We start from the raw sequence: 111017 nt of genomic DNA, 5'->3' as shown, positions 1-111017 counted from the left end.
CATCCTCAGCGTGTTCGAGCACTTCGCCGAGAGCGCCGGCATCCCGACCGCGAGCCTGTGGGCCAGCGTGCCGCACTACGTGGCCTCTGCCACTCCGTCGCCGAAGGTCACCCTCGCTCTTCTGGACCGGCTCGAGGAGCTGACCGGAGTCGACGTCCCACGCGATCACCTCCGCACAGAGGCCGCCGCGTGGGAGGCGTCGATCGACGCCGCCGCCGCGGATGACGAGGACATGACGGAGTACATCCGCCAGCTCGAGCAGACCCGCGACACGTGGGATTCGCCCGATGCGTCCGGCGATGCGATCGCTCAGGCGTTCGAGCGCTATCTGAAGCGCAGAGGCGACGGTCCCGGAGACCACAAGCGCTGAGCTCGGAGGTCTCCGGTGCCGCGCCGCTACGCCGCGATGACGCCCGTGCCGAGAAGGACCAGGAGAACCGTGCCCAACAGGATGCGGTAGATCACGAACGGCATGAAACTGCGCTTCGAGATGTAGTTCATGAAGAACGCGATCACGCCGAGTGCCACGACGAACGCGATGCCGGTCGCCGCGAGGGTGTCGCCGAACGAGAAGAATGAAGGCTCGTCCCAGCTCTTGAACACCTGGTAGAAGCCACTGCCGAACACGGCGGGGATCGCCAGGAGGAACGCGTAGCGCGCGGCGGCCGCGCGCTCGTAGCCGAGGAACAGTCCCATCGTGATCGTCCCGCCCGAGCGCGACACACCCGGGATCAACGCGAGCGCCTGTGCGAAGCCGTACGCGATGCCGTGCGGATAGGTGAGCTGATCGAGCTTGCGTCGCTTCGCGCCCACATGGTCGGCGATGCCGAGCAGGATGCCGAACACGATCAGCATGATCGCGACGATCCAGAGCGACCGGAAGACCGTCTCGATCTGATCCTGGAAGAGAAGGCCGAGCACCACGATCGGGATGCTGCCGATGATGATCATCCAGCCCATCCGGGCATCCGGATCGCTGCGCGGAACCCTGCCCGTCAGTGAGCGGAACCACTGCGCGATGATGCGAACGATGTCGCGCCAGAAGAACACCACGACCGCCGCCTCCGTGCCGATCTGCGTGATCGCGGTGAACGCGGCACCAGGGTCCTCGCCGGACGGCAAGAACGTGCCGAGGATGCGCAGATGGGCGCTGGAGGAGATCGGGAGGAACTCGGTGAGTCCCTGGACGATGCCGAGGATGAGCGCTTCGAACAAGTGCATGGAGGAGCTTTCTGATTCGTGGTGCGCGGACGTGGAGCAGAGAGCTCAATACGTGCGCAGCAGATCGGCCAGCACCCGCTGACCGAAGACAAGCGATTCTACGGGCACTCGCTCATCGACACCGTGGAACATCCCCGTGAAGTCGAGGTCGGCAGGGAGGCGGAGGGGAGCGAATCCGTACCCGGTGATGCCCAGATAGGCCAGCGCCTTGTTGTCGGTTCCGGCGCCGAGCAGATACGGAATGACCGGCACTCCCGGGTCGTGCCGCCCCAGACTCGCCACCATCGCCTCGACCAGTTCGCCTGCGAACGGCGTCTCCATGCCGATGTCGCGAACGACGGTCTGGATCTCGATGTCATCGCCGACGATCTGCTGCAGTTCGGCGAGCACCTCGTCCTCGGTTCCCGGGATCACCCGCACGTCTATCAGCGCTTCGGCTCGTTCCGGAATCACGTTGTGCTTGTACCCCGCGGTGAGTGCCGTGGGGTTCGTCGTCGTGCGGAACGATGAACGGAGGAATGCCTCAGCGGGGCCGGCGGCGGCAGCGAGGGCGTCGGGGTCGTCTACGGAGCGGCCGGTGAGGGCGCTCAGGCCCTGCAGCAGCGCCTCGGTGGTGGGAGTGAGCCGAAGAGGCCACCGAGTGCGCCCTAGGGCCGCCACAGCTTCTGCGAGCTTCGTGACGGCGTTGTCGTCGTGCAGTCGGCTTCCGTGGCCGGCGCGACCCCTCGCGACGAGGCGGATCCAGATGAGCGCCTTCTCCCCCACCTGCAGCAGGTAGGCGCGGCGATCGTCGACCGTGATCGAATAGCCGCCCACCTCGCTGATGGCCTCGGTCGCTCCCGCGAACCACTCCGGGTGATTCTGGACGACGAGCGCCGAGCCCTCGACGCCGCCGTTCTCCTCGTCGGCGAAGAATGCGAGCACCAGATCGCGCTCCGGCTGCTCCCCCGCACGCAGGAGGTCTGCGACGGCGGTGAGGATCATCGCGTTCATGTTCTTCATGTCGACCGCCCCACGCCCCCAGAGCATGCCGTCCTTGACGGTGCCCGCGAACGGGTCGACGCTCCAGTCCTCGGCCATCGCCGGGACGACGTCGAGGTGTCCGTGCACGACGAGAGCCGGCTTGCTCCGATCGCGACCCGGCACGCGCGCCATCACGTTCGTGCGCCGCGGGATCGGCTCGTAGTATTCGACATCCAGACCCAGGTCCTGCAGATAGGCGCCGACATATTCGGCTGCCTCACGCTCACCCTTCGCGTTGCCTCCGCCGAAGTTCGAGGTGTCGAATCGGATCAGGTCGCTCGCGATGCGAACCACCTCGGGGAGAGCCACGTCAGTCATGAGGTCCAGGCTATCGAAACGTCATGGCGCGCCCGGGCGTCACCGCCGGTTTCTGAGTGCCTCGAAGCTCGTGCTAATGTAAATCTTCGTTCGGCAACGAACATCCAACACCTGCGCGGGTGGCGGAATGGTAGACGCGCTACGTTGAGGTCGTAGTGCCCGTAAGGGCGTGGGGGTTCAAGTCCCCCTCCGCGCACAGACAGGCCTCGGATATCCATACGATATCCGAGGCCTTCTTCGTACTTTCGGTGTCGACGTGTCGTCCGGCAGAACCCGAGGTGAATTCCCCGAGCCCTGCCCCACGGGCCGGCGCGCGCGTCAGTGCGCGCTCACGCCGAACACCAGCCCGAGCACGTACGTGACGGCCGCAGCGCCGAAGCCGATCGCCAGCTGCCGCAGCGCGCGACGCAGGGGCGGTCCCCCCGACAGGATGCCGACCATCGCTCCGGTCGTCAGCAGAGCGACACCCACCAGCACGAGCGCGACGACCACCGCAGTTGTCCCATCGAGTCCGAAGATCCACGGGAGCACAGGGATGATCGCGCCGGACGCGAAGAGCAGGAAGCTCGAGATGGCCGCCGTCCAGTCGCTGCCGACGATCTCGTGGTCGTCTCCGGCGTGCAGGTGGATCGGCCCCGTCGTCGTGCGCTCGACTCCGGCACGCGCGGCGTCCACTATCCGCCGTGCGCGCTCGAGCGCCTCCTGCTGGCCGATTCCGCGAGCGCGGTAGACCAGAGCGAGTTCGTTCTCGTCGATGTCGAGATCGGCGGCGGATGCCGCGGCATCCTCGTTGGCTTCCGTCGACGCCAGCAGCTCGCGTTGGGAGCGCACGGAGACGAACTCCCCCGCGCCCATCGACAGAGCCCCGGCGAGCAGACCCGCGATCCCACTGAACAGGACGAAGGCGGAGCTGACACCCGTGGCGCCGATGCCGAGCACGAGTGCGAGATTGCTCACCAGGCCGTCGTTCGCTCCGAAGACGGCAGCACGGAACGACCCGGACAGACGGCGCCTCCCACGAGCGGCGAGACCGCGGACGACTTCGGAGTGCACCTTCTCGTCTGCGCGCATGGCAGGAGTCGCGTACTGCTCGGAATCGTACGGAGATCTGTCCTCGGCGCTCTGCGCGAGTGCGAGGACGAAGATGGATCCGAACCGCCCGGCCATCCAGCCCAGCAGGCGAGACCGGATGCCGGCTCGCGGCAGTCGCGCCGGTTCTGCGCCCAGCAGATCGAGCCAGTGCTGCTCGTGGCGACGCTCGGCATCGGCGAGGCTGAGCAGGATCTCGCGCTCCTCGCCCGTGCGACGGTTCGCGAGCTTCTGGTACACGAGCCCTTCGGCGCGTTCTTCCACGAGGTAGCGCGCCCAGCGGCGACGGTCTGCGGCGGTCGGCTCGGCGGCAGCGGGGGCTGTCATGAAGTCTCCTGATCGACGATCCCCGGGAACGGGGCAACCGTTCAACGCTAGCTTCGAGCCACTCTCTCGGCGGCACCGGGAGCAGGATTGCCAGCTTTTCGGGCCTCCGAACCGGAGGCGCGATTCAGGATCGAACGCGCTTGCGGAGCACGTCGATGCGCGACTGCAGCTGCGTGACGGTCGCCTGCGCGACAGCAGGCCCGCCGCAGATGCGGCGCAGCTCCGCGTGCACGGCCCCGTGCGGCTCGCCCTTCTGACGGGCGTACAGGCCGACGAGGCTGTTGAGCAGCTGGCGCTGCTCGCGAAGCGTGCGGTGCAGCGGCGCCGGGAGCGTGGTCGTCTCGGTCGGCCCTGCCTCAGCCTCCCGTGTCTCTCGCAGGCGAGTCTGACGTGCCTGGCGTTGCATCAGCAGCTCGTGCACGTGCTCCGGCTCGAGAAGACCGGGGAACCCGATGAACTCCTCCTCCTCGGGGGTGCCCGGCTCGGCGAGCTGGCCGAACTCCTGACCCTCGAACACGACCCGGTCGAAGTGCGCAACAGACGAGAGCGCCTGATAGCTGAACTCCTGTGTCAGCGCATCCGAGGCGTCGTCTTCGCGCTTCGCCGACTCGAGCAGCGAGTCCTCGAGGCCGTCGTCATCCTTCGACTGACGATCGAGCGCGTGGTCGCGCTGCTTGTCCATCTCGTTCGCGAGTCCCATGAGCACCGGAACCTGCGGAAGGAAGACACTCGCCGCCTCACCCCGTCGACGCGCCCGCACGAAGCGACCGATCGCCTGGGCGAAGAAGAGCGGCGTCGACGACGACGTCGCGTAGACCCCGACGGCCAGTCGGGGCACATCGACGCCCTCCGACACCATGCGCACCGCGACCATCCAGCGATCCTCGCTGTTGCTGAACTTTTCGATCCGCTCCGAGGCTGTCGCGTCGTCGGACAGGACGATCGTCGGCTGCTGTCCCGTGATGCTGTGCAGGATCTTGGCGTAGGCGCGTGCCACCGTCTGGTCGGTCGCGAGCACCAGTCCTCCGGCGTCGGGCACGTGGTGCCTGATCTCGGTCAGACGACGATCCGCAGCCGAGAGCACTGCAGGCATCCACTCGCCCTCGGGGTCGAGCGCCGTGCGCCATGCCTGCGAGGTGACGTCTTTCGTGTTGTCCTGACCGAGATGCGTCTCGAGCTCGTCTCCGCTGCTCGTGCGCCAGCGCATCTTGCCCGCGTACATGTGGAAGAGCACGGGCCTGACCACGCCGTCTGCCAGTGCACGGCCGTAGCCGTAGTTGTAGTCGGTGCGGGAGATGCGCGCGCCGGACTCGTCAGGGTGGTACTCGACGAACGGGATCGGTGCGGTGTCGCTGCGGAATGGGGTGCCGGAGAGCAGCAGTCGGCGCTTCGCCGGTCCGTAGGCGTCGCGGATCGCGTCGCCCCAGCTGAGCGCGTCGCCACCGTGATGCACCTCGTCGAGCACGACGAGCGTCTTCGCGTCTTCGGTCAGATGACGGTGGACCGACGACTTCGCCGCCACCTGCGCGTAGGTGACCACGGCGCCGTGGTAATGCCGTGCCGGCGCCCAATGACTGTTGCGGAACCGGGGGTCGAGACGGATGTGCACGCGAGCGGCGGCATCGGCCCACTGCGTCTTCAGATGCTCGGTCGGGGCGACCACGATGATCCGGTTGACCTCGCCCATGCGCATGAGCTCGACGGCGAGGGTAAGGGCGAACGTGGTCTTTCCTGCACCCGGTGTCGCCGCCACGAGGAAGTCTCGCTGATCTGCCTGGAAGTACTGTTCCAGCGCCTCCTGTTGCCAGGCGCGCAGCTTGTTCGCGGTTCCCCAAGGGGCACGCTGAGGAAAGGACGGAGAGAGCATCGAGACAACGATAATCGCTGCCGCCGACACTCGGCACGCTCGCGAGTTCCGCCGCGCGCGTCTCGCCCGGACGCCCGCACCCGAGTAGGCTCGGTCACTGCGCGTCCGCCACCGCACGGCTGCGCTCGTTCGCGAAGGAGAGCTGGATGACAGATCAGGATTCGATCCGAACCCCCGAGCTCGACAACGAGAATCCGCACCCCTGGCGGAGGTTCGTCGCAATCGGCGACTCGTTCACCGAGGGCATCGGCGACCCGGACCCGTCGCAGCCGGGCAGCCACCGTGGCTGGGCAGACCGTGTCGCCGAGGTGCTCTCGCGCCAGGTCGACGACTTCGCCTATGCGAACCTCGCCGTGCGCGGCAAGCTGATCGCCCAGATCGTACGCGATCAGATCGAGCCCGCCGTGGCGCTGCATCCCGACCTCATCTCGATCTGCGCCGGGGGCAACGATGTGATCCGACCGGGAACCGACCCCGACGCGATCGCCGCCCAGCTCGAGGACGCCGTCGCGCGTCTGTCGTCGACGGGCGCCGCGATTCTGCTCTTCACCGGAGTCGACACGGCCTTCACTCCGGTCTTCCGGGCTTTCCGCGGCAAGGTCGCCATCTACAACGAGAACGTGCGCGCGATCGCCGAGCGACACGACTGCATCGTCGCCGATCAGTGGGCGCTCAAGGTCGTGCAGGACATGCGGTTCTTCGACGACGACCGCCTGCACTACAACTCGCTGGGCCACCACGAGGTCGCCCGCATGGTTCTGCGCGCGCTCAACGTGCCCAACGATCTCGAGGCCATGCAGCCCGAGACGATCCCGCTCCGCACCTGGCGCGAGGCCCGCACCGAGGACTTCGGCTGGGCCCGAGAGCATCTCGTGCCCTGGGTCCTGCGTCGTCTGCGCCATCAGTCATCCGGCGATCACATCGTGGCCAAGCGCCCCGAGCCCTCCCCGATCATCCTCCCGAAGTCAGACTGACGACGGCCAGAGGTCAGGGCGAGGTGAGCGCCCACAGCGCCACTGCAGCGGCAGACGCGACGTTCAAGGAATCCACACCACCGGACATCGGAATCGTCACGACCGTGTCGGCGTGGTCGAGGGCCGTGCGGGAGAGCCCGTCGCCCTCCGAACCCATGACGATGGCGACTCGCTCGGGGCGGTTCGCGACATAGGCATCGAGCGTCACGGCGTCATCGCTGAGAGCGAGAGCTGCGATGTCGAACCGCGCCGCGTGGAGGTCCGCCACGGCAGACTCCCAATCCGTGATGCGAGTCCATGGCACCTGGAACACCGTGCCCATGCTCACGCGCACGCTGCGTCGGTACAGCGGGTCCGCTCCCCCGGGCGACACCAGCACCGCGTCCGCCCCGAGGCCCGCGGCCGCACGGAACGCCGCACCGACGTTGGTGTGATCGCCGACGTTCTCGAGGATCAGCACGAGGTTCGCGGCGTCGAGGACCTCACGCACGGTCGGAAGCACGGGGCGATGCATCGACGCGATCGTGCCCCGGTGAACGGCGAAACCGGTCACCGATTCAGCCACCTCATCAGGGACGACGTACACCGGCACGTCGAGGTCGCCGACGATCCCCCGAATGTCATCGACCCGCCGCTCCTGCACGAGCACGGAACGCGGACGATGACCCGCCGCGACCGCCCGAGCGATCACCTTGGTCGATTCGGCGATGTAGAGCCCACCCGTCGGCTCTCTCACGGTCCGGAGCGCAGTGTCGGTGAGCCCGCGGTAATCGTCGAGTCGTCGGTCGTCGGGATCGGTCACGCGCAGCAGTTCCACGCGGCCCAGTCTGCCATCGCTCAGTCGACCGGCTGCGCGGTCGGCCGCGACGCGTCGACCACGGTGCGCACGTCGTAGACTCGCACAGGGAGGTCCTGTGAGCGCATCGAGTCCGGTCGAACTGTCGGCCACCATCGCTCGCACCGCCGAACTCCTGCGCGGTCGCAGGATCGCACTGCTCACGGGGGCCGGCATCTCCACGGACTCGGGAATCCCCGCCTACCGTGGCGAGGGATCCCGCAACCGCACCGATCCGATGACCATCCAGAAGTACCTCGCCGACGACGCCGCGCGACGACGCTACTGGGTCGGGGGGCACCTGGGCTGGCGTGCGTTCGCCCGAGCCCAGCCGAACCCGGGGCACCTGTCGCTCGCCGCCATGGAGTCATCCGGCCACGTCAGCGGCGTCATCACCCAGAACGTCGACGGCCTGCATCTGCGCGCAGGCAGCTCTCATGTGATCGAAGTGCACGGAACGATGCGCAGGGTCCTCTGCCTGAAATGCGGTCAGGTGTTCGATCGCCGCGACGTCGCGGTGCAGATCGAAGAGCGCAACCCGTGGATCACCGTCCCCGAGAACGTGGCATTGAACCCCGACGGCGATGTGCTCCCCGAGAGCACCGACGGCTTCATCGTCCCCGTGTGCACTGTCTGCGAAGGGATGCTGAAGCCTGACGTCGTGTTCTTCGGCGAGTACGTCCCTCAAGACCGGTTCAAGGCTGCCGAGTCCCTGCTCCGTGCCAGCGACGCGCTGATCGTCGCCGGCTCTTCCCTCGTCGTCAACTCCGGGGTGCGCCTCGTCGAACGCGCACGTCGACGCAGCATCCCCCTCATCATCATCAACCGCGAGCCCACGCGCGCGGATGTCTGGGCCGATGTCACCATCGCCGCAGGCACCAGCGATGTGCTCCCCGCGATCCAGGAGCTCCTCGAATGACTCTGCTCACGCTCATCCGCCATGGCCAGACCGACTGGAACCTGGCTCGCCGGATCCAGGGGTCCACCGACATCCCTCTGAACGACAAGGGCCGCGCGGATGCACGGACCGCCGCCGATCTCCTCGAGGGCGTCACGCACCACTCGATCTACGCCAGCCCGCTGAAGCGTGCGCGGGAGACGGCCGAGATCATCTCCGAGAGCCTGGGACTCGGCTCACCCGTGCTGGTGCCCGATATGCGCGAGCGCGAGTTCGGCGAGGGCGAGGGCATGCTCGTGTCGGACTACATCGAGAAGTACGGCGACTGGCAGTCACCGGTCCCCGGGGCCGAGACTCTGAATGGAGTCGCTGACCGGGCTCTCGCGGCACTCGACGCGATCGCCCGTGATGCACGCCGCCGTTCGGCGCCGCTTGCGGAGTCCGTCATCGTCGTGACGCACGGAGGCGTGATCCGGTCGCTGATCGATCACGTGTCCGGTGGCACGCTGCCTCGGGTCGGTGAGGTTCTCGCGAACGGCTCTGTCCACCGTTTCGAGGCGTCCCCCGGCTCGCTACGCCTGATCGACCAGGGCATGCTCGTCTGACTGGCGCGCCCACTCAGCTGCTCTGATCAGCGAACGCGGCTGAGCACCGACCGGGCGTGCCTCAGCACGGGCTCGTCGATCATGCGTCCTCTGAAGCGAAAGACTCCTCGTTCCCTCTCAGCCGCCGCGAGCACTCCGTGAGCCCATTCGACGCTGGGCTCATCAGGCGCGTACGCCGCGCGGATCACCGCCACCTGACTCGGGTGGATGCACGCGGTCGCGATGAACCCCGATGCGGCAGCGTCGACCGCTTCGGACTCGAGACCGGCGACATCCTCGATGTCGACGTGCACCGCGTCGATGGCTCCCTTGCCCTGAGCCCCCGCTTCCAGGAGCACCCGCGACCGCGCGTAGCGCGCGACATCGCGATAGCCGCCGTTCGCCGTGCGACTCGATGTGCCGCCGAGGGATGCCACCAGATCCTCCGCGCCCCACATCATCGAGACGACCTGAGAGTGCGCGGCGATACGATCTGCGGCGTGGACGCCCTTCGCCGTCTCACACAGAGCGATCAGTGAGAACCTCTCGTCGAACGCGGCAAGGCTCTCCGCGCTCTCTGTCTTCGCCACCATGACGGTGCGGAACTCCGTCTGGGCGAGGGTCGCGAGATCGGCGGTGAAGGCGTCGGATCCCGGTGCGTTGACACGGACGATCACTCGATCGGGGTCGAGCTCGGTATCGATGAGATTCTGTCGAGCGCTGGCCTTCGCCTCGGGGAGCACGGCATCCTCGAGGTCGAGGATGACCGCGTCGGCCTTCTCGAGAGCTCCGCGGAATCGCTCAGGTCGGTCGGCGGGGCAGAACAGCAGCGCGGGGCCGAGGTCGAATGTCATCGTCCCTCCTCCGGCAGGCAGTGCACGAGGACGGTTCGGGTCGCCGTCGCGACCACCGTGTCGTCCTGATTGCGTCCGGTGTGGGCGATGGTCACGATCCCCTGACCCGGACGCGAGCCCGACAGCCTCTTCTCGACGATCACGCTATCGGTGTACAGCGTGTCACCGGCGAACAGCGGGTGCGGGAACGCGATCTCACCGAACCCGAGCTGGGCGACCAGGGTGCCCTGGGTGAGCTGCGCGACAGAAGCCCCGACCATCGTCGAGAGCGTCCACATCGAGTTGATCAGGCGCGCGCCGAAGGGCCGCTGCGCGTCGGCGAAGGCCGCATCGAGGTGCAGCGCCTGGGTGTTCATGGTGAGCGTCGTGAAGAGGACGTTGTCCGCCTCGGTCGCGGTGCGTCCAGGGCGATGCAGGTAGCGCGCGTCCGTGACGAACTCCTCGAAGTAGAGCCCCCGCTGGACGATGTCGTTCGCGGTCATGCCTGCCACGCTACCCGGCGAGTCCCAGCGCCCGCGCGATCACGAGCAACTGCACCTCGGTGGTGCCTTCACCGATCTCGAGGATCTTCGAGTCGCGGTAGTGACGGGCGACCGGGAACTCGTTCATGAACCCGTTGCCACCGAAGATCTGCGTCGCGTCCCTGGCGTTGTCCATGGCGGCTTCTCCAGCCACGAGCTTCGCGATCGCGGCCTGCTCGGCGAACGGTCGTCCCGCATCGCGCAGTCGCGCCGCATGGTGCCAGGCGAGTCGCGCCGTGTGCACTCGGGCGCGCATGCGCGCGAGCGTGAACTGGGCGTTCTGTCGCGTGCTGAGGGCACTGCCGAAGATCGTGCGACTCTTCGCATAGTCGACGGCGGCTTCGAGACATCCTTCCGCCGCACCGGTCGAGAGCGCGGCGATCGCGATGCGTCCCTCGTCGAGGATGCTGAGGAAGTTGCGGAAGCCGCTCCCCTGCTCCCCCAGCAGGTTGCCCACGGGCACGCGTGCACCGGCGAAGCTGAGCGGATGCGTGTCGGATGCGTTCCATCCGACCTTGTCGTACGGGGCCTCGACCGTGAAGCCGGGGGTGCCGTTGGGGACGATGATGGTCGAGATCTGCTTGCGCCCCCCTTCGTCGCCGGTGACGGCGGTCACGGTGACGAAGCGGGTGATCGGCGTGCCCGAGTTGGTGATGAACTGCTTCGAGCCGTCGATGACCCATTCATCCCCTTCGAGACGAGCGGTCGTGCGGGTCGCTCCGGCATCGCTGCCTGCCTCGGGCTCGGTGAGACCGAAGCCCGCGAGAGCGCGACCGGCGAGCAGATCGGGCAGATACTCGCGCTTCTGCTCCTCGCTGCCGAATCGGAACACCGGCATCGCCCCGAGGCTGACTCCGGCCTCGAGCGTGATCGCGATGGACTGGTCGACGCGCCCGAGGGCCTCGATCGCGATGCCGAGGGCCATGTAGTCGCCTCCCTGTCCCCCGTACTGCTCGGGGAACGGAAGTCCGAACAGGCCGAGATCACCCATCTGCGCCACGACCTCCATCGAGAGTGTGTGGGTGCGATCCGCTTCGTAGGACTGCGGTGCGACGACCTCTTCGGCGAAGTCGCGCACCATCGCGGCGAGCTCGCGCTCCTCATCGGTCAATTCGAACATGCTCAGTTATCCTCCGTCGTCATGTGTGCGACCCGCTGATCGCGTCGTACCTGATCGCCGACGGCCACCGTCAGGCGCACCGTCCCGTCGTGGGGCGCCAGCACCGGATGCTCCATCTTCATGGCCTCTATAGAGACAAGAGGGGTGCCGGCGGTCACCTTGTCGCCGTCTCGGACGTGCACCGCCACGACGCTTCCCGGCATCGGGGCCCGCGCATCCGGACCGCTCTCGGTCTCTCGCCGCTCCCGTGCCTGCAGGCGGTGCAGCATACGGGCGCGACGATCCAGGGGCCGCAGGTGCACCGTGCGTCCGTCCTCGCTCACCCAGACGCCGCCGTCGACGTCCGTCGCGACTGCCGCACGAGCTGCAGGTCCGTCGGCTGCAGGAGGGACGATCACCTCGCCCCGGTCGGTCAGGAACGAGACCTCGTGGCGGTCGCGCTCGGTGAGCGCCTGCCACACCTGGCCCGCCCGTCGAACCATCCTGGCCTCGCCGACCGTGTCGTCGGCGTGCAGGACGGCGCGGCTCGCGGCCACCAGCATCGTCGGCGACGGCGGCTCGTCGTCGAGCGGCAGAAGCGTCTCGATGAGTCCGGTGTCGAGGTCTCCCGCCCTCACCCGCTCATCGCGGCAGAGCAACCGGAGGAAGGCGATGTTCGTGTCCACGCCCAGCACGACGGTTCTGCCGAGGGCCTCGTCGAGGCGGCGGAGGGCAGTGCTCCGGTCATCCGCGAAAGCGATGACCTTGGCGATCATCGGGTCGTAGAAGCCGGTCACCTCACTGCCGGTCTCGACCGCCGCATCGACTCTCACCCCCTGAGGGGGGGCGAAGAGCAGAATGCGGCCGGTCGACGGAAGGAACCCACGCTCGGGCGACTCGGCGTACACGCGCGCCTCGACCGCGTGCCCGCGCACCGCGGGTGCGGAGTCGAGGCGTGCACCTGCGGCGACTGCGATCTGGAGAGCGACGAGGTCGAGTCCGGTCACCTCCTCCGTGACGGGGTGCTCGACCTGCAGGCGGGTGTTCATCTCGATGAAGAAGACCTGGTCGGGGGCATCTGCATCGATGAGGAACTCCACCGTGCCGGCGCCGACGTACGAGACACTCGCCGCGGCCTGGGTCGCGGCCTGGAGAAGACGGTCCCTTGTCATGTCGGGGATGCCTGCAGACGGAGCCTCTTCGATGACCTTCTGGTGGCGGCGCTGGAGCGTGCACTCGCGCTCGCCGAGGGCGAGCACCGTGCCGTGGGTGTCACCGAAGACCTGCACCTCGATATGTCGTGGCCGCCGGATGAGCCTCTCCAGGATCAACGAGTCGTCGCCGAACGCCGATAGCGCAACGCGGCGTGCAGAGGCCAGGGCGGCGCTCAGTCCGGCCGGCGTCTCGACGACCTCCATCCCCTTGCCGCCACCCCCCGCGCTCGGCTTCACGAGCAGGGGGTAGCCGACAGCGTCCGCCTCCTCGGCGATCTCCGCGTCCGACAGTCCTCTCGCATCGAACCCGGGCACCACGGGGACTCCTGATCGGATGACGTGATCGCGGGCCTTGGCCTTGTCGCCCATGATCTGGAGCGCGTCGATCGGTGGCCCGATGAAGACGACACCGCTCTCGGCACACGCTTCCGCCAGCCCGACGCTCTCGGAGAGGAAGCCGTACCCGGGGTGGATGGCCTGCGCCCCGGTCGCACGCGCGGCCGCGATGACGGCGTCGATGTCGAGGTAGGACTCGGCGACCGGCGCCGGACCGATCCGCACGGCGTCGTCGGCCTCGCGCACATGAGGTGCATCGGCATCCGCATCGCTGTAGACGGCGACGCTGCGGATGCCCATGGTCTGCAGCGTGCGGATGATGCGGCGTGCGATCTCGCCCCTGTTGGCGACGAGCACCGTGTCGAATTCGCGGGAGGCAGAGGGGGTCGTCATCGCGGTCACATCCTGAAGAGGCCGAAGTGCGGCTCGAGAAGGGGGGTTCGGGCGACCACGTCGAGGGCGAGCCCCAGCAGGTCGCGAGTCTGGGCCGGATCGATGATGCCGTCGTCCCACAGGCGAGCAGTGGCGTAATACGGCTCGCCCTGGGTCTCGTACTGCTCACGGATGGGCTGCTCGAAGGCCGCCCGCTCCTCGGAGCTCCAGGCCTGCCCGCGTGCTGCGAGCTGGTCGTCCTTGACCGTCCCGAGCACGGAGGCCGCCTGGGCGCCGCCCATCACCGAGATGCGGCTGGCCGGCCACGTCCACAGGAATCTCGGCGAGTAGGCCCGTCCGCACATCGAGTAGTTGCCTGCGCCGAAGGATCCGCCGATGATCACGGTGAGCTTCGGCACGCGCGTGCTGGCGACGGCGGTGACCATCTTGGCCCCGTCCTTCGCGATGCCCCCCGCCTCTGCGTCCGACCCGACCATGAACCCCGAGATGTTCTGCAGGAAGACCAAGGGGATGCCGCGCTGGTCGCACAGCTCGATGAAATGCGCGCCCTTCAGAGCGGACTCGCTGAACAGCACGCCGTTGTTCGCCACGATCCCGACCGGATGCCCGTGCAGTCGCGCGAACCCGGTGACGAGTGTCGTGCCGTACTCCGCCTTGAACTCCCGGAACGTGTCGCCGTCGATCAACCTCGCGATGACCTCGTGCACGTCGTATGCGGAGTTGACGTCGACGGGGACGACGTCGTAGAGCGATCCGGACTCCGCGGGCTCACGAGTGTCGTGCACCTCCCACACCGGGTGGAGGGGCGCAGGCAGAGTGGCCACGATGTCACGCAGGATCTCCAGGGCGTGCTCGTCATCTTCGGCCAGGTGGTCGACCACACCGCTACGACGGGCGTGCAGTTCACCGCCGCCGAGCTCTTCCGCGGAGACGACCTCGCCGATCGCCGCCTTGACGAGCGGCGGGCCACCGAGGAAGATCGTGCCCTGGTCCCGGACGATCACGGTCTCATCGCTCATCGCCGGGACGTAGGCGCCGCCTGCCGTGCAGGATCCCAGCACCGCCGCGAGCTGCGGGATGCCCTCCGCCGACATGCGCGCCTGGTTGAAGAAGATGCGACCGAAGTGCTCACGATCGGGGAACACCTCGTCCTGCTTGGGAAGGAATGCTCCGCCCGAATCGACGAGATACAGGCAGGGCAGCCTGTTCTCGAGCGCGATCTCCTGCGCGCGCAGGTGCTTCTTGACCGTGAGCGGGTAGTAGGTTCCCCCTTTCACGGTGGCGTCGTTGCAGACGACCATCACGTGGCGTCCGTGCACGAGGCCGATCCCGGCGATCACTCCGGCGGCCGGCGCGTCTCCCCCGTACAGCCCGTGTGCGGCCAGAGGGGCGATCTCGACGAAGGGACTGCCCTCGTCGAGGAGCCTGGCCACCCGGTCTCGCGGAAGCAGCTTGCCCCGAGCGATGTGCCTCTCACGAGACGCTTCGGGACCGCCCCTGGAGGCGACCGCCAGTCGTTCGTGCAGCTCGGCGGCGAGGGCCTGCTGGGTTGCGGGCATCGTGACGTCCTCCTCGACCACACGGCGCCGGCGTCATCGCTCTGGCGCACTGGATGCTTTCTCGGTTAGTGTTCACTAACCGATCGCATCAGGTTAGCGAGGATTAACTGAGATGACAAGCCCCCCGACTGCGCGAGATCGCGCGAAGGCAGAGAGGTCGGACGCGATCCTCCGAGAGGCGGCCCGGCTCTTCGCCGAGAGCGGGTACAACGGGGTGAGCCTCGAGGACATCGGCGCCGCCGTGGGCGTATCCGGCCCGGCCGTCTACCGCCATTTCGCCGGAAAGCAGGCACTGCTCGGCGCCGTGCTGATCAAGGTGAGCGACGATCTCGTCTCCGGAGGAACCCGGGTCGCGGCCGACGGGTCCACGCCCGAAGAGCGCATCCACGCACTCGTCGCCTTCCACGTCGAATTCGCCCTCGGCAACGCCGACGTGATCCGCGTGCACGATCGAGATGTCGTGCACCTTTCGGCGCAGGATCACTCCGCAGTCCGACGCCTGCAACGCGCCTATATCGAGCTCTGGATCGACACGCTGCACCCTCTCGTCGAGGCCGATGCCGACGAGCTCCGCCTGCGGGTACAGGCGTGCTTCGGGTTGATCAACTCGACTCCGCACAGCACGCGGGCAGCAGCCAGGCACCACTCCGCCACCGCGGCAGTGCTCGCCGCGATGGCGGAATCGGCGCTCCGAGCGACTATCTGAGAAGCATCGCTCGCCCGGGTTCCTCCAGCACGTCGGCGACGTCCTTGAGGAACCTCGCGCCCTCCGCTCCATCGACGATCCGGTGATCGAAGGAGAGGCTGAGCGTCATCACGTGGCGAAGGGCGATCTCGCCGCGGTGCTCCCACGGAAGACGCCGGACCGCGCCGACCGCGAGGATCCCCGATTGCCCGGGCGGGAGGATCGGGGTGCCCGCATCGACGCCGAACACCCCGATGTTCGAGATCGAGAAAGTGCCGCCGGACAGCTCCACCGGAGACGTCCTGCCCTCACGCGCCGTGGCGGCGAGAGACCTCACGGCATCCGCGAGCTCGATGAGGCTCATGGCCTCGGCGTCACGGATGTGCGGCACGATGAGTCCGCGGTCGGTAGCGGCCGCGATTCCGAGATCGACGTACCCGAACTGCACGATCTCTCCGGCGGATTCGTCCCACCGCGCGTTCAAGCCGGGGGCGCGGGTCAGAGCGAGACACACCGCCTTCGCCACGACGGCGAGCGGACCGATCCGGTGCTCGGACAGCGACCGGTCGCCGCGCAGCGACTCGAGAAGGTCCATGGTCGATGTCACATCGACGGTGTGGAAGACCGTGACGTGCGGAGCGGTGAAGGCGCTCTCGACCATCGCTGCGGCGGTGTGCTTGCGGACTCCGCGAATGGGGATGCGCGTCTCGCGCGGATGCTCCCGGAGCCCGGTCACGTCGTCCGGAACAGCAGTGCGTCGTGGCGTGGTGTCCGCCTGCTCGACAGTCACCCCGGTGCGGGAGACGTAGTCGTCGACGTCGGCGCGTGTGATCACGCGATCTCCGACCGACGCGGCGACGAGGGCGAGGTCGACGCCGAGACGCTTCGCATACGCTCGCACGGGCGGGGTGGACCGAGGCCGTTCGATGACGACCTCGACGCTCACAGTCGGCGAGGCGTCGTGCGGCGCCGCCTCGAGCACAGCCGTGTCGGTCGTCGCTCTGGCTCCGGATGCGCGCCTGGCGCGCCGAGCGGGCCGCCCGGATGCCGTGGGGGCGGCTCCGTAGCCCACCAGGTTGGGCTGCGCCTTCTCCTGCCCATCGACTCCGCTCGAGTCCCCGGTGGACGGGCCATCGGCTCCCTCCACGTCGAACTCGATCAGCGGAGCACCGACCGCTATCGTCTGTCCCGCCTCGGCATGCAGGGCGGCGACGACACCTTCGTAGGGAGACGGCAGCTCGACGATCGCCTTGGCCGTCTCGACCTCCGCCAGAGTCTGGTTGAGCGTCACCGTGTCGCCGGGTGCGACGAGCCACTGGACGACCTCCGCCTCTGTCAGCCCCTCGCCGAGATCCGGCAGTCGGAACTCCGCGTTCATGCGTCTGCTCCCGTCAGGCTGTTCGGACGATCGAGCACGCGATCGACGGCATCCAGCAGCCGGTCGAGGTCCGGCAGGTGGTACTTCTCGAGCTTCGCCGGCGGATAGGGGACATCGTGTCCGGTCACACGCAGCGGAGCAGACTCGAGGTATTCGAAGCATCGCTCGGTGACGCTCGCGATCACCTCGGCGGCCATGCCTGCCTCGCGTGACGCCTCGTGCGCCACGACGACCCGCCCGGTCTTGCGGACTGACGTCGCGACCGTGTCGTAGTCGACGGGCGACAGCGAGCGCAGATCGATGACCTCCAGCGAGATGCCCTCGTCCTCCGCAGCCTCGGCAGCCTGCAACGCGGTCGTGACCATCGCCCCATAGGTGATGAGGGTCGCATCGTCGCCTGCTCGGACGACACGTGCGAGTCCCATCGGCGCAGCATCCGCCAGCGGTGCGTCGAGGTCGACCTCGCCCTTGTGGTGGTAGAGCCGCTTGGGTTCGAAGAAGATCACCGGGTCGTCCGACGCGATGGCCTGGCGCAGGCTCCGGTACGCGTCCTCGGGGTTCGACACGGCGATCACGCGCAGTCCTGCCGTATGCACGAAATACGCCTCGGGCGATTCCGAGTGGTGCTCGGCCGCGCCGATCCCGCCGGCCCAGGGGATGCGTATCGTGATCGGCATCCGTACCCGACCCTGCGTGCGGTAGTGCAGCTTGGCGACCTGGGCGACGATCTGATCGAATGCGGGATACACGAAGCCGTCGAACTGGATCTCGACGACGGGCCGATAGCCACGGAACGCCAACCCGACAGCCATTCCGACGATGCCGGACTCTGCGAGAGGAGTGTCGATCACGCGCTTGGCACCGAACTCGTCGAGGAGTCCGTCCGTGATGCGGAAGACGCCGCCCAGCCTGCCGATGTCCTCGCCCAGCAACACGACCTTGTCGTCGTCGCGCATCGCCTGGCGGAGGCCGGCGCCGAGCGCCTTGCCGAGAGTGATCTGCGTCATCATCACACCTCCCCGTCGAAGGAGGCCAGATACGCGGCGTACTCGTCGCGCTGGCGGTCGAGTCCGGCATGAGGCTCGGCATAGACGCCGTCGAAGACGGCGAGCGGTGGGCGGGTCACCATGCTCAGGCACTCTGCGCGCATCTCCCGTGCCGCGACGTCCGCGGCCTTCTGAGTCTCGGCGATCTGCTCGTCGCTCAGCTCGCCGATCGACAGCAGGTGCGCTTCCAGGCGAGCGATGGGGTCGCGACGACGCCATGCCTCGAGCTCGTCGTCCCTGCGGTAGCGAGTCGGATCGTCGGCTGTCGTGTGAGGACCCATGCGATACGTGACCGCTTCGATGTAGGCGGGGCCATTTCCCGATCGGGCGTGTGCGAGGGCCCAGCGCATCGCAGCCACGCACGCGAGGACGTCGTTGCCGTCGACCCGAAGGCTCGGGATGCCGAAGCCGGGCGCCCGCCCGGCGATCGGATACTTCGACTGCACCGACACGGGCTCCGAGATCGCCCAGTGGTTGTTCTGGCAGACGAAGACGACCGGGGCCTGATAGGAGGAGGCGAAGATCATCGCCTCGTTGACGTCGCCCTGACTCGTGGCGCCGTCGCCGAAGTAGGTGACGGCGACTTCGTCCGTTCCTTCATGACGGATGCCGAGGGCGTAGCCGACGGCGTGCAGCGTCTGCGCTCCGATGATGATCTGCAGCGGAGCGACCCGGAGTGCTGCAGGGTCGTGACCCGCACCCTCCTCGCCGCGCCACATGCGGACGAAGTCGCCGGGCTCAGCGCCACGGGCATAGATAACCCCCGTCTCCCGATAGCTCGGGAACACGTAGTCCTGAGGAGCGAGCGCCCTCGCTGTGCCGATCTGGGTCGCCTCCTGCCCCTGGCACGGCGCCCAGAGTCCGAGCTGCCCCTGACGCTGGAGCGCGACGCCCTCGGCGTCGATACGACGGAGGATGACCATGTCGCGATGCAGCGCCCGCAGCTGTGCTGCGTCGACGTCATCGACATAGGAGTCGAGCAGCGGGTTCGAGATCCGCTCGCCCTCTGGTGAGAGGAAGCGCTCGGCGAGTTCGAGATCCTGCGCCGTATCGGCGATCGGGGTGATCTGCGGTGACATCATCGTCCTCCTCATTCGTGGCCGTCGTCACGGGTTCTACGCTCGGCCCCAGCCTCATCGCCGGTTGACTCGAGCGTACGTCCGCTCATCACCTCGCTCAAGCAACCGCGATCGGCTTGAGCATGTTGCCAAATTCGGGCATCCCCCACCCTGCTATCGTTTGGCACTATGGCCGGACTTGACCGCATTGATCTGGAACTGCTCGCCGCGCTCGCCGATGATCCCCGCGTCACGATCGTCGCGCTCGCGGAGAACCTCGGGCTGTCCCGCAACACCATTCAGGCGCGGATGGCGAGACTCGAGCAGACCGGGATATTCCAGTCGTACGAGCGATCGTTCTCGACAGACGTGCTCGGATTCCCGCTTCAGGCGTTCGTGAGCATCGGGGTACGTCAGACCGAGCTGCCACGCATCATCAACGAGCTGGCCCGCATCCCCGAAGTCGTGCAGGCGCACGGACTCAGCGGGTCGATCGACCTGCTCGCGCGCGTCGCGTGCAGAGACGCCAGGCACCTCTTCGACACCGACGCGCGCATCCTGTCGATCGAAGGCGTGGAGCGCACCGAGACCTCTCTCGCGATGGGCGAGGTGATCCCGTTCCGTGTCGCCGGCCTCATCGGCCTCGCGCGACGGGAATCCTGAGGAATCGGCGAACGGCACCCGCGGCTTCGGCGGGCGTCTCGTAGTGGATCAGGTGTCCGACCTCGGCGATCTCGACCAGAGTGGCGTCGTCGAAGCGCTCCGCAAGCCGTCGCTCGACCTCGATGGGGGTGATGTCGTCTCGCTGGGCGGCGATGAGAAGCGTGGGCGTTGAGATGGAGGAGGCGAACTCGCTCACGTCATGCGACACGCTCGTCACGAAAGCATCCCGGAGGACGTCGCGGTCGGCGAACCGCGAGAAGTAGGTGTCGTGCTGGTCGTGGATGAACCGCCGCAGCTGCGGGTCCGACGTCTTGGCCATCGTGATGCTCATGACCCTGACGATCAGACGGTTGCGCAGGAGCGCCGTTCCCGCTCGTTCGGGCAGGCGCGCTCCGAGTGAGTAGTACAGGACCGCGAGACGCGTCATGATGCCCTTGGGACCCTCGAGTGCCGGCGCTCCGATGGGGTTGATCAAGATCAGCCGCGGGGTCTCGAGACCCGCTGCGACCGCCGCAGAGGCGACGATCGATCCGAAGGAGTGTCCGAGTATCACCGCTCCGGGAGCCACCGTCGCCGCGAACTCGTTCAGCCAGGCGACGTATTCGTCGAGATCGTAGGAACGGCCGGCGACTGGCGCCGTCTCGCCGAATCCGGGGAGATCGGGAGAGATCACGCGAACCTCGGGAAGGAATGCGAGGATCGGCTCGAGGCCGTGGTGCTCCCCTCGGAAACCGTGCACCGCGACGATCGTCACGTCAGCGTCGGCGGGCCCGTACTCCCAGAACACGGTGGTCCCACCCCGAACGTCGACCTCGTGGCGCACGACCGGCAGTCGGGTCAGGCGGTCTGCATAGGGAGAGGGGACGGTCATGGACCAAGTCTAGAGTCGGCGGATGCGTGCTCTCCGTGTGCCTCCGCGCGGATGTCGGAGCCCGGATCTACGGTGAAACCATGCCCCCGGCCCCCTCGCTCCCGCACTGGATCACTCGTGTAGGCGTGTTCGACCTCGAGACCACGGGGATCGACGTGGAGAAAGACCGCGTCGTCACCGCGCATGTGGGGCTGCTCGACGCAGACGGACGTGAGATCGCCGCGAGGGACTGGCTGTCGGATCCTGGGGTGCCGATACCCGCGGGTGCCACGGCTGTGCATGGAGTCACCACCGAGCATGCCCGCAGGCACGGGCGTCCGGGCGCTGAGGTGGTCGGAGAAGTGACCGCTGCCCTGCGGTCCCTGCTCTCACAGGGGGTTCCGATCGTCGCGTACAACGCGGCGTACGACTTCTCCCTCCTGGCTCACGAGGCGCATCGCCACGGAATCGCACCGCTGGAGGATCCCTCCCCCATCATCGACCCTCTCGTGATCGACAAGGCCTACGACCGGTACCGCCCGGGCAAGCGCACTCTCGAGGTGGTCGCCGCTCTCTACGCGGTGCGACTCGAGGATGCTCACGAGGCGGCCGCGGATGCGGTGGCGGCAGGTCGAGTCGCGCAGGCCCTGGCGCGCCAGTTCGTGCTTCCCGAGACGCTCGATGAGCTGCATACGCGTCAGATCGGGTGGGCGCGTTCTCAGGCGGCGAGCCTGACGGAGTACTTCATCCGGATCGGCCGTCTCGAGCCGGAGGAACGCCTCGACGGCACCTGGCCTGTGCGCGCACACCGCACCCGAGGGAAGGGGCCTCGCGATGCGGTTCCGAACCAGTGACGTCTCACGCGTCGAGAGCACCTGGAAGCAGTTCGTCCCGTCTGCGGTCCTGCACGACGTCGACCCCGAGCGTTTCCGCTTCGATTGGCACTCTGCGGATCTCGGCGGCGTGAGCCTCGTTCGCTACGACCTGGCAGCGGAGGTGCGTTCGACCGCGGAACCACTCGACCAGGTTCTGGTGTGCCGGGTGGACGGTCCGGATGCGCGGGTGTACTCCGATCGGGGCGATCTCGATGCGAGCCGCCCGTGGATCTCGGACGGACCCCGAGTGCATGCACGATGGGACGCGGGGGCCCGAGTGGCGGCGCTCGTGTTCGACCGCGACACCCTGTCGCGCCTCGCGCGGCGGATAAGCGGTGACGACGACCTCTCCATACGTATCGAGGACCTCTCCCCTCGCTCCGCGTACGCGGCCGCGGCATGGGATCGCATGTTCGCGTATCTCGAGCAGAGCGCCGCACCGCTCGGTGACACCACGGACGATCTCGAACTACTGCGCAGCGAGTTGGCGCGCCATGCGGCGGCCACGACGCTCGCCGCGTTCACGACGACGAGCCGCCTCGAACGCCATCGCCCGGCACAGACCACAGCCGCTCCGGCGACCGTGCGCCGTGCTCTCGATTTCATCGCCGAGAACTCGCACCGGCCGATCACCGTCGATGATGTCGCCGCGGCCGTGCATATCTCGACGCGGGGATTGCAGTACGCCTTCCGACGAGCGCTCGACACGACGCCGGCCGAGTCGCTGCGACGGGCGCGGCTGGACGGCGCCCATCGCGACCTGCAGTCCGGGGCGCCCTCGACGGTCGCCGCGGTGGCTCGCCGATGGGGTTTCTCACATCCTTCACGATTCGCCGCCGCGTATCGCGACAGCTTCGGTGTGCTTCCCTCTGTGACGGCCGCGACGCATCGCCGATGACATTATGCGAACAGATTGTTCGCTCCCCTCGCGCGCCGAGGGTGGCCGGTGCGATGGTTCGCCCCCCTGGCGCATATATTCCGAGATATGGGTTCTCTCTATTACGGCGCCTCCGAGCCGATCCATATCGACGATCGTGCACTCGCGCACCTCAAGGTCGTCGTTGCGACGAAGCTGCGTCGCAACGAGAGCTTCACACTGACCTGGAAGCACCCGGACGGAGACCCCGAAGGCCGCTCGACGGTCTGGTTGCATCCGTCGATCCCCCTGAGGTTCGTCTTCGACGAGAGCGAGGCGCCCGAGCTCAGCCGTCGGTGGATCGAGGATCTCGCCCATTCGGCCAACTCGAGCGGCGGCATCACGCTCGTGGAGGAGCTGATCGAGCCTTCGTCCGACCTGCAGGCTGCAGACGCTCGCTGATCCGGGCGCGGAGGGTCGGGCGGGCTCCGCAGTGTCAAGTCCCTCGTTCTCTCCGTCGATCGATGACATGATCGCGCCGATGACGGAACGCAGCGAAGGTTATGTGGTCGGCAGTGCCGCCACGGTCCGGTCACAGAAAGGGCCTGCCTACTCCCCCACCATCTCGGTGGTCGTGCCTGTCAAGGACGATGCGGCTCTGCTGGCACGGTGTCTGCGGGCCCTGCACGCCCAGGAGTCGCCGGCGGACGAGATCATCGTGGTCGACAATGACTCGTCCGATTCGTCGGCCTCGGTAGCGCGAGCCTCAGGCGCGCGCGTGCTCACCTGCATCGAGCCGGGCATCCCCGCTGCGGCGTCCACCGGATACGATGCCGCACGCGGTGATCTGATCCTCAGACTCGACGCGGACTGCGAACCGGATGCCGACTGGATCTCCGCGGTCGTCTCGGCCTTCGGGCAGGACGAGCGCATCGGGGCCGTCACCGGAGGTGCGCGCTTCACCGACGGGCCTGTGGCGCTCCGCGTCCCGCTCGCTCGGCTCTATCTCGGCGCGTACGGAAGCCTCTTGAGCGTGACTCTCGGTCATAGACCGCTGTTCGGCTCGAATCTCGCGTTCCGCAGGGAAGCATGGCATGCGGTGCGTGCGGACGTGCATCGCGGCGATGCACACATCCACGATGACCTCGACCTCGCCTTCCACCTCGGCGAGAACCACCGCATCGCTCGGCTCCCCGGCGAGTCGATGGGGATGTCGATGAGACCGTTCACCGCAGGGCAGTTCGGCCGGCGCGTGAAGCGAGGCTTCCGCAGCGTGCTCGTGCACTGGCCGCGCGACTTCCCCCCTGTGCGGTGGGTGCGCCTGGTGGTCCGCCGTCGCCTACGCGGCCCCGCAGCACGGCGGATACGATGACCGTGCCCGCGCTGATCGGCCCTGTGGTCGCACCGGAGCTGCACGCGATGTCGTTCAACATCCGCCGGGCCATGGAGGGCTTCGCGCGTCCGAAGCAGGACCGCTGGAGTGTGCGCGCCCCGGCAGTCGCTGAGGTGCTGCACTCGGAGCGTCCGACGATCCTCGGGCTGCAGGAGGTGCTTCCCGGCGCGATGACGGTCGTCACCCGCGCGCTCGGCCCCGCTCACCGGTTCATCGGCAGAGGACGAGGCCGCGAAGGCACGGGCGAGGGCACCCCGCTCGTCTACGACTCCGAACGCCTGGAACTACGCGGATGGGAGCAGCAGGCCCTTTCAGCGCGCCCAGACGAACGGGGCAGTCGATCCTGGGGCAACCTCATCCCCCGCATTCTCGTGACGGCGGAGTTCGCCGACAGGTCGACGGGCATCCGATTCCTCGTCGTCAACACCCATCTCGACCACCTGTCCTCTCGTTCGCGGCGACGATCGGCCGAGGCCATCTCCGCGCTGGTCCGGAAGCGTGCTCTTCCGACGATCGTGATGGGTGATCTCAATGCCGGTGCCCGTTCCCGCGCCGTACGCACGCTTCTGTCGTGCGCGGAGCTCACCGACTCCTGGAGCGCTGCCGAAGACCGGCTGACACCGCTGTGGAGCACGCTCAACGGATATCGACGACCGCGGCTCACAGGGCGGCGCGTCGACTGGATGCTCGTCAGCCGAGACGTCCGGGTGCGTGCTGCCGGCATCAACGCAGGTGTCTTCGACGGGATCAGACCCTCGGATCACCTGGCAGTGCAGGCGCTACTGCGTCTGGACGGGAAGACACAGTGAAAGAGGACACAGTGAAAGAAGACTTCCTCCGTCCGCCTCGTTCCCTCGCGGAGTGGTCCGCAGACTCTCTGCGCGTTCTGGGGATCGTCGGCGTCGGCGTGGCGCTGATCTGGCTCGCGCCGACGGACGCCGGCATCGCCGCACTCGCTCTTCCGGCCCTGATGCTGCCTCGAGTGCTGGGACTGCGCGGGTGGTTCGATCTGGCGGTCTGCGCGACCGTGCTCGTGGCCGCGTGGAGCAACATATTCGACCTGTACCGGACGATCCCGGGCTGGGATCTGGTCGTGCACCTGATCTGCACGGGGATTCTGACGATCGTCGCTGTGCTGATCCTCACCCGGGCGGAGGTCGTCGCGATGACTCGCGACCACGGCGCCCGGCCGCGAACTCCGCTCGTCCTGGCACCGCTCCTGGCCCTCGCACTCAGCGCCATGTGGGAGATGGTCGAGTGGCTGGGCTGGGCCTACCTCAGCGACGAGATCTTCGTCACGTATCAGGACACGATCGGCGACATGGTCTTCGGCGGACTCGGCGGTATCGCTGCCGGCGTCATCCTCGCGACGTCATCTCTGAGACGACCGTGCTCGAGATCTGAGTTCGGCGAACGGGAGTAGGGCGGGCGGGACTTGAACCCGCGATCGTTGGGTTATGAGCCCACTGCCTTAACCAGCTTGGCCACCGCCCCGTGAGCACCAGCCTATCGGGCCGAACCGGTCAGATCGGTGTCGCGGCGGTGTGCGTCTCGAGGTGCACCAGGTAGATCTCGGCGTTGGCGATCAGGTCGGCACGCTCGTCGTCGCTGAGGGATCGACGCACCTTCGCGGGAACCCCCGCCACCAGTGAGCCGTCTGGCACCTCGGTTCCTCCGAGCACGACTGCTCCGCCGGCGATGAGGCAACCCGCGCCGATGACCGCGCCGCTGAGCACGACAGCCCCCATGCCGATGAGCGAGCCGTCTCCGATCGTGCATCCGTGCACCACGGCGTTGTGACCGATAGACACCTTGTCACCGATGGTGACGGGATGAGCCGCATCGACGTGGACCGAGACGTTGTCCTGCACATTGCTGCCCCGACCGATCACGATGGATGCCGAGTCGCCTCGGAGCACGGCGTTGTACCAGACGCTCGCGCCTTCGGCCAGCGAGACGTCGCCGACGATGCGCGCTCCCTCGGCGACGAACGCCTCTTCGGGTACCGACGGGGTCTTCCCTGGGAGTGCGAGGACAGAGGCTCCGGCTGCGATGCTCATGTGGTGAGACTATCCTCCCAAGGCCGGATTTCCGCATGATTCCGGGGCACTAAGCCGAGCCTTCGCTTGCTTGCGGAATGTTTTCAGACGAGTAGCGTTGTCATCATCAGGCACGAAGAGACAACTCCGGAGGAGTCAAGATGAGCAAGGTACAGACCGTTTCCACAACCGCCAGCGACCCGACAGTGGCAGCTGCAGCGGCTCAGTTCCTCTCCCCCGTCGTGCTCGGACTCCAGGCACTGACGATCGATGGCAAGCAGGCGCACTGGCACGTGCGCGGCGCCAACTTCGTCGGCGTCCACGAGCTTCTCGACACGATCGTCGCGCACGCAGGAGACTTCGCCGACACCGCCGCCGAGCGGATCGTCGCCCTCGGCCTGCCGATCGACGCGCGCATCAGCGCCGTGGCCGCCAAGGGAAGCGCTACGTCGGTTCCCGCCGGCTTCACCCAGTCCGACGAGCTCGTGCGCGCTGTCATCTCCGACATCGACGCGATCCTCATCGACGTGAAGGCTGCGATCGACGGGCTCGACGAGGTCGACCTCACGAGCCAGGACGTCGCGATCGAGATCATGCGCGGACTCGAGAAGGACCGCTGGTTCCTCGTGTCGCACATCGCCGCATAAGCATCCGTCTGACGAAGAAGGGCACCGGGTCTTCCGGTGCCCTTCTTCGTGCTCCGGATGTCAGGCACCGTAGGTCAGACGCCCCGCCACCATCGTCGCCGTCACCGGCATCCCTCGCAGATCCGCCCCGGAGGCGGTCAGAGGGTCGTAGCCGCACAGGGCGACATCGGCCAGCTCGCCCGGGCGCACAGAGCTGCGGACGCTCGCCCGGAGCGCCTGCTCGCGTGTCAGCCGCTCCTCGGGGTGCCAGGGATCGCGGTCGTCGTCGGTGCGGGTGACGGCAGCGGCGATCGCCTGCCACGGATCGAGCGGTGCCACAGGCGCGTCCGATCCGAAGCGCAGCTCGACACCGGCGTCCCGCAGGGCGCCGAGCGGATAGCCGATCGAGGTCTGCCCTGCCCAGTGCCGGCCGACGAGATCTCTGTCGTCGAGAGCGTGCTGCGGTTGCACGCTCGCGACGATGCCGAGTCTGCCGAACCGCGCGAGATCGGCGTGACGCACCAGCTGGGCGTGCTCGATGGTGCCCACCGCACCAGACGTGGTGAAGGCATCGAGCGCGCCGGTGACGGCGCGGTCGCCGATCGCGTGCACGGCGACCGCGAGTCCTGCTCCGGTCGCGACGGTGAGCAGCTCTGCGAGCTCGGCCGGGGGCACGGTGAGCACCCCGAAATTCTCGGGATCACCCGGATACGCGTGTGAGCATGCGGCGGTGCGTGTGCCCAGCGAACCGTCGCTGATGATCTTCAGCGGTCCGACATGGATCAGGTCGCGCCCGGCTTCCGGCGCGTCCTCGTCCTGGTGCAGCTCACCCGACCGCAGGCCGGCACGGATGGCTCGCTCGAGGTCGAACGGATAGATCGCGAACTCGACGCGGTGCGCGGCGAACCCCGCCGCGACTCGGCGTGGCCACGCATCGGCATTCCATGCCATGTCGAAGTCGACCAGCCCCGTGACGCCGCGGGACGCTGCTCTCTCCCCCGCGTCCCGGACCGCCGCATCGCCCCGAACAGGATCCACGGCATTCAGTCGACGAGAGATCTCGAACGCGTCCTGCTCGCGCAGCATCCCGTCGGCGCTGGCGAACCCCTCGAGCCGCAAGGCAGCCGAGTTGAGCCACGTGCTGTGCACGTCTGCGTTTATGAGGTAGGTGGGGACCTCTCCGGTGACGCTGTCGAGCAGAGCGAGCGTCGGGTGATCCGGCCACATCGCATCGCGGAATCCGCTGCCCACCTTCCGTCCATCCGGCAGCGGTGCCGCGGCCGCCATGATCGCAGCAGCCTCAGACGCCGAGGCCGCGCCGCCGAGTGCGACTCGCTCCGCCGCCAGCGCCCACTGGACCGTGTGAACATGGTTGTCCCAGAGGCCGGGCACCGCCCAGGCCCCGTTGCCCTCGAGGATCTCGCCCTGCGGCGCGACAGCTCCGGTGGGAGCGATGTCGCTGATGCGACCGTCTTCGATGAAGATGTCCACAGGCTCGTCGTCGATCAGGAACTCTCTTCCAGGGCCGGAGACCCGCACGCCGACGAGGGTGCCGACCCGCTCTCCGATCCCGATCACGAGCGACCTCCGACGCGCGCCTGCTGAGCACGACGCATCTCGGCCGCGAGGGCGGGCTGCCTGTACGGCCCGTCGGCCTCGAGCTCGGCGATGACCGTCTCCACGGTCTCGGCCGGCTTGTTCTGACTGAGCTTGCGCTTGGCGACGACCCTGGTCGGGGTGAGTCTGAAGCCCACCGTCCCTGTGGCCAGGCGAGTGACGAACGCGGGATCGTTCGGCCGTTCCCACATGCGCCGTGGCTCCGGCATCCGTCCCTCGAAACGGTCGACCAGCCGGTCGAGCACGGCGAGGTTCTCTTCGTCGCTGAGGATCTCGGGAATCCCTGCGAGATGCACGGCCGTGTAGTTCCAGGTCGGAACCGACGGCACATCGCCGTACCAGCCGGGCGAGATGTAGCCGTGCGGTCCCTGGAAGACGACGAGCAACTCTCCATCCCCCAGGCCGTGAATCAGGTCGTCCGGCCGCCCGACATGCCCCACGACCGTCAAGTCGTCATGGTCGTCATCGAGCAGAACGACGTAGTGCGAAGAGACCAGGCCGTCGGGACCGTGGCTCACGATCGTCGCCCAGGGATTGGCATCGACGATCCGACGGATCTCGGCCACATCCGCGAGCGTGAAACTGGGGTTCTGACGCATCCCCTCAGCCTATGGCCGACGGGTCACGCTTGGCAGCGCGGGCACCAGTACAGCTTGCGCGCGCCGATCTCCTCGAGAGCGATCTCGGTGCCGCAGATGCGGCACGGCAGACCTGCGCGATGGTAGACCCAGTGCCGGTCGTCGCGGCTCGCCATCGCGGCGCGGTACGCATCGGGCGAGAGATCATCCATGGTCATCATCTGACCGGTCTCGACGCCGACGGCGAGGAGACGCACCCAGTCATGCCACAGGGCTCGCACGACGTCCTCGGGAACCTCTCGGCCGGGGGTATGCGGGTTCAACCGCTGGCGGAACAGCATCTCGGCCCGATACACGTTGCCGATGCCGCTCACCACGGCCTGATCCATGAGCAGGAGAGCGATCACCGTCTGCTTCTTGCGGACCGCCGCGACGAAGCGCTCCTCGTTCTGCACCGGATCGCCCACGAGCGGATCGGGACCGAGCTTCGCCACGCTGGCGAGCATCTCCTCAGGAGTCTGCAGCACGCATGCGGTGGGTCCGCGAAGGTCAGCGGCGGTGATGTCGGTCATCAGACGCAGCCGAACCTGCCCGACGACCGGCGGCGGCCACTCGAGCCCCTCGTCGGCGAGACCCTTCGTCTGCTCCGACATGCGAACGTGCACACGGGTTCGACGGGGCGCGCCGATCGACGCCAGCGAGTTCTCTCCGGCATCGTCGAGGATCTCCTCATCCACCACCGTGCCCCTCTGGTTGGTCTGCCCCATGCGACCGTTCGCAGACGCGATGGTGGGGTCTACCAGGATGTCGCCGGCGAAGTCCCAGGCTCCGTAGAGACCGAGGTGCACGCGCAACCACACATCGCCTTCGGCCTCGAGGAACATCTGCTTGCCCACAGCCTGCACGCTGATCGCCTCGCGTCCGTTCAGGACAGCCGCGCCCTCGGCGAATCGTCCCTGCGGGCTCGAGGCGAGCATCGTCTTGCCGACGAAGTTCCGATCGAACTGACGAGCGATGCGATGGACGGAGTGGCCCTCGGGCATGTCAGGCTCGCGGGTCCGGAAGCAGCGAGCCGTCGCGCTCGAAGTCCGCGATCTGACCGATGCGGCGGATGTGACGCTCGTCTCCCGAGAACGGCGTGGCGATGAAGGTGTCGATGAACGAGGTGACCTCGTCGAAGGAGTGCTGACGCGCCCCGATCGAGATCACGTTCGCATCGTTGTGCTCACGGGCGAGCTCGGCGGTCGACGTGTTCCACACCAGCGCGGCGCGGACACCGGCGACCTTGTTCGCGGCGATCTGCTCGCCGTTCCCCGAGCCGCCGAACACCACGCCGAGCGTCTCGACCCCGGCTCTCTGGTCCGCCACGACCGCCTGCGCAGCGCGGATGCAGAACGCGGGGTAGTCGTCGACCGCGTCATACTCGACCGGCCCGTGGTCGACGACTTCATGGCCTGCGCTGCGCAGATGGTCCTGCAGCTGCGTCGAGAAGTCGAGACCGGCGTGATCGGTGGCGATATGGATGCGCATGGCATCCATCCTAGAAGCGCAGACGGTCAGCGGGTGCTCACGGAGCCACGCCGGCCGCAGCCGGCTTGAATCCCGCCCGGACGTTCTCGCAGCAGCCGGGGCGGCACACATCGAACGCACCGGGCAGAGAGGTGACATGGGGGCGATCCTCGTTCGGACGACCCTCCAGGCGCTCGACGATCAGGTCGACGATTCCGGTGACGAAAGACGGGGCGACTCCGGGCGTCGGAGTGCGCGTGAAGGCGAGTCCCGCCTCCTCGGCGGCTTCGGCGGCCTCGGTGTCGAGGTCCCAGAGCACCTCCATGTGATCGCTCATGAACCCGACGGGCACCACCGCCACGGCCTTCCGGCCGCGTTCGGGCAGCTCGCCGATGACGTCGCACACATCAGGCTCGAGCCACGGCTGCGAGGCGGGGCCCGAACGCGACTGGTAGACCAGCTCCCACGAGACGTCAGCCGCTGCCGGGATGCTTTCACGGACGCGATCCATCACCCACGCGGCGACAGCGAGATGCTGCGCGGCATACGCGCCGCCCTCGCCCCAGTCGATGTCCCGCGCGCCCGAGCGCTCGGCATCCGCGGTCGGGATGCTGTGGGTGGAGAAGAGGATCTGGATGTCGGCCGGGGCGATTCCCTGACCGAGGAAGGTCTCCACGGCCTCGCGGACACCCGTCTCGAAGGACTCGACGAACCCGGGGTGGTCGTAGAAGGGGCGGATCTTGTCGATCGTCACCGTCTCGCCGAGCTTCGTCTCCTCGAGCACTCGCGCGAAGTCCTCGCGATACTGCCGGCAGCTCGAGAAGGAGCTGTAGGCGCTCGTGGCGAAGGCGAGGAGCGTCGTCTTGCCGTCGGCTGCGGCTTCGGTGACGACCTCTTCGAGGTAAGGACTCCAGTTGCGGTTACCCCAGTACACCGGAAGATCGATGCCGCGGCGCGCGAGCTCGCCCTCGAGCGCCTCCTTGAGGATGCGGTTCTGTCCGTTGATGGGGCTCACACCGCCGAAATGGCGGTAGTGGTGCGCCACCTCTTCAAGGCGCTCGTCCGGGATCCCCCGCCCCCGCGTGACATTGCGCAGGAAAGGTATGACGTCCTCCTGCCCTTCAGGGCCACCGAACCCGGCGAGCAGGATGCCGTCGTAGGCCACCGGGGTGGTCATATACGGCGCGCCGGAGGCAGCGGCATCGGAGGCAAAGAGGACGGTGTTCTGCTCGATCGCGGTCACCCGTCCATTCTTTCATCTCCTGGAAGTGAGTCAGGCCGCCGTGCTGGCGTAGGCTGTCATGGTTGCCGTGGGCGCCAACTGCGCTGGGTTGCGGCAGCATCCCCTCACCCCTGGGAGTACAGCTGTGCCTGGAGAGAACCTCACCCGCATCGAAGCGCAGGAGCGCCGCGACGTCATCGACACCCAGTCGTACGAAGTCTCGCTCGACCTGACGAAGGGTGCGGAGGTCTTCGGCTCCCGCAGCGTCGTCCGGTTCACCGCGACGCCGGAGAGCATCACCTTCATCGATCTGATCGCACGCGACGTGCGCGAGATCTCGTTGAACGGAGAGCAGCTCGACCCCGACGAGGTCTTCGCCGACTCGCGCATCGCGCTCGCCGGCCTGCAGGCCGAGAATGTCCTCGTGGTCGACGCGGACTGCCTCTACACGAACACCGGCGAGGGACTGCACCGCTTCGTCGATCCTGTCGACGGCGAGGTCTACCTCTACTCCCAGTTCGAGGTCCCCGACTCGCGGCGTGTGTTCGCCGTGTTCGAGCAGCCCGATCTGAAGGCGACGTTCCAGTTCACGGTGACGGCACCGGCGTCCTGGAAGGTCGTGTCGAACTCCCCCACGCCTGAGCCCATCGTCCACGACGATGACTCGGTCGCGACGTGGGGCTTCGAGCCCACGCCGCGCATCTCGTCGTACATCACGGCCCTGGTCGCGGGACCCTACGAGGCGACGTTCTCCGAGCTCACGAGCGCCTCCGGCCGCGTGGTCCCGCTCGGCGTCTACGGACGCAAGAGCCTGTGGCAGCACCTCGACGCCGACTACATCTTCGACAAGACGCGCGAGGGCTTCGCGTACTTCGAGTCGAAGTTCGGCGTTCCCTACCCGTTCGCGAAGTACGACCAGCTGTTCGTCCCCGAGTTCAACGCCGGTGCGATGGAGAACGCGGGAGCGGTCACCTTCACCGAGACGTACGTGTTCCGCAGCAAGGTCACCGACGCCGTCAAGGAGCGCCGCGTCGTCACGATCCTGCATGAGCTCGCGCACATGTGGTTCGGCGACCTCGTGACCATGAAGTGGTGGAACGACCTCTGGCTGAACGAGTCGTTCGCCGAGTGGGCGTCGACGATCGCGACCGCGGAGGCCACCGAGTGGACCGAGGCGTGGACCACCTTCAACGCGATGGAGAAGACCTGGGCCTACCGCCAGGATCAGCTTCCCTCGACCCACCCCATCGTGGCTGAGATCAACGACCTCGAAGACGTGCAGGTGAACTTCGACGGCATCACGTACGCGAAGGGCGGCTCGGTTCTCAAGCAGCTCGCCGCCTGGGTGGGCATCGAGGCGTTCTTCGCCGGCGTCTCGCAGTACTTCCAGAAGCACTCGTGGGGCAACACCGAGCTGAGCGACCTTCTCACCGAGCTCGAAGCCACCAGCGGACGAGATCTGAGCACCTGGTCGAAGAAGTGGCTCGAGACCGCGGGCGTGAACACGCTCGAACCGGTGATCGCAGACGACTCGGACGGCACGATCACACGATTCGCCGTGACGCAGACCGCTCCGGCCGACTACCCGACCATCCGTCCGCACCGTCTCGGCATCGGGTTCTACAACCTCCAGGACGGCGCACTCGTGCGCTCGCACTACGCCGAGGTCGACGTCGACGGAGACCGCACCGAGGTTCCCGAGCTGCATGGCCTCGCGCGTCCCGACCTCGTGCTGCTCAACGACAACGACCTCGCCTACGCGAAGATCCGCCTCGACGAGCGTTCCCTCGCCACCGCGATCGCACACCTCGCCGACATCAGCGACCCCCTCGCGCGCTCCCTTGTCTGGGGCGCGGCCTGGGACCAGACCCGCGACGCCGAGACCGCGGCCTCCGATTACATCGACCTCGTGCTCGGCAACATCGGCCGCGAGACCGAGTCGACCACGGTCCGCACGACGCTCGCGCAGCTGCGCACCGCCGCCACGCTCTACGTCAGGCCAGAGGCTCGTCTCGCCGCTCGCCAGAAGGTCGCAGACGGACTCTGGGCTCTTGCAGAAGCCGCCGAATCGGGCAGCGACAGTCAGCTCCAGTTCGTGACGGCCTTCGCCAACGCCCTGGTCACTCCCGAGCACGCGGGCATCGTGGGGCGCCTGCGCTCCGGCGAGGAGACGCTCCCGGGCCTCGAGATCGACGCGGACCTCAGCTGGCAGCTGCTCGTCGGACTCGCCACGATCGGCGCGACGGATGCGGCATCCATCGATGCCGCGCTCGCGTCAGACAACACGTCGAAGGGCGGCGAGTTCGCCGCGCAGGCACGTGCGGCGCTGCCCGACTCCGCCTCGAAGAAGGCGGCGTGGGCGTCGCTGATCGAACGCGACGACGCTCCGAACACGATCGTGCGGTCCGCCGCGCTCGGCTTCGTGCACCCGGCCGGCGCCGAGGCTCTTCGCGAGTTCGTGCCCGCGTACTTCGACATGCTGGTGCCGATCTGGGAGTCCCGCAGCTACCAGATCGCGCAGTATCTGATCGTGGGCCTGTTCCCCACGGCCATCGCCGATGTCGAACTGCGCGACGCGACACGCGCGTGGCTGTCGGCCAACCAGGACGCGGCACCGGCGCTGCGCCGTCTGGTGCTCGAGAACCTCGCCGACGTCGAGCGCTCGCTCGCTGCGCAGTCCCGCGACGCGGAGGACTGAGCCCGCTTCTCCGATCAGGCCTCTGCGCGGTGCGTCCAGCCCGCGCAGAGGCCTGATCGCTACTCTGGAGGGGATGATGCAGCCATTCGACACGACGCCCGACCCCGCAGAGACCGTTCTCCCCTCCTGGTGGATGGACGTCGTCACGGTGCTGCGCGATGTGGGCCTGCAGGCGCTCGGAGTGGTCGCGATCATCGCCGGCTGCGTTCTCATCGCTCTCTTGCTCCGCGTGGTCATCCGCCGCGTCGTGCATCGCATCGTCGACAGCGCGAAGAACAAAGCGGCCGTCGACGACACTCAGGCATTGGAACGCTCGCCGCTCGCTGACATGCGTCTCGTGCAACGCACGCGGACTCTCGGCACCATCCTGCAGAACATCGTCAACGTGATGCTGGTGGTCATCGCGATCGTGCTCGTGGTCAATCACCTCGCGCCGACGCTCCTGGGCTCGCTGACACTCCTCACTGCGGCTGTGGGCGCGGGTCTCGGTTTCGGCGCTCAGAACATCGTCAAGGACGTGCTCAACGGCATGTTCATCGTGGCGGAGGATCAGATCGGAATCGGCGATGTCGTCGATCTCGGCCTCGCCTCGGGCGTGGTCGAATACGTGAGCGTGCGCATCACGCAGGTGCGCGACGTGAACGGCACGCTCTGGTACGTCCGCAACGGCGAGGTGCTTCGCATCGGCAACATGTCGCAGGGCTGGGCCAGGGCGATCATCGATCTCGGCGTGCCGGTGGACGCCGATCTGGAGAAGGTCGAGCAGATCATGCTCGACACGGCTCAGGCTCTCGCGAAGGATCCGAAGTGGCGCACCCGCATCATCGAGAAGCCCGAGCTCTGGGGCCTCGAGTCGATCGACGGCGACGCCCTCGTCGTGCGGCTCGTCATCAAGGCTCGTGCCAACGCCAAGGACGACGTCGCGCAGGAGCTGCGTAAGCGCCTGCGGGCCGCGATGCTCGAGAACGAGATCTTCCTCCCGAGCATGACCACCGTCGTCCCCACCGGGCTCGAGGGCGCCCGTCGCGTTCGGGGTGCCAATCCCCCCAAGACACGTCCGAACGCCGTCACCGGCGTTCCCGTCATCCCGGATCGTGGAATCTGGCGGCGCAAGAAGACGAACGATGACGGGAGCTCCCAGAAGTGACGTTCTACGACGAGGTCGGCGGGCGCGACACCTTCGCGAAGATCGTGTCGGTCTTCTATCGCGAGGTCGCACTGGACTCAGTCCTGAAGCCGATGTACCCCGAGGAGGATCTCGGCCCTGCCGAGGAGCGACTGCTGATGTTCCTGGAGCAGTACTGGGGTGGCCCCACGACCTATGGGGAGACGCGTGGACACCCACGCCTGCGGATGCGTCATATGCCGTTCCACGTCGACCCCGACGCTCGTGACAGGTGGCTCCGGCACATGCGAACGGCTTTGGACGAGGCGCAATTGTCGCCACTCCACGAATCGACGCTGTGGGACTACCTCGAACGCGCCGCGTATGCCATGGTGAACACATTCGAGCCGTCCGGCATCGGCACACCCTCGGCCGGGCGCCTCACGCTCGAGACGCGATCACGTCAGGAATCAACGGAGAGCACATGACGAACACGCCCCTGTCTGCAGACGTACTGGTCATCGGATGGGGGCTCGCCGGTCTTGTCGCAGCGGGTGAGGCGCTGGATGCCGGTCGTCGTGTGATCCTGGTCGACCAGGAGCCGCGCACCAACCTCGGCGGGCAGGCCTGGTGGTCGTTCGGCGGCCTGTTCTTCATCGACTCTCCCGAGCAGAGGCGGATGGGCATTCGCGATTCGCTGGCCCTCGCCACGCAGGACTGGTTCGGGACCGCATCGTTCGACCGCCCTGAGGATCACTGGCCGCGCCGGTGGGCCGAGGCCTATCTGCAGTTCGCGGCCGGAGAGAAGCGCTCGTGGTTGCGCGAACGCGGAGTGGGTTTCTTCCCCGTGGTGGGCTGGGCCGAACGCGGAGGCTACGGTGCTCTCGGTCCCGGCAACTCCGTCCCTCGATTCCACATCACCTGGGGCACCGGGCCGGGTGTCGTCGCGCCGTTCGCCGCTGCGGTCGAGCAGGGCGAACGCGAGGGACGGATCACGATCCTCCCCCGGCATCGCGTGACGGAGCTGATCACCACCGACGGAGCCGTCACCGGCGCGCGCGGCATGATCCTGGAGTCGAGCCCTGCCGCTCGCGGCGTCGAATCGACGCGGCGCGCGATCGGCGACTTCGAGATCAGCGCGGGCGCCACGATCGTCTCCTCCGGCGGTATCGGAGGAAATCACGACCTCGTGCGCGCTGCCTGGCCGGCCACCTTGGGCGCCCCTCCTGAGCACATGCTCACGGGAGTGCCCGCGTATGTGGACGGATCGATGCACGCCGTCTCGAAGTCTGCCGGTGCGCGTCTCGTCAACGGCGACCGCATGTGGCACTACGTCGAGGGAATCACGAACTGGAACCCCGTGTGGCCTTCGCACGGCATCCGCATCCTCCCCGGCCCGTCTTCGCTGTGGCTGGATGCGACGGGCAAGAGACTGCCCGTGCCGCTCTTCCCGGGCTTCGACACGCTGGGCACGCTCGCCCACCTCCGCAGCACCGGCCACGACCACTCGTGGTTCGTCACCTCTCGCCAGATCGTCGAGAAGGAGTTCGCCCTCTCCGGAAGCGAACAGAACCCCGATCTCACCGGCAAGGACGTCGGGCTCCTCGTGAAGTCCCGACTCGCCAAGGGCCCGACGGGGCCGGTGCAGGCGTTCCTCGACGAGGGAGAGGACTTCATCGTCGAGAACGACCTCGAGTCGCTGCTCGAGCAGATGCAGCGGCACCCCGGCGGAGAGTCACTCGACATCGATCACGTGCGACGAGAGGTGATCGCGCGTGACCTCGAGATGGAGAACGAGTTCACGAAAGACGCCCAGATCGGCATGCTGCGTTCTATGCGCGTCTACCGTGGCGACAAGCTGGTCCGCACCGCAGCTCCGCATCGTCTTCAGGACCCGGCAGCCGGCCCACTCGTCGCCGTCAAGCTGCACGTTCTCACGAGGAAGTCACTCGGCGGGATCAACACCGATCTCGACGGCCGCGCTCTCGGAGCCGACGGCGAACCGATCCCCGGTCTGTATGCCGCCGGTGAGGCGAGCGGCTTCGGGGGCGGCGGTATGCACGGTTACCGGGCGCTCGAGGGCACGTTCCTCGGTGGGTGTCTCTTCTCGGGACGCCAGGCCGGGCGCGCCGCCGCCCGCTGAGCTCGTGCTCCGCGCTACTGGGCGGAGCCGGTGCCCCTGACCGCTGTGAGACCGGTCGCGACGGGTCCTCGAGCGAGAACGTGACCACGCCGGAAGGCGAGTCGAGTCCACCGCCCCGACTGCATCACCGGAACGTCTTCCTCACCGGAGATGAAGCCGAACGCGTCGGCCGCGAATGCGACTCCGCGAGGCAGGCCGCCGAGATCCTCGTCGGGCTCCCCCCAGATGGCTGCACGAAGCGCTCTGACGGCTTCCTCCCCGGACCCGGGCGTCGCTCCGCGCGCAACTGCGCTGATCCCCCACTGCGCGCGTCGAGCGATGACGGATGCCGCCAGGGTCGACGTCGGCTGCCAGTGGCCGCGCGGTGGAGCGACTCCGGCCCACGCGGGTGAGAGCCCCGTCTCCGGCAGGGTCAGCGCGCTGTCATCGTCTGTCGCAGTGAGCGAGGAGACGACGACATCGCACTCGAGCTCAGGATCCGCCTGCACGACGCGCATCGCCAGCACGGTCGGGGTCTGATCGAACAGACCGTGGGGCGCTAGAGCGGCTCCTGTGAGCGCGAGAACACCTCCGGCCGCCTGCAGCCGAACCCCCTCATCGGAGATTCGGGTCGCTCGCCCGAGGAAGGTCAGTACGTCCTTCGCGGTCTCGGCGTCTGCAAGAAGAAGCTGGTGGGGCACACCCTCTAAACTAGCAACGCCAGCGGCATCCGCCGTCGCGGGAAGGAACTCATGACCGCCGACGCCCACGCGATTCGCACCGTCGAACAACTCCTGGACGTGCTGGACCTCGACTCCACTCAGGCCCGCACGACCGAGGACATCTTCACCGGATCTTCGCATCCGATGCCCTCCGGTCGGATCTACGGTGGTCAAGTGCTCGCTCAGAGCCTCCTCGCCGCGGAACGGACGCTCCCTGAGGATCGTGCGGTGCACTCCATGCACGGGTACTTTCTGCGGCCGGGCGACGCAAGCCAGGGCATCACGATCGCCGTCGACCGCATCCACGACGGCCGATCCTTCTCCACTCGTCGTTCGCAGGCGTATCAGAACGGTGTGCCGATCTTCTCGATGATCGCCTCCTTTCAGGACGACGATCCGGGCATCGAGCACGCGGTTCCCATGCCTGAAGGAATTCCGGATCCGGACTCGCTGCTGCCTGACGAGCAGCGCGTCGACGGGCTGCCGTCCGGCGTTGTTCAGATGCTCAGCGATCGCGCTGCTGACGTGCGCCACATCGACTCACCGATGTTCCTGCCGAGCGAGGATTCCCGCGTTCCTCAGCAGGGCGTCTGGATGCGCATGAAGGCACCGCTTCCCGACGACCAGCGCATTCACCGGGCGGCTCTCGCGTATCTCAGCGACATGACGATCCAGGAATCGATCCTTCGCGCCCACGGCGTGTACTGGGGGCTTCCGGGGTTGAAGGTGGCGAGCCTCGACCATGCGATGTGGTGGCATCGGCCTGCGCGCGTCGACGAGTGGCTGCTCTACCTGCAGGAATCGCCCAACGCCCGCGGGGGCCGCGGCCTCGCTCAGGGACGCATCTACACGCAGTCGGGCGATCTGGTCGCCTCTGTCGCCCAGGAGATCATGGTCAGGGTGCCGTCCCCGGCCTGATGCCGCGCCACTCGGCTCAGCGGTGGGTGTACTCGATGGAGGGGCCGACGTACGGCTCCCACGCGTCGCGCATCTCCTGCGTGAGCCGTGTGGGGCGGCCCGACTTGGCGTCGACGAGCACGATGATCGCGGTCGACCGCGCATAGATCGTGCGGGGCTCGGCTGCGGGGTCGTTGTGCACCTCGTAGCAGACCTCGACGCTCGAGCCGCCGAGCTTGCCGAACCACATCTGCACTTCGAGTGGTCGACGCTGGTACGGCACCGGAGCGAGGTACTCGATCTCCTGCCGCGCGATGAGCGTCAGCGTGCCCTCGTCGATGCCTGAATCGAGCACAGCGGTCGATGGTGCCTGCTCACCGGGACCCGCACGCCAGAACGCGCGTACGCGCGCCTCCTCGAGGAGCTTCAGCATCGAGGTGTTGTTGACGTGATTGAATGCGTCCAGATCGCCCCAGCGGAGGTGGATCGGGATGTGCAGCCGGGGCCCCGGTGTCAGGTCGGACATCGGTGATCAGTCGCGCGTGAGCTTGCGGTGCGTCGACCGGTGCGGCTTGGCCGCGTCGGCGCCGAGGCGCTGGACCTTGTTCTCCTCGTAGGACTCGAAGTTGCCCTCGAACCAGTACCACTGAGCGGGCTTCTCGTCGGTGCCCTCGTACGCGAGGATGTGAGTCGCGATGCGGTCGAGGAACCACCGGTCGTGAGTGATGACCACTGCGCAGCCGGGGAACTCGAGAAGCGCGTTCTCGAGAGAACTCAGCGTCTCGACGTCCAGGTCGTTGGTCGGCTCGTCGAGCAGGAGAAGGTTGCCGCCTTCCTTGAGCGTGAGGGCCAGGTTCAGACGGTTGCGCTCGCCACCGGAGAGCACGCCTGCCTTCTTCTGCTGATCCGGGCCCTTGAAACCGAACTTCGAGACGTACGCGCGTGAGGGGATCTCCGTCTTGCCCACCGTGATGACGTCGAGACCGTCGGACACGACCTCCCACAGCGTCTTGTCGGGGTCGATGTTCGAGCGCGACTGGTCGACGTAGCTGATCTTGACCGTCTCTCCGATCTTGAGGTCTCCGCCGTCAAGCGGCTCCAGGCCGACGATCGTCTTGAACAGGGTCGTCTTACCGACACCGTTAGGGCCGATCACGCCGACGATGCCGTTCGGCGGCAGGTTGAAGCTGAGCCCATCGATGAGCACCCGGCCATCGAAGCCCTTCTGGAGCTTCTTCGCATCGATCACGATGCTCCCGAGACGCGGTCCCGCAGGAATCGAGATCTCCTCGAAGTCCAGCTTCCTGGTGCGTTCGGCCTCTGTCGCCATCTCCTCGTACCGCGCGAGTCGCGCCTTCGACTTCGTCTGACGGCCCTTTGCGCTGGACCTGACCCACTCCAGCTCCTCCTTGAGGCGCTTGGCGAGCTTCGCGTCCTTCTTGCCCTGGACCTCGAGGCGTTCGCCCTTCTTCTCCAGGTAGGTCGAGTAGTTGCCCTCGTAGCCGATCAGGCGGCCACGGTCGACCTCGGCGATCCATTCGGCGACGTGGTCGAGGAAGTACCGGTCGTGAGTGATGGCGATGACCGCGCCCTTGTATGCCTGAAGGTGCTGCTCAAGCCAGAGCACGCTTTCCGCGTCGAGGTGGTTGGTCGGCTCGTCGAGCAGGAGCAGATCGGGCTTCTGCAGGAGCAGCTTCGCGAGTGCGACGCGTCGCTTCTCACCTCCGGAGAGCGGAGCGATCGCCGCGTCTCCGGGAGGCGTGCGCAGGGCGTCCATGGCCTGTTCGAGCTGCGAGTCGAGGTCCCAGCCGTCCGCCGCGTCGATCTCCTCCTGCAGGGTTCCCATCTCGGAGAGCAGGGAGTCGAAGTCGGCATCGGGATCTGCCATCAGCATGGAGATCTCGTTGAACCGGTCGACCTTCGCCTTGATGGCGATGCCGTCCTGGATGTTCTCGATCACCGTCTTGGTCTCGTCGAGCTCCGGCTCCTGCATCAGGATGCCGACCGAGAAACCGGGAGACAGCTTCGCCTCGCCGTTCGACGGCGTGTCCATGCCGGCCATGATCTTGAGGATCGTCGACTTACCGGCGCCGTTGGGACCCACCATGCCGATCTTGGCACCGGGGAGGAACGCCATCGTGACGTCATCGAGGATGAGCTTCTCACCCACCGCCTTACGTGCACGAACCATCGAGTAGATGTACTCAGCCACCGAAAACCGCTCCTTCTGTTGGCGTCGAAGATCGACACTCCAGCCTACCGGCGATCTCGGGGGCCGCTACCTAACCCGGATGCCAGCTCCACGACGCGGTTGCGCGAGTTGCCGCACGTGCCACGCACGTGGCGGGTTACCAGTCGATCGCTCGCGTCGTGCCGACGAGACAACGTCCCTCGGCCAGTTGAGGCATGACGACCGTGACGGGCTCGCCCGTCGACGGGCCCACCTGCCCTATGAGGCACTCCCTGTCTCCCCACCGCACGGCGAACATGAGGCTCTCCACCGGGTTGCCGACGGTCGAGACGTCCTGTGTGACCTGCATGGCTGCGCGGTCGAACCCGGCGGCGATCAGGGCGTCGATGTAGGCACGACCCGACACCTTCTGGTCCGACGCCCACACCGCGGCGGTCACGGCCGCGAAGAGCGGCAGGTTGTCATCGGCGGTGCCGTCCGGAACGTATGCGGGACCCGAAGGAGACGCCGACGGACTGGGGCTCACTCCGGCATCCGTCGGCTTCGGTGTGGGCGTTGCGGGCGCACCGCACGAGGTCAGCAGCAGCGCCAGCGTCGTGACGACGCCGGTCGCGATCGCCGCACGCGATGCGGAGGAGTCCGGTCGTCGAAGCACGAACTGAGTCTAAGGGCGTCCTCCCCCGCAGCGCCCGAGCGCGCTCACGGTTGCCATGTGCGCCGCGGCGTCGAGCGACCAGGAATCTCAGAGAGTGCTCGCCCCTGCGGCAGCAGAATCCGCGAGGCCGTCTTCGGCGCCCAAGAGCGCGCCGTCCTTCGCCGCCCACGACGTGTCGATGTCCGGGCCGTCACCATGCGAGTGCGCAGAGTGCTCGGCGTCAGCGTGCGGATCCGATGTCGCAGCGGTTCTGGGCGGGGCATCGACCCCCGATCGTGCGCTGCGGCGATACGCCGTCGTCCCCCATCGGAGATCGTGGCCGATCGCATCGGCGTCGATGTCGACGCTCGTGCCCTGCTTGCCGTTGTTCTCCCAGGCGCGGATCTTCATCCTCCCCGTGACGATCACGCTGTCACCGGACCGCAGAGATGCCTTCGCATGTTCGCCCAGCTGACGGAAAGCCGCGACCGAGTACCAGTTCGTCGTCACATCGACCCACGTCTGGGTCGCATCATCGAATCGTCGGTGCGTGCTCGCGAGTCGGAAGTTCGTGACGGGAACTCCACCTGTCGTTCGCCCCTGAGTGGGATCGGTGGCGACGTTGCCGACGATGGTCACTGTGTCATGCATGTTCTCTCCTCTGTGCCCGGAGCGTGCGTCCGGATCACTTCAGAGTGCGCCCTCTCTCCACCTCGACGATGCCGAGAACACGGGCATCCTGAACAACTCAGGGCTGTGCCTGAATGTGCAGAACGACTGCGCCGCCGGGCGTCGTCACCCTGGTCCGCAATGTCGGTGGTCGGTCATACGTTCGAATCATGAAAGGAGATTCGATGTCTGCAACCCTGATCACGTCCACGCCCGAGGTTCCCTACGCGACACCGCAGCTGTCGACCAAGAAGGAGCACCTCGTGCGCGCGTCTGCCCACCTGTGGCGGGTTCACGACGCGAGAGAGAGGGTCCTCGGGCACCTGCGCCTCATGCCGGATCCGCTCGGGGTTCGCTACCGGGCCGAACGCCTCCATCTCGCCACCGCGTCGTTCCGACTCGTCGGGGACTTCTGGAGCGCCGATGATGCGGTTGCTGCTCTGCGCAATGGATGAGTGCGCTGCCCGGCTCAGGTGATGGTGCCCCCGGCAGGATTCGAACCTGCGACCAAGAGATTAGAAGGCTCCTGCTCTATCCCCTGAGCTACGGAGGCGCACACATCTACCGTACCGCGCCCGACTCGGATGTCGGAGCCGTCGATAGGATGGCGAAATGGTATCTGCCTCAGAGAATGACCGCCTCGTATGGATCGATTGTGAGATGACCGGTCTCGATCTGGCCGTCGACGAGCTCGTCGAGATCGCCGTCGTCGTCACTGATTTCGAGCTCCGTCCGGTGGACCCCGGCTTCCAGGTCGTCATCCGCCCGAGCGACGCGGCACTCGAGAACATGAATGACTTCGTGACGAAGATGCACGAGACGTCGGGGTTGATCAACGAGATCCCCCACGGCGTATCGCTGGCCGAGGCCGAAGCGCAGACCCTCGCCTACATCAAGCGGTTCGCTCCCGTCGAGCGCAAGGCTCCTCTCGCCGGCAACACCATCGGCACAGACCGGATGTTCCTGGCCAAGTACATGAGTCAGGTCGACCAGTGGCTCCACTATCGCAACGTCGATGTCTCGAGCATCAAAGAGCTCTCGCGGCGGTGGTACCCCCGGGTGTTCTTCCAGGCGCCGGCGAAAGACGGCGGACACCGCGCGCTCGCCGACATTCTCGAGTCCATCCGCGAGCTGCGGTACTACCGCGAGGCGGTCTTCGTCGACGAGCCCGGACCCTCGAGTGACGATGCTCGCGACATCGCCGCACGCACCGTGTCAGAGTTCACTCCGAACATGTAATAGACTCGTCTGGTTGCCGATCACGGTCGGCACATGGTGGGTATAGCTCAGCTGGTAGAGCGCTGGCTTGTGGTGCCGGATGTCGCGGGTTCGAGTCCCGTTACTCACCCCACTTGAGAAGGTCCGAGTCGAAAGGCTCGGACCTTCTCTGCGTCACGAAGCACTCGGCACACCGGGCCCGAACGGCGGTGATCGACGCACGGTGAGGCCCCCGTAGGATTGCGGGGTGTCGCTCGCCGTGTGGTTCTCACTTCTGACCGCGTGCGTGGTCATCAGCTTCACGCCGGGGGCCGGCGCCATCAACACGATGTCGAACGCCCTGAGCCAGGGCTGGCGCCGTTCGATCTGGGGAATCCTCGGGCAGCAGCTCGCTCTCATCGTTCATGTCGTGATCGTCGCGGCAGGCCTCGGACTCGTCGTGTCGCAGTCTGAGGTGCTGTTCAACGTGATCCGATACGCCGGCGCGGCCTACCTGGTCTTCCTCGGCATCCGTCTGATCCTCACCAAGCCGAAGCTTCCTGCCGCTGACGAGGGGACCACGGTCGACCTCTACGAGGGCCACTGGTCGATGATCAGACGAGGGTTCTGGGTGAATCTCCTCAACCCGAAGGCGATCGTGTTCTTCCTCGCGTTCATCCCGCAGTTCATCCGCCTCGATCAGCCACAGCTCCCTCAATACCTCACTCTCATCGTCACGGTCATCATCGTCGACATCGTGGTGATGTGGGGGTTCTTCGCCACCGCGGCTCGGCCTTTCCGAAGGCTCACACGATCAGCGCGCGGACAGCGGACGCTCAACAGCGTCTTCGGCGTCCTCTTCATCGCCGTCGCCGGTCTCCTCGTCTTCCTCCACTGACGCTTCGCTCCCCTGCCCGGCAATAGGCTGGACCTGATGGAAATGGATGCTGCGGACTTCGAAGAACTCGTGATCGACGAGCTCGATCGGCTGCCCGACGAGATGGTCGACGGGCTGGAGAACGTGGTGTTCGTCGTCGAGGATCGGCCAGAAGACGGAAGCCTGGACCTGCTCGGGCTCTACGACGGTCTGGCCCTGACCGAGCGCACGCAGTACGGCTCCGGCGAGCTCCCCGACCGGATCGTCGTCTACCGCGAGCCGCATCTGGCAGCGTGCGAGACGGACGACGAGCTGCGCGACGAGGTGCACACGACCCTGGTGCACGAGATCGCGCACTTCTACGGCATCGACGACGAGCAGCTCCACACGCTGGGGTGGGCATGAGCCCCCTCGCCACGCCCGACATCGAAGAGTCGGTCGATCTCTCGGCAGCTCCGCTCGAACCATGGGAGGTCGTCGTGTGGAACGACCCTGTCAACCTGATGAGCTACGTCGTGCGAGTCTTTCGCACCTACTTCGGCTACTCGCTGGAGCGCGCGACGGTGCTCATGCGACAGGTCCACCACGACGGCCAGGCGATCGTTGCGACAGGGCCGCGAGAGACGATGGAGGTGCACGCGCAGGCGATGCACGACTACGGCCTGTGGGCGACCGTCCGAAAGGCCACGAGATGAGCGAGCCGATGGTGCGGATACGCATGGCTCGGGTCGAGGGCGCGCAACTCGCGCAGCTGGTCGACGACTTCCGCGATCTCGTGGGAGCGAGCCGCGACGTCGAGGATCCCGCGATCGGCCGCCTGGTTCCCGATGCCTACCCCGAGGACGAGGAGTCGTCTCGCGCGTTCCGGGATGCGACTCGAGAAGACCTGCTCGATCGACGCGCTCTGGACGCGGACATCGTCCGCACCGCACTCGCAGGCATGCGCGGTGACCTCGCCGAGATGTCACACGGCGAGGCCTTCGCGGAGCACGACCTCGACATACCTCCGTCCGACATCGACGCATGGCTGCGCACGCTCACCGCATTGCGCCTCGTGATCGCGGAGCGCCTCGGCATCGAGAGCGACGATGACCACGACCCCGACGACCCGCGGTTCGGCGTCTACGACTGGCTCGGGTACCGCCTCGAACTCACGATCGACGCGGCCGACGAGCTCCTCTGAGACCTACGGCACCTCGATGACCCTGGTCGCGAGCGCACGGGGATCGTCACGCACGATGTGATCGCTTTCCTGCTGCGCCCAGCGATCCCAGTGCGGACGGTAGGTATCGCCATCGCGCGCCAGCGCTCGGGCCTTGCGACCGGCCTCCGCGGACTCGACCCAGACGCGGACATCCGCAATCGCCGCTGTGGCGGGCGTGAGTATCCCGCTCCCTTCGATCAGCACCCCGAGCGCGGGGTCCACCGCGTGAGTCTCAGCCTCGCTGCCGCTCCCCCAGTCCCATCGTCGCCACTCGCCCAGATACCCTCGCCCGTGCGGACGGAGGATGCCGTCCAGGGCGCGTTCGACTCCGTCTCTGAGCCCGTCCCAGCCCGGATAGATCGAATCCAGTGCGACGAGTTGCACCCGTCCTGCTATCGGCCAACGTTCGACGAGCATGCGCGCGAGGGTCGTCTTCCCTGCTCCGCTGCGACCGTCGATCAGGACGACCGGGTTCGCCGCCGCGAGCATGTGGATGTCGTCGACGATCAGGGCCGCAGCGCGCTCGAGGGCGTCCGCGACCGGGTCACTACTTCTTGAGGGCACGGATGATGCGAGAGAGCGCTCGTCCGGTCACCCAGATGAACGGCACAGCGACGACGAGCAGCGTCACGATGTTGGGCTCGAACCGGAGCCCCTCCTCGCGACGAACGTAGACGCCGACCGGGACCGACACGCCTCCGCCTCCGCCGCCCTCGGCGCCGTCACCGCTTCCTCCGCCGAAGCCGGAGTAGGTGAACGCCACCGGAGTGATGCTCACGCCGTCGATATCCTGCGGCTCGCCGTACGCGCTCTTCACGCCGAACGAGGCGGCCTGCTGTCCGAGTTCCAGTGCAATGTTGGGCATGGCTCCACGCTAGCCCAGGAATCGGCTGTGGGAAGGGTCAATCGAGCCCGTGCGCCCTGGGATGCTGCGCGGCACCACGGCCGTCGCCCCGCCCGATGTGTCTCGCTCGCCTGATCGTGGCCGTGCCGAAACGTGCGACGGCATCGTCGACCGCGCCCTCGACGCGTCTCCAGTCCTCGTCGTCGTCCCAGAGACCGAACCCGCCGCCGCCGGCCGGCCGCAGCTTCTCAGCGCGCACTCCGACCAGACGCACGGGATCCCGCCGATCGATCTGGTCGAAGAGCGCTTGGGCGGCCTCTCCGATGCGCTGGCCCACCGCGGTGGGTTCCGGGAGCGTCTGCGACCGGCTGATGGTGCGGAAGTCGTCGAACCTGATCTTGATGGCGACCGTCGACGTCTCCCATTCCGCCTTCCGCAGGCGCGCTGCGACGCGGTCGGCGAGGCGCAGAAGCTCGGCTCTCAGGAAGGACCTGTCTGAGATGTCGGTGTCGAAGGTCTCCTCGTGCCCGACGCTCTTCTCGACGCGCTCCGTCTCGACTGCGCGGGGATCCTCGCCGCGAGCGAGCTCCGCGAGTCGCGCGCTGAGAGCCGGCCCCACGGCGCGGTCGAGCATAGCCGGAGACGAGGTGCGGATGTCGCGCACAGTGCGGATTCCGCGCCCCTCCAATGCCTCGGCCGCCTTCGGCCCCACACCCCACATGGCGCGCACCGGACGCGGGTCGAGGAAGTCCTGCGTGTCGGATGCCGAGACGACGAGCATCCCATCGGGCTTCGAGATCGTCGAGGCCATCTTCGCCACATGCTTCGTGGCTGCGACGCCGACACTGCAGGTGATGCCCACCTCATCTCTGACGCGCTGACGAACGAGGTGCGCGATCTGTGCAGGGCTGCCCCAGAGCCGTCGGACGCCGCGCACATCGAGGAAGGCCTCATCGACCGACAGCGGCTCGACCAACGGCGTGAACGACTCGAAGATCGCCATCACCTGACGTGAGACCGCCTGGTAGCGATGGAAGTGCGGAGGAACGACGCGCGCCGACGGGCATAAGCGCAGCGCCTGAGACACCGGCATCGCCGCACGCACGCCGTAGCGGCGCGCCTCGTAGGAGGCGCTGGACACCACCGATCGGCCGTCGGGTGACCCGATGATCAGGGGGAGACCGCGCAAGCTGGGATCGTCGAGCACCTCGACACCGGCGTAGAACGCATCCATGTCGACGTGCAGGATGCTCGTGCCGGTGTCGTCGGCATCGGCTGACGACACGATGCGCCCTCTGCCGTCACCGTGTCCCATGAGACCATCCTCCCCCGGACCTCAGACATGAGGTCCGGGGGATCCGATCACTGCGCAGCGCGCTCGAGAACGAGTTCGCGGACCCGGGCTGCGTCGGCCTGGCCCTTCATGGCCTTCATCACAGCGCCGATGACGGCGCCGGCTGCCTGGACCTTGCCGTCCTTGATCTTCGCGAGAACGTCGGGCTGAGCTGCCAGGGCCTCGTCGATCGCGGCGATCAGCGCGCCGTCATCCGAGACGACGGCGAGTCCGCGGCCGTCGACGACCTCCTGCGGCGTCCCCTCACCGGCGATGACTCCCTCGAGCACCTGGCGGGCCAGCTTGTCGGTGAGGGTCCCGGCGTCGACGAGCTTCTGCAGCGCCACGACGTTCTCAGGAGAGATCAGCTCCGTGGCATCCTTCTCCTGCGTGTTCGCGAGACGGCTGATCTCTCCCGTCCACCACTTGCGGGCCGTGGCAGGAGTCGCTCCGGCCGAGATCGTCGCCTCGACGACCTCCAGCAGGCCGCCGTTCCGCACGTCCTGGAACTCCAGGTCGGTGAACCCCCACTCGCCCATCAGGCGGCGCCGACGGGCCACGGGCTGTTCGGGCAGCTGCGCTCGGAGCTCCTCGATCAGCTCGGCCGCAGGCTCCACCGGAACCAGGTCGGGCTCGGGGAAGTACCGGTAGTCATCGGCATCCGACTTGGGACGACCGGGCGAGGTCGTGCCCGTGTCCTCGTGCCAGTGCCGGGTCTCCTGAGTGATCGTGCCACCGTCGGCGAGGATCTGCGCCTGACGCTGGATCTCGTAACGCACGGCGCGTTCGACCGACCGCATCGAGTTGACGTTCTTCGTCTCGGTGCGCGTGCCGAGCTTCTCCTGGCCGCGAGGGCGCAGCGAGATGTTGGCGTCGCAGCGGAGGTTGCCGCGCTCCAGGCGGGCTTCGGAGATCCCGAGGCTGCGGACGATGTCACGGATGGTCGCGACATAGGCCTTGGCGACCTCCGGGGCACGGTGCTCAGTGCCGAAGATGACCTTCGTGACGATCTCGACGAGCGGAACACCGGCGCGGTTGTAGTCGACCAGCGAGTACTCGGCACCCTGGATGCGTCCGGTGGATCCGCCCATGTGGGTGAGCTTGCCGGCGTCCTCCTCCATGTGCGCGCGCTCGATCGGGATCTGCACGATGGTTCCGTCTTCGAGCTCGACCTCGACCTCACCCTCGAACGCGATCGGCTCGTCGTACTGCGAGATCTGGTAGTTCTTGCCGAGGTCGGGGTAGAAGTAGTTCTTCCGCGCGAAGCGGCTCGACGGTGCGATCGAGCAGCCGAGCGCGAGACCGAGGCTGATCGACGAGCGAATCGCCGTCTCGTTCACGACGGGCAGCGATCCGGGTAGACCGAGGTCGACCGGGGCGATCAGCGTGTTCGGCGCAGCCGCGTGATAGGCCTCGTTCGCCGGGTTCGGCGCGTCCGAGAACATCTTCGTGTTGGTGTTGAGTTCGACGTGCACCTCGAATCCGAGAACGGGCTCGAACAGCTCGAGCGCTTTGTCGAAGTCCATGAGCTTGGCAGTGGCCATCAGCGGGTCCCTCCCACGAGCTGGGGTGCACGCGTGAGGAGCGGTGCTCCCCACGAATCGACGAGAAGCGTCTCGACCGCAGCGCCGACCTTGTAGAGTCGCGCGTCCTCCCTCGCCGGTGCGATGAACTGGATGCCGACGGGCAGTCCGTCCTCTGCCGCGAGGCCGCTCGGGATCGAGATGCCCGGGACGCCGGCGAGGTTGACCGGGATCGTCGTGATGTCGTTGAGGTACATCTGCAGCGGATCGTCGATCTTCTCGCCGATCTTGAACGCGGTGGTCGGTGCCGACGGCGTCGCGATGATGTCCACCTCCGCGAAGGCGTTCGCGAAGTCCTGCTGGATGAGCGTGCGGACCTTCTGGGCACTGCCGTAGTAGGCGTCGTAGTACCCCGCCGACAGTGCGTACGTGCCGAGGATGATGCGTCGCTTGACCTCGTCGCCGAAGCCGGCGTCGCGCGTCGCGGACATGACGTCCTCGACGGTCGGGTTGCCATCAGGAGTCACACGGAGACCGAAGCGCACGGAGTCGAACTTCGCGAGGTTGCTGGATGCCTCGGCGGGGAGGATCAGATAGTACGCGGCGACGCCGTACTCGAAGTGGGGCGCTCCGATCTCGACGATCTCTGCGCCCTGAGCCTCCATGAGCGCGAGAGCGCTGCGGAACGACTCGGCGACGCCCGGCTGGAACCCGCTGTCGGGCAATTCCCTGATGACACCGACCCTGAGGCCTTTGAGCACATCTCCGCGCGCGCCCTCACGGGCGGCATCCGCGAACGAAGGCCACTCGTCGCGCAGCGATGTGGAGTCCTTCGGGTCGTGACCGCCGATCGCGTCATGCAGCAGACCTGCGTCGAGCACGGTACGTGTCACCGGTCCGACCTGGTCGAGGCTGGAAGCGAGTGCGATCGCGCCGTAGCGGCTGACACCGCCGTAGGTGGGCTTGACGCCGACCGTGCCGGTCACATGCGCTGGCTGACGGATGGATCCACCGGTGTCTGAGCCGAGCGCCAGCGGAGCCTCGAAGGCGGCGACGGCCGCGGCCGATCCACCGCCGGAGCCACCGGGGATCCGATCGAGGTCCCACGGGTTGCGGGTGGGGCCGTATGCGGAATGCTCGGTGGACGACCCCATGGCGAACTCGTCCATGTTGGTCTTGCCGAGCGGGATCAGCCCTGCCGCGCGCGATCGAGCGACGACGGTGGCGTCGTACGGCGAGCGGTAGCCCTCGAGGATCCGCGAGCCGCTGGTGGTCGGCTGGTCGGTCGTGACCAGCACGTCCTTGATGGCGAGCGGCACACCGGCGATCGGGCCGAGCTCCTCGCCCGCAGCCCGCCTGGCGTCGACTGCTGCAGCGGCATCGAGCGCGCCCTCGTTCACGTGGAGGAAGGCATGGACGTCGCCGTCGACGGCGGCGATGCGGTCGAGGTGCGCACGCGTCGCCTCGACGCTGGAGATCTCGCGGCTGGCGAGCTTGTCTGCAAGCTCGGCTGCGGTCATCCGGATGATGTCGCTCACTGTTCTTCTCCCAGGATCGCGGTGACGCGGAACCGGCCATCGGCCTGGTCCGGCGCGTTCTGGAGCACCTGTTCGTGCGTGAGCGTCTCGCCCACCACATCGGGACGGTAGACGTTGCTCAGCGGGATCGGGTGACTCGTCGCGGCGACGTCGGGGCTTGCGACCTCAGACACCTTCGCGATGTTGTCGACGATGGCATCGAGCTGGCCCGTCAGTCGGGTCACCTCGTCGTCGTTGAGCTGGATGCGCGCGAGCACGCCGAGATGGCGCACAAGATCAGGGGTGATTTCAGACACGTCCCAAGTCTAGTTGCCGTGCTCGTCGTCTCCCCGCAGACGGGCGGTGCCGGTCCTATGCTGGGCGGGTGAGCCCGTACCAGCCTCCCCGCCCGTGGATCGCCAGCTATGCGGAAGGCGTCCCCGACGACCTCGCCCCCGTCTCCGGATCGCTGATCGACATCGTCGCGGCATCCGCTCGCGATTACCCCGACGCCCCTGCACTGCAGTTCTTCGGACGTGAGACGACCTATGCGCAGCTGCAGGATGCGATCGACCGTGCCGCCGAGGGTCTGCGCGATCTGGGCGTGCGCGCAGGGGATCCGGTCGCGATCGCGCTGCCGAACTGCCCGCAGCACATCGTGGCGTTCTACGCCGTGCTCCGTCTGGGCGCAGTGGTCGTCGAGCACAACCCGCTCTACACGCCTCGCGAGCTCCGCAAGCAGTTCGAGGACCACGGCGCGAAGCACGCGATCGTCTGGAACAAGGTCGTGTCGACAGTGCAGGAGTTTCCGGCCGATCTCGCCGTGACGAACCTCATCTCCGTGGACGTCACCCGGGCGATGCCCTTTCTGACCCGCGTGGCTCTGCGACTGCCTGTGGCGAAAGCGCGACAGTCGCGCGCGGCGCTCACCGAGCGCGTCCGCGGAACCGTCGCCTGGGACTCACTGGTGCAGTCGGCTCCGATCTCGGCGACGCACCCGAAGCCGGCCACCGGCGACCTCGCCATCATCCAGTACACGTCGGGCACGACCGGAACCCCCAAGGGTGCGGCGCTGACGCACGGCAACCTGCTCGCGAACGCCGCCCAGTCGCAGGCGTGGGTGCCCTCCATCCAGCGTGGCAAGGGCTGCGTCGTCTACGCGGTGCTGCCGATGTTCCACGCTTACGGCCTCACGCTGTGTCTGACGTTCGCGATGTCGATGGGAGCACGACTCGTGCTCTTCCCGAAGTTCGATCCGGACCTCGTGCTCGGTGTGATGAAGAAGCACCCGGCGACGTTCCTCCCGCTCGTGCCCCCGATCGCTGATCGACTGCTCGCCGCGGCGAACGCCGAGGGCGTGTCCCTCGACGGGATCGAGGTCGCGATCTCCGGCGCCATGGCGCTACCTCACGAGCTGGTGGTGCCGTTCGAGGCCGCCACGAACGGTTTCCTCGTCGAGGGATACGGACTCAGCGAATGCTCCCCCGTTCTGATGGCGAATCCGGTCGCAGACAACCGCGTGCCGGGAACAGTGGGACTTCCGTTGCCCGGCACCGAGTGCCGGGTGGTCGATCCCGACAACCCGACCGTCGATGTCGAACCCGGCGCAGCGGGCGAACTCCTCGTGCGCGGTCCACAGGTGTTCTCCGGGTACTACGGCAAGCCGGAGGAGACCGAGGCCGTCTTCGTCGACGGCTGGTTCCGCACCGGAGACATCGTGACGGTCGACGATGCGGGCTTCATCAGAATCGTCGACCGCATCAAGGAACTCATCATCACCGGCGGCTTCAATGTCGCACCGACGGAGGTGGAGAACGCACTGCGTCAGCACCCGCAGGTCGCCGACGCCGCGGTGGTCGGCCTGCCGAGCGATCACTCCGGCGAGGAGGTGGTCGCGGCGATCGTCATCGACTCCGGAACCGAGGTGGACGTCGAGGCGATCCGCGAGTATGCGCGCAGCATCCTCACCCCCTACAAGGTGCCCCGCCGCATCTTCATCGTGGATGAGCTTCCGAAATCGTTGATCGGCAAGGTCCTGCGCCGGCAGGTCAGGGAGAAGCTTCTGGCGCTGACCTCCGGCGCCTGAGGGCGCCCTCACAGGCGCGGGAACCCGGGACGCGCTACCCTTGATCAGTGACCCCTGAAGACGCTGTGCCCACCGACGCCCCCGAGACCCCTGGATTCGAGGAGCTCGGCATCACCGGCCCCGTCCTCAAGGCGATCAAGGACCTCGGCTACGAGACCCCCTCCCCCATCCAGGCCGCGACGATCCCGACTCTCCTGTCGGGCCGCGACGTCGTCGGCATGGCGCAGACAGGAACGGGAAAGACCGCGGCCTTCGCGCTCCCCGTCCTGGAGCGCCTCGACGTCTCGCAGAAGACTCCGCAGGCGCTGGTGCTCGCTCCGACCCGCGAGCTCGCACTGCAGGTCTGCGAGGCCTTCGAGTCCTACGCCTCGAAGATGAAGGGTGTGCACATGCTGCCGGTCTACGGCGGCCAGGCCTACGGCGTGCAGCTCTCCGCGCTGCGCCGCGGCGTCCACGTGATCGTCGGAACCCCCGGCCGCATCATGGACCATCTCGCCAAGGGCACTCTCGACCTCTCGCAGCTGCAGTACCTGGTGCTCGACGAGGCCGACGAGATGCTCAAGATGGGCTTTGCGGAAGACGTCGAGCAGATCCTCGCTCAGACGCCCGTCGAGAAGCAGGTCGCACTGTTCTCCGCGACGATGCCCCCGCAGATCCGCCGCCTCGCGCAGAAGTACCTGCGCGATCCCGAAGAGATCAGCATCAAGTCGAAGACCGCAACGGGCACCAACATCACGCAGCGCTACCTCGTGGTGTCGTACGCGCAGAAGGTCGATGCGCTGACTCGCATCCTCGAGGTCGAGAACTTCGACGGCATGATCGTGTTCGTCCGCACCAAGAACGAGACCGAGACGCTCGCCGAGAAGCTGCGCGCCCGTGGATACTCAGCCGCTGCGATCAACGGCGATGTGGCGCAGGTGCAACGTGAGCGCAGCGTCAACCAGCTCAAGGACGGCAAGCTCGACATCCTCGTCGCGACGGACGTCGCCGCTCGAGGTCTCGACGTCGAGCGCATCAGCCACGTCATCAACTTCGACATCCCCACCGACACCGAGTCCTACGTGCACCGCATCGGCCGCACCGGACGCGCCGGTCGCAAGGGCGACGCGATCAGCTTCATCACCCCGCGCGAGCGTTACCTGCTCAAGTCGATCGAGAAGGCGACCCGCCAGCAGCCGACGCAGATGCAGCTGCCCAGCATGGACGACGTCAACACCACGCGTCTCGCCCGATTCGACGATGCGATCACGACCGCGCTCGGCGATAGCCCGCGGATCGAGAAGTTCCGCGACATCATCGCCCACTATGTGCGCAACCACGATGTGCCGGAGGCTGATGTGGCCGCTGCGCTCGCGGTCGTCGCGCAGGGTGACACTCCTCTGCTGCTCGACCCGTCGGATGACCCGCTGACGAAGGCCGTCGAGTTCGACAACCGTCCGCCGCGGGAACGCAACACCCGCGATCAGCGGGAGCCCCGCGAGCCTCGCGAGCGCCGTGGACGGGGCGACTACAAGCCCTACCGCATCGAGGTCGGTCGACGTCACCGGGTCGAGCCGCGTCAGATCGTCGGCGCGCTCGCGAACGAGGGTGGCCTCGGCCGTGACGATTTCGGCGCCATCAACATCCGGCCGGACTTCACGGTCGTCGAGCTTCCCGCGAACCTCGACTCCTCGGTGCTCGACAAGCTCAGGGACACCCGCATCTCTGGTCGACTGATCGAGATCAAGCCCGACCGTGGTCCGGCAGCCCGACGCAACGACGGCCCGCGCGACGCCGGCGCTCGAGGCGGCTTCGACCGCCCCCGCTACGATCGCGAGGACCGCCCGGCCCGCTCCGATGAGCGCGGCGAGAAGCCGTTCCGCAAGCCGCGGCACAAGGACTGATCGACATATGCACATCGAGCGCGCAGGCCCCGAGGATGTTCGGGGCCTGGCGCGCTTGAAGTGGATGGACAGAGCCGGCGACAACGCCGACACCGCGGAGTTCGACTCGTTCGTGGACGCGCTCGGGTCGTGGTGGGAAGCCCATAAGGATACCCACTTCGCGTTCGTGGCCCTCACCGAGGACACGACGGTGGGTGCCGCATGGGTCGCGCTGCTCCCGCGCGTGCCGAGCCCTGGTGCGAACAACCGCCTCTCGGCAGACATCCAGAGCGTCTTCGTGATGCCCGAGCACCGCGGGGGCGGCGTGGGCGCCGCACTCGTCGACGCAGCGACCACCCATGTGCACAGAGCCGGCGCCTCCAGGGTCACCGTGCACTCGAGCGAGCGCGCGGTTTCGGTCTATCAGCGGCTCGGGTTCGCCGGATCGCCGAAGTTGCTCCAGCGAATCGCCGAGGCATAGTCGCGTCAGGAGCCTGAGGTTCCTGAGGCTCCGCTGCGTGCCAGGCGCGCGGCGACGTCGAGCAGGGACTCCGGCGGAGCGAGCAGCGATCGCTGTTCCGGATGATCGATGAGGTGCTGCAACAGCCTGTGGGCGCCGTGGACTGTCGGAGCCCAGTATCCGCCGACATGGTGACGGCTCAAGGGTGCGGTGGTGGATTCCCCGTCGATCTTCACGTCGACTGTGCCGTCGTCCGGATCCATTCCAAGATCGGAGACGGCGAGGAACGTCAGCGCACCGATGACGATCGTGCTGACGAGCCCCGGCAGCCGAAAGCGCGTCACCGGTACGTCGATCAGCACTCGCTCGACCTGAATCCACGGGACGATGCCGCGATTCTCACTGCCGTCGCGGAAGAGCACCGCGTCAGGTGTCAGGCGAAGGTGATGCCTCCCCGGATCACCCACCGCCAGCGCGCCCGGAACGACGATCAACGGTCCGTAGCGCTTCATCCGAGCGCGTCCGGCCCCTGGGTCACGAGGATGTGGAACTGAGCAGCGTCGAGGATGCGGATACCGAGCTCCTCCGCCTTGCCCAACTTCGACCCCGCGCCAGGACCCGCGGCGACGAAGTCGGTCTTCTTCGACACGCTCGACGCGGCCTTGCCGCCCGCCTTGATGATGGCCTCCTGGGCACCGTCGCGTGTGTACCCGTCGAGCGATCCGGTCGCGACGATGGTGAGGCCGTCGAGTACGCCGCCCTCGACCACGGCAGCACCCGGACCCGGGTGACCGGGAGTCGCCCACTGGACCCCGGCCTCGGCCCACCGCTGCACGATCTCTCTGTGCCAGTCGACTTCGAACCACGCGAGCAGCGAGTCGGCGATGATGCCGCCGACCCCCTCGACCGCAGCGAGCTCGTCGCGGGAAGCCGCGCGGATCGCATCGAGCGAGCCGAACCACTGCGCGAGCGCTCGTGCAGCGACGGGGCCGACATGACGGATGTTGAGCGACACGAGAAGTCGCCACAGGTCCTTCGTCTTCGCCTTCTCGAGTTCGGCCAGGAGGGTGAGGGCCTGCGACGACGGCTGCGGCCCCTCGAGGCCGGACTTCTTCTCTGCGGCCGTGGGATTGCGGCGGAACGGCGCTCGTGTCTTCACCAGCCCGTCGTCGTCCTCCTTCGGCAGGCCCGTCTCCGCGTCGCGGACGAACAGCTCGATCGGCACGATCTCTTCGAGCGTGAGCGCGAAGAGTCCTGCCTCGGTCTCGAGGGGCGGAACGGCCGGCGACGTCGGCTGGGTGAGCGCCGCTGCAGTGACCTCGCCGAGAGCCTCGATGTCGAGCGCGCCCCGTGATCCGATGTGCTCGACGCGACCGCGCACCTGCGCAGGGCACGATCGCGCATTCGGACACCGCAGATCGATGTCGCCCTCCTTCATCGGGCGCAGTGGGGTGCCGCACTCGGGGCACTCCACGGGCATGACGAACTCGCGCTCCGTGCCGTCGCGCTTGTCGACCACGGGACCGAGCACCTCGGGGATGACGTCGCCCGCTTTACGCAGCACGACGGTGTCGCCGATGAGTACGCCCTTCGCCTTCACGACGTCCTTGTTGTGGAGCGTCGCCTGCCTCACCACTGACCCCGCCACCTGGGCGGGAGCCATCACCGCGAACGGCGTGGCCCTGCCTGTGCGACCCACCGACACGACGATGTCGAGGAGTTTCGTCTGCACCTCTTCGGGCGGGTACTTGTAGGCGATCGCCCAGCGCGGAGCGCGGCTGGTGGCTCCGAGCTCATCGTGCAGGGAGAGCTCATCGACCTTGACCACGATGCCGTCGAGTTCGTGCTCGATGTCGTGCCGGTGCTGGCCGAAATACTCGACGAACGCCGCGACTTCGTCGATGCTGGTGCAGACCTTGGTGTGGGGGCTCGTCGGCAGGCCCCACTCTGCGAGCTGCTCGTACACCTGGCTCTGCGCTGCGACGGGTGGGTTCTGCCAGGCGCCTATGCCGTGCACGTAGAGAGCGAGCGATTCGATGCGCAGCATCCCCGCCTCGAGCTCGAGACCGTTCTTCTTGTCGATCTGCTGCCGCAGGCCCCCGCTCGCCGCGTTCCGCGGGTTGGCGAAGGAGGGGAACCGCCGGGCGGCGGCCGTTCGGGCCTTCTCCTCGTCGAAAGGCTTCTTCGCACCCGATCGCGCCTCCCATCGCGCATACGCGTCGTCGTAGGCACGCTCGCGGAACTCCGCCTGCGCCGCGTTCAGGCGTTCGAACGCCGCAACCGGGATGAACACCTCGCCGCGGACCTCGACGATCGCAGGGTGGCCCGTGCCCGAGAGCTCGAACGGTATCTCGGGCAGTCGCAGCGCGTTCTCGGTTACGATCTCCCCGACGCGCCCATCTCCTCGCGTCGCGGCGGACGTCAGCCGGCCGTTCTCGTAGCGGAGATTGATGGCGAGTCCGTCGATCTTCAGTTCGGTGAGCCAGTCGACGTCACGCCCCGCCGAGGCCCGCGTCTTCGCTGCCCACTCCCGCAGTTCGTCGATCGAGAACACATTGTCGAGACTCAGCATCCGCTCGGCGTGCTCGATCGTCGCCAGACCCGTCGCTTCGGCGGCGCCCACCATCTGGGTGGGTGAATCCTGCCCCTGGAGCTCGGGGTGCAGCCGTTCGAGTTCTTCGAGCCGGCGCATCCATCCGTCATACGTGGCGTCGTCGACGAGCGAGGTGTCACGCCCGTAGTACGCGTCCTTCGCCTCGAGGATGCGAGTGGTCAGCTCGTCCGCTTCGATACGGGCGTCTTCCAACGAGATGTTCTCCGGCACCCCGCCAGTCTACGAGCGAGCACCGACATCCCGAGCGCGGGTCTAGGCGTCGACAGGCACGGCCGACACCGTGCGATCGATCGTGAACTGGCCGAGCACTCTCGTTCCCACGTACAGCACAGCCGTCTGTCCGGGGGCGACGCCGTCGAGGGGGCGATCCGGCACCACTCTCACTTCGTCCGCCGAGACGAAAGCCCTCGCAGGTTCCGGTTCCGAATGAGCGCGGATCTGCACGTCACAGCTGAACTCCGCCTCTTCGGGGGCTGCACCTGCCCAGCTGAACCGACCGCCGGAGATCTCGCGCGTCGCGAGCGCCTCCTTCGGCCCGACGACCACGGTGTTCGAGACCGGACGCACCTCGAGCACGAATCGGGGCTTGCCGTCGGCGGCGGGAACCCCGAGCTTGAGCCCGCGGCGCTGGCCGACCGTGAACGCATGCGCACCCTCGTGGGACCCGACGACGGCTCCGCTGCGGTCGACGACCTCGCCTGTCGCCGTGCCCACCTTCTCGGCGAGCCAGCCACGGGTGTCGCCGTCAGGGATGAAGCAGATGTCGTGGCTGTCGGGCTTCTGCGCCACGCTCAGACCGCGCGCTTCGGCTTCCGCACGCACGACGGCCTTGGACGGCGTGGTTCCGAGCGGGAAATAGGTGTGCGCGAGCTGGTCGGCCGTCAGCACACCCAGCACGTAGGACTGATCCTTCGCGTTGTCCGCAGCCCTGTGCAGCTCGAGGCCGGCATCCGTGGGGATCAGCGTCGCATAGTGTCCCGTGCAGACGGCATCGAAGCCGAGCTCGATCGCTCGATCGAGCAGGGCGGCGAACTTGATCTTCTCGTTGCACCGCATGCACGGATTGGGAGTGCGCCCCGCCTGGTACTCCGACACGAAGTCGGCGATCACGTCTTCGCGGAACCGCTCGGAGAAGTCCCAGACGTAGAAGGGGATGCCGAGCAGATCCGCTGCGCGTCTGGCGTCGAGAGCGTCCTCGATGGTGCAGCAGCCCCGGCTCCCGGTGCGCAGGGTGCCGCCCGCGCGGGAGAGCGCGAGATGCACTCCGACGACGTCGTGCCCCGCCTCCACGGCCCGCGCGGCCGCGACTGCGGAGTCAACTCCGCCACTCATGGCCGCAAGAATCCTCATGGAGCCAGTCTACGAGCGCGCAGCTGAGCCGGAGCCGGAAGCTCTCGCATAGGCGTCGGCGATAGCGGCGAGAACCGCGTCGATGTCGGCGTCTGTGGAGGTGCGGCCCAGCGAGAACCGGAGCACGCTGCGGGCATCCTGCTCGCTGCGCCCCATCGCCATCACCACATGCGACGGCTCTGCGACTCCTGCCTGGCACGCCGATCCGGTCGACGCGGCGATCCCTGCCGTATCGAGCAGGAAGAGCAGGCTCTCCCCCACCGCACCGGGGAAGAGAATGTGGGCGTTGCCGGGGAGGCGTCGCGAACTGTCACCGAGCAGCTCAGCCTGCGGCACTCGTGTCAGGATGCCGTCGACCAGCCGGTCTCGCATCGCTGCGAGTCGAGCCGTCTCCGACTCCCGCTCAGACTCCGCGAGTTCGAGCGCGGTGGCGAACGCGGCTGCGCCCGCCACATCCTGCGTCCCGGCACGAAGCCCTCTCTGCTGCGCGCCACCGCGAAGCAGCGCCGAGAGCCGAGCGGTGCGAGCGACGACCAACGCGCCGACACCGACCGGCGCTCCGATCTTGTGTCCTGCGACGCTCATCGCGACCAGCCCCAGCGCATCCGGGGCATCGCCTCGCAGCCCTCGGAAGGACAGAGGCAGATGACCGAGCGCTGACACCGCATCGAGGTGAAGGGGCACGAGAGCCTGTGCGGCCGACGAGGCGAGCTCAGCGGCGTCGTTGATCGTCCCCGCCTCGTTGTTGGCGATCAGTGCGGTTGCCAACGCTGCTCCCGGAAGCTGGTCGGCGAACTCTCGCCCGTCGATCGCCGCCGTGCGAAATACCGGTACAGCGCGCAGGACCGCTCCCGCTGCGACCAGAGCCTCGATCGTGTCCACGGTCGCGTGATGCTCGGCATCCGGCATCACGATGGCATCCGTCCCCACCGGCCGCGCCTGCCAGAGTCCCTGCAGCGCGAGATTGATCGACTCCGTGCCGCCCGAGGTGAAGACGACCTCGATGGGATCGCAGTCGAGCACCGCAGCTGAGCGCTCGCGCGCCTCCTCGAGCAGGCGCCTCGCATCCTGCCCCGCGCCGTGGGTCGACGATGCGTTCCCGACCATCTCGCTCGCATCGAGCCATGCATCCCGCGCCTCAGGGCGCAGGGGTGTCGTGGCCGCGTGGTCGAGATAGTGCCGCATTCCTCCACTCTCCCCCATTTTCCGGGTGGTGGCGTGCACATGGAACTGAGTGCATGCGGTCCTGAGACCCGAGTGCAGACCTCTAGTGTGTATTCATGCCCGCGATCCGAGACATCACCGTGCCCGGCGGTACTGCACTCGACAACCTCGGTGTGCGCCTTCACGACGGCGTCGGAACCCTCCGCGTCTGGTCGCAGAACGCGTCCTCCATCGAGCTCGTCGTCTTCGATGCCACCGACCTCGACTGGGTGATCGATCAGGTCGACCTCGCCCGCCTTCCCGGCGGCATCTGGGAAGTGACCACGGAGCTGCTCCAGCCGGGAACCCGGTACGCGATCCGCGTGGGAGGGCCGCACGGTCCGGGCAACACGTTCAACCCCGAGACCCTCCTGCTCGATCCCTATGCTCGTGGTCTCGCCCAGGGCGACGGCTACGAGGAGTGGCGCTCCGTCGTGATCGTCGACGGGTTCGACTGGGGAGAGTCCGTCAAGCCGCGGATCCCGCTCGACCGGACCGTGATCTACGAAGGGCACCTGAAGGGTCTGACCAAACGCCAGCCCGACGTGCCGCCTGCTCTGCACGGCACCTACGCCGGGCTCGCGCACCCGGCCATGATCGAGTACTTCCACTCTCTCGGCATCACCTCGATCGAGCTGCTTCCCGTTCAGGCCTTCGTGCCGGAGCCGCGGTTGCTCGAGCGCGGCCTCACCAACTACTGGGGCTACAACACCCTCAACTTCTTCACGCCGCACAACGCCTACGCGACCGAAGATGCCCGCAAGGGCGGCCCTGAGGCCGTTCTCGCCGAGTTCAAGGGCATGGTGCGACTGCTGCACGAAGCCGGACTCGAGGTCATCCTGGACGTCGTGTACAACCACACGTCTGAGGAGGGCCTCGGCGGTCCTCGCTCGAGTCTTCGCGGCATCGACAACGCGAGCTACTACCGACAGGACGCGTCCGGCGCGTACATCGACACGACGGGGTGCGGCAACACGCTCGACACCTCGACCGATGCCGGCGCCCGACTCGTGCTCGACTCGCTGCGCTACTGGGCGCAGGAGATGCAGATCGACGGGTTCCGGTTCGACCTCGCCGCCGCGATCGCGCGCGACGACTCGCACACCTACACACCGGAGCATCCGCTGCTCACCGCGATCGCCAACGATCCGATCCTCAGCGAGACCAAGCTCATCGCGGAGCCGTGGGACGTCGGCATGGGCGGGTGGCAGACGGGCAACTTCCCGAACGGCTGGATGGAGTGGAACGACCGCTACCGCGACCGGGTGCGGAACTTCTGGCTGAGCGACATCGATTACGCGCGTCGTGCCTCCGCCCCGGTCGGCATCGGCGGCTTCGCCACGCGTCTCGCCGGCTCCTCGAACACCTTCGCCGCCGAGCGGGGCCCGCTCGCGAGCATCAACTTCGTCACGGCGCACGACGGGTTCACGCTGCACGACCTCGTGTCGTACGACGTCAAGCACAACGAGGCGAACGGCGAGCAGAACCGCGACGGTGCCGACATGAACCGTGCGTTCAACCATGGCATCGAGGGGCCGACCGACGACCCGACCATCCTCGCCGCCCGTCGAAAAGCGATGCGCAACCTGCTCGGCACCCTGCTGCTGTCTGCGGGCATCCCGATGCTCACCGCAGGCGACGAGGTCGGGCGCACCCAGCGCGGCAACAACAACGCCTATGCGCAGGATTCGTCGCTGACATGGCTCGGATGGGACGCAGAGCCGTGGCAGGAAGACCTGCGCGCGCACGTCGCTCGACTGATCCAGCTCCGTTCGGAGAACCCCGCCCTGCGCCCGAGCCGATACGCCCGACTCGGCGAGCACATCCCCAACGCCTCGGTCATGGACTGGTTCGACCAGAACGGCGAGACGATGGAGAGCGAGCAGTGGACGGACCCCGGTAACCGAACGCTCCAGTACGTCGCGGCCTCGACACCCGACCGTGAGGCGGCCAACCGGATCCTCCTCATCGTGCACGGCACGGAGTCGCCCATCGATGTGCGCCTCCCGGAGGAACTCGAGGATGCGACGCGCTTCGTCTCGCTGTGGTCGAGTGCCGACGAGCGCCCGGATGCCGGTGGTGAGGTGTTCGCCCCGGGCGACATCCTGCCCATCCCCGGCACCTCCATGCGACTCTTCCGCGTGGAATGACTGGCGGCGCGCCGGTGCCTTCCGCGAGCTACCCGCTCACCGTCCGGAGCGGTACATTCGGGAGGTGGCCGCACGAATGAGCAGCACCAGTCCGAAGGCTCTCCGAAGCCCCGCACAGATCCCGTCGCGCCCGTTGGGGCCCGTCTCGGACGGCGACGGGCTCGTCGCGACTCGCATCCCTTTGGTCGGCGGCACACCCGCCGTGCCTGGCGGTTTCGCACCCAAAGCCTTCGTCGGCGAAGTGGTGCCGTTCAGCGTGGTCGCCTTCCGCGAAGGGCACGACCTCATCGGCGTGCAGCTCCGGTTGACCTCACCCGACGGCGAGGAGACGCTCCACCGCCTGACCCCTTTCCTGGACGGGACCGATCGCTGGGGTGCCGAGATCGCGATCGACCTTCAGGGTCGCTGGTCGTTCCGCTTCGAGGCGTTCTCCGATGACTTCGCGACCTGGGCGCACGCCGCCGAGGTGAAGGTCGCCGTTGGCGTCGATGTACCGGTGATGGCGGCGCTCGGCGCCGAGCTGCTCACGCGCGCAGCGGCCGAGAAGGACCGTCCCGCCGCTCAGCGCCGACGTCTCAGAGACATCGCCGCAGCGCTGGCCGGCGGCGATGCGGCGACGACGATCGCTGCCTCGACCGATGCCGAGCTCGCGGGATTCTTCCGTGACCGGCCGCTCACGACACTGCGTTCGGCGTCGGCCGTGCACACGCTGCTGGTCGAGCGGACTGCAGCGGGCGTCGGCGCATGGTACGAGTTCTTCCCGCGCTCAGAGGGGGCGAAGCGCCTCAAAGACGGCACTGTCAAGAGCGGAACGTTCAGGACAGCCGCCAAACGCCTTCCCGCGGTCGCCGCGATGGGATTCGACGTCATCTATCTGGTGCCCGTCCATCCGATCGGGACGACGAACCGCAAGGGCCGGAACAACACACTGACGACCGAACCAGGAGACCCGGGTTCGCCGTATGCGATCGGCTCTGCCGACGGCGGACACGACGCGATCCACCCCGAGCTCGGCAAGCCCGCCGACTTCCGCGCGTTCGTGCGAGCCGCGAAGAACGAGGGTCTGGAGGTCGCTCTCGATCTCGCACTTCAGGCATCTCCGGATCACCCCTGGGTCGATGAGCACCCGGAGTGGTTCACGACCCTCCCCGACGGCACCATCGCATACGCCGAGAACCCTCCGAAGAAGTACCAGGACATCTACCCCCTGAACTTCGACAACGACCCTGCCGGCATCTACCGGGAGATGCTGCGCATCGTCCAGCACTGGGTGCGCGAGGGCGTCAAGATCTTCCGGGTCGACAATCCGCATACGAAGCCGCTGCAGTTCTGGGAGTGGCTCATCGCCACGGTGAATGCCCAGGACCCGGACGTGATCTTCCTCGCCGAGGCGTTCACGCGCCCTGCCGTGATGCGCGCGCTCGCTGCCGTGGGGTTTCAGCAGAGCTACAGCTACTTCACCTGGCGCAACACCAAGGCGGAACTCGAGGAGTTCCTCACCAGCGTCGCGCACGAGACCAGCGACTACATGCGACCGAACCTCTTCGTGAACACGCATGACATCCTCACCGAGTACCTGCAGTTCGGCGGACGCGCGGCATACCGGATCCGGGCATGCATCGCGGCGACAGCTGCTCCCGTGTACGGGGTCTACGCGGGCTACGAACTCTTCGAGAATGTCGCGCGCCCCGGTTCCGAGGAGAACATCGACAACGAGAAGTACGAGTTCAAGTTCCGTGACTGGGAGGGTGCGGAGGAGGCCGGCGACTCGTTGGCGCCCCTCCTGCGCCGTCTGAACGCGATCCGTCGCGCGCACCCGGCTCTGCGACAGCTCCGCAACCTCGCCGTGCACTGGAGCGATGACGACTCCGTGCTCGTCTACAGCAAGCACCTCGATGCGGCCTTCACCGGCACCGGCGAATCCGACACGCTCCTCGTGATCGCCAACGTCGATCCGCATTCCGTTCGCGAGACCACAGTGCATCTCGACACCACGATCTGGGGTGTGCCCCTGGGCGAGCAGTTCGAGGTGGAGGACCTGCTGACCGGTGCCGTCTGGACCTGGGCCGATCACAACTACGTGCGCCTCGACGCCTTCGCCGAACCGGTGCACATACTGAAGGTGAGGAGACGATCATGAGCTACGTCGAGGATGCAGCTACGTCATCGGACTGGGCTGCGGTGGCGGCCGGTGCCCACCACGACCCGCACGCCGTGCTCGGCTCGCACCCGTTCACCGACGCGAGCGATCGCACCGTCACGGTGATCCGCGCCCGTCGCCCTCTCGCCTCCTCGGTCGCGGCGGTCTTCCGGGACGGGAGCCGACTCGAGCTCGACCACGTCGCGCACGGTATCTGGGAGGCGCAGCACGACGGAGCCCCGGTCCCGTATCGGATCGCCACCGCGTACGGCGACGACGACGAGACGATCGCCGGCGACCCGTACCGCCACCTGCCCACCCTCGGCGACGTCGACCTGCATCTGATCGCAGAAGGGCGACATGAGCGGCTCTGGCAGGTGCTGGGAGCTCATGCACAGACCGTGGGAGGCGAGACCGGCGTCGCGTTCGCCGTGTGGGCACCCAACGCGACGGCGGTTCGAGTGGCGGGCGAGCACAACGGCTGGAACGGCGAAGCACACGCGATGCGCTCGATGGGCGTGAGCGGTATCTGGGAGCTGTTCATCCCCGATCTCGCGATCGGAACGACCTACAAGTACGAGATCCGCACCCGCGGAGGGTCATGGATCTTCAAGGCCGACCCGATGGCGCAGGCGGCGCAGATCCCCCCCGAGACCGCATCGGTGATCACGCAGTCGACCTACGACTGGTCGGACGGCGCGTGGATGACCCGCCGTGCCGCGACCCATGCGGTCGCGCAGCCGTTGTCGGTCTACGAGGTGCACCTCGGATCCTGGCGCGGAGGCCTGAGCTACCGCGACGCCGCAGAGCCGCTCATCGCCCATGTCAACGAGGCCGGTTTCACGCACGTCGAGTTCATGCCGCTCGCGGAGCACCCCTTCGGTGGCTCCTGGGGCTATCAGGTGAGCGGGTACTACGCGGCGACGAGTCGTTTCGGCAGCCCCGATGATCTGCGATACCTGATCGATCGACTGCACCAGGCCGGGATCGGCGTGATCATGGACTGGGTGCCCGGGCACTTCCCCAAAGACGCCTTCGCCCTCGCGAAGTTCGACGGCCAGCCGCTCTACGAGCACCCCGACCCTCGGCGCGGCGAGCACCAGGACTGGGGAACCCTCATCTTCGACTACGGTCGCCCCGAGGTGCGCGGCTTCCTGGTCGCCAACGCCCTCTTCTGGCTGAGCGAGTTCCATGTCGACGGTCTGCGGGTCGACGCAGTCGCCTCGATGCTCTATCTCGACTACTCCCGCAACGAGGGCGAGTGGGAACCTAACATCCACGGAGGCAGGGAGAACCTCGAGGCGATCCGCTTCCTGCAGGAGGTGAATGCGACCGCCTATCGCCTTCACCCCGGCGTGCTGATGATCGCGGAGGAGTCGACGAGCTTCCCCGGCGTCACCGCACCGACCGATCACGCCGGACTCGGCTTCGGGTTCAAATGGAACATGGGCTGGATGAACGACTCGCTCCAGTACATCGAACGCGACCCGATGTACCGCGCGCACCACGAAGGCGAGATGACCTTCTCCTTCGTCTACGCGTTCGGTGAGAACTATCTGCTGCCGATCAGCCACGACGAGGTCGTGCATGGCAAGGGCAGTCTTCTCGCGAAGATGCCGGGCGACCACTGGCACAAGCTCGCGAACGTCCGCGCGTACCTGGCATACATGTGGGGGCACCCCGGGAAGAAGCTCCTGTTCATGGGGCAGGAGTTCGGGCAGCTCGCGGAGTGGTCCGAATCCCGCGAACTCGACTGGTGGCTGCTGGACCAGCCATCGCATGCGCAGCTGCAGAGTTTCGTCGGCCAGCTCAACCGCACTTATCGTGCCCAGGCGCCCCTCTGGGAGCGAGACAACGACGGCTCGTCGTTCGCACGTCTCGGCGCTCCCAGCTGGGACCCGAACGTGATCGCCTTCGAGCGCCGTGACGCCCACGGTGGCCGTCTCGTCGTGATCAGCAACTTCGCCGGCGTGGAGCGCAGCGGCCACCGCCTCGCTCTGCCCGTCGCAGGCGTGTGGCAGGAGATCCTCAACACTGATGCGGCAGAATACGGCGGTCGAGGATCGGGCAACCTCGGCATGGTCGTCGCTCACTCCGAGGGTGTCGGACCTGCTGAGGCGACCGTGACGATTCCCGCGCTGTCCACCATCTGGCTGCGCCACGAGGGCGAGCCTCACGTACCCACGATCAGTCACGGCTGAGCGGCTGCGGCTGACCGGCATCGGGCCGCTCAGCCGCAGCACAGCGTCAGAAGAGCAGCGAGGAGAGCCTGTTGCGCGCGGCGATGACGCGAGGATCTGCGGCGCCGATCAGTCCGAAGAGCTCGATCAGACGCTCTCTGACCGGTGTCCGCTCGTCTGAGGGAAGCTGAGCGAAGAGGTCGAGCAGCCGTCCGAACGCATCCTCGACATGACCACCGGCGAGGTCGAGGTCGGCGACGTCGAACTGCGCCTGGACATCTCGTGGCTGGGCCGCAGCGGCAGCCCGCGCGTCCTGCAGGTCGAGGTGCTGCACACGGTCGAGCAGACGAACCTGACCCAGACCCGCGATCGCATCCTCATCGCGAGGATTCTCTGCGAGAGCCTTCTCATACGCCACGATCGCCGCAGCGTAGTCGCCCGCCTCGATGGCGGCGAATGCCTCGGCGTGCAGCGGCGGCATCGGCGGTTCCTCCGGAGCCTCCTGCCTCTCGGAGACCTCGCCGACATTCAATGTGCCCGTCACACCGTTCTGAGCCGCGAGCTGGAGCAGCTGCGCGAAGACCTCTCTGACCTGCTGCTCGGGAACCGCACCCGTGAACATCGGGACTGGCTGGCCGGCGATGAGTGCGACGACCATCGGGATCGACTGCGCACGAAAACCCTGAGCGAGCTGGGGGTTCGCATCGACGTCGACCTTGGCGAGCAAGACCTTTCCGCCGAGTTCGCGCGCCACCTTCTCGATGATCGGGCTCAGCTGCTTGCACGGGCCGCACCATTCCGCCCAGAGGTCGACGACCACCGGCACCGTGCGCGAGAGTTCGAGGATCTGACCGAACGACTCATCGGTCGCATCGACCACGATGTCGGTCCCGGTAGCGGGACTCTGCGCGCCTGCCGCCGGTGCTGCAGGGCGGTTTCGCAGAGAGGAGAGGTCGACGGCTCCGCGGAGCGCGGCGGGAGAGATATCGGTCATTTGATCACCTCGACGGAGAGAAGGTCCTGTCGGACAGCCAGGAGACGGATCTGCTCGGTCGACCCCTGCGAGGGAACCGAGAAGAACAGCTGGAATTCGTATTTGGTCGTCACACCCTTGGCGGACTCGGACACGCCCGTCAGGGCCTTCGCCTGAGCGTTGTCACCGAAGCGGATCACGGCGTCCGCCGACGTCGGCGTCACCGACTCCGTGTCGACGAGCGAGACGGCTACGATCGCGCCGCTGTCGAGCGTCGCCATCGATACAGGTGCGGAATCCGCAGGGACGATGTCGAACGCAGTCTGCGAGGTCTCGGCGGCACCGTTGTCCGCGAGGTTCTGCACGACGGCCTGGCGGCTGTCGCGAATCGACTGGGCGAGGTTCTGAGAGATCTCGTCGAAGAGCCCGTAGGACGCACTGGTCTCTCCCGCGTCGACGATGTCGGCGAATGTGGTGGCGAGCTCACTCGGCGGGATGCTGAGGAACGCGGAGTCGTCCGGCACGAGTGAAGTACCGAGCCACGGTGCGGCCACCTCGGGGAAGACTGCGTCCGCCGACATCTCGGCCATGTTCGTCACCTTGTAGTTCGACCACGGGTCCTGCTGAGTCATGGTGAGGATCACGGGCGGCACGGTGTCGTCGCCCGCGTTCTTCGAGAGCAGCAGAACCGTGCGCGGCCAACGGTCGGTGGCTTCGGGCAGCACGACCTCGACGTCATCCGTCGGGATCGCGGCAGGCACCGGGGTTTCCGGAAGAGCGGTCCGAAGCGCGTACTCGGTCGTCCGAGCCGTCAGCGCCGGACCATCGAGCCGGGTGCCGGCGAGAGCGATGTCCATCGCCGCGTCCGCGTCCGAGAGGGTAGTAGACACCTCCTGCAGGATCCGTCTCGCCTGCGCCTCGGTCACGGCCGGCGGTTTCTGGTTCTCCGGGGCGATCACGGTCGCACTGGGCGACGGTGACGGTGTCCCTTCTCCGAACTGCGGCCAGGAGTCGGGCGAGCAACCGCTCGCGAGCAGGGCCGTCACCGCGAGCGCGGGCAGGGCGAGCAGGCGGCGTCTGCGGTCGGTGGTCGTCGCACGCCTCTCGGTCTTCCGATCGCGGTCGGAGCTGCGCTCGCCAGCCGCGTCATCCGCGCCTTCGCGGCCCACTCCCGCCGTGTCCGGGCCCTCAGCGGGCGCACCCCCAGAGGCCTCATCCGCATCGCCGGGTGCGGGCGCCGAGCTCTCGATCACCGCGCGTTCCGAGGGCGGCAGCTGAGCCACATCGATCGGCTCGGTCGCCGGGAGGGGGCCAGGGCCCTTGCGCCGCGGACCTCGCCCGCGGCGCTGGTGACGGATTGCGAGGACATAGAGCACGAGACCGACGAGGAGCAGGGCCGCGCCTGCGGCCATGAGCGGTCCCGCGAGCGGCGTCGACGTGTCGAGCGGCCACGAGATCACGATGTCGTCGGGAGCGTCTGCGGTGCCGTCGTACGCGATGATCAGACTGACTCCTTCGGGGAGCTGCATCTTGTCGACGATGAGAGCGTCGGTCTCGGTGAACGAATCCAGCCAGAGATCGGACCCCGCCGGATTGCGTCCCGGCTCTGCGGCCGCGCCGCCCTCGGTCGGAGTCGCGGAAGGAACCGGAGTCTCCGCGGGAGCAGGGCTCTCGGTCGGTGCCGGGGTCGCGGTGGCGTCATCGCCGTCGGCCGCGGCTCCGGCGGCAATCAGCTCGGCCTCGAGCTCGCCACCCTTGCCGGCGGTCACGTGGTTGTACGAGGCGTCGGCCAGCCATGCCTCCATGTCGGCCGTCCGACCGTATGCCGCGAAGATCTCACCTTCACCCCGCACGAGCAGCGTCTGAGAGCCCGGGTGCTCGCGCAGGACGTCGCCGTCCAGCAGCACATAAGGGGCGGGTTCTTCCACAGCGACTGAGACCTCCTGGGTCGACGGACCCATGAAGATGGTTCGCTGCGCGATGCCCGCAGCGATCAGTCCCGCAGCCAGCACGAAGGCCACGACGGCCCATACGAAACGCACGAATAGTCTCCTCACACGGCCCGGACGCATGCCCGAGTCGCAACACTCGACATTTCAGACTAGCGAAATCAGCTGTGTGTTGCCCACGAGGGGGCGCCGGAGTCGCGTGCGGCACGTCGTCGCGGCCAGTCGCGGTGCGGTGGATACGCTTGCAGGGTCCCGCATTCCGAGGAGCACCGATGAAGATCCACAACCCGTTCCGCACCGCTCTCGTGGCGACGCTCGGCGTGGGGTTGGGCATCCTGCTGATCGGCAGCGTGGAGAGCCTCTCGACGGTGCTGCTCTACGTCGGAACAGCGCTCTTCCTCAGCCTCGGTCTCGACCCGCTCGTCTCTTTCCTCGAACGCAGACGGCTCCCCCGCTGGCTCGCCGTGCTCATCACCATCCTCGCGGTTCTCGGCGTGTTCGCGGGCATCATCCTGATCGTCATCCCGGTGCTCGTCGATCAGATCTCACAGCTCATCGCCGAGATCACGGCCATCGTCCAGCGAGGCACGTTCCTTTCCGACCTGCGGCAGTGGATGGTCGATACCTTCCCCAATCTCAAGGTCGACGAGGTCTTCGCGTACGTCACGAACTGGCTCGAGACGAACCTCGCCCAGATCGGCGGGTCGATCGGCCAGAGCGTCCTCGCGGCCGGCGGCGCCGTGGTGAGCGGGCTGTTCGGCGCGTTCATCATCCTCATCCTCACGATCTACCTCACCGCCTCCACACCGTCGCTCAAGCGCGCGGTCTATCAGCTCGCCCCCGCGTCGAGGCGCGAGCGGTTCATCGACCTGGCCGAACAGATCACCGATTCGGTCGGCTACTACGTCATGGGGCAGGTCACCCAGGGCGTCATCAACGGCGTACTGAGCATGATCTTCCTCACGATCATCGACGCTCCGTTCCCCGCCGTGCTCGCCGTCGTGGCCTTCTTCTTCTCGCTGATTCCGCTCGTCGGCACTCTGACGGGGTCGACGATCATCGTCCTCGTGTGCCTGATCCCCGGACTCGGCTCTCCGGCGACAGCGATCGCCGCGGCGATCTACTACCTCATCTACATGCAGATCGAGGCGTACATCATCTCCCCGCGAATCATGAGCCGCGCCGTCTCGGTACCGGGCGCGGTCGTCGTCGTTGCCGCGCTGGCCGGGGGCAGTCTGCTGGGACTGCTCGGTGCGCTGATCGCGATCCCCGTGGCCGCGAGCATCCTGATCCTCTACCGACAGGTGCTGATCCCCCGGATGAACGAGCTCTAGACGGCGGACCATTCGGTCGGCAGCGGGAGAGCCGCCGGATTCACCGCAGCGACGATCTCGGTCAGGACGCGTCGCGTCTGGCTCTCCCCCACCCAGAGGTGCTTGCCGCCCTCGACGGCGATCAGCTTCGCGTGAGGGATCGCTGCGAAGCGCTCTCGCGCTTCGGCCGGGCGAAGGTAGTCGTCGAGCTCGGGAACGAGCACCACCACTTTGACATCGACGCCCGCCCACGCCGCGACGTCGGAATCCGTCGCCCGGTGGAGCGGCGGAGAGAGCAGGATGATGCCTTCGACGTCGTGCTCCCGCCCGTACTTCAGGGCGAGCTCGGTGCCGAACGACCAGCCGAGGAGCCATGGGCGAGGAAGACCTCGCTCGCGCACGAACTCCATCGCCGCTGCGACGTCGAACTGCTCTGCTGCTCCCCCGTCGAACGCTCCACCGCTGGTGCCACGGGGTGAGGTCGTGCCCCGGGTGTTGAATCGCAGCACTGCGAGATCGGCCAGCGCAGGCAGCCGCGCGGCGGCCTTGCGGATGATGTGCGAGTCCATGAATCCGCCGGCCGTCGGAAGCGGGTGCAGCGTGACCAGGGTGGCCGCAGGTGCAGACGACTCGGGCATCGCCAACTCGCCGACAAGCGTCAGCTCATCAGCGGTCTCCAAGACGATGTCCTCGCGCAGCGCCGGCAGCTCGATCGGTCCACGGATCTCCATGCTCATGCAATCCTCCAACAGTGTGTGTGCCAATGCCGTCGGGCGGCGAGATCCGCGGCATCGCCGAGAACCCCGTCTGCTCGCCAGACAACGAGGTGGGCCGTTCCCGGCGCGACGATGCGCCCGCATCCGGGGCAGATGTACTCCTTCAGAGCCTGCACAGCCGACACGGGCTGCACGGTCCACTCCGAGCCGCGACGCACTTCCGTGCGCTTCCATGACGCGAGGAGACGATCGAGCGAGTCGTCGGTGTCAGGGCGCGCCGGACGGCGTCTGCGAGAGCGGGCCATGACGCCGGCTCACCACCAGTGGTTGTTCGTCCAGAAGGCGTGAGCGCCGGCCCAGCTGCCGTATCGGCCCGTGGCGTATCCCGTCGCCCAGCGCAGGTTGTCGACCGGATCGTAGCCGTTGCCGGGAACCTTGCTGCAGGGCAGCGCCTGAACGAGACCGCACGCACCCGAGGACTTGTTCGTCGCGTTCGGGTTCCACCCGCTCTCGCGGGAGACGATGTAATCGACGTAGCCCCAATCGGACTCCGCGATGCCCGCTGCCGCCATCCACTCGGCAGGGGCTCCCCCGCCGGTGTAGAAGAGAGGACCGCTGGGGCCGGGCTTCGACGAACCGGAGGATCCCTCGGAGGCAGTGGTCGGCGTCGGTGTCGGCGTCGGCTTGGGCGTGACGTAGACCGAGAACGTCCCTCGCTGAACGGGAGCGATCGCCGCGCCCTCTGCCGTGACAGTGAGATTCTGCGTATCGCCGAGTGCCGCCGAGTATGCCGACTCCGGGGCGACCTCTTCGGGTTGCTGGGCGAGTGCGACACCGGTCGGTGCCACCATGGCCGCAGCGAAGCCGACGACCGCGAGGCCGCTGAAGAATCCCGCGACGCCTCGTCGGCGACTGCCGGTGCGCGCCGAAAGAGTCGCCGATGCGGGCACAGGCGTGACGTCTTTTCGATGAGGTGTCATGTCGTTTCGGGAGTTCACGATGAGTGGCAGTCTACCCGGTGAGGCACGAGTCGGCCATCGGAACGCTCAGCGAACAGCCAGGATCACGTCGACGGTCGCGTCGAGCAGTGCGTCGACCTGCTCTTCTCGATACCCTCCGCGCTGCATGCGGAACGCGGCCGAGCGCAGCTGCTCGGCCGTCAGCGGCTCGCCGTCCCGCAGATAACGGGCGATCCGGGTGCCGACATGGTCTACCTCATCGATCCGGTAGCCGAAGGTGAGAATGCCCGTACGTGCGAAACGCTGCCGCTTCGGACGCGCGAGGTGGTCGAGGATGACCTGGGCTTCACCTCGGGCCTGCTCCACCCACGCCCCTGCGCCCTGCGAACGGACGACCCGGTCGCGCGCACGCGCAGCCAGTGCATCCTCCACGCGCCCGAGTGCCGCGTCGACCTCAGCCACGACGTAGCCGTTCTTGACGAGCGGGAAGGATGCCACGCGGACGTCGGCTGCGCTGAGGTCGTCGGCATCTCCCTCGAAAGCCGCCCTGGCGGCCGCGAGAAACGTGTCGACAGCGGCACGGTGATAGCCGCGCACTCGCCCCGTGGTCAACGAGAACGCGGGCGGCGCCTGCGTCGCGGCGTCCGCAGTCTGTACGTCGTCGGAGAGCATCACAGCACCACCCAGGAGGAGAAGAGGAAATACAGGCACAGTGCGGGAATCGTCGACGGCAGGATGCTGTCGAGCCGGTCGAGGAGCCCCCCGTGCCCAGGAAGCCAGGAGCTCATGTCCTTGATCCCGAGATCACGCTTGAGCATGGACTCGCCGAGATCGCCCAGCGTCGCAGACAGGAGGATCGCCACGCCGAAGATCACGCCGGTCCACCACGGCAGGTCGAGCAGGAAGAGCGCGAGAAGCACGCCGGCTGTGATCGAACCCACGACGGCTCCGCCGAAGCCCTCCCAGGTCTTCTTGGGGCTGATCTTCGGCGCCATGGGGTGCCGCCCGAACGCGAGCCCTGCGGCATACGCACCGGTGTCGGCCACGACGGCGATCGCGATGAAGCTCAGGACCCACCACTGACCCCCCTCCTGCTTGAGCAGGATCAGTGCGACGGCCGCGAGGAACGGCACGTAGATCTGGACGAATCCGCCGATGATCGCATCCGTCAGCACATCGCCGTAGGTTCTGCCGTCCTTGGCGATCATCTGGCCGACCAGTCGCCAGACGATCACGAATGCGACGGCGAAGAACAGCATGACCCAGACGAACCACAGGTCGAGGAAGAACGCCGACAGCACGAGCAGAGTCGCGGCGATGAACTGCGGGATCACGTCGATCCGCCGCCCCGATGCGCGCAACGCCAGCGAGAGCTCGTAGACGCCGAGCAACGCGGCAGCCAGTGCGAACGGCACGAAGAGGACCTTGATGAACAACAACGACGCGAGCAGCGCAGCGCCGAACGCGAGCCCGATCAGGGTCGCGAGGATCAGGTCGCGGCCCGTCCGCTCCTTGATGCGCTCGTTCGCCTGGTCGAGCTGACCTCGCGCATGAGTGACATGCGTGCCGAACTCGTCGCGCTTCGCCCGCCACTGCTCTCTGATCGCATTGTGTTCAGCCGTGTCCAATGCGGACTCCGTCATCGCACGTTCGTCGGCAGGGAGGGGTGGTCGTGGCGGGATGCTCGTCCCGTCGAACGCCACGAGGGCGCCGTCGACCAGCGGGATGGCGCCGGTCGAGGTCGACGAGTCGCGCGCCTCGCGGCGCGTCTGCGGCTTGTCGGCGCCGTCATCAGTGCGTTCGTCGGACATGCCGCCTATACCTCGAGGAGTTCAGCCTCTTTGCGCTTGAGTGCGTCGTCGATGAGATCGACGTGCTGGCGCGTGAGGGCGTCGAGTTCCTTTTCTGCCCGGGCGATCTCGTCTTCGCCGAGTTCGCTCTTGAGGCCGTCGAGTTCGTCCTTCGCCTTGCGACGGATACCGCGCACATGCACCTTGGCGTCTTCGGCCTTGGTCTTGACCAGCTTGACGTACTCCTTGCGACGCTCAGCCGTGAGCTCCGGCATGGTCACGCGAACGAGGTTGCCGTCGTTCGTGGGGTTCGCGCCGAGGTTCGGCATGTCCCGAATCGCCTGCTCGATGCCCTTCAGAGCCGACTTGTCGTAGGGCGTGATGATGAGCGTACGCGCCTCCTGGTTCGCCAGCGAGGCGAGCTGAGCGAGCGGCGTGGGCGTGCCGTAGTAGTCGACGAGCACCTTCTGGAACAGCTGCGGGTTGGCGCGACCGGTGCGCACCGTGGAGAAGTCCTCCTTGGCGGCCTCGACCGCTCGTGCCATACGGGAAGTGGTTTCAGCGAGGACATCCGCGATCACGGTGACTCCTATCGTCGGGGTGTTCTGAAATTCTATCGGGCGTGACCCGTGAGCACCGCCAGGCGCTCAGGCAGTGACGAGAGTGCCGATCGGCTCTCCCAGAAGCGCACGCGTGACGTTGCCGGCAGGTTCCATGCCGAACACGCGCATGTCCATGTTGTTGTCCATGCAGAGACTGAATGCCGTGGAGTCGACCACCTTGAGTCCGCGCTGAAGGGCGTCGCGATACGTGACGCGCTCGATGCGCTCCGCATCGGCGTGCTTGTTCGGGTCGGCGGTGTAGATCGCGTCCACGCCGTTCTTGGCGACGAGGACTTCCTGCGCGCCGATCTCGAGCGCGCGCTGTGCGGCGACCGTGTCGGTGGAGAAGTACGGCAATCCGGCACCTGCGCCGAAGATGACCACACGGCCCTTCTCCATGTGCCGCTCGGCGCGGAGCGGAATGTACGGCTCAGCGACCTGGGTCATGGAGATGGCCGACTGCACACGGGTGGGCGCACCCGCCTGCTCGAGGAAGTCCTGAAGGGCCAGGGCGTTCATGACCGTGCCGAGCATTCCCATGTAGTCGGCTCGCCCGCGATCCATCCCGCGCTGGCTGAGCTCCGCTCCGCGGAAGAAGTTGCCACCGCCGACGACGATGGCGACCTCGACGCGATCGACCGCCGCTGCGATGTCACGTGCGATCTGACTGACGATGTCGGGGTTGACGCCGAGCTGGCCGGCGCCGAACGCCTCACCGGAGAGCTTGAGAAGGACGCGACGGCGTCCTGTGCGTTCGGTCATGGGTGATCCTCTCGTCCCGATTCAAGATAGTGCCTTCTGGGCATGAAGAAGGGGTTCGGATCGCGTTGATCCGAACCCCTTCGACGGTGTTACGCGCCGACCTTGAAGCGCGCGAAGTCCGTCACGGTGATACCGGCGTCCTTCGCCACCTGGGCGACGGACAGCTTGCTGTCCTTCGCGTAGTCCTGCTCGAGCAGGGCGACCTGCTTGATGAACGCGGAGACACGGCCCTCGACGATCTTGGGCAGCGCCGCCTCCGGCTTGCCCTCGTTGCGAGAGATCTCGGTCACGATCTGGCGCTCCTTCTCCACGGCGTCGGACGGAACGTCCTCGCGGGAGAGGTAAGACGGGTTCGCGAACGAGATGTGCTGCGCGATGCTGCGGGCGGTCTCGGCGTCATCACCCGTGTAGGCGACGACGACACCGATCTGCGGAGGCAGGTCCTTGCTCGTGCGGTGCAGGTAGACCTCGACCTTGTCGCCCGAGATCGTGCGCACGCGGCGCAGCTCGACCTTCTCGCCGATGATCGCGGCCTCTTCCGAGATGACCTGCTCGACGCTCTTGTCGCCCGCCTGGGCGGCGAGTGCGTCCTCGACCGAATCGGCCTTGACAGCTGCGACAGCGTCGGCGACCTTGTCGGCCAGCGAGATGAAGCGCTCGTTCTTCGCGACGAAGTCCGTCTCGCAGGCGAGCTCGATCAGCGTCACTGCGCCGTCCTGCTCGCGAGCGACGATGAGGCCCTCGCTGGTAGAGCGGTCAGCGCGCTTCGCGTTGCCCTTGGCACCCTTGAGGCGCAGGATCTCGGTGGCCTTCTCGACGTTGCCGTCAGCCTCCTCGAGCGCCTTCTTGGTGTCGACCATTCCCGTGCCGAGCTGCTCACGGAGCGCCTTGAGATCGGCGATGGTGAAGTTGGCCATGTGTGGTGGCTCCTTGCTTCGTGATGTGTGTGGTGGTCGCGGAATTACTTGGCGTCTGCAGCCTCGGCGTCGGCGACCTCAGCGGTCTCCTCACCCGAAGCGTCGGCGATGGCCTCGTCGTGCGCCTCGGCACCGGCCTCGTCGGCAGCCGTCTCGTCAGCGGCGGGCGTCTCGACGACGGCAGCCTCATCGGCGGGCGTCTCGACGGCGGCGGCATCGGCAGACTCCTGGACGGGGGCCTCGAGAAGCTCCTTCTCCCAGTCGGCGAGCGGCTCAGCGTCGCCCGTCTCGGGGTTGTGCTTCTGCTGGAGACCCTCAGCCGCGGCGTCCGCGATGATGCGGGTGAGCAGCGAGACCGAGCGGATCGCGTCGTCGTTGCCGGGAATCGGGTACTGGAAGTCGTCGGGGTCGGCGTTGGTGTCGAGGATGCCGATCACCGGGATGCCGAGCTTCTTCGCCTCATCGATGGCGAGGTGCTCACGCTTGGCGTCGACGACCCAGAGGGCGGACGGCGTCTTGGTGAGGTTGCGGATACCGCCGAGCGACTTGTGCAGCTTGTCGAGCTCGCGCTTCTTGAGAAGGAGCTCCTTCTTCGTGAAGCCCGAAGCGGACGGGTTCTCGTAGTCGAGCTCCTCGAGCTCCTTCATACGAGCGAGACGCTTCGCGATCGTCTGGAAGTTCGTGAGGAGTCCACCGAGCCAGCGCTGGTTGACGTAGGGCTGGCCCACACGGGTCGCCTGCTCGGCGAGGATCTCCTGCGCCTGCTTCTTGGTGCCGACGAAGAGGATCGTGCCGCCGTGCGCGACGGTCTCCTTGACGAAGTCGTAGGCCTTGTCGATGTACCCGAGCGACTGCTGCAGGTCGATGATGTGGATGCCGCTGCGCTCGGTGAGGATGAAGCGCTTGACCTTCGGGTTCCACCGACGCGTCTGGTGTCCGAAGTGCACGCCGCTGTCGAGCAGCTGGCGGATGGTGACCACAGCCATGGTCGTCTCCTTGTTCTGGCGCGGATACGCGCCGTTGAGGTTGTCAAGTCGATCGGATGATCGAACTTCCTGGTGCCCGGCGCACCCCCGCCTGAGTGGAAACAGGACCTGTGGGAGTGGATGCCACGACTGAAGTCGCTCTGGGCACGCGTAGTCACCCCGAGATCGAGGTGCTCCCTCAGCATACAGGATGCGCGGGCCTCACTCACCCTGCACATCGCGCCTGTTTCGGGCATTCTGCACGCGCTCCGCGCAGGCGTCAGTCCGACAGGGAGCCAATCGCGCACAGGAAGGAGCATTGCCTCATGAGCACCCGCACACGCCGGACGATCGTTCTCCTCCTGCTGATCGTCATCGCTCTCGCACCGCCCACCGCGCCGAGCGCGAGAGCGTCATCGTCATCCTCGGACGGCGCTGCGCATCCACTCTGGAGATGGCCGATCGATGCACCCCGCTCGGTCGCAACGCCGTATCGCGCTCCGGCACACGCGTTCGGCGCCGGCCATCGAGGCATCGATCTCGCGAGCGCGCAGGGGGTGATCGTCCGCGCACCCGCCGATGGGGCGATCGCATTCCGTGGGACAGTCGTCGACCGCCCCCTGATCACGATCGCGCATCCCGGCGGGTATGTGTCGACGTTCGAGCCGGTCTCCTCCACACTCGCCCCCGGCGATCTCGTCTCGGCCGGCGACGAGATCGGCACGGTCGCGGCCGGCGGTCACACGATGCTCGGCGCACTGCATCTCGGAGTTCGGCTGGATGGTGCGTACATCAACCCGATGCTGCTCTTCGGGCCGGTGCCTCGAGCGGTGCTGCTTCCCTGCTGCGACGCGCCGTGACGCGCGACCCGTCTGCGGCTCACGCCCGGGGGTGTGCGAGACGGTACGTCGCAGTGAGACGCTCAGCGGAGACGTGAGTGTAGATCTGGGTCGTGCCGAGGCTGGCATGACCCAGGATCTCCTGGACCGCGCGCAGGTCTGCTCCGCCGTCCAGGAGATGAGTCGCTGCGGTGTGCCTGAGCGCATGCGGTCCGACAGTCTCTTCGCCGACGAAGGGCGCGAGCACCTCGGCGACGAGTGAGTACACCGCGCGCGGTCCGATCCGCGCACCACGACTGCCGAGGAACAGAGCGGGAGTCGGCCGCGCTGTGCGGGCGGCGAGTGCGGGACGCCCTCTGGTCAGGTACGCGCCGGCCGCATCGCGGGCGGGAACCCCGAAGGGCACCACTCTCTCCTTCGATCCCTTTCCCAGAACGCGCGCGGTGCCTCGATCGAGATCGAGGTCGTCGACATCGAGGCCGCACAGCTCGGAGACCCGGATCCCGGCGCCGTAGAGCAGTTCGAGGATCGCGTGGTCTCGGAGCACTATCGGATCACCGGCGCCGGCAGCTCGGCGTTGCGCATCGAGCAGGGTCGTCATCGCATCCTGAGAAGCGATGGTGGGGAGGGTTCGCCCCCGCTTGGGGGCGACCAGGCGCAGGCTCGGATCGTGATCGACGAGCTGCTGCTCGTGCGCCCAGCTGAAGAAGGAGCGCGCCGCCGCTGCTCGCCGCGCGAGCGTCGACCGCGCATCCCCACGCTGAGTCGCCCGCCAGAGCCAGTCTCGGAGAGTCTCCAGCGTGACCTGGTCGACCTCGAGTTCACCGACGGTCTCCGCGAGGTCCCGTAGGTCTGATCGGTAAGCGCGCACGGTGGCGGGAGACAGCCGACGCACCTGAGCAAGGTGGTCGGCGAAGGCATGTGCGGCCGCCGCGAACTCCATGGATCAAGTGTGCAGGAACGCCGATCACCGTCGCGTCAGCCGCGCCGCTCGCTGACCCGCGCCCTCTGCCACCCCCCTTCGACTCGTCGCACCGCACCCTCGAGCTCGAGCAGCCCGAGCAGGGCATTGACTCGCTCTGGCGCGAGCCCCGACCGTCGAGACAGCTCGGCAGCGGCTCGCGCATCGCGGCTGCTCATGGCATCGAGCACGCGAGACTGGTCGGGATCCGTGCCTCGACCGGGTGACGTACCCGGCGGCCCGTCGCCCCAGAGCTCGCGTATCTCGGCAGTCGTGGTGACGCACCGCGCGTCGTACTCGCGCAGGAGCCGATGACAGCCGGCTGACGAAGCGGATGTCACCGGCCCGGGCACGGCGCCGAGCGGTCGACCCAGTGCAGCTGCGTGTCCAGCAGTGTTCAACGATCCGCTTCGCCATCCTGCCTCCACGACCACCGTCGCGTCGCTCACCGCAGCGATGAGTCTGTTGCGCGACAGGAACCGCCACTTCGTCGGCGCAGTGCCGCACGGGACCTCGCTCACCACGGCGCCGGTCTCGACGATTCGGCGAAGAAGCTGCTGATGGCCCTGAGGATACGCTCGGTCGACCCCACCGGCGAGGAACGCGACCGTCTTTCCGCCGACTCCGAGTGCGGCACGGTGACCTGCGCCGTCGATGCCGTACGCTCCCCCGGACACCACGACCGCGCCACCTGCGGCCAGCTCGCCGGCGAAGTCACCCGCGAGCATCTCGCCGTATGCGCTCGCGGCGCGGGCTCCGACGATCGCGACTCTGGGGGCCGCGCTCAGCAGCCGCGGGTCACCGCGCACCCAGAGAACGGCCGGCGCATGCACCCCGAGGTCGTCGAGAGAAGTCGGCCAGTGAGCATCACCCGGAATCAGAAGTCGGGCTCCGACGTCCCTGGCGCCGCGCAGCGCATCGACCACGCTCCGCGCGTCGGCTCGGGTCTTCCACCGCGCCCGCCCGTCGGCGAGTGCCCGGCTGCTGACTTCTGGGCCCGCCGCGTTCCCGGCGCCCAATGCGAGCCGGAGCGCGTCCGAAGCACCGAGCTCTTCGATGAGCGCCCCGGCCACACCATCGCCCGGCTCGGTGAGGACCGACCAAGACACCCGGGCGAGCGCCTCCACCGCACCTCCGGAGGGCCTGAGCTGTTCGAGCGACTCTCGGACACCGGCGTCACCTGTGAGTGAATCGATCATGATGCGTACCCCCTCTTGAGAAACAGCGCCTGGCCCACTTCGTCGCGTCCCGGCCTGTCGAGTCCAGCGAGATCGGCCATGGTCCACGCCAGCCGCAGCACCCTGTCGTAGCCGCGCAATGTGAGCGTCCCTCGCTCGAGAGCCCGGTCAAGCGGCACCCGTGCATCAGCTGGGATGCGCAGATCGAGCTGTCTCAGCCGAGCGCCGGGTACTTCGCTGTTTCGAAGCCATGGGGTTCCCTGCCATCGCGCACCGGCTCTCTCTCGCGCCTCGACGACCAGCGCACGAGCGATCTCGCTCGTCATTCCGGTGCGGTCCCCCACCATCGCCTGCGAGGCGGAAACCCGAGAGACGTGCAGCTCGACATCTATGCGGTCTCGCAGCGGACCCGAGAGTCTCGTCGAGTATCTCCGGATCGCCAATGACGGGCACACGCACTCCGCGCCACGAACCCCGTAGTTGCCGCACGGACAGGGATTGAGCGCCACGATGAGCTGGAACCTCGCTGGAAACAGAGCCGTGATCCCCGCTCGACTCACTTCGATCACACCCGACTCGAGCGGTTGTCGCATCGCGTCGAGCGCCACTCTCGAGAACTCCGCCGCTTCGTCGAGGAAGAGCACACCCCTGTGCGCCCGAGAGATCGCCCCGGGGCGCACAGACCTCGTTCCACCTCCGACGAGCGCCGCGACCGATGCACTGTGATGCGGCGACTCCAGCGGCGGCATCACGTCGAGAGCCTGCACCGACTCGCCCGTGAGCGAGCGGATCGACGCCACCTCGAGCGCTTCGTCTTCGGTGAGACTCGGAAGGATGCCAGGCAGCCTTCGTGCGAGCATGGTCTTCCCTGCCCCCGGCGGGCCGCTGAGCATCATGTGGTGTCCTCCCGCCGCGGCGACGATCAACGCACGCACGGCGTTCTCCTGCCCCACGACGTCGGCGAGGTCCAACTCTTCGGGACGCTCGCGCGCGACCGCTGCGGCCGCGACCGGATCCGCCTCGAGCACGTCGACTTCTGCGCCGTGCCACACCGCCACCTGCGAGAGGCTCGCCGCAGGGCGCACCTCGATTCCCGGCACGAGCCTCGCCTCGGCCTCGTTGCCCCAGGGGACGATCACGGTGTCGAAACCCGCGCGTGCAGCAGCGAACACCGACGGCAGCACTCCGGGAACGGGCCGGAGCCGACCATCGAGCCCGAGCTCACCGAGATGCACCACGCGGGCGATGGACCGGCTCGACAGCGCTCCCCCGGCTGCCAGCGCAGCGACGGCGATGCTGAGGTCGAAGCCCGCTCCCTGCTTGGGGAGGCTCGCGGGCGAGAGATTGACCGTCAGTCGACGACGCGGAAGATCGAGCGCGGTGTTCTTGCACGCGTTGTGGACCCGCTGAACAGCTTCGCCGAGTGATTTGTCGGGCAGCCCGATGATCTTGAAATCGGGCGTCTGATTCGAGATGTCCGCTTCGACTTCGACCATGTGTCCATCGACCCCGGTGAGCGCGACCGCCCAGGTGCGAGCCGTCTTCACGACACGTCCACGAGGTGTTCGAGGGTGCTGTGCGCGGGGTCCGCGCCGATGATCCCGATCGCCTCGATCCGGATCATGAGGCCGCCGGCCTGGTCGGAATGATCGGCGGCCCACGCATGGGCCAGCTGCCACAACCGGCGGACCTTCCGGGCGTCCACCGCTTCGAACGGGTGCCCGTGAGCGATGGTGCGTCTTGTCTTGACCTCTACGACTGCCAGATGGCGGCCGCGGCAGGCGACGATGTCGATCTCGCCCTGCGCACATCGCCAGTTGCGGTCGAGCACCTCATATCCGATACCCGTCAGGTATCGAACCGCCTGCTCTTCACCGTGTCTACCGAGCTCGTCTTTCGCTGCCATGGTGACAGCCTGTCGAGCGCCCGCGCCGATCAGCGCTCCGAATGAGCCGCAGCTCCAGGCCCTCGGGACACCCCGTCAGAAACCTGAATCGTGCAGAAGAGGTCACTCCCCGTCGAGCGACAGCTCTTGGGGCAGTTCGAACTCGCGGCGCTGCAGCTCTTCGACGTTGACGTCTTTGAACGTCAGCACCCGCACGGCCTTCACGAAGCGGTCGGCACGGTAGATGTCCCACACCCAGACGTCACTCATCGAGATCTCGAAGTAGAAGTCGTGCTCGGTGTCGCGGCGTACGACATTCACCTCATTGGCGAGGTAGAACCGCCGTTCGGTCTCGACCACATACTGGAACTGTGCGACGACGTCGCGATATTCGCGGAACAGCGCCAGCTCGAGCTCGCGGTCGTAATCGTCGAAGGCTTCCTCATCCATGATCCCTCCATCCTAGAGTCGGCGACACTGCGATGCCGCACGCAGACTCAGAACAGAGTCGGGACATCTGCGATGGCCCAGGATGATCTGTGGTGCGGGGAGAGCCCGAGGCTCCTGATCGCATCGCGATGCTCGAGGCTCGCATATCCCTTGTTCCTGTCCCACTGATACGCGGGATGGCTTTCGTGGAGCTCAGCCATGTAGGTGTCTCTCGCCACCTTCGCGATCACCGATGCCGCGGAGACCGACGCGCAGTCACGGTCTCCCTTGACCACCGGCCGCACGCGCAGCGGAACCGGATGCACGGGCGAGACGTAGTCGTGATTGCCGTCGAGCAGCACCACTGCCCCGTCGAGGACCACTCCCGAATCGACCATGCTCTGCACGGCGCGTGATGCCGCGAGCCCGAGCGCCCGCATGATGCCCACCGAGTCGACCTCGGCCGCACTAGCCCAGCCGACTCCCGATGCCTGCACCCATGCCGCAGCCCTCGCAGCGACGTCAGGTCGACGCCTCTCGGTGACGAGCTTCGAATCCCGGAGTCCTTCGGGCACGCGACGGCGCGCACCGGCCGCATCCATCACGGCAGCTCCGACCGCCACCGGTCCGGCAAGCGCGCCGCGTCCGACCTCGTCGAGGGAGATGATGAGATCGCACTCACTCAGCAGCCTGCGCTCGAGAGTGAGCTTCGGAGCGACGACGGTCATTCCGGATCCGGGACGCCGTTGAAGCTGTCGTGGTGGCCGTCGATCGTGCCCATGCGGTCGAAGGGCCATGTGGTGAAGAACGCCTTGCCGACGACGTTCTCGATCGGCACGAATCCGCCGCTGGGAAGATCCTGATGCGCCCGCGAGTCCCGCGAACGATCCCGGTTGTCGCCAAGCAGCCAGAGGGACCCCTCCGGCACGACCACGTCGAAGGGTTCGTTAGACGCAGCGGTGTCGCCGTCCGGCAGATTCAGGTACCCGAGCTCGTCGATGGGCGCGCCGTTGACCGTGATCTGCCCGAGCGCGTTGCAGCAGACGACGTGGTCGCCCGGCAATCCGATCACCCGTTTGACGAGGTGATCCTGAGAGTCGGTGGCCGAGATCCCGATGACGTTGAGCATCCAGTCGAACGCTTCGATGAGCGGAGGCTGGGCCGGAGTCTGCGGCTGTCCGTCGAGCCACCCGCCCGGATCTTTGAAGACGACGACATCGCCGCGTTCGTAATCGTTCCACCGGGGGGTCAACTCGTCGACGAGGATGCGATCCTTGACCATCAGGGTGCGTTCCATCGAGGCCGACGGAATGTAGAAGGAGCGGACGACGAAAGTCTTCACGACGAAGGAGACGAGCGCCGCGATCACGATGATCACGAGGACGTCTCGCAGGAAGACGAGGAACCCGCGACGCCGCTTCGTCGGTGGAGTGGACGCGGCGGCGGAGTCAGTCGTCATGAGGGTTCCTTCATAGTCTCGCACCGCACTGAGACGGCATCATCAAGGGTCGCACACCCCGGGGATAACACAGCACCCCGGGACATCGTGTCCCGGGGTGCTGTGGAGAACCTGCGCGTCAGTTGTCGCGCTTCTCCTTGATCTTCGCCTTCTTGCCGCGCAGCTGGCGGAGGTAGTAGAGCTTCGCGCGACGCACGTCACCGCGGGTGACGACCTCGATGTGGTCGATCACCGGGGAGTGCACCGGGAACGTACGCTCGACGCCCACCTGGAAGCTGATCTTGCGAACGGTGAACGTCTCGCGTACGCCGTCGCCCTGGCGGCCGATGACGACGCCCTTGAAGACCTGGATACGCGAGCGGGTGCCCTCGGTGATGTTCACGTGTACGTTGACCGTGTCACCGGGGTTGAAGACGGGAACGTCTGAACGCAGCGATGCTGCGTCGACGGCGTCGAGGATCTGCATGATCGTCTCTCTCTGCACTCGCCTCAGGTCGGTTGCATGATGTAAGTAGGAACAAGAAGAGGTGTGCTGAACGGAGCCGAAGCGTCCGTGGGCTCCCCTGAGGCAGAACCGGTCACGGCACAAACATTCATTCTGCCATGGATGCCGCACACGGCCAAAACGCGGTGCGCCGCGTCGTCGTCAGTCCCGAGTGTCTTTCTCGCGGACGACGATGACTTCGTGTGCGCGGGTCTCGGGTGCCGACTCATCGACGCCGGGAACAGACGACCATGCGATGGTCTCGCGGATCCGCGCTCCGCTCCCCTTCGCCTCGTTCCACAGCTGCCAGAGCTGCAGCCAGAACAGGCCGATGCCGACCACCACCGCTGCCGCGAGCAGCCAGCCGAAGGCGCCGTCGATGAAGCACCCGACCGCGATGGTCAGCCCATGCCAGATGGTGAAGCCGCCGACGTCCCACCAGGAGACCGCCCGCTCGACGCGCACCGACGGACGCGATCGGGTCAGGAGCGTGAGGAGCAGCTGGCCGACGAAGACCGAGGGCACCGCGATGAACAGCACCCACAGGATCGCCCATCCGCCCTGGAAGACGCCCCACCCCACGAGCAGCCAGAGCGGCAGCAGGAACGCGGCCGGAATCAGCCACCGAAAGAACGCCTGACGCAACCACATGCCTCAAATCGTACGACGCGGGGCTCGACATCGTCACGGTGTTCGCTGTGAGCGCGCGGTCTCTGCGCGGACGCCCGCGTCCGGGAGATCGGGGAGAATGGAGTGGACGAGAGGACACCCGATGATCGAACTGCGCACCCCTGCCGAGATCGACGAGATGCGCGCCGCCGGTCGCTTCGTGGCTGAGACCCTGGCAACCCTGCGCGACGAGACGAAGGTCGGCACGAATCTGCTGTCGATCGACCGTCGAGCGCACGACATGATCCGCAAGGCCGGAGCGGAGTCGTGCTACATCGACTACCACCCGTCCTTCGGTGCCAGCCCGTTCGGCAAGGCGATCTGCACGTCGATCAACGACGCGGTGCTCCATGGGCTCCCTCATGACTACACGCTTCGTGACGGTGACCTGGTATCGCTGGACTTCGCGGTGTCCGTGGACGGCTGGGTGGCGGACTCGGCCCTCTCGTTCGTCGTGGGCACCCCGCGAGAGGAAGACTTGCGCATCATCGACACGACGGAGCGCGCGCTCGATGCGGCGATCGGCGCAGCGGTCGTCGGCAACCGTATCGGCGACATCTCGGCGGCCATCGCGGCGGTGTCGCACGGCGAGGGGTACTCGATCAACACCGACTTCGGCGGACACGGCGTGGGGCGCATCATGCACGGCGACCCGCACGTTCCCAACGACGGCCGGGCCGGGCGCGGATTCCCGCTGCGCGAGGGCCTGGTGTTCGCTCTCGAACCGTGGCTGCTCGAGACGACAGACGAGCTCATCACCGACCCCGACGGCTGGACCCTTCGGAGCGTCGACGGATCCCGGGGCGCCCATTCGGAGCACACCGTCGCAGTGACGGCGGATGGCCCCATCATCCTCACCGACAGGTCGTTCCTCGGCGTCCGCTGACTCTCGCCGCTCCGCTCGTGGTCCTCACGCGCGGCGGTAGACGAACACATCCGTGACGATGGGCAGGTCGTACTCGTCGTGGTCGCGTGTCTCGGGATCTGATTCCAGCACCGCTTCGATAGCAGCGAACATCTCCGCGCGCGCCGCCTCATCGGCGACGAGGAAGGTGCTCACGGTCGACCACCGACCGAGGTACGCGTCGCGTCGAATCCGCTCCGTCGAGTGGATCCGCTCGTGGCGCACGAAGTCGAAGCCGGGAAGCTCGTGTGTCGCGGTGCTCGTGGTGCCGTCTGCATCCCCCACCGCGGGGTGCGCGATCCGGTGTGCCGCGCGATCCCACGCGCACGTCGGATCGAAACGGTTCCAGATGAGTCCGAGGGTTCCCCCCGGTGTGAGCACGCGCGCGATCTCCGCACACGCGGCCTCCTCGTCGAACCAGTGGAAGGCCTGCGCGACCGTCACGACATCAGCGACTTCGGACCCCATCGGTATCCGCTCGGCGCTGCCGAGATGCGCCTCGACCCCTGGCAGCTTCGAGCGCAGGATCTCGAGCATCGGCTCCGACGGCTCGACTGCGATAACACGCTCCGCTCGTCCCCCGAGCAGTTCTGTGAACTTCCCGGTGCCTGCACCGAGATCGAGCGCCGTGCGCACGCTGTGAGGCATCACCACGTCGGCTGCAGCAGGAGGGAAGCCTGGACGGTAGCGGTCATAGTCTGCACCGGTGAGGGTGAACGATTTCGCCAGCACGTCGTCGACCATGCTGCGACGCTATCAGGCGCCCGCGATCTCACCCGTCCTGCGACAGTGCGACTGTGCCATCCTGAGTGCATGATTCCGGAGGATCGCCACGTGCCAGAGCACCTGTTCCTGGCTCGGCACGGGCAGACCCGATGGAATCTCGAGCATCGGCTGCAGGGGCAGCTCGACTCGCCCCTGACCGAGGACGGCATCCGACAGGCGCAGAGCGTTGCGGAGCGGGTCGCCGATCGCGGCATCACCACCGTGTGCTTCAGCCCGCTGGGCCGCGCACGACACACGGCAGCGATCATCGCTGATCGGATCGGCGCAGACCTCATCGAAGTGCCGGAGCTCGCCGACCTCGACCACGGCGAGATGGCCGGCCTGACCTGGGACGAGATCGATCAGCGATTCCCCAGGGCGCGCGAAGACCGCGCGGCGAACCGATACGGCTGGGCGTTTCCCGGGGGCGAGAGCTATGCCCAGGCGAGAGGACGGGCGCGCCGGGCGCTGTCATCCTGCGGATGGGCTTCGACGGGCGTTCCCCTGCTCGTCAGTCACGAGATGCTCGGCCGGCTGCTGCGAGCACACCTCCGAGGCTTGGACGCCCACTCCGCGTTGTCGCTGAGGCACCCGCAGGACGTGGTGTTCGAGATCGACCGCGGAATCGAGCGGATGCTCTAGTTCTCGTCGTCCGGCAGCAGATCCGGCCGACGGCGACGCGTCCGCTCGATCTGCTGATCGCGACGCCAGGAGGCGATCACGGCATGGTTGCCGCTCAACAGCACCTCGGGTACGGCCCGATCCCGCCACACCGAGGGCTTCGTGTAAGACGGGTACTCCAGGAGTCCGTCTTCGTGCGATTCCTCGACGAGGCTCTCCGGATTGCCCACGACACCGGGGATCAGACGTCCGATCGCCTCGATCATCGCCATGGTCGCGACTTCTCCTCCGTTGAGGACGTAGTCGCCGAGACTGACGAGTCGCACCTCGCCGAGCGACGCCGCATACTCGAACACCCGCTCGTCGATGCCCTCGTACCGGCCGCATCCGAAGATGAGGTGATCGCGGGTGCTGAGGTCACGAGCCGTGGCCTGGGTGAAGACCTCGCCCGCGGGAGAGGGGAAGATGATGGTCGGCCGACGGCCCTTATCGGAAGGATCCGACGACGCCAGCTCATCGAGCGCGAGCCCCCAGGGCTCCGGCTTCATGACCATCCCCGCTCCACCCCCGTACGGGGTGTCGTCCACAGTGCGGTGGCGGTCAGAGGTCCAGTCCCGAAGGTCCCGGACGCGCAGGTCGAGGATGCCGGCGCTTTGGGCCTTCCCGAGCAGGGAGAGCGTCAGGCCGTCGAAGTACGACGGGAAGATGGAGAGGACGTCGATGCGCACGGGCAGACCGTACCCGTGGTCACTCGGTGGCGTCGGAGTCCGAGGACTCCCCCGCCTCCGTCGCCTCGGAAGCGTCGGGAAGCTCTTCGAAGAGTCCAGCGGGCGGCGTCACGATGACGCGTCCTGCTCTCACGTCGACCGTCGGAACGATCGCCTCGACGAAAGGCACCATGATGTCCTGGTCGCCTGACCTGACGATGAGCAGGTCCTGCGCCGGGAAGTGCTCGACCCGAGCGACTCTGCCCACCACGACACCATCACGGACGACATCGAGCCCAGTGAGCTGGTGGTCGAACCACGCGTTGTCCTCGACCTCGTCATTGTCCTGATCGATCCAGAGGATCGCTCGGACGAGGGTCTCTGCACCCTCACGATCGTCGACGTCCTTGAAGAACACGACGGGGTTGCCGTTCATCACCCGGTACTCGCGAACGACGACCGTCTTGCCGTGCCACGGAGATGCTTCAGGCACCTGCAACGTGAACTCGGCCCCTGGAGTGAAACGACGCTCGGGATTGTCGGTGTAGAGCTCCAGCTTCAGAGCGCCCTTGAGACCGTGGGCCTTGACGAGGCGCCCGACCCGCAGCTGATTCTTGCCCTGGTTGCGGTCTGTCGACACCACGTCAGTCATCCGCGACATCGACACGCACACGACGCCCGTCTGCAAGAGCGGAGATAATCGTGCGCAGTGCTTTCGCGGTGCGGCCGCCGCGCCCGATCACGCGTCCACGGTCGTCGGGGTGCACTCGCACCTCGAGGAGATCGCCTCTCGGCGAAGTGGAAGCGTTGATGCGGACATCCTCGGGGTGATCGACGATCCCCTTGACGATGTGTTCGAGCGCGGCGGCGAGCACGACGAATTACTCGGCGTCGTCGGCGGGAGCCTCAGCGGCCTCCGCGTCGGCCTTGGCCGGAGCCTCGGCCTTCTTCTCGACCTTGGGCTTCACGACGGACTTCTTGGACGCGTCGATCTCGAACGGAACCTTGGGCTCCTTGACCTTGAGGGTGGACTTCGCGTCCTTGTCGCCCTTGAACTTGCCCCAGTCGCCCGTGATCTTGAGCAGCGCTGCGACCTGCTGGGTCGGCTGAGCACCGACGGACAGCCAGTACTGCGCACGGTCGGAGTCGATCTCGATGAACGAGGGCTCCTCGGTGGGGTGGTACTTGCCGATCTCCTCGATCACGCGACCATCGCGCTTGGTCTTCGAGTCGGCGACGACGATGCGGTAGTACGGCGCACGGATCTTGCCCAGGCGCTTGAGACGAATCTTGACAGCCACGATTCTCCTGAATTGTGTGGAAGGTAACGAACCGATCGCCTGGAGAGTGGGGTGCACACCCGGCGGAAGCTCAAATAGGGAGGACGAGTGCTGGATAGAGGGTCGAGCACGTCGTCCGACCTTCTATTCTGCCAGATCCGCGGCCAAGGAGCGAAACGGGACGACACGGCGGTTGCCGTGTCGTCTGCACCGCATGTCAGACTGTGCTCGTGACGCTCGATTTCGCCTCATCGGCCCGGTCCACCGTAGGCCTCGAATGGGAGATCATGCTCGCCGACCCGGTGAGCGGTGATCTCGTCGGTCGCGCCCCTGAGCTGCTGTCGGCACTCGAGCACGAGAGCGCCGACGAACGCCATACGGTGACGGGTGAGCTGCTCACCAACACCATCGAGGTCACCAGCGGCGTCGGCGATTCAGTGGCGCACGCGGTCGACGACATCGCCAACGCGATCTCTGCCGTGCGCTCGGCCACGGATCCTGCCGGCATCGAACTGCTCTCCGCAGGCAGCCACCCGTTCGCACAGTGGTACCAGCAGGAAGTGACCGACAAGACCCGCTACCACACCTTGATCGAGCGGACCCAATGGTGGGGCCGCAACATGATGATCTGGGGGATCCACGTCCACATCGGCGTCGAGGATCAGCGCAAGGTCATCCCCATCATCAACGCCCTCGCGGCATACCTCCCGCATCTGCAGGCGCTTGCCGCGTCGAGTCCGTTCTGGGCCGGTGAGCGCACCGGGTACGCGTCCAACCGCGCCCTGGTCTTCCAGCAGCTGCCCACGGCCGGACTCCCCTGGCCTCTCGACGACTGGTCCGACTATGAGGCCTATCTCGACGACATGGTGCGCACCGGTGTGATGGCCGATGCGACCGAGGTGCGCTGGGATATCCGCCCCGCTCCGCGGTGGGGGACGATCGAGGTGCGGGCCTGCGACGGCCTCTCGACCCTGCCGGAGCTGGCAGCGGTGGCCGCCCTCGTCCAGGTCCTGGTGGAGCATCTCTCCCGGCAGCTCGATGAGGGTCGCACTCTTGCACAGATGCCGGCCTGGTACCACCGCGAGAACAAATGGCGCGCGGCACGCTACGGCCTCGACGCCCAGGTGATCGTGGATTCCGCGGGAACCCAGCGGCCGGTGCGGGAGCATCTGTCCGAGGTCCTCGACGAGCTCGCGCCGGTCGCAGTCGAACTCGGCTGCGGGCGAGAGTTCGGCAGCATCGAGACGATACTCACGAACGGCGCGAGCTACGAACGGCAGTTGACGATCGCGAACGCGACGGGCGGCGATCTCGGTGCGGTCGTGCAGCACCTGATCCGGGAATTCCGTTCCGGCCCCGAATCGTCGACCGACGAGCCGTAGAGGTCAGTCCTCCACGAGTCGGCGCGCGAGCCCCTCGTCGAGAACCACATCCGTGATGAGCTCGGCGGCGATCGCTGCGCGGAGGCTCGCGAGCTTGGGAACTCCCGAGACCACGCACACGCGCCTGGGGACCCTTCGCAGTCTGTCGAGGCCCGGACCGGTGGCGCGGGCGTTCACACGGATGTCCCTCCACGAGCCGTCTGCGCGGAAGAAGACCGTCGCCACGTCGCCGATCGCATGGTCTTCGCGGAGGCTCCGGTAGTCGTCGCGTCCGAGATACCCTCCGACGTACACACGGCTGGGCACCTCCGCGGCGGGAGAGCCGAGACTGAACACGGCGATGTCCATCTTCGACTGCAGATCGAGCACTCTCCGGGTGCTGCGCTCGCGCCACATCGCCTCGCGCGTCGACGGATCGTCGAAGAACGCCGGCACGGGGAACTGCTGCACTTGCGCGCCGAACGCGCTGCCGAAGCGCTGCAGGATGTCGCTCGAGTACTCCACGCCGCTCGTCTGCGTGTTGCCCGCACCGTTCAACTGTACGAACGTCGTGTTGTGCGTCTCCTTCTGCGTGAGACCGCGGCTCACAGCGCTGATCGTCGATCCCCATGCGACGCCCACGATCATGTTGGAGTCGACGAACTGCGAGAGCAACCGCCCCGCTGTCAGGGCCACACGCTCGAGCCGCTCCACCTCGCTGACGATCTCGGGGATGGGTACGACGTGCGCGACGAGGCGGTATCTGTCTCTGATGCGCTGCTCGAGCATCCCCAATCGCTCCAGAGGAGAGTTGATCCGGATGTCGACGAGCCCGCTCTCGCGAGCGAAGCTGAGCAGACGGGATACGGATGATCGCGAGGTCTTCAGCTCCTGCGCGATCACCTCCATCGTCTTGTCCTGCATGTAGTAGAGCTGCGCTGCGGTGAGCGCGGCGATCAGCTTGGAGTCGCGGGATCCCGCGTCGGGCTGGGTCATGAGGGCCTCCTCGCCTCGATCTTTGCACATATGTGCAGCGGGCTTGCGCGCGCTGGCCACATGGGTCGAAGCTGGGGGCACGCACAGAGAAGGGTCGAAGATGATCGAGTCGACACACTCATCACCGGAACGCGCCGAAGTCCGCGCCGTCCGTGAGTCCGGACGCACGAGCGTCCTTGTCATCGGAGCCGGGATCAACGGGATCTCGACGTTCCGAGACCTCGCACTTCAGGGCGTCGACGTCCTGCTGGTCGAACGAGGAGACTTCGCTTCCGGAGCCTCCGCGGCATCGAGCCATATGATCCACGGCGGCATCCGCTACCTCGAGAACGGCGAGTTCCGACTCGTCCGTGAATCCGTCGAGGAGCGAAACGGCCTGCTCAAGATCGCGCCGCACTATGTGAAGCCACTCGAGACCACGATCCCGATCTACTCGACCTTCTCGGGCATTCTGTCCGCTCCCCTGCGCTTCCTCACGCACAAGAGCGGCAAGCCCCAGGAGCGTGGAGCGTTCCTGATCAAGGTCGGACTCACGATCTACGACACGTTCTCACGCGATGGGGGCATGGTCCCTCGTCACCGCTTCCTCGGTCGCAAGCGCTCGCTCGCCGAACTCCCCTCGCTCGACCCGAACATCAAGTACACGGCCACCTACTACGACGCCTCCATGCACGATCCCGAGCGTCTGGCGCTCGACGTGCTGCAGGACGGGCGCGCAGCTCATCCGGGCGCCGTCGCTCTGAACTACGTCGAGGCGATCGCCCGCGACGGCAAGAAGATCGTCCTCCGCGATCGTGAGAGCGGCACGGAGTTCTCGGTCGCCGCAGATGTCGTCGTGAACGCATCCGGGCCGTGGACAGACCTCACCAACGATGCGCTCGGCAACGACACGCGCTTCATGGGCGGGACCAAGGGGTCTCACATCGTTCTGGATCACCCCGAGCTTCTCGAGGCGACGCGTGGCCGCGAGATCTTCTTCGAGCACTCTGACGGCCGCATCGTGCTGATCTATCCGCTCAAGGGGCGCGTGCTCGTCGGGACGACGGACATCGACGCGGATCCGCGCGAGGCAGCCGTGTGCACGGAGGAGGAGATCGACTACTTCTTCGACCTGATCCACCACGTGTTCCCGACGATCGACGTGACGCGCGAGCAGATCGTCTTCAACTTCTCCGGCATCCGCCCGCTCCCTCGCCACGAGGACACGGCCCCTGGGTTCGTGTCCCGCGACTACCGCATCGAGGTCGACGACAAGGGCGCGGCTCCTCTGGTGAGCCTCGTCGGTGGCAAGTGGACGACGTTCCGCGCGCTCGGCGAATCGCTGTCCGACGTGGTGCTCGATCTCATCGGCCGCACTCGCACGGTGTCGACCGCCGGCCGGGCCATCGGCGGAGGCCGCGACTTCCCGCGCACCGAGAAGGCTCGTCGAATCTGGATCCAGGAGAACCTCCCGGGTGCCGGCGACCGCGCCGAGCGCCTTCTCGCCCGCTACGGAACACGTGCGGCTCAGGTCTGGGAGTTCATCGAGCAGGGTGATGACGCTCCCCTCGCCGGAGATGACCTCTCCACCCGGGAACTCGCCTGGATGGTGGAGAACGAGATGGTCGCGCGTCTGCAGGATGTCGTCATGCGACGCACCAGCATCGCATTCACCGGTCACGCCGACGCGGATGTGCTCGAAGAGCTTGCCGCAGCCCTGGCTCCTCTGCTCCACTGGGATCGTGCACGCCAGGATGCAGAGCTCGACCAGACGCGCACGATGCTCAACGAACGACATGGACTCCAGATCTCGTCCCGCGCACGCGGCTGACGAGACATCCGAACGCCGCCCTCCACGCGGCGTAACTCCCAACAAGTGCCAGAGCTATGGGGCTCTGGCACTCAAGAAAGGTCAATGAAGACATGACTGAAGTGAATCTCGGTCTCTACTTCCTCTCGGAGTTCGTCGGCACCGCAATGCTGATCCTCCTCGGATGTGGTGTCGTCGCCAACGTCGCTCTTGCCAAGAACAAGGGCTTCGGCGGCGGCTTCCTGATGGTCAACTGGGGATGGGGTCTCGCGGTCTTCGTGGGTGTCCTCGTCTCGGCGTACTCCGGCGCCATCCTCAACCCGGCGGTCGGCATCGGCCTTCTCGTCGCCGGCAAGATCGACTTCTCGCAGTTCGCGGTGGCGACCGGCGCCGAGCTGCTCGGTGCGATCGTCGGTGCGATTCTCACCTGGCTGGCTTACAAGCAGCACTTCGACGAGGAGCCCGACCCCGCCAACAAGCTCGGCGTCTTCTCGACCGGCCCGGCGATCCGCTCCTACGGCTGGAACCTGGTCACCGAGGTCATCGGCACCTTCGTCCTGGTGTTCGCGATCTTCGCATTCGCCGACTACGGCGACATCGAGATCGGCGTCCCCGGAGGCCTCGGACCGCTCAGCGCCCTGCCCGTCGCGCTCGTCGTGGTCGGTATCGGTGCATCCCTCGGTGGACCCACCGGCTATGCGATCAACCCTGCTCGTGACCTCGGACCCCGTATCGCCCACGCCATCCTGCCGATCAAGGGCAAGGGATCGAGCGACTGGTCGTACTCGTGGGTCCCGGTGGTCGGTCCGCTGCTCGGTGGTGTCCTCGCCGCCGTCGCAGCGCCCGTTCTGCTCAACCTCGCCTGAACCCGAACCTGACTTCAAAGGAGAACACAATGGCCGACTACATCATCGCCATCGATCAGGGCACCACCTCCAGCCGCGCGATCATCTTCGACAAAAAGGGCAGCATCGTCGCGACCGGACAGAAGGAGCACGAGCAGATCCTCCCCAAGGCCGGCTGGGTCGAGCACGACCCTGCGGAGATCTGGCGCAACGTTCAGGAGGTCATCGGCCTCGCGCTGAGCCGCGGCGACCTGACACGTCACGACATCGCCGCCGTGGGAATCACCAACCAGCGTGAGACCGCAGTGGTCTGGGACAAGACGACCGGAAAGGCCGTCTACAACGCGATCGTCTGGCAGGACACCCGCACGCAGGAGATCGTCGACCGCCTCGCGGCCGACGGCGGCGTCGAGCGGTTCAAGCCCGTCGTGGGCCTCCCCCTCGCCACCTACTTCTCGGGCACCAAGATCGCCTGGATCCTCGAGAACGTCGAGGGCGCACGGGAGAAGGCCGAGGCGGGCGACCTCGTCTTCGGCACGACCGACAGCTGGGTGCTGTGGAACCTCACGGGCGGCGTCGACGGCGGTGTGCACGTCACCGATGTCACCAACGCCTCACGCACGATGTTCATGGATCTCGAGACGCTCGAGTGGCGCGACGACATCCTCGAGGCGTTCGGAGTGCCGCGCTCGATGATGCCGGAGATCCGCTCCTCCTCCGAGGTGTACGGCGCCGCCGAGGACTCGTCTCTGCTCCGGGAGACGCCGATCGCCGGCATCCTGGGTGACCAGCAGGCCGCGACATTCGGTCAGGCCGCGTTCAACCAGGGCGAGAGCAAGAACACCTACGGCACCGGATGCTTCCTCATCTTCAACACGGGCGAGGAGATCGTCCACTCGAAGAACGGGCTGCTCACCACCGTCGGCTACAAGCTCGGGGACGGACCGACCCACTACGCGCTCGAGGGCTCGATCGCTGTCACCGGATCGCTGATCCAGTGGCTCCGCGACCAGCTCGGGATCATCAGCTCCGCTCCCGAGGTCGAAGAACTCGCGAAGCAGGTAGACGACAACGGTGGCGTGTACATCGTCCCCGCGTTCTCCGGCCTGTTCGCGCCCTACTGGCGTTCGGACGCCCGCGGTGCGATCGTCGGCCTCACCCGCTACGCGAACAAGAACCACATCGCTCGCGCAGCGCTCGAGGCCGTCGCATTCCAGACCCGCGACGTTCTCGACGCGGTCAACGCGGATGCCGGCGTCGACCTCACCGAGCTCAAGGTCGATGGGGGCATGGTCGCGAACGATGCGCTCATGCAGTTCCAGGCCGATGTGCTCGGTGTGCCCGTCGTGCGCCCGGTCGTCGCGGAGACCACCGCGCTGGGTGCCGCGTACGCCGCCGGTCTGGCCGTCGGCTTCTGGAACGGTCTCGACGACCTCTCCGCCAACTGGCAGGAGGATCGTCGTTGGGAACCGTCGATGGAGGACGGCGAGCGTGACCGCCAGCTGCGCCTGTGGCGCAAGGCCGTCACCAAGTCGATGGACTGGGTCGACGAGGACGTGATCTGACCTCAGGACTCTGAGGAGGCGGGCCCGGAGGATTCCTCCGGGCCCGCTTCGTCTTCGACGCGAGGCGTCATCGGCCCGATGACCCGGAGGAACGCGGTGGCGACCGCCCTCGGCGACCGCGCGTCCCAGGCGACGTACTCGACGCGCACCGGTCCTCCGACGATCTCCACGGCGACCGCATGGGGCGCAGCCGCGGCGGCGACGCCCGGCGCCAACAGCGTGATCGCGAGCCCAGCCGACACGAGTCCGAGAATCAGCTCGGCCGAGTCCGCTTCGAACGACACATCGCGAAGCACACCGGCGACACCGAAGGCGGCATCACTCTGCGCGCGCCCTGACGTGCCTGCGGGGAAGTCCGCGAACACTTCTCCGGCAAGGTCTTCCAACGCGAGGTGTTCGCGCCGTGCGAGTCGGTGGGTCGACGGCACGACGGCCACCAGGCGCTCGCGGGCGAGCTCTCGCGAGGCGACGCCACTGGGGCGGACGTCCTCGTGCAGGCCCAGCATCGCGACATCGAGCTCTCCTCGGCGCACCGCGGCTGCCAAGGCATCGCTGTTGCCCATGCTGAGCTGCACCCGCGCCTCCGGGTGCTCCGCTCTGAACCGCGAGATCGCGTCAGGCACGGAGACCGCGGTGACCGTCGGGATCACACCGAGACGAAGCGTGCCGACAACACGACCCGCGGCTGCCGCTGCGGCCTCACGCGCCTGGTCCGCTGCAGCCAGCGCGGCCCTCGCATGAACGAGGAACGCTTCCCCCGCCTCCGTCGTCCTGACGCTGCGACTCGAACGCACGAACAGGCGCTGGCCGAGTTCACGCTCCAGCGCCGCGATCTGGTGGCTGAGGGCCGACTGCGTCACGAAACAGCGCTCGGCCGCGCGCGTGAAACTCGACGAGGACGCGACCTCGACGACGTACTTGAGCTGCTGCAGATCCACGTATCCATGATCCTCATTCATGGATACTGTGACAAGCATGCGTTGGACTCATGTGTCCCACGGGATCAGGCTGAGAACATGAACCGGCTGACTCTGCTGCTCCTCACGTCCCTGGCCCCCATCTCCTGGGGCACGACCTACCTCGTGACGACCGAGATGCTGCCCGCCGGTCATCCGCTGCTGGCAGGTCTCCTGCGATCGCTCCCCGCGGGTCTCGTGGCTCTCGGTCTGGGCCGCGCGCTGCCACCTCGAGGCTGGTGGCTGAAGTCGCTGGCTCTCGGCATCCTCAACATCGGAGCGTTCTTCCCGCTGCTGTTCCTGGCCGCAGAGCGTCTGCCCGGCGGCGTCGCAGCAGCAGTCGCCGGCGTGCAGCCGCTGATCATCCTCTGTCTGGGGGCGCTCGTGCTCCGCGACAGGATCCGACCTCTGACGGCAGCCGCCGCCGCAGTCGGCGCCGGCGGTGTCGCTCTCGTGGTGCTGGGCCCGGCCGCGGAGCTCGACACCGTCGGCATCATCGCAGCGGTCGGCGGCGTCACCGCGACGGCTCTCGGGATGATCCTCACCAAGCGCTGGGGGCGCCCCGCCGGTGTCGGGCCGGTCGCGTACGCGGGCTGGCAGCTGACGGCGGGCGGGTTGTTCCTGCTGCCACTGACACTCGTCTTCGAGGGGTTCCCTCCCTCCATCGACGGCGGCGCGATACTCGGCTACCTCTGGCTGGGCGCGGTCGGCGGTCTCATCGCGTACACGCTCTGGTTCCGCGGCATCCAGGAGCTGCCCGTCATCGCCCCCGGCCTGCTCGCCCTGCTCTCCCCCGTCGTCGCGACGACTCTGGGAACGCTGCTCGCCGGCGAGACGTTCACCCCGGTGCAGGCGCTCGGACTCTCCCTCGTTCTGAGCGCGCTCGTCACCGGGCAGCTCGCTGCGCTGCGGAAGCCTCGCAGAGAGGTCGTTCCATCGACGCAGGGGCCGCTCGCGGCGGCGCGGCGATGAGTCCGGTCAGCTCTTGCCGAACAGCTTCTGGATCTCGGCGAGGTCGGCTTCACTCGGCGCCTTGGTGCCGCCGAGACCGAAACCTGAGCCGGTCGGGGCGGCCGCGGAGGTGATTCCCGCGTTCTCGGCTGCGCGCTTGGCGGGGTTGCCCGAGCGGGAACCGCCCGAGGACTTGCCCTTCTTGCCGCGCTTCGACGACGCACCAGGCTTGCCCATTCCGGGCATGGAACCCATTCCCGGGATGTTCGGAGTGCCGCCGCGTGCGACGGTCTTCATCATCTTGGCCGCCTGATCGAAGCGCTGGACGAGCTGGTTGACGTCCGTGACGGTCATTCCCGAACCACGCGCGATGCGCAGACGACGCGAACCGTTGAGCACCTTCGGGTTGCGTCGTTCGCCCGGTGTCATGGACCGGATGATCGCCTCGGTGCGATCGATCTCGCGCTCGTCGAAGTCCTCGAGCTGCTGTTTCATCTGCCCCATGCCGGGGAGCATCCCCAGCATCTTCTTCATCGAGCCCATCTTCTTCATCTGCTGAAGCTGGTCGAGGAAGTCTTCGAGGGTGAACTGCTCGGTCGCGAGCTTCTCGGCCATCTTGACGGCCTCTTCCTCATCGAAGGCCTGCTGGGCCTGCTCGATGAGGGTGAGGATGTCGCCGAGGTCGAGGATGCGACTGGCCATACGATCGGGGTGGAACGGCTCGAGGTCTTCGAGTCGCTCGCCGGTGGAGGCGAAGATGATGGGGCGGCCGGTGACGGAGGCGACGGAGAGCGCGGCACCACCGCGGGCGTCACCGTCGAGCTTCGTCAGGACGACACCGGTGAAGTCGACGCCCTCTTGGAAGGCCTTCGCCGTGTTGACGGCGTCCTGGCCGATCATGGCGTCGATGACGAACAGCACCTCATCCGGGTCCGTCGCCTTGCGGATGTCGGATGCCTGCTTCATCAGGTCGGCGTCGACGCCGAGGCGACCGGCCGTGTCGATGATGACCACGTCGTGCTGGTGGCGGCGCGCGTGCTCCACACCGTCGCGCGACACCTTGACGGGGTCACCGACTCCGTTGCCCGGCTCGGGCGCGTAGACGGTCGCGCCGGCCTGTTGAGCGACGACCTGGAGCTGGTTCACCGCATTCGGACGCTGCAGGTCGGCCGCGACGAGAAGGGGCGTGTGCCCCTCGCTCTCGAGCTGCTTCGCGAGCTTGCCGGCGAAGGTGGTCTTGCCCGAGCCCTGGAGGCCGGCGAGCATGATGACGGTCGGCGCGGTCTTGGCGAACTGCAGACGACGCTGCTCACCGCCGAGGATCTGCACCAGCTCCTCGTTGACGATCTGCACGACCTGCTGCGCGGGGTTCAGAGCCTTGCTGACCTCATCGCCCAGGGCGCGCTCGCGCACCTTCGCGGTGAACTCCTTGACGACCGTCAGTGCGACGTCGGCGTCGAGCAGCGCGCGACGGATCTCGCGCACCGTGCCGTCGACGTCGGCCGCGGTGAGCTTTCCCTTCGTGCGAAGGTTGCGGAAGGTCTCGGTGAGCCGATCGGAGAGCGTGCCAAAGGTAGCCATGGTGACACCGAGTTTACGCGAATCCGGCACCGTTCTCCGCGTTCGGAGCCGCGCCGACCGCGAGCTCGGCCCGGAGCAGCTCTCTCGCGCGGGCGTAACGGCCGCGTGCGGTCGACGAGGGGATGCCGAGAAGCTGCGCCGCGTGCACGAGAGACAGTCGATCCCAGTGCACGAGCCGCACGATCTCCGCAAGGTCGGGATCGAGCCGCGCGATCGCGTCGCGAACCTCGAGTCCCTCGTCAGCGGCAGGTGAGCTGTGATCTTCCTGCCGCAACAGCCGCAGCCGATCCGCGAGCGCCCACCGCCTGCGCTGGCCCCTGCCGTGGTTGGCCAGCGTGCCGCGCGCGATGCCGAACAACCACATCCGGGAACGTTCCGGTTCGTCGGGAAGATCGGATGACCGACGCCACGCGATCACCATGGTCTCCCCGAGAAGGTCCGCGGCGTCGTCGGGGCCGACCCGACGCGAGAGGTAGGCGAGCAGGTCGGTCGCGCTCTCCTCCAGCACCCGGGTCAGGGCTGCGTCGCGGCTCATTCCCCGTCCCCCCAGTCCTCTCCGTCGCAGTGCACCTGACTGTGCGATTCGGTGCCGCCGAGCGAATCGCTGGCGAAGCCGTTCGCAGCGAGCTCCGCGTGCACGAGCTCGTCCACGGCCTGTGTGTGCGCCGTCCAGGCATCGAGATCGGCTTGCCGAGGGTCGGGATCGACCGCAGGGTCGCCGGCACGACTCTCCTCCAGCTCGCGGAGGATCCCCGGAACGAGAGGCGCGGCCGCCGCTTCGACATCCGTGCTCGCGAACCAGTCGTCGACGATGCGATTGACCTCGTCTTTCGTGAACATGTCGTGCGTGTCGAGCGCGCTGAATCGCAGTTCGCACTGTCCCCAGGTCGGCGAGGTGTAGCTGTACGCCCGATCCGCATCCTCGAGGCCCGGACTCCAGAGCCAATCCGATGACGCCGCGGCCACACCGGCGCCGCCGACGAGGAAGAGCGCCAGCGCCGTGGTCAGCACGGCTCTCCGACGTCCGCGACGGGGTGGCCGCGTCTCCTCGTGCGCTGCGAGGATCATGGCCCGGATGTCTCCGGGTTCCGGTCTCGCCGTCGCCGGTGCGGAACAGTCGAGCATCTCGTCGAGCGGGTCGGTGGCCATCATGTCTCCTCGGTCAGGAAAAGGGTCTCTCATTCCTGACCTGTCCGGCTCGCGCGGTTTCGTCCGCGGGGAGATCAGGTTTCCGTGCCACCCCACGGCAATCGGCCGATCGCCCGCACAGCGTCGGCGAATCGGTCCCCCACGGAACCTCGTCCCGCACCGCTCTCTGCCCACGCTCGCACGGCGGCGACCACGGCGGCGGCCCAGGTGGCCGCGGCGATGTCCGCGGTGAGAGCGGTGACCCCCGAACGGCGAGCGAGATCGGCCAGCGCCGCCGCGAGGCGAGCCTGGCGAAGCGCGGCATCCTGCTCGAGTTCGTCGTCGAGCCCCATGGCCGACGAGTTCGTCATCGCGAGAGCCAGGCTGTCAGGTGCGAAGTCCTCGACGAGCTCCGAGAGAATGCGCCGCACATGCGTGCCGTCGCGGTCTTCGGGCACGACGACCAGGTCGTCGACCGCACGGCCGATGCGATCGTCGAGGCCGGACCAGAGCACATCACTCTTCGAGGAGAAGTAGTTGAAGAAGCTCGACCGGCTCACTCCGGCACGCTGGGTGATGTCGGCGACAGAGGTGGCGTCGTAGCCCCGCTCGAGGAAGAGCTCGCAGGCGGCCTCGGCGAGGGTCTCGCGCGAAGAGGCCTTCGGGCGCCCTGCTCGGCTCGTGCTGCTCATGCAGACACGCTACCGCGCGTCGCTCCTGCGCGCCGCGACCGTCACGGAGGAGTATTCTTAGACGCAATCCATCAATTGATCGAGAGGGACGCCCATGCTCGACATCCTCACCCCCGGACTCGCTCCGAGCTTCGTCCCCTACCCCGCCGGGTGGGACCTGCAACGCAGCATCCACGCCGACGTCGTCGACGGCACTCGCCCGGACACGCTCATCCTTCTCGAGCACGAGGCGGTGTACACCGCCGGCAAGCGGACCGAGCCGCAGGAACGCCCGACGGACGGCACACCGGTGATCGACGTCGACCGCGGCGGCAAGATCACCTGGCACGGACCAGGGCAGCTGGTGGGCTACCCGATCGTCCGGCTGCCCGAGCCGATGGACGTCGTCGCACACGTCCGCCGGCTCGAGCGCATCCTCATCGAGGTGCTCCGACCGCTCGGCGTCGACGGATACCAGGTCGAGGGGCGCAGCGGGGTCTGGGTGAGGCGCCCCCTCTCCGAAGACAAGGTCGCCGCGATCGGAGTGCGGGTGCAGCAGGGAGTCACGATGCACGGCTTCGCGATCAACTGCGACAACAGCCTCGCAGGATTCAGGGGCATCATCCCGTGCGGGATCACCGACGCCGGTGTCACCACCGTGAGCGAGGTCGTCGGAGCGGACGTCTCCCCCGCCGACATCGTCGACTCGGTGTCCACCGCCTTCCTCGCCGAATACTCGACAGCCGCACACGCAGGAGCACACGCATGACCGCCGCACCAGAGGGACGCAAGCTCCTCCGCCTCGAGATCCGCAACGCCGAGACTCCCATCGAACGCAAACCGGAGTGGATCAAGACGAAGGCGAAGATGGGGCCCGAGTACACGGCGCTCCACTCGCTCGTCAAGAGCGAAGACCTTCACACCGTCTGCCAGGAGGCCGGCTGCCCCAACATCTTCGAGTGCTGGGAAGACCGGGAGGCGACCTTCCTCATCGGCGGATCGCAGTGCACCCGACGGTGCGACTTCTGCCAGATCGACACGGGCAAGCCCGATGCCTATGACACCGACGAGCCACGCCGTGTCGCCGAGAGCGTCGTGCGGATGAACCTCCGCTATGCGACGGTCACCAGCGTCGCACGAGACGATCTGCCCGACACCGGAGCCTGGCTCAACGCCGAGACGGTGCGGAAGATCCACGAGCTCAACCCGAACACCGGCGTCGAGCTGCTCGCCAACGAGCACAACGCCGACCCTGCCTTTCTCGGGCAGATCTTCGACGCCCGTCCCGAGGTCTTCGCGCACAACGTCGAGACCGTGCCGCGGATCTTCAAGCGCATCCGCCCGGCGTTCCGGTACGAGCGTTCGCTCGATGTGATCACCCAGGCGCGGGACGCAGGCCTCATCACCAAGTCCAACCTGATCCTGGGCATGGGCGAGGAACCGGAAGAGGTCGTGCAGGCGCTGAACGACCTGCACGACGCCGGCTGCGACATCATCACCATCACGCAGTACCTGCGCCCCTCTCCTCGCCACCTGCCCGTGGCCCGGTGGGTCAAGCCTGCGGAGTTCGTCGAGTTCAAGGAGGAGGCGGAGCGGATCGGCTTCCTCGGCGTGCTCGCAGGGCCCCTCGTGCGCTCGTCCTACCGCGCGGGCCGGCTGTGGGCGCAGTCGATGGTGTCGAAGGGGCGCGAGATCCCACCGCACCTGGCGCACATCGCCGAGAGCGCGGATCTCGGCTTCGCTCAGGCGGTCTGAGCGATACCGAGGTGGTGAGCGTCAGTCGGCGCTCATCACCGACTGCACACTGCCGTCCGAACCCAGGTTCACCAGCAGGACGTCGTCGGTGGTGGTCGCGTCGAGCGCGTACTCCAGCACCGCGAACGGCTCCGACCCGCCGTGTTCGTCGGCGAGGATCGTCATGCTCATGAGTCGCAGCGAGCGGATGATGTCGACGGCGGCGTCACCGCTGACGTCGACCAGCACCTCTTCGAGTTCGTCTCCGTAGGCCTCCTGCTGCTGCAGGATGTACTCGGTGACCTCGCTGGTGCGGTCATCGACCTCCGCGAGCATGCCCCGCCGGGACACATCGTCGACGTTCTCGATCCCCGCGATGAGCGAGGCGGCGATGTCGAGCGCGTCGGCAGAGACATCGTCCTGGTCAGGAGCGGTGAGATCGACGGTGACGCTCTGGTCACCGAGCTCCACCGTCTCAGACCAGAAGATCGAGCCGTCGGGCCCTGAGGACAGGAGTCCGAAGTAGTCGTGTTCGATCGCCATAACGCTATGAAACCAGCCTCGTGCTCGCGGCGGTAGTCCCGTAATCAGCCGACGAGCGACTTGACGAAGACATGGGGGGTGAAACCGGTCAGATCATCGATGCCCTCGCCCTGGCCGAGGAGCTTGACGGGGATGCCGGTGCGCTCCTGCACGGCGAGGACGAAGCCGCCCTTCGCCGAGCCGTCGAGCTTGGTCAGGACGAGTCCGGTGACACCTGCATGCTCGAGGAACGCCTCGGCCTGCATCACACCGTTCTGACCCGTGGTGGCGTCGAGGACGAGCAGGACCTCGCTGATGGGAGCCTGCTTCTCGATCACCCTGCGGATCTTCGAGAGCTCGTCCATGAGCCCTCCCTTGGTGTGCAGTCGGCCGGCCGTGTCGATGATCGCGATCTCGATGCCCTCGCGCTGGGCGAACTCGATGGTCTGGTAGGCCACGGATGCCGGATCCTGACCCTCTTGCTGGGGGCGGACGATCGCCGCTCCGCCGCGCTGTGCCCAGGTGGCCAGCTGATCGACTGCGGCCGCACGGAACGTATCGGCTGCTCCGACGACCACGCTGCGCTGGAACCCGCGAAGGAACTTGGTGAACTTGCCGATCGTGGTGGTCTTCCCGACGCCGTTGACGCCGACGACCAGCACGACCGCCGGCCGCTCGGTGAGCTTCAGGGTCGTGTCGAACTTCGCGAAGTGCTCCTCGAGCGTCTCGCGGAGCATCCGCTGAAGATCCTGCGGATCGGTCGTGCGATAGCGCTCGACCTTCTCACGAAGCTCTTCGACGACCCGCTCGCTGATGTCGGGGCCGAAGTCGGCAGTGAGGAGGGCCGTCTCGAGGTCCTCCCATGTCGTCTCGTCGATAGTGGGCTTGACGAACATCCCGCGCAGCGCACGAGTGAGGGACCACGACTTCTCCGCCATGACTCCAGCCTACGGGTAGCGCTGTCAGCCGGCCGCCGCGCGGTCGCCCACGCGCTGTCCGACGACCGCCGACACCCCGTCCTGACGCATCGAGACCCCGTAGAGCGCATCTGCGATCTCCATCGTGCGCTTCTGATGGGTGATGACGAGCAGCTGCGAGCTCTCGCGAAGCTGCTCGAACACGGTGAGCAGGCGGCCGAGGTTGGCGTCGTCGAGCGCCGCCTCGACCTCGTCGAGGATGTAGAACGGGCTCGGGCGGGCTTTGAAGATCGCGACCAGCAGAGCGACTGCCGCGAGGGAACGTTCACCGCCCGAGAGCAGTGACAGCCTCTCGATCTTCTTTCCGACCGGCCGTACCGAGACCTCGATGCCGGTCGTGAGCATGTTCTCCGGATCCGTGAGCGAGATGCTTCCGGTTCCGCCGGGGAACAGCAGAGGGAAGACCTCCCCGAACGCGACCCTCGTGTCTTCGAACGCGCTCGCGAAGATCGTCTGCATGCGCTCATCGAGGTCCGCGATGATCGTGCGCAGGTCCTGTCGCGTCTGCGTCAGGTCGGCGAGCTGCTCGGTGAGGAACGCGTGGCGCTGCTCGAGCGCCGCGAACTCCTCGAGCGCGAGCGGGTTGACCCGTCCGAGCTGAGCGAGCTTGCGTTCGGCCTCGGCGAGCCGTCGCTGCTGGATCCGTCGATCGAACGGGATCGCCGTGTCGTCGAGCAGGTCGTCCTCAGCCTGGTCGGCTCCCGGATCACGGGGAACGAGCTGATCGGGTCCATATTCCGTTACGAGAATATCTTCGTCGAGCGCGAGCTCCGATGCGACGCGCTCGAGCAGACTGTTGAGGTGCAGCTTCTTCTCGTGGATCTGCAGTTCGAGGCCGTGCACGCTCTCGGTGAGCCCGGCGAGCCGCTCGCGCAAGGAGGTCTCCTGCGCTCGAAGAGCAGTGAGCTCCTGGTTCTGCGCCGATCGCGCGGCCTCGGCCTCGGCCAATGCGACGCGCGCCTCGGTGACCGACCGATCGATCGAGTCCAGGATGCGGGGCAGCTCCTGAGCCACTCCGGATGCCGCTTCGCGCTGTGCGCGTCGGATGACCGCCCGGCGCGCAGCCTCGGCTGCGGCGTCCCGCTCCTGCTCGCGTTGCCGTTCGAGTCCGGCGACGCGAGCCTGGGCAGCACGAACACGCTCACGAAGCGTCTCGATCTCCAGACGCGCTCGGACCTCACCTTCGCGCGCCGTCTCGAGCGCCTCGAGCAGATCGTCACGCGCCGAAGCATCCAGCACCGGCCGGGGGGCGGCGATGGCCGCATCCACCTCGGCCTTCGCCGCGTCGGCCTTCGCCTCCGCATCCTGCACCGCGCTCTGTGCCTGCGCGAGCCCTGATTCGAGCCGCTCGCACTCGGCTACAGCCGACTCGTGGGTGACCGTGACGCGGTTCACCTGTTCCGCGTGGGTCGCCAGCGCGGCGTCGTGCTCGCGCAGCGCCCGGAGCGCGTCCTTCGCCTGGCGACGTGATGTCTCCACGGCCTCGTTCGCGTCGACGCGAGCCTCGCGCAGAGAATCGACGATGACCTGCACCTCTGCCAGGCGCTCGTTCGCCGCGTCCCGTTCGGCGGCGAGCTCGAGACGGGAGCGTTCGCCGCCGGATCCTGTGCGCAGCGTCTGCGCGGTGACGACATCGCCCGCCGTCGTGACGATCGTCGTGGTCGTATCGCCCGCGACGTCGAGCGCGAGTCGTGCATTGCGCGCCGCGTCCAGGCTCGCGGCGATGACGACGTGCGACAGGATTCCGAGGACCCCGTCCGGAGCCGTGACCGTATCGATCGCGGGCGTCACGCCATCGAGAACGGGCAGCTCGATCGACGGACGCGCAGCATCGGCGACGACGAAATCCACCACTCCCCTGCGCTGGTCGGACGCGTCGTGTGCCAGCTCGAAGGCGTCGGAGGCCCTCTCGACGAGGACGCCCTCGGCCAGCGAACCCAGCACGGCTGCGATCGCGGCCTCGAACCCGTTCCTGACCTGCACCGAGTCACCCACGAGGCCACGAACACCCTTGGCTCCCGCCTTCACGATCTCGGCGGCGCCTCCTGAGATCGCGAGCGCGCTTCCGAGTGCCGCAGCCTTGGCCGTGAGAGCGTCGACCTCGCGCTCGGCCGCGTGCAGGCGCTCGCGGAGCGTCTCTCGCTCGGCCTCGGCCGCCGTCGCGGCGCGCTGCGCGCTCTCATATGCGGCGGAGTGCTCCGCCGCCGTGCCCTCCGGCGCCTCCGCGTCGTCGATCGCCTCGAGGGCTTCGGCGGCGTCTCGGCGACGCGCGTTCGCCGCCTCGAGCGCGTTCTCCTGGCGCAGGACCGCACCGCGCACCGCAGCGAGAGCCGATGCGGCCGCATCCGCCGTGCCTCGTAACGAGCTGAGCCGCATGTCGTACTCCGACACGAGCGCGCTCTGCTCGGCGATGTCCACGTCGAGAGTGTCGAGCTCCGCCCGCGCATTCACCACCTCACGGCTCGCCACGGTCGCCGCCTCCTGAGCGTCGCCGAGGCCGGCGGAGATCTCGGTGATCTCCGCCTTCGCCTCGTCGATCGTGGTCTGCGTGACAGTGATGGCCGTCACGGCAGCATCGTCTTCTTCCGAGCCGAGGAGCGCGAGTCGCTGATTGGCGAGGGTGTACAGCCCGCGCATCCGCTCCTGCACCTGCTCGAGACCGAAGGCCACGCCTCTCGCCTGATCGACCGCCGCCGAGTTCTGATCCTGCTCGAGGCGCGCGATGCTCGCGCGCACCGCCTCTGCCTGATCCGACAGCACGAGCCGTTCGGTATGCCGCTCATGCTCGGTGCGCGTGTGATCGGCCAGCGCCGTGCGCAGCGCCACCACGTCATCCGCGAAGATCCGAGCCTTGGCATCACGCACGACCGCGGCGATCGTCTGCGCCTCGCGCGCGATCTCCGCCTGCCTGCCCAGGGGCTTCAGCTGGCGCCGGATCTCGCCGGCGAGATCGCTGAGACGCGTCAGGTTGGTCTCCATGGCGTCGAGCTTGCGAAGGGTCTTCTCCTTGCGACGCCGATGCTTGAGGATGCCGGCCGCTTCCTCGATGAAGCCGCGCCGATCCTCCGGAGACGCCTGGAGCACCGTGTCCAGGCGCCCCTGCCCCACGATGACGTGCATCTCGCGTCCGAGACCGGAATCGCTGAGCAGTTCCTGAAGATCGAGCAGACGGCAGTTCTCGCCGTTGATGGCGTACTCGCTGGCGCCGTTGCGGAACAGCGTGCGGCTGATCGTGACCTCGGCGAACTCGATCGGCAGGGCGCCGTCGCTGTTGTCGATCGTGAGCTGCACCTCGGCCCGACCGAGCGGCCCTCGCGTGGACGTGCCGGCGAAGATGACGTCCTCCATCTTGCCGCCGCGCAGAGTCTTCGCTCCCTGCTCACCCATCACCCAGGCGAGGGCATCGACGACGTTCGACTTGCCCGATCCGTTGGGACCCACGATGCAGGTGACGCCCGGTTCGAACACAAAACTGGTCGGCTGCGCGAAGGACTTGAACCCCTTGAGGGTCAGGCTCTTCAGATGCATGCGGCTACCGCGCTCTCCGGGTGATTCACGCCCATACGCTACCGGAATGACGGCTCAGAACCGGCATCCCGCGCGGGAGCGGAGCGAACGGGAATCGGCCGCGACACGCCGGGCCACGCCGGGCATGCTTGACGGACACGCCCGGGTTTCGCTACGGTAACCTCCGGATCGCCACACGAAAAGGAGGTTACCGATGATCACTCAGCTCAACGCTCAGGCCACTGGCCTCGCCGCGCCATTCGCGCCGCGCCTTGCGCACTCGGTAACCACCGGCGTCCGTCTAGGCGCTCTCTCGTAGAACCGCAGCCCGAGAACTCTGCCCCCACTCACCCACCGGTCTCCGATCGGTGACGGGGCTTCTCGTTCGCGTGTCTCCGCGCCCCACCCTCTGATCCTTCTCGGATCACGGATCACCGCCGACCCCGGCGATCGCCTTCCGGCGCGCTGGGCTCTCGACTCTCGCCGCGCTCCGCCGGCCGTCTTCTCGGCGCGCCGCGACAGCGCTCTCCTCACCCAACACCACCACCCATCTCGAAGGAATCACCGTGAACACCACGCTGTATCGCAGCATCCCCCACCCTCCGGATATCGAGGACCAGCAGGTCCTTCACATCCCCGCACCTGATGAGCTGCGGCGCCTGGCGCTGGCAGATCGTCTCTCGCTCAGGATCGGCCTCTGGCTGCTCCAGCGGGCTCAGCGCCCTCGCCCGGCGCACCGCGTCACCGCCCTCGAGGCGGACGCGCTGCATCTCGATCGGCGGAACCGCAGCGAGGGCGAGACGTATGCCCTGCTCACATACGACCTGCAGCGTCAGCTGCGCTGACCTGGAGATCACCATGAGCATTCCGCTCACCGCAGATGCGTCGCTGCATCCGCTCGTGCTGCCGGCACGGGCGGATGCAGCCGACGCGGCCGAGTTCCGCGAGCTCGCCCGTGTGCGCAACGCCGTCTACCGCGAGCTCACCGGCCGCACCGAACAGGACCTCACGCCGGAGGCGCTGCTCCCGATCCTGCGCTCCCGCAAGGAGCGCACGACCGCGGTGTGGACGGTGCGCGTCGAAGGAGAGATGGTCGGACGCACGGTCATCGACATCCCGCACGAAGAAGGCTCGCGTGTGGCCATCGCCTCGATCGAGCTCCACCCTCGGGTCTGGGGTCGGGGAATCGGAACAGCGATCCTCCCGCACGTCGAAGCCTTCGCCCGGCTGCACGACCGCACGGTCATCCAGAACTGGACGGAACAACCGGCGAGCGAGGGTCCGAGACTCCAGCCCCGGACCGGCTTCGGCAGCGTTCCCGACGATCATGTCGCGCGATTCCTCGTCCGCCATGGGTTCAGCCTCGAGCAGGTCTACCGGGTGAGTCGACTCAAGATCGATCCCGAGACGGTTCGCCACGCCGAGCAGCTGCGCGACCAGGCACGCGCGTCGTCTCCGGACTATCGCGTGATCAGGTGGATGCTGCCGACGCCCCCCGAGCACGTCGAGGGCTACGCGTGGCTCAAATCGCGCATGTCGACCGATGCGCCGTCTGCCGATCTCGAGGCGGACGAGGAGGTCTGGGATGCAGAACGCCTCATCGAGTCCGAGAAACGGGTGGCGGAGATGGGCCAGATCATCCAGGTCACCGTCGCCCAGCACGTCGGGACCGGCGAGCTGAGTGCGTTCACCGAGCTCGGCATCGGACCCGATCTCGGCGCGACCACCCATCAGCACGACACTCTGGTGCTCAAAGAGCATCGCGGACACCGATTGGGACAGCTCGTGAAGTGCGACGCTCTCCTGTCGTGGATGGGCCTCGCGCCCGAATCCCGCGAAGTGATCACCTACAACGCCGAGGAGAACCGGCCCATGCTCTCCATCAATGAGGCGATGGGGTTCACCGCCATCGCTTATGAAGGAGCCTGGAAGAAGGAACTGTCATGACGACGACGACACTGACCATCCGCCCCCTGATCGTCCCTGTCGCGCTGGACGCCCCCGACGGCGCGGACTTCCGTGCCTACGGTCAGCTCAACCGGCAGATCTGCGATGAGATGGTCGGTCTGCCGGACATCGCCCCCGACGCCGCACAGATGCTCGCGTCCTGGCAGGACTCCAGCGACACTCTGCAGACCGGGTACGTCGCCAGGCACGGTGACGCGATCGTGGGCATGATCACGATCGCCTATGCCCGGGAAGCGGATGCGAAAGCGGCGGAG

113 protein-coding genes and 4 tRNA genes (2 of these 117 running past the window's edge) are annotated in these 111017 nt (G+C 67.2%); 46 read left to right on the top strand and 71 right to left on the bottom strand.

Annotated elements, in window-relative coordinates; all coding sequences use genetic code 11:
* Nucleotides 1–370: the end of a PAC2 family protein gene (locus ASF87_RS14635; RefSeq protein WP_042536682.1), read on the top strand. 479 nt of this gene lie to the left of the window's left edge; the window shows 370 of its 849 coding nt (coding positions 480–849); its start codon lies beyond the left edge, outside the window; the stop codon is at nt 368–370.
* Nucleotides 371–396: 26 nt separating this feature from the next.
* On the opposite strand, the gene ASF87_RS14630 is transcribed toward ASF87_RS14635, so the two are convergent.
* Together ASF87_RS14630 and ASF87_RS14625 are read right to left on the bottom strand one after the other, a co-directional pair.
* Complete coding sequence (locus tag ASF87_RS14630) at nt 397–1221, bottom strand: undecaprenyl-diphosphate phosphatase (RefSeq protein ID WP_056376818.1); 825 nt, start codon at nt 1219–1221, stop codon at nt 397–399.
* Nucleotides 1222–1266: 45 nt separating this feature from the next.
* On the bottom strand, nt 1267–2562 hold the full coding sequence (locus ASF87_RS14625; protein ID WP_056376815.1) for a M20/M25/M40 family metallo-hydrolase: 1296 nt from the start codon (nt 2560–2562) through the stop codon (nt 1267–1269).
* 113 nt (nt 2563–2675) lie between these two features.
* On the opposite strand from ASF87_RS14625, the gene ASF87_RS14620 reads away from it, so the two are divergent.
* Nucleotides 2676–2758: transfer RNA gene (locus tag ASF87_RS14620), tRNA-Leu, on the top strand.
* Nucleotides 2759–2880: 122 nt separating this feature from the next.
* Here ASF87_RS14620 and ASF87_RS14615 read toward each other — a convergent pair.
* Together ASF87_RS14615 and ASF87_RS14610 are read right to left on the bottom strand one after the other, a co-directional pair.
* A complete protein-coding gene (locus ASF87_RS14615; protein ID WP_056376812.1) occupies nt 2881–3978 on the bottom strand; it encodes a VIT1/CCC1 transporter family protein in 1098 nt (365 codons plus the stop codon).
* 124 nt (nt 3979–4102) lie between these two features.
* Entirely contained in the window at nt 4103–5845 is a 1743-nt protein-coding gene (locus tag ASF87_RS14610) for a DEAD/DEAH box helicase (RefSeq protein WP_056376810.1), read from the bottom strand.
* A 146-nt stretch (nt 5846–5991) separates the two neighbouring features.
* Here ASF87_RS14610 and ASF87_RS14605 point away from each other — a divergent pair, with 146 nt between their 5' ends.
* Nucleotides 5992–6819: an SGNH/GDSL hydrolase family protein gene (locus tag ASF87_RS14605; RefSeq protein ID WP_056376807.1), complete on the top strand. Its 828-nt coding sequence runs from the start codon at nt 5992–5994 to the stop codon at nt 6817–6819.
* Between the two features lie 13 nt (nt 6820–6832).
* On the opposite strand, the gene ASF87_RS14600 is transcribed toward ASF87_RS14605, so the two are convergent.
* Nucleotides 6833–7636, bottom strand: coding sequence for a TrmH family RNA methyltransferase (locus ASF87_RS14600; RefSeq protein ID WP_056376806.1), 804 nt, complete (start codon nt 7634–7636; stop codon nt 6833–6835).
* Nucleotides 7637–7733: 97 nt separating this feature from the next.
* Here ASF87_RS14600 and ASF87_RS14595 point away from each other — a divergent pair, with 97 nt between their 5' ends.
* Both ASF87_RS14595 and ASF87_RS14590 read left to right on the top strand, forming a co-directional pair.
* The gene (locus tag ASF87_RS14595; RefSeq protein ID WP_056376803.1) at nt 7734–8573 is read left to right on the top strand and encodes a Sir2 family NAD-dependent protein deacetylase; all 840 of its coding nucleotides are present in this window, start codon (nt 7734–7736) and stop codon (nt 8571–8573) included.
* Entirely contained in the window at nt 8570–9157 is a 588-nt protein-coding gene (locus ASF87_RS14590) for a histidine phosphatase family protein (protein ID WP_056376801.1), read from the top strand. Before ASF87_RS14595 ends, ASF87_RS14590 begins: the two co-directional genes overlap by 4 nt.
* A 26-nt stretch (nt 9158–9183) precedes the next feature.
* Here ASF87_RS14590 and ASF87_RS14585 read toward each other — a convergent pair whose 3' ends face one another.
* From ASF87_RS14585 to ASF87_RS14565, 5 genes are read right to left on the bottom strand one after another with little or no spacing between them, the layout of a single operon-like run.
* Nucleotides 9184–9990 carry an HpcH/HpaI aldolase/citrate lyase family protein gene (locus tag ASF87_RS14585; RefSeq protein WP_056376799.1) on the bottom strand — a complete coding sequence of 269 codons (807 nt, stop codon included), beginning with the start codon at nt 9988–9990 and terminating at the stop codon, nt 9184–9186.
* Entirely contained in the window at nt 9987–10472 is a 486-nt protein-coding gene (locus tag ASF87_RS14580) for a MaoC family dehydratase (RefSeq protein WP_056377073.1), read from the bottom strand. Before ASF87_RS14580 ends, ASF87_RS14585 begins: the two co-directional genes overlap by 4 nt.
* Nucleotides 10473–10482: 10 nt before the next feature.
* The gene (locus tag ASF87_RS14575) at nt 10483–11631 is read right to left on the bottom strand and encodes an acyl-CoA dehydrogenase family protein (RefSeq protein WP_056376797.1); all 1149 of its coding nucleotides are present in this window, start codon (nt 11629–11631) and stop codon (nt 10483–10485) included.
* A 2-nt stretch (nt 11632–11633) separates the two neighbouring features.
* Nucleotides 11634–13553, bottom strand: a complete 1920-nt coding sequence (locus tag ASF87_RS14570; RefSeq protein ID WP_056376794.1) for an acetyl/propionyl/methylcrotonyl-CoA carboxylase subunit alpha — start codon at nt 13551–13553, stop codon at nt 11634–11636.
* Nucleotides 13554–13558: 5 nt separating this feature from the next.
* Nucleotides 13559–15112 (bottom strand): carboxyl transferase domain-containing protein, encoded by a 1554-nt coding sequence (locus ASF87_RS14565; RefSeq protein WP_056377071.1) that lies wholly within the window; start codon nt 15110–15112, stop codon nt 13559–13561.
* 112 nt (nt 15113–15224) lie between these two features.
* Here ASF87_RS14565 and ASF87_RS14560 point away from each other — a divergent pair, with 112 nt between their 5' ends.
* Nucleotides 15225–15818 (top strand): TetR/AcrR family transcriptional regulator, encoded by a 594-nt coding sequence (locus tag ASF87_RS14560; RefSeq protein WP_042536694.1) that lies wholly within the window; start codon nt 15225–15227, stop codon nt 15816–15818.
* Here ASF87_RS14560 and ASF87_RS14555 read toward each other — a convergent pair.
* Genes ASF87_RS14555 through pdhA form a run of 3 tightly spaced genes read right to left on the bottom strand, consistent with a single transcriptional unit; the run spans nt 15811 to nt 19300 of the window.
* Nucleotides 15811–17175: a dihydrolipoamide acetyltransferase family protein gene (locus ASF87_RS14555; RefSeq protein ID WP_056376792.1), complete on the bottom strand. Its 1365-nt coding sequence runs from the start codon at nt 17173–17175 to the stop codon at nt 15811–15813. The two genes, ASF87_RS14560 and ASF87_RS14555, sit on opposite strands and share 8 nt — an antisense overlap.
* Nucleotides 17172–18182 carry an alpha-ketoacid dehydrogenase subunit beta gene (locus ASF87_RS14550; RefSeq protein ID WP_056377069.1) on the bottom strand — a complete coding sequence of 337 codons (1011 nt, stop codon included), beginning with the start codon at nt 18180–18182 and terminating at the stop codon, nt 17172–17174. Before ASF87_RS14550 ends, ASF87_RS14555 begins: the two co-directional genes overlap by 4 nt.
* 2 nt (nt 18183–18184) lie before the next feature.
* Nucleotides 18185–19300: a pyruvate dehydrogenase (acetyl-transferring) E1 component subunit alpha gene (pdhA, locus tag ASF87_RS14545; RefSeq protein WP_056377067.1), complete on the bottom strand. Its 1116-nt coding sequence runs from the start codon at nt 19298–19300 to the stop codon at nt 18185–18187.
* 168 nt (nt 19301–19468) lie between these two features.
* Between pdhA and ASF87_RS14540 the strand changes: the two genes are divergently transcribed.
* Nucleotides 19469–19942, top strand: coding sequence for an Lrp/AsnC family transcriptional regulator (locus ASF87_RS14540; RefSeq protein ID WP_042536698.1), 474 nt, complete (start codon nt 19469–19471; stop codon nt 19940–19942).
* Here ASF87_RS14540 and ASF87_RS14535 read toward each other — a convergent pair.
* Nucleotides 19914–20813, bottom strand: coding sequence for an alpha/beta fold hydrolase (locus ASF87_RS14535; RefSeq protein ID WP_056376790.1), 900 nt, complete (start codon nt 20811–20813; stop codon nt 19914–19916). The genes ASF87_RS14540 and ASF87_RS14535 overlap by 29 nt on opposite strands.
* 80 nt (nt 20814–20893) lie before the next feature.
* On the opposite strand from ASF87_RS14535, the gene ASF87_RS14530 reads away from it, so the two are divergent.
* The 6 genes from ASF87_RS14530 to ASF87_RS14505 all read left to right on the top strand — a co-directional run bounded on the left by ASF87_RS14530 (nt 20894) and on the right by ASF87_RS14505 (nt 25339).
* On the top strand, nt 20894–21646 hold the full coding sequence (locus ASF87_RS14530; protein WP_056377065.1) for an exonuclease domain-containing protein: 753 nt from the start codon (nt 20894–20896) through the stop codon (nt 21644–21646).
* The gene (locus tag ASF87_RS14525; RefSeq protein WP_056376788.1) at nt 21627–22565 is read left to right on the top strand and encodes an AraC family transcriptional regulator; all 939 of its coding nucleotides are present in this window, start codon (nt 21627–21629) and stop codon (nt 22563–22565) included. The genes ASF87_RS14530 and ASF87_RS14525 overlap by 20 nt, the downstream gene beginning before the upstream one ends.
* 87 nt (nt 22566–22652) lie before the next feature.
* Nucleotides 22653–22985: a DUF7882 family protein gene (locus tag ASF87_RS14520; protein WP_042536702.1), complete on the top strand. Its 333-nt coding sequence runs from the start codon at nt 22653–22655 to the stop codon at nt 22983–22985.
* A 79-nt stretch (nt 22986–23064) separates the two neighbouring features.
* A complete protein-coding gene (locus ASF87_RS14515; RefSeq protein ID WP_056377063.1) occupies nt 23065–23895 on the top strand; it encodes a glycosyltransferase in 831 nt (276 codons plus the stop codon).
* The gene (locus tag ASF87_RS14510) at nt 23892–24725 is read left to right on the top strand and encodes an endonuclease/exonuclease/phosphatase family protein (protein WP_056376786.1); all 834 of its coding nucleotides are present in this window, start codon (nt 23892–23894) and stop codon (nt 24723–24725) included. Before ASF87_RS14515 ends, ASF87_RS14510 begins: the two co-directional genes overlap by 4 nt.
* A gap of 11 nt (nt 24726–24736) precedes the next feature.
* The gene (locus tag ASF87_RS14505; protein WP_056377060.1) at nt 24737–25339 is read left to right on the top strand and encodes a hypothetical protein; all 603 of its coding nucleotides are present in this window, start codon (nt 24737–24739) and stop codon (nt 25337–25339) included.
* Here the strand turns inward: ASF87_RS14505 and ASF87_RS14500 are convergent.
* Nucleotides 25337–25410, bottom strand: a tRNA-Ile gene (locus ASF87_RS14500). The two genes, ASF87_RS14505 and ASF87_RS14500, sit on opposite strands and share 3 nt — an antisense overlap.
* A gap of 29 nt (nt 25411–25439) precedes the next feature.
* Nucleotides 25440–25976, bottom strand: a complete 537-nt coding sequence (locus ASF87_RS14495) for a gamma carbonic anhydrase family protein (protein WP_056376784.1) — start codon at nt 25974–25976, stop codon at nt 25440–25442.
* Nucleotides 25977–26116: 140 nt separating this feature from the next.
* Here ASF87_RS14495 and ASF87_RS14490 point away from each other — a divergent pair, with 140 nt between their 5' ends.
* On the top strand, nt 26117–26602 hold the full coding sequence (locus tag ASF87_RS14490; protein WP_042536706.1) for a Dps family protein: 486 nt from the start codon (nt 26117–26119) through the stop codon (nt 26600–26602).
* A 60-nt stretch (nt 26603–26662) separates the two neighbouring features.
* On the opposite strand, the gene ASF87_RS14485 is transcribed toward ASF87_RS14490, so the two are convergent.
* Genes ASF87_RS14485 through ASF87_RS14465 form a run of 5 tightly spaced genes read right to left on the bottom strand, consistent with a single transcriptional unit; the run spans nt 26663 to nt 31528 of the window.
* Complete coding sequence (locus ASF87_RS14485) at nt 26663–28159, bottom strand: amidohydrolase (protein ID WP_056376782.1); 1497 nt, start codon at nt 28157–28159, stop codon at nt 26663–26665.
* Nucleotides 28156–28797: an FMN-binding negative transcriptional regulator gene (locus ASF87_RS14480; protein ID WP_056376779.1), complete on the bottom strand. Its 642-nt coding sequence runs from the start codon at nt 28795–28797 to the stop codon at nt 28156–28158. The genes ASF87_RS14485 and ASF87_RS14480 overlap by 4 nt, the downstream gene beginning before the upstream one ends.
* Nucleotides 28798–28820: 23 nt before the next feature.
* Nucleotides 28821–29819, bottom strand: a complete 999-nt coding sequence (locus ASF87_RS14475) for an Fpg/Nei family DNA glycosylase (RefSeq protein WP_056376777.1) — start codon at nt 29817–29819, stop codon at nt 28821–28823.
* A 1-nt stretch (nt 29820) separates the two neighbouring features.
* Entirely contained in the window at nt 29821–30306 is a 486-nt protein-coding gene (locus ASF87_RS14470; RefSeq protein ID WP_056376775.1) for a ribose-5-phosphate isomerase, read from the bottom strand.
* Between the two features lie 37 nt (nt 30307–30343).
* A complete protein-coding gene (locus ASF87_RS14465) occupies nt 30344–31528 on the bottom strand; it encodes a ferrochelatase (RefSeq protein ID WP_056376772.1) in 1185 nt (394 codons plus the stop codon).
* A gap of 124 nt (nt 31529–31652) precedes the next feature.
* Here ASF87_RS14465 and pepN point away from each other — a divergent pair, with 124 nt between their 5' ends.
* The 4 genes from pepN to ASF87_RS14445 all read left to right on the top strand — a co-directional run bounded on the left by pepN (nt 31653) and on the right by ASF87_RS14445 (nt 37453).
* Nucleotides 31653–34205, top strand: a complete 2553-nt coding sequence (pepN, locus tag ASF87_RS14460; RefSeq protein WP_056376770.1) for an aminopeptidase N — start codon at nt 31653–31655, stop codon at nt 34203–34205.
* Between the two features lie 73 nt (nt 34206–34278).
* Nucleotides 34279–35352 carry a mechanosensitive ion channel family protein gene (locus ASF87_RS14455; protein WP_056376768.1) on the top strand — a complete coding sequence of 358 codons (1074 nt, stop codon included), beginning with the start codon at nt 34279–34281 and terminating at the stop codon, nt 35350–35352.
* Nucleotides 35349–35798 carry a globin gene (locus ASF87_RS14450; protein ID WP_056376766.1) on the top strand — a complete coding sequence of 150 codons (450 nt, stop codon included), beginning with the start codon at nt 35349–35351 and terminating at the stop codon, nt 35796–35798. Before ASF87_RS14455 ends, ASF87_RS14450 begins: the two co-directional genes overlap by 4 nt.
* Nucleotides 35795–37453 (top strand): FAD-binding dehydrogenase, encoded by a 1659-nt coding sequence (locus tag ASF87_RS14445; protein WP_056376764.1) that lies wholly within the window; start codon nt 35795–35797, stop codon nt 37451–37453. Before ASF87_RS14450 ends, ASF87_RS14445 begins: the two co-directional genes overlap by 4 nt.
* A 14-nt stretch (nt 37454–37467) precedes the next feature.
* On the opposite strand, the gene ASF87_RS14440 is transcribed toward ASF87_RS14445, so the two are convergent.
* Entirely contained in the window at nt 37468–38133 is a 666-nt protein-coding gene (locus ASF87_RS14440; RefSeq protein WP_056376762.1) for a hypothetical protein, read from the bottom strand.
* Between the two features lie 51 nt (nt 38134–38184).
* Here ASF87_RS14440 and ASF87_RS14435 point away from each other — a divergent pair, with 51 nt between their 5' ends.
* On the top strand, nt 38185–39072 hold the full coding sequence (locus tag ASF87_RS14435; protein ID WP_056376760.1) for an acyl-CoA thioesterase: 888 nt from the start codon (nt 38185–38187) through the stop codon (nt 39070–39072).
* A gap of 16 nt (nt 39073–39088) precedes the next feature.
* Here the strand turns inward: ASF87_RS14435 and ASF87_RS14430 are convergent, their stop codons facing one another.
* The 4 genes from ASF87_RS14430 to ASF87_RS18080 form a co-directional block, all read right to left on the bottom strand.
* Nucleotides 39089–39577 carry an acyl-CoA thioesterase gene (locus tag ASF87_RS14430; RefSeq protein ID WP_042536723.1) on the bottom strand — a complete coding sequence of 163 codons (489 nt, stop codon included), beginning with the start codon at nt 39575–39577 and terminating at the stop codon, nt 39089–39091.
* Between the two features lie 6 nt (nt 39578–39583).
* Nucleotides 39584–41263: an energy-dependent translational throttle protein EttA gene (ettA, locus tag ASF87_RS14425; RefSeq protein WP_042536724.1), complete on the bottom strand. Its 1680-nt coding sequence runs from the start codon at nt 41261–41263 to the stop codon at nt 39584–39586.
* 136 nt (nt 41264–41399) lie between these two features.
* Nucleotides 41400–41897 carry a DUF6993 domain-containing protein gene (locus tag ASF87_RS17925; protein WP_235558971.1) on the bottom strand — a complete coding sequence of 166 codons (498 nt, stop codon included), beginning with the start codon at nt 41895–41897 and terminating at the stop codon, nt 41400–41402.
* A gap of 87 nt (nt 41898–41984) precedes the next feature.
* Nucleotides 41985–42527, bottom strand: a complete 543-nt coding sequence (locus ASF87_RS18080; RefSeq protein WP_235558970.1) for a single-stranded DNA-binding protein — start codon at nt 42525–42527, stop codon at nt 41985–41987.
* A 203-nt stretch (nt 42528–42730) separates the two neighbouring features.
* Here ASF87_RS18080 and ASF87_RS14410 point away from each other — a divergent pair, with 203 nt between their 5' ends.
* Nucleotides 42731–43000: a hypothetical protein gene (locus ASF87_RS14410; RefSeq protein WP_056376758.1), complete on the top strand. Its 270-nt coding sequence runs from the start codon at nt 42731–42733 to the stop codon at nt 42998–43000.
* Nucleotides 43001–43022: 22 nt separating this feature from the next.
* On the opposite strand, the gene ASF87_RS14405 is transcribed toward ASF87_RS14410, so the two are convergent.
* Nucleotides 43023–43098, bottom strand: a tRNA-Arg gene (locus ASF87_RS14405).
* A 59-nt stretch (nt 43099–43157) separates the two neighbouring features.
* Here ASF87_RS14405 and orn point away from each other — a divergent pair.
* From orn to ASF87_RS14375, 6 genes are all read left to right on the top strand, one after another.
* Nucleotides 43158–43784 carry an oligoribonuclease gene (gene orn / locus ASF87_RS14400; RefSeq protein WP_042536728.1) on the top strand — a complete coding sequence of 209 codons (627 nt, stop codon included), beginning with the start codon at nt 43158–43160 and terminating at the stop codon, nt 43782–43784.
* A gap of 36 nt (nt 43785–43820) precedes the next feature.
* Nucleotides 43821–43896 (top strand) — tRNA-His (locus ASF87_RS14395).
* A 114-nt stretch (nt 43897–44010) separates the two neighbouring features.
* Complete coding sequence (locus ASF87_RS14390) at nt 44011–44640, top strand: LysE family transporter (protein WP_056376756.1); 630 nt, start codon at nt 44011–44013, stop codon at nt 44638–44640.
* A gap of 36 nt (nt 44641–44676) precedes the next feature.
* A complete protein-coding gene (locus tag ASF87_RS14385) occupies nt 44677–45024 on the top strand; it encodes a metallopeptidase family protein (protein ID WP_056376754.1) in 348 nt (115 codons plus the stop codon).
* Entirely contained in the window at nt 45021–45314 is a 294-nt protein-coding gene (gene clpS, locus ASF87_RS14380; RefSeq protein ID WP_056376751.1) for an ATP-dependent Clp protease adapter ClpS, read from the top strand. The genes ASF87_RS14385 and clpS overlap by 4 nt, the downstream gene beginning before the upstream one ends.
* Nucleotides 45311–45802, top strand: a complete 492-nt coding sequence (locus ASF87_RS14375; protein WP_056376750.1) for a DUF2017 family protein — start codon at nt 45311–45313, stop codon at nt 45800–45802. The genes clpS and ASF87_RS14375 overlap by 4 nt, the downstream gene beginning before the upstream one ends.
* Before the next feature lie 3 nt (nt 45803–45805).
* On the opposite strand, the gene ASF87_RS14370 is transcribed toward ASF87_RS14375, so the two are convergent.
* Genes ASF87_RS14370 through gatC form a run of 6 tightly spaced genes read right to left on the bottom strand, consistent with a single transcriptional unit; the run spans nt 45806 to nt 51357 of the window.
* Nucleotides 45806–46387, bottom strand: a complete 582-nt coding sequence (locus tag ASF87_RS14370) for a hypothetical protein (RefSeq protein ID WP_157550119.1) — start codon at nt 46385–46387, stop codon at nt 45806–45808.
* A complete protein-coding gene (locus ASF87_RS14365) occupies nt 46371–46688 on the bottom strand; it encodes a hypothetical protein (RefSeq protein ID WP_042536738.1) in 318 nt (105 codons plus the stop codon). Before ASF87_RS14365 ends, ASF87_RS14370 begins: the two co-directional genes overlap by 17 nt.
* Nucleotides 46689–46725: 37 nt before the next feature.
* The gene (gene dinB / locus ASF87_RS14360) at nt 46726–47982 is read right to left on the bottom strand and encodes a DNA polymerase IV (protein WP_042536740.1); all 1257 of its coding nucleotides are present in this window, start codon (nt 47980–47982) and stop codon (nt 46726–46728) included.
* Nucleotides 47983–48029: 47 nt separating this feature from the next.
* A complete protein-coding gene (gene gatB, locus ASF87_RS14355) occupies nt 48030–49544 on the bottom strand; it encodes an Asp-tRNA(Asn)/Glu-tRNA(Gln) amidotransferase subunit GatB (protein ID WP_042536741.1) in 1515 nt (504 codons plus the stop codon).
* Nucleotides 49544–51061: an Asp-tRNA(Asn)/Glu-tRNA(Gln) amidotransferase subunit GatA gene (gene gatA, locus ASF87_RS14350; RefSeq protein WP_056376746.1), complete on the bottom strand. Its 1518-nt coding sequence runs from the start codon at nt 51059–51061 to the stop codon at nt 49544–49546. Before gatA ends, gatB begins: the two co-directional genes overlap by 1 nt.
* Nucleotides 51058–51357 carry an Asp-tRNA(Asn)/Glu-tRNA(Gln) amidotransferase subunit GatC gene (gene gatC / locus ASF87_RS14345; RefSeq protein ID WP_042536743.1) on the bottom strand — a complete coding sequence of 100 codons (300 nt, stop codon included), beginning with the start codon at nt 51355–51357 and terminating at the stop codon, nt 51058–51060. Before gatC ends, gatA begins: the two co-directional genes overlap by 4 nt.
* 68 nt (nt 51358–51425) lie before the next feature.
* Here gatC and ASF87_RS14340 point away from each other — a divergent pair, with 68 nt between their 5' ends.
* The 3 genes from ASF87_RS14340 to ASF87_RS14330 all read left to right on the top strand — a co-directional run bounded on the left by ASF87_RS14340 (nt 51426) and on the right by ASF87_RS14330 (nt 55469).
* Nucleotides 51426–53126: a long-chain-fatty-acid--CoA ligase gene (locus ASF87_RS14340; RefSeq protein WP_056376742.1), complete on the top strand. Its 1701-nt coding sequence runs from the start codon at nt 51426–51428 to the stop codon at nt 53124–53126.
* A gap of 47 nt (nt 53127–53173) precedes the next feature.
* Nucleotides 53174–55009 carry a DEAD/DEAH box helicase gene (locus ASF87_RS14335; protein WP_228385696.1) on the top strand — a complete coding sequence of 612 codons (1836 nt, stop codon included), beginning with the start codon at nt 53174–53176 and terminating at the stop codon, nt 55007–55009.
* A gap of 64 nt (nt 55010–55073) precedes the next feature.
* A complete protein-coding gene (locus ASF87_RS14330) occupies nt 55074–55469 on the top strand; it encodes a GNAT family N-acetyltransferase (RefSeq protein WP_162238695.1) in 396 nt (131 codons plus the stop codon).
* Between the two features lie 5 nt (nt 55470–55474).
* On the opposite strand, the gene ASF87_RS14325 is transcribed toward ASF87_RS14330, so the two are convergent.
* The 4 genes from ASF87_RS14325 to ASF87_RS14310 are packed head-to-tail and all read right to left on the bottom strand — an operon-like array spanning nt 55475 to nt 60597.
* The gene (locus ASF87_RS14325; RefSeq protein ID WP_056376737.1) at nt 55475–55960 is read right to left on the bottom strand and encodes a hypothetical protein; all 486 of its coding nucleotides are present in this window, start codon (nt 55958–55960) and stop codon (nt 55475–55477) included.
* Nucleotides 55957–58272 (bottom strand): NAD-dependent DNA ligase LigA, encoded by a 2316-nt coding sequence (gene ligA, locus ASF87_RS14320; RefSeq protein ID WP_056376734.1) that lies wholly within the window; start codon nt 58270–58272, stop codon nt 55957–55959. Before ligA ends, ASF87_RS14325 begins: the two co-directional genes overlap by 4 nt.
* A 42-nt stretch (nt 58273–58314) precedes the next feature.
* Nucleotides 58315–59412 carry a tRNA 2-thiouridine(34) synthase MnmA gene (mnmA, locus tag ASF87_RS14315; RefSeq protein WP_082508932.1) on the bottom strand — a complete coding sequence of 366 codons (1098 nt, stop codon included), beginning with the start codon at nt 59410–59412 and terminating at the stop codon, nt 58315–58317.
* Between the two features lie 9 nt (nt 59413–59421).
* Complete coding sequence (locus ASF87_RS14310) at nt 59422–60597, bottom strand: cysteine desulfurase family protein (RefSeq protein WP_056376730.1); 1176 nt, start codon at nt 60595–60597, stop codon at nt 59422–59424.
* Between the two features lie 95 nt (nt 60598–60692).
* Here ASF87_RS14310 and glgX point away from each other — a divergent pair, with 95 nt between their 5' ends.
* The 3 genes from glgX (at nt 60693) to glgB (ending at nt 67106) form a co-directional block, all read left to right on the top strand.
* A complete protein-coding gene (gene glgX / locus ASF87_RS14305; RefSeq protein WP_056376728.1) occupies nt 60693–62765 on the top strand; it encodes a glycogen debranching protein GlgX in 2073 nt (690 codons plus the stop codon).
* Nucleotides 62766–62841: 76 nt separating this feature from the next.
* Nucleotides 62842–64905, top strand: a complete 2064-nt coding sequence (locus tag ASF87_RS14300) for an alpha-1,4-glucan--maltose-1-phosphate maltosyltransferase (protein ID WP_056376727.1) — start codon at nt 62842–62844, stop codon at nt 64903–64905.
* Entirely contained in the window at nt 64902–67106 is a 2205-nt protein-coding gene (gene glgB / locus ASF87_RS14295) for a 1,4-alpha-glucan branching protein GlgB (protein WP_056376724.1), read from the top strand. Before ASF87_RS14300 ends, glgB begins: the two co-directional genes overlap by 4 nt.
* A 46-nt stretch (nt 67107–67152) precedes the next feature.
* Here the strand turns inward: glgB and ASF87_RS14290 are convergent, their stop codons facing one another.
* Together ASF87_RS14290 and ASF87_RS14285 are read right to left on the bottom strand one after the other, a co-directional pair.
* A complete protein-coding gene (locus ASF87_RS14290; protein ID WP_056376722.1) occupies nt 67153–68079 on the bottom strand; it encodes a tetratricopeptide repeat protein in 927 nt (308 codons plus the stop codon).
* The gene (locus tag ASF87_RS14285) at nt 68076–70100 is read right to left on the bottom strand and encodes a hypothetical protein (protein WP_056376719.1); all 2025 of its coding nucleotides are present in this window, start codon (nt 70098–70100) and stop codon (nt 68076–68078) included. The genes ASF87_RS14290 and ASF87_RS14285 overlap by 4 nt, the downstream gene beginning before the upstream one ends.
* A 179-nt stretch (nt 70101–70279) precedes the next feature.
* On the opposite strand from ASF87_RS14285, the gene ASF87_RS14280 reads away from it, so the two are divergent.
* A complete protein-coding gene (locus ASF87_RS14280) occupies nt 70280–71341 on the top strand; it encodes an AI-2E family transporter (RefSeq protein ID WP_056376717.1) in 1062 nt (353 codons plus the stop codon).
* Here ASF87_RS14280 and ASF87_RS14275 read toward each other — a convergent pair.
* From ASF87_RS14275 to rpsB, 9 genes are all read right to left on the bottom strand, one after another.
* On the bottom strand, nt 71338–72051 hold the full coding sequence (locus tag ASF87_RS14275) for an alpha/beta hydrolase (protein ID WP_056376715.1): 714 nt from the start codon (nt 72049–72051) through the stop codon (nt 71338–71340). The genes ASF87_RS14280 and ASF87_RS14275 overlap by 4 nt on opposite strands.
* Nucleotides 72052–72053: 2 nt before the next feature.
* Nucleotides 72054–72341 carry a hypothetical protein gene (locus ASF87_RS18075; protein ID WP_042536763.1) on the bottom strand — a complete coding sequence of 96 codons (288 nt, stop codon included), beginning with the start codon at nt 72339–72341 and terminating at the stop codon, nt 72054–72056.
* A gap of 9 nt (nt 72342–72350) precedes the next feature.
* Entirely contained in the window at nt 72351–73016 is a 666-nt protein-coding gene (locus ASF87_RS14265; RefSeq protein WP_079112749.1) for a transglycosylase SLT domain-containing protein, read from the bottom strand.
* Between the two features lie 66 nt (nt 73017–73082).
* Nucleotides 73083–73667: a DivIVA domain-containing protein gene (locus ASF87_RS14260; RefSeq protein ID WP_056376713.1), complete on the bottom strand. Its 585-nt coding sequence runs from the start codon at nt 73665–73667 to the stop codon at nt 73083–73085.
* A complete protein-coding gene (locus tag ASF87_RS14255; RefSeq protein ID WP_200933762.1) occupies nt 73667–74806 on the bottom strand; it encodes a phosphatidate cytidylyltransferase in 1140 nt (379 codons plus the stop codon). The genes ASF87_RS14260 and ASF87_RS14255 overlap by 1 nt, the downstream gene beginning before the upstream one ends.
* A 5-nt stretch (nt 74807–74811) precedes the next feature.
* Nucleotides 74812–75366: a ribosome recycling factor gene (gene frr / locus ASF87_RS14250; RefSeq protein WP_042536765.1), complete on the bottom strand. Its 555-nt coding sequence runs from the start codon at nt 75364–75366 to the stop codon at nt 74812–74814.
* 66 nt (nt 75367–75432) lie between these two features.
* On the bottom strand, nt 75433–76149 hold the full coding sequence (gene pyrH / locus ASF87_RS14245) for a UMP kinase (protein WP_042536766.1): 717 nt from the start codon (nt 76147–76149) through the stop codon (nt 75433–75435).
* Nucleotides 76150–76238: 89 nt separating this feature from the next.
* Nucleotides 76239–77066, bottom strand: coding sequence for a translation elongation factor Ts (gene tsf / locus ASF87_RS14240; protein ID WP_042536767.1), 828 nt, complete (start codon nt 77064–77066; stop codon nt 76239–76241).
* A gap of 44 nt (nt 77067–77110) precedes the next feature.
* Complete coding sequence (gene rpsB / locus ASF87_RS14235) at nt 77111–78052, bottom strand: 30S ribosomal protein S2 (RefSeq protein ID WP_042536769.1); 942 nt, start codon at nt 78050–78052, stop codon at nt 77111–77113.
* A 305-nt stretch (nt 78053–78357) separates the two neighbouring features.
* On the opposite strand from rpsB, the gene ASF87_RS14230 reads away from it, so the two are divergent.
* Entirely contained in the window at nt 78358–78891 is a 534-nt protein-coding gene (locus ASF87_RS14230; protein ID WP_056376711.1) for a murein hydrolase activator EnvC family protein, read from the top strand.
* A 19-nt stretch (nt 78892–78910) separates the two neighbouring features.
* Here the strand turns inward: ASF87_RS14230 and ASF87_RS14225 are convergent, their stop codons facing one another.
* The 9 genes from ASF87_RS14225 to ASF87_RS14185 form a co-directional block, all read right to left on the bottom strand.
* Nucleotides 78911–79813: a tyrosine-type recombinase/integrase gene (locus ASF87_RS14225; protein ID WP_056376709.1), complete on the bottom strand. Its 903-nt coding sequence runs from the start codon at nt 79811–79813 to the stop codon at nt 78911–78913.
* A 35-nt stretch (nt 79814–79848) separates the two neighbouring features.
* Nucleotides 79849–81030, bottom strand: a complete 1182-nt coding sequence (gene dprA / locus ASF87_RS14220; RefSeq protein ID WP_056376707.1) for a DNA-processing protein DprA — start codon at nt 81028–81030, stop codon at nt 79849–79851.
* Nucleotides 81027–82556 carry a YifB family Mg chelatase-like AAA ATPase gene (locus tag ASF87_RS14215; RefSeq protein ID WP_082508931.1) on the bottom strand — a complete coding sequence of 510 codons (1530 nt, stop codon included), beginning with the start codon at nt 82554–82556 and terminating at the stop codon, nt 81027–81029. The genes dprA and ASF87_RS14215 overlap by 4 nt, the downstream gene beginning before the upstream one ends.
* Complete coding sequence (locus tag ASF87_RS14210) at nt 82553–82915, bottom strand: YraN family protein (protein ID WP_056376704.1); 363 nt, start codon at nt 82913–82915, stop codon at nt 82553–82555. The genes ASF87_RS14215 and ASF87_RS14210 overlap by 4 nt, the downstream gene beginning before the upstream one ends.
* 102 nt (nt 82916–83017) lie before the next feature.
* Nucleotides 83018–83344: a DUF2469 family protein gene (locus ASF87_RS14205; protein ID WP_042541663.1), complete on the bottom strand. Its 327-nt coding sequence runs from the start codon at nt 83342–83344 to the stop codon at nt 83018–83020.
* A gap of 47 nt (nt 83345–83391) precedes the next feature.
* Nucleotides 83392–84051, bottom strand: coding sequence for a ribonuclease HII (locus tag ASF87_RS14200; protein ID WP_056376703.1), 660 nt, complete (start codon nt 84049–84051; stop codon nt 83392–83394).
* Complete coding sequence (lepB, locus tag ASF87_RS14195; RefSeq protein ID WP_056376702.1) at nt 84048–84782, bottom strand: signal peptidase I; 735 nt, start codon at nt 84780–84782, stop codon at nt 84048–84050. Before lepB ends, ASF87_RS14200 begins: the two co-directional genes overlap by 4 nt.
* A 118-nt stretch (nt 84783–84900) precedes the next feature.
* The gene (gene rplS / locus ASF87_RS14190) at nt 84901–85248 is read right to left on the bottom strand and encodes a 50S ribosomal protein L19 (protein WP_042542128.1); all 348 of its coding nucleotides are present in this window, start codon (nt 85246–85248) and stop codon (nt 84901–84903) included.
* 180 nt (nt 85249–85428) lie between these two features.
* Nucleotides 85429–85917, bottom strand: coding sequence for a hypothetical protein (locus ASF87_RS14185; RefSeq protein ID WP_056376701.1), 489 nt, complete (start codon nt 85915–85917; stop codon nt 85429–85431).
* A gap of 121 nt (nt 85918–86038) precedes the next feature.
* On the opposite strand from ASF87_RS14185, the gene map reads away from it, so the two are divergent.
* Entirely contained in the window at nt 86039–86821 is a 783-nt protein-coding gene (gene map, locus ASF87_RS14180; RefSeq protein WP_056376700.1) for a type I methionyl aminopeptidase, read from the top strand.
* A 24-nt stretch (nt 86822–86845) separates the two neighbouring features.
* Here the strand turns inward: map and ASF87_RS14175 are convergent, their stop codons facing one another.
* Complete coding sequence (locus ASF87_RS14175; protein ID WP_056376699.1) at nt 86846–87583, bottom strand: class I SAM-dependent methyltransferase; 738 nt, start codon at nt 87581–87583, stop codon at nt 86846–86848.
* A 90-nt stretch (nt 87584–87673) separates the two neighbouring features.
* On the opposite strand from ASF87_RS14175, the gene ASF87_RS14170 reads away from it, so the two are divergent.
* Nucleotides 87674–88246, top strand: a complete 573-nt coding sequence (locus tag ASF87_RS14170; RefSeq protein WP_056377052.1) for a histidine phosphatase family protein — start codon at nt 87674–87676, stop codon at nt 88244–88246.
* On the opposite strand, the gene trmD is transcribed toward ASF87_RS14170, so the two are convergent.
* From trmD to rpsP, 4 genes are read right to left on the bottom strand one after another with little or no spacing between them, the layout of a single operon-like run.
* On the bottom strand, nt 88243–88953 hold the full coding sequence (gene trmD / locus ASF87_RS14165) for a tRNA (guanosine(37)-N1)-methyltransferase TrmD (protein ID WP_056376698.1): 711 nt from the start codon (nt 88951–88953) through the stop codon (nt 88243–88245). The genes ASF87_RS14170 and trmD overlap by 4 nt on opposite strands.
* A 19-nt stretch (nt 88954–88972) precedes the next feature.
* Nucleotides 88973–89584 (bottom strand): ribosome maturation factor RimM, encoded by a 612-nt coding sequence (rimM, locus tag ASF87_RS14160; protein ID WP_042541670.1) that lies wholly within the window; start codon nt 89582–89584, stop codon nt 88973–88975.
* The gene (locus ASF87_RS14155; RefSeq protein ID WP_056376697.1) at nt 89577–89807 is read right to left on the bottom strand and encodes an RNA-binding protein; all 231 of its coding nucleotides are present in this window, start codon (nt 89805–89807) and stop codon (nt 89577–89579) included. The genes rimM and ASF87_RS14155 overlap by 8 nt, the downstream gene beginning before the upstream one ends.
* Nucleotides 89808–89813: 6 nt before the next feature.
* Nucleotides 89814–90233 (bottom strand): 30S ribosomal protein S16, encoded by a 420-nt coding sequence (gene rpsP, locus ASF87_RS14150; RefSeq protein ID WP_056376696.1) that lies wholly within the window; start codon nt 90231–90233, stop codon nt 89814–89816.
* Nucleotides 90234–90442: 209 nt separating this feature from the next.
* Between rpsP and ASF87_RS14145 the strand changes: the two genes are divergently transcribed.
* Nucleotides 90443–91594 carry a glutamate--cysteine ligase gene (locus ASF87_RS14145; protein WP_056377051.1) on the top strand — a complete coding sequence of 384 codons (1152 nt, stop codon included), beginning with the start codon at nt 90443–90445 and terminating at the stop codon, nt 91592–91594.
* A 3-nt stretch (nt 91595–91597) separates the two neighbouring features.
* Here the strand turns inward: ASF87_RS14145 and ASF87_RS14140 are convergent, their stop codons facing one another.
* Nucleotides 91598–92569 carry a sugar-binding transcriptional regulator gene (locus ASF87_RS14140; protein WP_042541673.1) on the bottom strand — a complete coding sequence of 324 codons (972 nt, stop codon included), beginning with the start codon at nt 92567–92569 and terminating at the stop codon, nt 91598–91600.
* Between the two features lie 100 nt (nt 92570–92669).
* Here ASF87_RS14140 and ASF87_RS14135 point away from each other — a divergent pair, with 100 nt between their 5' ends.
* The 3 genes from ASF87_RS14135 (at nt 92670) to glpK (ending at nt 96768) form a co-directional block, all read left to right on the top strand.
* The gene (locus ASF87_RS14135; protein ID WP_042541674.1) at nt 92670–94379 is read left to right on the top strand and encodes a glycerol-3-phosphate dehydrogenase/oxidase; all 1710 of its coding nucleotides are present in this window, start codon (nt 92670–92672) and stop codon (nt 94377–94379) included.
* A 92-nt stretch (nt 94380–94471) separates the two neighbouring features.
* Nucleotides 94472–95224, top strand: a complete 753-nt coding sequence (locus ASF87_RS14130; protein ID WP_056376695.1) for an MIP/aquaporin family protein — start codon at nt 94472–94474, stop codon at nt 95222–95224.
* A gap of 29 nt (nt 95225–95253) precedes the next feature.
* Nucleotides 95254–96768: a glycerol kinase GlpK gene (glpK, locus tag ASF87_RS14125; RefSeq protein ID WP_042541676.1), complete on the top strand. Its 1515-nt coding sequence runs from the start codon at nt 95254–95256 to the stop codon at nt 96766–96768.
* 2 nt (nt 96769–96770) lie between these two features.
* Here glpK and ASF87_RS14120 read toward each other — a convergent pair whose 3' ends face one another.
* Complete coding sequence (locus ASF87_RS14120) at nt 96771–97706, bottom strand: LysR family transcriptional regulator (protein ID WP_056376694.1); 936 nt, start codon at nt 97704–97706, stop codon at nt 96771–96773.
* 78 nt (nt 97707–97784) lie between these two features.
* On the opposite strand from ASF87_RS14120, the gene ASF87_RS14115 reads away from it, so the two are divergent.
* Nucleotides 97785–98696, top strand: coding sequence for an EamA family transporter (locus ASF87_RS14115; RefSeq protein WP_056376693.1), 912 nt, complete (start codon nt 97785–97787; stop codon nt 98694–98696).
* 6 nt (nt 98697–98702) lie between these two features.
* Here the strand turns inward: ASF87_RS14115 and ffh are convergent, their stop codons facing one another.
* The 4 genes from ffh to ASF87_RS14095 form a co-directional block, all read right to left on the bottom strand.
* Nucleotides 98703–100256, bottom strand: a complete 1554-nt coding sequence (gene ffh / locus ASF87_RS14110; RefSeq protein WP_056376692.1) for a signal recognition particle protein — start codon at nt 100254–100256, stop codon at nt 98703–98705.
* A 13-nt stretch (nt 100257–100269) separates the two neighbouring features.
* Entirely contained in the window at nt 100270–100791 is a 522-nt protein-coding gene (locus ASF87_RS14105) for an RNA polymerase sigma factor (RefSeq protein WP_056376691.1), read from the bottom strand.
* Nucleotides 100788–101405 (bottom strand): hypothetical protein, encoded by a 618-nt coding sequence (locus tag ASF87_RS14100; protein ID WP_157550118.1) that lies wholly within the window; start codon nt 101403–101405, stop codon nt 100788–100790. Before ASF87_RS14100 ends, ASF87_RS14105 begins: the two co-directional genes overlap by 4 nt.
* Nucleotides 101406–101479: 74 nt before the next feature.
* Nucleotides 101480–102076 carry a TetR/AcrR family transcriptional regulator gene (locus ASF87_RS14095; RefSeq protein ID WP_042541681.1) on the bottom strand — a complete coding sequence of 199 codons (597 nt, stop codon included), beginning with the start codon at nt 102074–102076 and terminating at the stop codon, nt 101480–101482.
* Nucleotides 102077–102170: 94 nt separating this feature from the next.
* Here ASF87_RS14095 and lipB point away from each other — a divergent pair, with 94 nt between their 5' ends.
* Complete coding sequence (gene lipB / locus ASF87_RS14090) at nt 102171–102824, top strand: lipoyl(octanoyl) transferase LipB (protein WP_056376689.1); 654 nt, start codon at nt 102171–102173, stop codon at nt 102822–102824.
* Nucleotides 102821–103810, top strand: a complete 990-nt coding sequence (lipA, locus tag ASF87_RS14085; RefSeq protein ID WP_042541683.1) for a lipoyl synthase — start codon at nt 102821–102823, stop codon at nt 103808–103810. The genes lipB and lipA overlap by 4 nt, the downstream gene beginning before the upstream one ends.
* A gap of 21 nt (nt 103811–103831) precedes the next feature.
* On the opposite strand, the gene ASF87_RS14080 is transcribed toward lipA, so the two are convergent.
* From ASF87_RS14080 to smc, 3 genes are read right to left on the bottom strand one after another with little or no spacing between them, the layout of a single operon-like run.
* Nucleotides 103832–104332: a DUF2004 domain-containing protein gene (locus tag ASF87_RS14080; protein WP_042541684.1), complete on the bottom strand. Its 501-nt coding sequence runs from the start codon at nt 104330–104332 to the stop codon at nt 103832–103834.
* A gap of 44 nt (nt 104333–104376) precedes the next feature.
* Nucleotides 104377–105249: a signal recognition particle-docking protein FtsY gene (ftsY, locus tag ASF87_RS14075; protein ID WP_042541685.1), complete on the bottom strand. Its 873-nt coding sequence runs from the start codon at nt 105247–105249 to the stop codon at nt 104377–104379.
* 24 nt (nt 105250–105273) lie between these two features.
* Complete coding sequence (gene smc / locus ASF87_RS14070) at nt 105274–108816, bottom strand: chromosome segregation protein SMC (RefSeq protein WP_056376688.1); 3543 nt, start codon at nt 108814–108816, stop codon at nt 105274–105276.
* Between the two features lie 545 nt (nt 108817–109361).
* On the opposite strand from smc, the gene ASF87_RS14065 reads away from it, so the two are divergent.
* The 3 genes in view from ASF87_RS14065 to ASF87_RS14055 are tightly spaced (at most 13 nt apart) and all read left to right on the top strand, a layout consistent with a single transcriptional unit that may run on beyond the window.
* Entirely contained in the window at nt 109362–109640 is a 279-nt protein-coding gene (locus ASF87_RS14065) for a hypothetical protein (protein ID WP_056376687.1), read from the top strand.
* Between the two features lie 13 nt (nt 109641–109653).
* Nucleotides 109654–110742, top strand: coding sequence for a GNAT family N-acetyltransferase (locus tag ASF87_RS14060; protein ID WP_056376686.1), 1089 nt, complete (start codon nt 109654–109656; stop codon nt 110740–110742).
* Nucleotides 110739–111017, top strand: the 5' portion of a protein-coding gene (locus ASF87_RS14055; protein WP_056376685.1) for a GNAT family N-acetyltransferase. Its footprint extends 801 nt past the window's final position; only the first 279 of its 1080 coding nucleotides appear in the window; its start codon is at nt 110739–110741; its stop codon lies off the right edge, out of view. Before ASF87_RS14060 ends, ASF87_RS14055 begins: the two co-directional genes overlap by 4 nt.

Origin of the sequence: Microbacterium sp. Leaf161 (genome assembly GCF_001423645.1) — a bacterium.
Classification (GTDB): Bacteria; Actinomycetota; Actinomycetes; order Actinomycetales; family Microbacteriaceae; genus Microbacterium; species Microbacterium forte.
The sequence above is the reverse complement of the archived record's forward strand: the minus strand, read 5'-3'. Positions and strand labels throughout refer to the sequence as shown.

Bases quoted from the DNA above. Each gene is read 5' to 3' on its own strand.
- ASF87_RS14535 (WP_056376790.1), bottom strand. From the start codon at position 20,813: ATGACCGTCCCCTCTCCCTATGCAGACCGCCTGACCCGACTGCCGGTC.
- dinB (WP_042536740.1), bottom strand. From the start codon at position 47,982: ATGGGACACGGTGACGGCAGAGGGCGCATCGTGTCGTCAGCCGATGCC.
- ASF87_RS14585 (WP_056376799.1), bottom strand. From the start codon at position 9,990: ATGACATTCGACCTCGGCCCCGCGCTGCTGTTCTGCCCCGCCGACCGA.
- ASF87_RS14080 (WP_042541684.1), bottom strand. From the start codon at position 104,332: ATGGCGATCGAACACGACTACTTCGGACTCCTGTCCTCAGGGCCCGAC.
- ASF87_RS14375 (WP_056376750.1), top strand. From the start codon at position 45,311: ATGAGCGAGCCGATGGTGCGGATACGCATGGCTCGGGTCGAGGGCGCG.
- ASF87_RS14525 (WP_056376788.1), top strand. From the start codon at position 21,627: ATGCGGTTCCGAACCAGTGACGTCTCACGCGTCGAGAGCACCTGGAAG.
- dprA (WP_056376707.1), bottom strand. From the start codon at position 81,030: ATGATCGATTCACTCACAGGTGACGCCGGTGTCCGAGAGTCGCTCGAA.
- ASF87_RS14115 (WP_056376693.1), top strand. From the start codon at position 97,785: ATGAACCGGCTGACTCTGCTGCTCCTCACGTCCCTGGCCCCCATCTCC.
- ASF87_RS14185 (WP_056376701.1), bottom strand. From the start codon at position 85,917: ATGTGGTTGCGTCAGGCGTTCTTTCGGTGGCTGATTCCGGCCGCGTTC.
- gatB (WP_042536741.1), bottom strand. From the start codon at position 49,544: ATGGCCACTGCCAAGCTCATGGACTTCGACAAAGCGCTCGAGCTGTTC.
- lipA (WP_042541683.1), top strand. From the start codon at position 102,821: ATGACCGCCGCACCAGAGGGACGCAAGCTCCTCCGCCTCGAGATCCGC.
- ASF87_RS14610 (WP_056376810.1), bottom strand. From the start codon at position 5,845: ATGCTCTCTCCGTCCTTTCCTCAGCGTGCCCCTTGGGGAACCGCGAAC.
- ASF87_RS14470 (WP_056376775.1), bottom strand. From the start codon at position 30,306: ATGCGCATCCATATCGCCACCGATCACGCCGGTCTCGACTTCTCGACG.
- ASF87_RS18080 (WP_235558970.1), bottom strand. From the start codon at position 42,527: ATGCATGACACAGTGACCATCGTCGGCAACGTCGCCACCGATCCCACT.
- ASF87_RS14430 (WP_042536723.1), bottom strand. From the start codon at position 39,577: ATGTCCGACCTGACACCGGGGCCCCGGCTGCACATCCCGATCCACCTC.
- ASF87_RS14100 (WP_157550118.1), bottom strand. From the start codon at position 101,405: ATGGCCACCGACCCGCTCGACGAGATGCTCGACTGTTCCGCACCGGCG.
- ASF87_RS14520 (WP_042536702.1), top strand. From the start codon at position 22,653: ATGGGTTCTCTCTATTACGGCGCCTCCGAGCCGATCCATATCGACGAT.
- ASF87_RS14515 (WP_056377063.1), top strand. From the start codon at position 23,065: ATGACGGAACGCAGCGAAGGTTATGTGGTCGGCAGTGCCGCCACGGTC.
- ASF87_RS14230 (WP_056376711.1), top strand. From the start codon at position 78,358: ATGAGCACCCGCACACGCCGGACGATCGTTCTCCTCCTGCTGATCGTC.
- ASF87_RS14095 (WP_042541681.1), bottom strand. From the start codon at position 102,076: ATGAGCAGCACGAGCCGAGCAGGGCGCCCGAAGGCCTCTTCGCGCGAG.
- pyrH (WP_042536766.1), bottom strand. From the start codon at position 76,149: ATGACCGAACGCACAGGACGCCGTCGCGTCCTTCTCAAGCTCTCCGGT.
- ASF87_RS14325 (WP_056376737.1), bottom strand. From the start codon at position 55,960: ATGAAGCGCTACGGACCGTTGATCGTCGTTCCGGGCGCGCTGGCGGTG.
- ASF87_RS14290 (WP_056376722.1), bottom strand. From the start codon at position 68,079: ATGACCGATATCTCTCCCGCCGCGCTCCGCGGAGCCGTCGACCTCTCC.
- ASF87_RS14205 (WP_042541663.1), bottom strand. From the start codon at position 83,344: ATGGATGAGGAAGCCTTCGACGATTACGACCGCGAGCTCGAGCTGGCG.
- ASF87_RS14365 (WP_042536738.1), bottom strand. From the start codon at position 46,688: ATGCCCAACATTGCACTGGAACTCGGACAGCAGGCCGCCTCGTTCGGC.
- lipB (WP_056376689.1), top strand. From the start codon at position 102,171: ATGCTCGACATCCTCACCCCCGGACTCGCTCCGAGCTTCGTCCCCTAC.
- ASF87_RS14280 (WP_056376717.1), top strand. From the start codon at position 70,280: ATGAAGATCCACAACCCGTTCCGCACCGCTCTCGTGGCGACGCTCGGC.
- ASF87_RS14555 (WP_056376792.1), bottom strand. From the start codon at position 17,175: ATGAACGCGGAGTTCCGACTGCCGGATCTCGGCGAGGGGCTGACAGAG.
- ASF87_RS14540 (WP_042536698.1), top strand. From the start codon at position 19,469: ATGGCCGGACTTGACCGCATTGATCTGGAACTGCTCGCCGCGCTCGCC.
- rpsB (WP_042536769.1), bottom strand. From the start codon at position 78,052: ATGGCTGTGGTCACCATCCGCCAGCTGCTCGACAGCGGCGTGCACTTC.
- ASF87_RS14550 (WP_056377069.1), bottom strand. From the start codon at position 18,182: ATGACGCAGATCACTCTCGGCAAGGCGCTCGGCGCCGGCCTCCGCCAG.
- clpS (WP_056376751.1), top strand. From the start codon at position 45,021: ATGAGCCCCCTCGCCACGCCCGACATCGAAGAGTCGGTCGATCTCTCG.
- ASF87_RS14410 (WP_056376758.1), top strand. From the start codon at position 42,731: ATGTCTGCAACCCTGATCACGTCCACGCCCGAGGTTCCCTACGCGACA.
- mnmA (WP_082508932.1), bottom strand. From the start codon at position 59,412: ATGAGGATTCTTGCGGCCATGAGTGGCGGAGTTGACTCCGCAGTCGCG.
- ASF87_RS14175 (WP_056376699.1), bottom strand. From the start codon at position 87,583: ATGGTCGACGACGTGCTGGCGAAATCGTTCACCCTCACCGGTGCAGAC.
- ASF87_RS14615 (WP_056376812.1), bottom strand. From the start codon at position 3,978: ATGACAGCCCCCGCTGCCGCCGAGCCGACCGCCGCAGACCGTCGCCGC.
- tsf (WP_042536767.1), bottom strand. From the start codon at position 77,066: ATGGCCAACTTCACCATCGCCGATCTCAAGGCGCTCCGTGAGCAGCTC.
- ASF87_RS14490 (WP_042536706.1), top strand. From the start codon at position 26,117: ATGAGCAAGGTACAGACCGTTTCCACAACCGCCAGCGACCCGACAGTG.
- ASF87_RS14260 (WP_056376713.1), bottom strand. From the start codon at position 73,667: ATGCTCTCCGACGACGTACAGACTGCGGACGCCGCGACGCAGGCGCCG.
- ASF87_RS14200 (WP_056376703.1), bottom strand. From the start codon at position 84,051: ATGACCGTCGTCGCTCCGAAGCTCACTCTCGAGCGCAGGCTGCTGAGT.
- ASF87_RS14310 (WP_056376730.1), bottom strand. From the start codon at position 60,597: ATGCGGCACTATCTCGACCACGCGGCCACGACACCCCTGCGCCCTGAG.
- ffh (WP_056376692.1), bottom strand. From the start codon at position 100,256: ATGGCTACCTTTGGCACGCTCTCCGATCGGCTCACCGAGACCTTCCGC.
- map (WP_056376700.1), top strand. From the start codon at position 86,039: ATGATCGAACTGCGCACCCCTGCCGAGATCGACGAGATGCGCGCCGCC.
- smc (WP_056376688.1), bottom strand. From the start codon at position 108,816: ATGCATCTGAAGAGCCTGACCCTCAAGGGGTTCAAGTCCTTCGCGCAG.
- ASF87_RS14605 (WP_056376807.1), top strand. From the start codon at position 5,992: ATGACAGATCAGGATTCGATCCGAACCCCCGAGCTCGACAACGAGAAT.
- glpK (WP_042541676.1), top strand. From the start codon at position 95,254: ATGGCCGACTACATCATCGCCATCGATCAGGGCACCACCTCCAGCCGC.
- ASF87_RS14630 (WP_056376818.1), bottom strand. From the start codon at position 1,221: ATGCACTTGTTCGAAGCGCTCATCCTCGGCATCGTCCAGGGACTCACC.
- ASF87_RS14330 (WP_162238695.1), top strand. From the start codon at position 55,074: ATGGACAGAGCCGGCGACAACGCCGACACCGCGGAGTTCGACTCGTTC.
- ASF87_RS14105 (WP_056376691.1), bottom strand. From the start codon at position 100,791: ATGAGCCGCGACGCAGCCCTGACCCGGGTGCTGGAGGAGAGCGCGACC.
- ASF87_RS14210 (WP_056376704.1), bottom strand. From the start codon at position 82,915: ATGGCAGCGAAAGACGAGCTCGGTAGACACGGTGAAGAGCAGGCGGTT.
- ASF87_RS14475 (WP_056376777.1), bottom strand. From the start codon at position 29,819: ATGCCCGAGGGCCACTCCGTCCATCGCATCGCTCGTCAGTTCGATCGG.
- ASF87_RS14455 (WP_056376768.1), top strand. From the start codon at position 34,279: ATGATGCAGCCATTCGACACGACGCCCGACCCCGCAGAGACCGTTCTC.
- ASF87_RS14575 (WP_056376797.1), bottom strand. From the start codon at position 11,631: ATGTTCGAATTGACCGATGAGGAGCGCGAGCTCGCCGCGATGGTGCGC.
- ASF87_RS14225 (WP_056376709.1), bottom strand. From the start codon at position 79,813: ATGGAGTTCGCGGCGGCCGCACATGCCTTCGCCGACCACCTTGCTCAG.
- ASF87_RS14130 (WP_056376695.1), top strand. From the start codon at position 94,472: ATGACTGAAGTGAATCTCGGTCTCTACTTCCTCTCGGAGTTCGTCGGC.
- glgX (WP_056376728.1), top strand. From the start codon at position 60,693: ATGCCCGCGATCCGAGACATCACCGTGCCCGGCGGTACTGCACTCGAC.
- ASF87_RS14560 (WP_042536694.1), top strand. From the start codon at position 15,225: ATGACAAGCCCCCCGACTGCGCGAGATCGCGCGAAGGCAGAGAGGTCG.
- glgB (WP_056376724.1), top strand. From the start codon at position 64,902: ATGAGCTACGTCGAGGATGCAGCTACGTCATCGGACTGGGCTGCGGTG.
- ASF87_RS14135 (WP_042541674.1), top strand. From the start codon at position 92,670: ATGATCGAGTCGACACACTCATCACCGGAACGCGCCGAAGTCCGCGCC.
- ASF87_RS14530 (WP_056377065.1), top strand. From the start codon at position 20,894: ATGCCCCCGGCCCCCTCGCTCCCGCACTGGATCACTCGTGTAGGCGTG.
- rplS (WP_042542128.1), bottom strand. From the start codon at position 85,248: ATGCAGATCCTCGACGCCGTCGACGCAGCATCGCTGCGTTCAGACGTT.
- ASF87_RS14625 (WP_056376815.1), bottom strand. From the start codon at position 2,562: ATGACTGACGTGGCTCTCCCCGAGGTGGTTCGCATCGCGAGCGACCTG.
- orn (WP_042536728.1), top strand. From the start codon at position 43,158: ATGGTATCTGCCTCAGAGAATGACCGCCTCGTATGGATCGATTGTGAG.
- rimM (WP_042541670.1), bottom strand. From the start codon at position 89,584: ATGACTGACGTGGTGTCGACAGACCGCAACCAGGGCAAGAATCAGCTG.
- ASF87_RS14385 (WP_056376754.1), top strand. From the start codon at position 44,677: ATGGAAATGGATGCTGCGGACTTCGAAGAACTCGTGATCGACGAGCTC.
- ASF87_RS14445 (WP_056376764.1), top strand. From the start codon at position 35,795: ATGACGAACACGCCCCTGTCTGCAGACGTACTGGTCATCGGATGGGGG.
- ASF87_RS14570 (WP_056376794.1), bottom strand. From the start codon at position 13,553: ATGACGACCCCCTCTGCCTCCCGCGAATTCGACACGGTGCTCGTCGCC.
- ASF87_RS14590 (WP_056376801.1), top strand. From the start codon at position 8,570: ATGACTCTGCTCACGCTCATCCGCCATGGCCAGACCGACTGGAACCTG.
- ASF87_RS14495 (WP_056376784.1), bottom strand. From the start codon at position 25,976: ATGAGCATCGCAGCCGGAGCCTCTGTCCTCGCACTCCCAGGGAAGACC.
- pdhA (WP_056377067.1), bottom strand. From the start codon at position 19,300: ATGTCACCGCAGATCACCCCGATCGCCGATACGGCGCAGGATCTCGAA.
- ASF87_RS14510 (WP_056376786.1), top strand. From the start codon at position 23,892: ATGACCGTGCCCGCGCTGATCGGCCCTGTGGTCGCACCGGAGCTGCAC.
- ASF87_RS14265 (WP_079112749.1), bottom strand. From the start codon at position 73,016: ATGACACCTCATCGAAAAGACGTCACGCCTGTGCCCGCATCGGCGACT.
- ASF87_RS14435 (WP_056376760.1), top strand. From the start codon at position 38,185: ATGACCGCCGACGCCCACGCGATTCGCACCGTCGAACAACTCCTGGAC.
- ASF87_RS14140 (WP_042541673.1), bottom strand. From the start codon at position 92,569: ATGACCCAGCCCGACGCGGGATCCCGCGACTCCAAGCTGATCGCCGCG.
- lepB (WP_056376702.1), bottom strand. From the start codon at position 84,782: ATGACGACTGACTCCGCCGCCGCGTCCACTCCACCGACGAAGCGGCGT.
- ASF87_RS14255 (WP_200933762.1), bottom strand. From the start codon at position 74,806: ATGTCCGACGAACGCACTGATGACGGCGCCGACAAGCCGCAGACGCGC.
- ASF87_RS14480 (WP_056376779.1), bottom strand. From the start codon at position 28,797: ATGCGTCAGAACCCCAGTTTCACGCTCGCGGATGTGGCCGAGATCCGT.
- ASF87_RS14060 (WP_056376686.1), top strand. From the start codon at position 109,654: ATGAGCATTCCGCTCACCGCAGATGCGTCGCTGCATCCGCTCGTGCTG.
- ASF87_RS14580 (WP_056377073.1), bottom strand. From the start codon at position 10,472: ATGACCGCGAACGACATCGTCCAGCGGGGGCTCTACTTCGAGGAGTTC.
- ASF87_RS14275 (WP_056376715.1), bottom strand. From the start codon at position 72,051: ATGGAGATCCGTGGACCGATCGAGCTGCCGGCGCTGCGCGAGGACATC.
- ftsY (WP_042541685.1), bottom strand. From the start codon at position 105,249: ATGGCGGAGAAGTCGTGGTCCCTCACTCGTGCGCTGCGCGGGATGTTC.
- ASF87_RS14565 (WP_056377071.1), bottom strand. From the start codon at position 15,112: ATGCCCGCAACCCAGCAGGCCCTCGCCGCCGAGCTGCACGAACGACTG.
- ASF87_RS14300 (WP_056376727.1), top strand. From the start codon at position 62,842: ATGAGCAGCACCAGTCCGAAGGCTCTCCGAAGCCCCGCACAGATCCCG.
- ASF87_RS18075 (WP_042536763.1), bottom strand. From the start codon at position 72,341: ATGGCCCGCTCTCGCAGACGCCGTCCGGCGCGCCCTGACACCGACGAC.